This window comes from Dyadobacter sp. HNCC25DJ186 (assembly GCF_056895235.1).
On record NZ_JBXHAS010000003.1, the window covers coordinates 634386 to 749728 of the forward strand.

A 115343-nucleotide genomic window follows, 5' to 3' on the forward strand; every position below is an offset into this window, starting at 1 on the left:
ACAGAAAGCTTTTCATTCGCCTCGTTCGTAATTATTTCTCCGATTAAACCACTGTTACTTTCATCTGAAAAAATGGCTTTACTGCCGACTTCCCAATTCGTGTTAGCCCGGGAGCCGTCACCAAACGCTGTATACCAGATTCGGGTGTAACGATCGGTAAATAATACGTCCCATACTTTTTCCTTAGGAGCATTAATCAGGATTGACTTTTTGATTCGTTTCATTTCCGTATTCATTCGACAAGAATTTTTATAGGTTAAACATTCTTTTATGTACCGGAGGAAGGGTTTACGTTGAGAATGGAAACAGTGCCAGGCGCGATGTACTTTATGTCCGTTTATTCAAAAATCAGACTCGCTTGCACCAAATTATCTATCATACTAAAAGCGACAACGATGCAGTCAAAATGATCAGATCGCCTCTATTATCGGGAAAAACTGGTAATATTGTATTCATATCCTCATCCAGAACCTCAATAGAGAACCCGGCTTTACTAACGAGTCCGATAATTAATTTCGGCTCAATATCTTCTGTCAACGAACAAACTCTAAGTATTTTATCGCAATCTTCAAGATCGAAATTAGCATCATAGCCATCGAAAGCCCGGCGAATCCGGTCGACAATTTCAGCTGCTTCTTCCTGGTATTTAACGTTAGTTTTAAAAACTTCTACCATAGGATTTTATAATTTGTGGATACACTATGCGCTGTCAACCTTCAAGATTAATAATTCGCACCCGCTGGTAAGGAGCCTCCTCACCCAGTCTTTTTCTTAACAGGGTAATTTGCTGACAATCAAATTCTCCGCAATATTCAACTTCCGATAAACTCTGTTCGATCAGCACATACTTATTTGCTCTGCTTCCTCTCGCTACCGTTAAATGCGGGTCAAGTTTCTCACCATTTTCTAGAAACGCCATCTGCAAGGCACCCTGAAGATTATGCAATGCATCGGATTTTCCAACCTTGATATACATTGTTCTGCCAAACTGTTCGCCGCCAAAACACTTTTTACCATCCAGTTTTACCGGAAATGATTTAATGCCGGAAAGAGCTTGCAGACTTTTCTTCAAAATCGAATCCATGTCACCTGCGCTGTAAAAATAATACAAAGAAATGTGCGGAAACGAGTCTAATACCTGACCTGACAAGCAAATAAGATTATGAACTTTGTGTCTGACGATACGTACATCTGCTTCCACTTCTTTTGAAGAAATGACAAAAATATATTCGTAGGTTATCGCGTCAAGCAAATTTACCTGATTCTTATTTTTATCATTTTTCATAACTTCATTCTTTATACGTTCGGGTTTGAAGGCTTGGCTTCAGGGACAGCTTATGATCGGTATTTACAAAACCATTTACATGATACGAAATACATTAATCCACTCCTCTTTTTCGGGCAGAATTATTTCATGACCAACATCGAAGAATAATGTCTTCTATAATAGTAGGCCAAAAATAAATTTCCCCCAAACATGAAAATAGCGATTGGTAAACCGTCGGGAGCCAGAAAAAGATGGACCAAAAATATGTTGACCGTGATCGGCAGAAGCACAACCGTTGCCAATGGAACAAACAAACCAGCAACTAATGCGATACCGGCGATCGTCTCAACAGCTTTTAAGAATGGCATGAAATAACCGGAAGCGGCAAGTCCTTCATTAAAAGTTTTTATAGGTCCGGTCATTTCCGGAACAGGTATTATTTTGAAGAAAAAAACGGCTGCCGAAAACATCAACATCAACCCCATAAGAACACGAACGATAGTTACTGCAATTTTCATAGTTTAAAATAGCTTTACGGTTGAATAAAATGGTGTTGTCTTCATTGAAAACGATAATTAACCCTGAAATGCAGCCGGATCCATCCATGATACTTCCCACAAATGCCCGTCCAGATCCGCGAAACTGTGTCCATACATAAATTCCTGATCCTGAATATCATCCCGCGCAATTCCACCTGCTTCCACAGCCAGATTCACGACCTTATCCACTTCTTCTCTGCTTTCTGCCGACAGGACGATGCCAACCTGGGCATATTTATTCGTATCAGGAATCTCCTTTTGGCTTAATTCTTTAAAAAAAGATGCCTCACTAAACATCACGAAAATATTTTCAGCGATGTTCATCGTAGCTCCTTTTTCACTACTGAACTGCGCATTGAAAGTATAACCGAGTTTTGTAAAAAAAGCCACAGATTTGTCCACATCTTTAACTGGTAAGTTGACGAAAATATGATTTGTCATGATTCCTTTATTTTAAAAATTGATGATAACGAAATTTAATATAACCATTTATTTTTCAAGTATATTTTTCAGGTTCAAAAGACTCTTTTCCAGATCCTTCCCAAGCATAGCATCGGTGAAAAGATTGGTCACATTCATCGGATATTTGCTATAACCTGCCATCGACAAGGAAACAATGGTTTGGTTTTCTGAGGCCGATCTCGTTATCATTTTGGTGTGAGCTGTTCCTTCCAAGGGTTTTACAAAACGAATTTCCAGATCCAATTCCTTCCCGGTTTCGATTTTAGTGATTTCCTGCTCGCCTTTTCCGGCTTTGTCATTTCCATCCCAGGCATATACAAAACCAATCGAACCATCCGAACCTTTGAACTCCTTTTTCACATCCGGATCCATCATGACCCACTTATTATAATGCTCCTGATTTTTCACATACCTGATATAATCAAAAACTTCGGCAGCCGGTTTATTGATCTCCACTTCACGTTCAATCCTATAATCGTTTTTAACAAACAATGCAGCGATAAGTACCAGGCCGACTACGGCAACGATAACGAACAAGATCACTTTCAAAGTTTTCATATTTTTAATTGTTTAGGCTTTGTGGGAGGATACAAATGTAGCGTCAGAAATTGTGTTAGAAAGGGGGCAAACACGGCAAGTTAAGGGGTTGATTGCGCCATTCTCAAAAAAGACCGTTCCTGGTCATAAACCATAATTTTATCTCCTCGCTTGAATTGCAAAATTATTGGCTCCCACGATCGAAAGGCAGTGTAAAACAGACCACATCAAGGTAAAACACGACATTGATACGAAAAAAGGTAAATTTGGTTTCCGTAATTCTGGTTTGAAATCTGAAAAGTAAATAAATGTGTCGGCGACCTTTCAATATTGTTGCCGTTCGTCGACATGAATGCTGTTTTTGTCGACGAACATACTTTGACGAACGCTGGGCATTTTCGTTTTATTTATCTTTGATCTATGAAGTTGAACCGCCGTCTGATCCTGAAATTTGCATCCAAAAGAATTGTTCAGCACTGCGTTTTTTGGTTCGTTGCTATGCTTTTGCTGGCTGGTATGTATGGTGTGGGTTTGCCTGGCTTCGAGCTTCCGTTTGTCATGATTTCGTTTTTCATGCCCTTACATATCGTTTACTTTTACACGATCGCAAATTTTGGCATCCCGCGGTTTCTTCACACGAAACAGTATTTTAAACTCACCCTGTTTCTGATTTTTTGCGTGATCCTTTTCACCTTGTTTTTTAGATTAATCGAAATTCTCGTAGCTGATCCTATTGTTTATGAGGCTGTTAAAAAACAGGATGAAACATTTGTCTGGCATAAACTGGATGGTACTTTTAAAGAGCAGCTTTTCCGGTATACATACATATTAAATGCATTCGAACAGGCAAACCTGATTGTCTGGGTTGCCGTCGCTATAAAATTTTTCAAAATGTGGTATGAAAAACAACAAGCCGCACTCGAAGCGGAACTGGTTTTATTGAGGGGACAGCTGCATCCGCATTTCCTTTTTAACACACTCAACAACCTGTATGCACTGACGCTGACACAATCGCCCCAGTCGCCCTCCGTTGTAATTGGCCTTTCGGAAATTTTGCGTTACATGTTGTATGAAGCAAATGCAGATGTTGTGGATTTACGACGTGATGTTGAAATAATAGAAAGTTATGTCGCGCTCGAAAAAATCAGATATGAAGAACGGCTTGATTTGAATTTGAGCATCAACGGTTTGGAGCCCGGACAGCGGATTGTGCCTCTTTTAATTCTGCCACTGGTGGAAAATGCCTTTAAACATGGTACAAGTGAAAAAGTCGGAGAGGCCTGGATCAACATGGATTTGCAGGTAAAAGACAACTTTCTGAAATTTAAAATATCAAATAGTAAACCTGAGCAGCGCCCGAAGAAGGACAATGAAAAAAATAATGCAAGCATTGGACTGGCGAACGTGAGGAAGCGGCTGGCGATCCTTTACCCTTCGGCACATCAGCTTAGAATCCTTGAAGAAGAGGATATTTTTGCTGTAATTTTGGAAATAAATTTGGATAAAAGACTGCAAATCGGACCGATATGAAACTGAAAACGATTTTGGTAGACGATGAACCGCATGCCATTGAGGTACTGTTACAATACCTTCAAAATTTTAGTGAGATTGAAGTCGTAGCGAAGTGTGAAAATGCGATCCAGGCATTCCAGACATTACAGCAGCAAAAAATTGATCTGATATTTCTGGATATTAAAATGCCGGGTCTGACGGGCACTGAGCTGATGCGCAGCTTAAAAAATCCTCCGAAAGTAATTTTCACAACAGCCTATCAGGATTATGCCGTTGAAGGATTTGATCTGGATGCCATTGATTATCTGCTGAAACCGATCCCATTTGACAGGTTTCTACGGGCGATGGATAAAGTTTTTACAATATTTGAAGTAAGTAACCGTCAAATTAGTATTGCAGAAAAGCCTTCGGTAAGCAATAAGGATGTTTTTCTTTACCTGAAAGTTGACCGCAAGATGGTCAAAGTGAACGTAAATGATATTTACTGGATTGAGAGTCTGAGGGATTATATAAAGGTGGTTTTGAAAGACAAAGTGTTAATTTCAAAACAAAAAATCAGTATGCTGGAAGAGCTTCTGCCCGAAGACGATTTCATCAGAATCCACCGATCTTTCATCGTTTCCATTCCCAAAATCGAAGGTTACCAAACACATGCCGTAGATATCGCAGGAAAAGAACTTCCGATCGGGCGTAATTATAAATCCGACTGCCAGCGCCGCTTCAAAATAGCCTACTAATACTTTTCCCGCAACTAAGTTTCGCTCAGGGTTGAATAACTTTTTTATGTCGCAGAACATACCTCGAACTGATTTCCTGATACAGTAAGGGACTTACACACCAACAACTTAAAGAAAATTTTCTTTTTAAATACCCAAAATCATTGATACTTTTTATAGCCATTTAAAAGCGATTATTATCCGTTAGTCGATGAAAAACGTTGTCCGTCGACAAGCGCGTTACCTCCCATTTCCAACTCATTTTTTTACGCTAACATTGCAAAAAAAACAGGTACTCAGATCGCTCATTTAATCAAAACAATTATGAAAAAACAAGTTTCCATTTACATTGTTCCATCCTCAAAATCAAAATCTTTTCAATTTCATTCCAACCATTTTTTTGTAGATACTCTCTTTTAATAAAAATCATCATTAGCCATGTCAAAAAGAAATTTATCCACATTGTTTAAGGAAAATTACCGCATAAGTTTTCAGGGAATAAATACGCCTAAGTATCAACGTCCATGAAAATTATGGACCCATTTTTCCTGTTTAAAGTTCTCAGCTTCGTGATTTATTTCACACTGGCCTCACAGGGCGGATTTTATATTCTTTCGTTTTACAAGGTCTTAAAGAACCTGCCACCTGAAAGTTTCATCGAAATCCGGAAAGCAACGGACAATATCATCGCAATGCCGCTCAAAATTTTATATCCTTCCGGATTAGCCTTCATTCTGATTTGGCTCATAATGGCCGACAAGTCGGCCGGGATCCTGGGTTATGTCTTTCTCGCGGTTTCATTTGTTTTGCTCGCCACGGATCTGATGCTGGCGGTGAACGTCAACGTTCCGTTGAATAAACTCATTCAGCAGATGACAGTTGATCATGTAGGAGAAGCTCCATTGATTCAGCAGAAATGGTTGAAATTTATTCTGATCAGAGGCTGCCTTTCTGTGACCGGATACTTTTCACTCACCCTCCATCTGTTAATCCAGGCCGACCGGTCTTATACATTTCATTAGCGTATAAACCAGTCCGTTCAATCGAATTACAATGCTTTAATACTTAATTCTTAATTTAATTTTAGCCATGTTTAACAAAGTAAAAATGAAAACTCCTTTCTTCTCAGCTAAAAAGCTGGCCTTCGTATTGCTGGCGACAGCAACCGTTTTTACCCAGATTTCCTGTAATGACGACGATGTTGTTGGTGACGGTGGACCTAAAACCGACGCAACAGCCATCATTCCTACAAACGGAAAGACTTACACTTATCAGATTAAGGAAGAAGACGGCTCCGTTGCCACGCAGGTTACGCGCGTTAAAAGTGTAAGAGATTCTTCCGGAATAACCGTTTACGACATTGAAAATAAGGTTTCCGAAGATGATGACGAAACAGTGGTGATGATGAAATCATTCAGTAAAAATGGTGTCACTACCAATGAAATCCCGCTGCCTGCTGCGTATGCAAGCATTTTGGAAGAATTCAAAGGAAGCGATTTTGTCAAAAGTGTCAAGATCTCAGGGTTTCCACAATACCAGCTTTTGGAAAATAATGCTGTTGTCGGAAGTAAAATGACGTTTAAGGGAGAACCGATCAAGCTGAATCTGGTTCTAGCTTTTGAAGAAGACGGAGAAGAGTTTACCACTGAAATAGACGCCGTACTTACGCATGATGACGGTGTTGTGAAAAAGGTTGAGCGTATCACTACGCCGGCCGGAACTTTCAATTGCAGTAAATGGGAATACAGTTATGAGCTCATCACAAAAACGTTTCTCAACGGCGAACTTCAGGAACAATCCAACGAATTGCGATTGGTGAGCGCATGGACCGCACCAGGCGTAGGCATTGTAAAATCTGTCGAAAGTGATATGCTGGGAACGCAGACTTCCGTGACGGAGCTTAAAAAAGTGGATTAACTTTTAGCTTCTAAAAAGTCAAGTAAGACTGAATAGGTTCATTTAGCAAGTCAATATCGACAGCATTCTTTTCAATTCTCAAAATTATGAATACTTCCATTAACCATACATTTCCTGGTGTCGTTTGCCGGGCCCGTAAGAAACGCAGAAACGTTATCACTGTCCACCAGGGCACCAGAGTTTTCTATCTTGAGGCGTATGAAATTACACATATGCAAGGTGAAGGCAACTATACCTACGTGCATACCACGGAAGGAAAACGTCACCTGATTTCCAAGACGATGAAGACTTTACAGAAAATTTTAAACGCCGATTTTCTTCGTGTACACAAATCATTTATGGTCAATCCGGACCATGTCGTGTCACGCCTCCAGTGCGACAAAATACTCATGAGCGGTGGGGCGCAGATTCCAATCGCGAGAAGACGTATTCGCGAAACAGACAAAAATCTGACTACCGAATATTTGGGAGCAGGATAAATTTGAGGGTTTATTAGAGTTAGGTAAGCGGAAGGTTCCCGGCCAGTTGGTTGGGAACCTTTTTGTTTTTTATCCATCAAACCGATACAAAAATTGTGTTTCTGCAAGCTGTTAAAAGCAAAAAAGACGGGCAGGATCATTACCTTTGAGATCGGGGGAACTGATGCCTTTTTTCCACTTTTTTATTATTAAACCTACGCCGTTAATCAGAATGACAGATCGTAAATTTCCAATCGGCCCTTTTGTAAAACAGGAAAATTATTCCGCCCAAGAGCTGGATTCATTTATCAGGATCATCGACACGATCCCATCACAATTTCGCGCGCTTGTCGCAGACCTATCTGAAGAAGCATTGGAGAAAAAATATCGTGAAGACAGCTGGACCATCCGGCAAATTGTTCATCACGTCGCAGATATTCACTATTTATACTATTTGCGAATAAAAAAAGCCATTTCAGAACCTGAAAACAAAGAACTGACGCTTATAGACATGAATGCCTGGTCGGACATGCCGGATTCACTTTCTGCTCCGGTTTCCGGTTCGCTGCTTGCGCTGGAAGGTATTAATGAACGGTTTGTATTATTTGCAAAGTCACTTACAGAGGAGCAATTAAATATCCGTTATTTCCATCCGGCAAGACAAATCTGGTTTTCGCAAAAAGATGCTCTGGCGATTGCGGTTTGGCACGCAAACCACCACATGGGGCATATCAAGTGGGCGTTGGAAGGAGTATGATTTAGGTATGGTTAGTTTACAGATAAAGTTCCGGATGCAGAAGTCCGGGACTTTTTTTTATCGCGTTAAGCTGAATTTTCACTTGACTTTCAGCAAAGCTTTGAGATCCGGGTGATATTGCGAAGTTAAAAATTGTATGATTTCAAACTCCGCCAGTTTGCGTTTAAAAAACGGATCTTCGCTTATAATTTCCCTGACTTCCTCCTCCGAATCAGCAAGTGCCAGAATAATACCACCCTCCCGAGGCACTTTCCTACCCGACGCTACGAATATATTTTTCTTGTAATACTTTTTGAGGTATTTGATGTGCGCCGCCATGTGCTCGTCGAGTTCTTCGAGTGGGACGGTGTAGGTTAGGGAGATGATGAACATTTTGACTACTGATTTGGCGTTGTTGATTTACATGTTCAACCGGGTAAAATTTGTGCCAGAAGAACTTAGTTGTTTTAATTACGCTATTTTAGGCGAATAATATAATCCTCAATTTATGCAACAGGGTCTTTACGAGCAACTCATTACCAAACTGATTTCTACTAAACTTGAAAGCATAAACCAGAAAGAGTTTTTTGTTAGGGAAACAATTGTTGAAAAAAGTGAGGCTGCAAAAATTTTAAGTCATTATTTGAATGAAGTTATTAACCGTGGTTTGAGGTCGATAACACGCGATAATAGCATTGAAAGGCAAATTGAGATCTCAAACAAAATCATTCGGCTATTACGTGATGAATTGGATGAAGAAGATTTCAAAGATGATATAATTACAATTAATGGAAGAATTTTAAATGCAGTGTTTTCAAAAATTGATGCACCATTTTCTGATTTTGATAAACGTTTAAAAGAGATCACACCTTACACACGCCTAAGTCAAAGCGAATTATTTACCGGCTCAAATGTTGGGATTTCTCTGGAAAGCGAATTGAGAAAAGAAATTCTTTCCTCAGACAAGATTTATTTTTTGGTTTCTTTTATCAAATGGTCGGGCATTCGGATTTTCATCAAAGAGTTGGAAGAATATACCAGTAAAGGAAATTCTCTAAAAGTAATAACAACTTCCTACATGGGAGCAACTGACCTAAATGCTGTTGAATTTTTGGCAGGTTTACCCAATACAGAAGTTAAGATTTCATACAATACCGAAAACGAGCGCCTTCATGCAAAATCCTATTTATTTTTCAGAAATACCGGTTTTCATACAGGTTATATCGGTTCTTCTAATTTATCACGAAGTGCTTTAACAAGTGGTTTGGAATGGAATCTGAAAGTTACAACGCAGGAAGTTGGGCATATTATCGACAAGTTTTCTAAAACTTTTGAGACTTATTGGGAGGATAATGAATTTGAAATATTCCGACTTGGCGAACATACTGAAAAACTTAAAGTTGCGCTTAAAAGAGAAAAGAACAGAGATAAAAACGAGGCTACATCTTATTTTGAACTAAATCCGTTTCCATTTCAAGAAGAAATTCTGGAAAAACTAGCTGCTGAAAGAATAATTCATAATCGATATAGAAATCTTTTGGTTGCGGCAACTGGAACTGGTAAAACGGTTATCTCAGCATTTGATTTTAAACGATATTATACCAAAAATCCCAACGCCCGACTACTTTTCGTTGCACACAGGAAGGAAATTTTAATTCAGGCAAGAGCAACATTTGCAGGGATTTTAAGGGATAATAATTTTGGCGAACTTTGGATAGACGGATTGGAACCGGATCGCTATGAATTTGTATTTGCTTCCGTTGCGACTTTAAAAAACAGAATTGAAACAACAACACTTTCAGAAAACTACTATGATTTTATCGTTGTCGATGAAGTGCACCACATTACCGCAGATAGTTATCGGCCAATTCTTGAAAAGTTTAAACCAAAGATTTTACTTGGATTAACAGCCACGCCGGAAAGGATGGATAATGCAGATATTCTAGCTGATTTTGATAATACCATTGCAGCAGAAATCCGGCTACCAGAGGCATTAAACCGAAAATTACTTTGTCCTTTTCAGTACTTTGGCATTACTGATAGCATAGATTTATCGAACGCAAACTGGCAAAACGGCCGATATCTGCCGGGAGAATTGACAAGGATTTACACACAAAATGATATCCGGGTTGGGGAAATAATAAATAACTGTGCAAAATATCTGCGCGACTATGAAGATGTTCGTGCATTAGGTTTTTGTATTACAAGAGAACATGCGTCATACATGGCGGAAAAGTTTACACTCGCCGGTTTGAAAGCAGATTATCTTGTAAGTGGAAATGATCGGGAAGAGTTGAGATCAACAATTAAATCCAGATTCAGAAAGAATGAAATCAACTATTTATTTGTAGTCGATATCTTCAATGAGGGCGTGGATATTCCAGAACTTGATACCGTTTTGTTCCTAAGACCGACAGAAAGTTTAACCGTATTTTTGCAACAATTAGGAAGAGGATTGCGCTTATCTGAAGGAAAAGATTGCCTGACCGTACTGGATTTTGTAGGAAACGCTAGATCAGAATATGATTTTGAAGGTAAATTCAGGGCATTGATTGGCAAAACCAATTCATCTACAAAAGAAGAACTTGAACGTGATTTTCCACATTTACCACTTGGTTGCTCCATCGTGTTAGAAAAAAAGGCTAAGGATTTTATTTTACAAAATATCAAAGCTGCCACGCAATTGAACAGCAAACAATTGATAAATAAAATTGCAAATTTCAAACACCAAACAACCTTACCGCTAACACTTAAAAACTTCACAGAATTCTATCATATTCCTCTGCAAACCATTTACAAAAAGGGTACTTGGAGCCGATTATATTTTCTTGCTAATCAAATTAATGATTTTTCAACCATCAACGAAAATGAAGTAAAAAGAGGGATTGCTAAGAAATGGCTTTGTTGTAATTCATATAGCTATTTGTCATTTATTTTGAAGCTTGCCAGAGAAAACTTTCAAATCAATATTGCGACGTTCGATGAATCAGAAACGCTAATGCTCGCCATGTTGCATTATGACTTTTGGCAGACCAATGGTGGTTATGAAAACCTGCAAACAAGTATTCAGAAAATAGGTAACAATCCGGTTCTGGTCAATGAGATTGTGGAAGTTCTAGAACTTTTAATTGATCAAATTTCTCACATTGAATTGGATATTGATCTTCCGTATCCACAACCTTTAAAAGTGCATAGTCGTTATACGCGTGAACAAATTCTAGCGGCATTTGGCGACAGCACATTTGAAAGAAAATCCAGCAACCGCGAAGGCGTAGTTAATCTGGATAGCAAGAAAACGGAATTGTTATTGATTACTCTTGAAAAAACAGAGGAAAATTACTCTCCTACCACTTTGTACAATGATTACGCAGTCAGCGAAACGCTATTCCACTGGCAGTCTCAAAATAGTTCGAGGCCAGAAAAGGGAAAAGGACTATCGTATATAATGCAGGAAGAGACAGAGAAAACCATTTTACTTTTTGTAAGAGAAAGAAACGATGACGAATTTGGGAATACCTTCGCTTACGTCTTTCTAGGAGCCGCAAATTATCTGGATCATTATGGTTCAAAACCGATGAATATTCATTGGAAATTGGAAGAGCCAATTCCGCATTACATGTGGAAGGAAACTGCGAAGATGGCGGTTGGGTAAAAATATCTCATTTGAATCTAAATTTTCTTTATTGAATAAACATAAAGTTGTAATGATAACAACCACCTTTAAACTTACAGAGAACGAACTATATGAAAGTTTAGTTGAGATATCGAAATCAAAATTTTCGGTAAAATTACTTAGAGTGATCGGAATTACCCTCCTTTCATTAATGATTTTCCTACTAATATTTAATATTAGCAATGGGAGTTTTGTGCTAAGTTTCAGCTTTTTCTTTCCCATATTTTTGCAGTTATTTATGATTTTCATTTCCGAAATAACAGCCAAACTTCAAGTTCCAAACCTGTTAAAGACAAAAAATCCACTCGTAGAAAACATGCTGGTAAACATTAATTCAAACTATTTTACTATTACCGGGGAAAGTTTTAATATTCAGATGTCATTTGAAAAATTACATTCTGTAATAGAAACTAAATTTTTTTTTCTTTTAAAAGTTTCAGATGGTAGCGCCAACGTAATTCCTAAACGAACCTTGACAATAGATGATGTGATTCAATTCAAAAACATTATTTCTGCTGTACCTGGCCTTAAAGTGAAACTTAACAAGTAGGGCTTAAATCTTTTAATAAATTAATAAAGCTGTAATAACCCATGAACCTAACCCCAACCCTACTCCTCCTCCTAATCACCCTAATCACCCTAACCACCCAAGCCCAAAAAGCCCAAAACCTCGCCATCGTCTTCATCGGCAACAGCATCACCCAAGGCAAGGGAGGACCAAATGGATTTCCGCCGCCGACACATGCGGTTAATTATTTAAAGGGGGAAAAAGGAATTCAGGATGTGCTTTTTGCTAATCTGGGCAGGAGCGGATCTACTACTTTGGATTGGTTGCCGGGTAGCGGGAAGTATTTTGTGAAGGTAATTGAGGCGGCTGATAGTCTGTTTCTTAAAAAAGATCATCAACTGGTTTTTTCCATGAAACTGGGGACCAATGACAGTGCCATACAGGGGCCGAATGGCTCACCGGTTTCCAAAGAAGATTACAAGAAAAATATGCAGTCCATTATCTCAGAGCTGTTAACAAAATATCCAGGCAGCAAGGTGATTGTGCATCATCCGATCTGGTATAGCGCCAATACCTACAACAGTTCCAAATATCTGCAGGAAGGCCTCGACAGACTGGAAACTTATATTCCCGAGATTGACGGCATGATTTCGGACTATAAAACTTCGGATCCGGGACGGGTTTTCAAGGGTGATACCAAGGCTTTTAAATATTTCAAAAAACATTATCTCAAATTACTTAAACCGGAAAAAGGCCAGCAAGGCACATTTTACCTGCATCCGAACGAAGAAGGTGTGGTTGAATTAGGCAAATTTTGGGGCAAAGCAATTGAAAAAAGGATTTTGTAATAATCCTTTTTTCAATCCGGGTTTTGCTTTTCAAATAACAAAGATTTTTGAGATGCCTTCCGGTTTTAATACCTCAAAAATCGCCTTCCTTAACAAAAAACTGCACGCCATTACTTTCAATTTTCTCCCAGTCGTCACTGCTGAATTCGGCTTCGCAATATTCGTCAAAACAAACTTCGGCATCGAAAATTCTTAGCATGACCGTAACGATCATCGGATATAATTCCATGTCATCGATTTCAAATGCGAGCTGGATGATATCGACAGAATCGTTGTAACAAGCCATAAAAACCTGGAATTGACGCCATGATTTCTCTTTGGCTTTGTTGAGGTTTTTTGTATCGCCTCCGGCATTTTTAATCTCTTCGTATTCATTATCCCAGAATATTTCCCATTCCAGGAGCATTTCAGGAAGGAAAATATGCTTTTCAATTCCGCCGGCGTGATTGTAAATTTTACTCCAGATAAATTTGCTGGTCATTGTACCCATTTCAGCATAGGATTTCTTTTCGATGAAAGATCGCAAACGATTTTTCAGCCCGGCTACGGTATCCATTTGAAAATCATCACCATCTTCTGTCCCAAATTCCAGCGTGTTGTCAATCACAAGTGCTTCATATTCGCCATCTTCAAGTCCCGAAAATTTTTCAAATGCGTCAATAAACGCATCGTAAGCCGGGATACCTTCCGGCGTATTTTCGTTGTCAAACATGTTACGCGCAATGCCCTGAATTCCGGCCCGGGCAGTAATTGCCTCTACTTCACTTTTTAACACATTTAAAACATCCGTTTCCCCGGCAAATGACAATGTTTCATATCTTTCGTTAAGGTAATTTTTGAAACTCATCAGCGAATAAAAGTAAGGATCGTCCGGGGATACTTCTGCGTTTTCCTCATCCCACTCACCATCTTCGACAGTATAACCCAATGGAATAGAAATCGTTTTCCCGTCCGCGATGATATTGCAAAACAGATTTTCCTCTTCTGTGTCGTTTAAATAATAGGTAATTTCCATATCGTTTTTATACTAAAATATCTTGTAAATAAATCCTCTCGCTTTTCGCATTTTCATTCGATTACTCACCAAACCAGCAAATACGCGCTGCTCCTGCCCCCCCATCTTTCGTCAATAATCCTTTGCTAATTAAATCTGAAATGTCACGTCCGGCGGTATCCTGTGAACATTTTGTGATTTTGGCCCACTTTGAAGATGTCAGTTTTCCGAAGATATCTTCCTGCATTTTGTTGATCACGAGCCGCCAGAATACTACCCCTGCAAAATCCGGATCAAATCCTCATTCAAATAATATACCTCTTTTCCCTGTCTTCGCGGGATCAATATTTTCGCAGTGACCAGTTCATCCATGTACTTTGTAAGTGTGGTACGGGATGTTTTTTGCAAAATGGGGGCAAGATTTTGCGGTTTGCAATAAGGCTGAGAAAATATCACTTCGTTAATCTCCTTATTGTACCATTTGATATGCGCTTTTCCATAGGCAAGCGTTTCTGCCATTTGTTTGATAATATCGTCAATAAGCGAGCTGGTCAAAAGTGCAGTATTTTCGACTGCATTCAACATAAAAAGTATCCAGTTCTTCCAAGCTCCAAGTTGTGTAACAGCCCCTAAATGATAGTAGTAGTCTTCCTTGTTGATAATTATATATTTGGAAAGATAGAGAACAGGTTGGATCAGCAATTTCTTTTGAACGAGATAAAGCAGGTTTATAATCCGTCCGGTACGGCCATTGCCATCATGAAACGGGTGTATGGCTTCAAATTGGTAATGTGCAATACACATTTTTATCAGGGCATCAACTGCATACTTTTCGTCATCGTTCAGGAAGTCAATCAGGTTATCCATTAAAGCTTCGACAATCCCTTCTCCCCGTGGCGGCGTATAGATGATTTCTCCTGCCCGAAATTCACTCTGCCCACGTTTGATAACCACCTGCGCATGTGGTGAACGCCAAGTGGAGGTGGTATTCTTAATTTGTTGAAAAATATGAGTGATCAGATCCACATCAATCACATTTTTCAGTTCCAATTGCTGGTAACCTGCCCACATCGCTTCCCGGTAACGCAGCACTTCTTTGGTGGCGGTGTCTGTTTGCCCTTCTTTTAAAGTGTCGGTAATCGCCTTGTAAAGTTCATCCTCAGTAGTGAAAATATTCTCGATTTCAGTAGAAGTTCGCGCTTCCTGTAATGCGATGGTATTGACCAACATCAATGGGTTTGGCAATCTCAGTACGTTGCTATTTACGGTAGCCAAGGCCCTTGAAGAAAGAACCAATTTTTTTAGAATTTCAAGATCATTGACAATTTCCTCGGATAGAGGCAAGGGCAGAAGGTCATTAAAAGGTTTGTTACGATCGTACATAATTCAATAACATGTCCAGTTTTTTCTAATACTTGAACACGTTACAAATATATGTCCATTTTCTGAACATAAAAATCAATCATGTTCAATATTATAAATAAAATGAACACGTAATTTCAATAAAATGTATTGGCTTGAATAATAACTAAGTTAAAACTTTTGTACTTCGATCACGCAATAACCTGTACCTCACCAGACCAACCCATACCCCGTACTTCTCCCACCACCATCCTCTTTAAAAAGCACGTTTTTGGAGAGTAAATCCCGAATATCCCTGCCTGCTGTATCCTGGGAACATTTCATCATTTTAGCCCATTTGGAAGAAGTTAACTTCCCGAAAAAATCTTCCTGCATTTTATTGATCATGAAACGTTGTCTTTCATTAAGCGGCGTTGCGGCATGTTTGTCCCAAAACGATACCTTTTGCAAAACTATATTCAGCGTTTCTTCCGTTTCCTGCAACGCATCACGCATGCACGACAGAAACCATTGCAGCCAATGTGTTATATCCAGATATCCTTTTTGTGTCTTTTCCAGTATGGCGTAATATTCATTTCTGCGTTTTCTGATCTGAGACGAAATGCTGTAATACCGCTCACCGCTGCCTTCCGTTCTGGCCAGCTGCATATCTGCTATCGCCCGCGCGATCCGGCCATTTCCATCGTCAAAAGGGTGTATTGTCACAAACCATACATGTGCGATTCCGGATTTTATAACCGGATCGATGTTAACAGCACTGTTAAACCATGCCAGAAATTGCTCCATTTCTTCTTCCAGGCGCGTGGCATCCGGCGCTTCAAAATGTACTGTTTCCCTGCCCATCAGACCAGAAATTACCTCCATCGGACCTTTCTCATTGTCCCGCCATTTTCCGGTCAATATCTTGTACATACCGCTTCGTCCGGACGGAAACAATAATGATTGCCAGGCCAGTAACCGTTCTTTTGTCAGTTCACTTTTATAATTTTGAGTAGCATCAAGCGTCATTTCTACCACGCCATCCACATTCCGGTCGGAAGGAACGAGCCCGGCGATTTCTATGCCCAGCCTTCTTGCAATGGAAGAACGCACCTCTTCGCGCCCCAGAACTTCACCTTCGATTTCAGAAGATTTTAACACATCTTCGGTTAACGTTTTGAGTATGGTTTCTGATTTTGATGTAAAACCAAAAGCTTCCATTCGCCCGGTGATTTTACCCTGGATATACCGCACCTCTCCCAAAACTGTCGAAAGCGCAGCTTCGTCCCAACTAAATTGGGGCCAGTTTTTTCTTTGGTGGATATATAAACTCATGGCATTATGCGAAGATTAGATAACTAATCTCCGCAAATTTGCGGAGATTAGCAAGTTTATTCTCCGCATTTTCTCTTATCCAATTTGGGTTGATTTGCTTTCTAAAATAATTACCTCCTCATAATTAACTTCAAATCAGCAGATTAAAAGAAATAATTATTATAAAAATGATTCATTACTAAAATATCGGACCTTTAATCTCCGCATTTTTGCGGAGATTAATCTATTTATTCTCCGCATCCTGATCATAATCAACAAAAATATTAATCCAGATTGATCTTCCCAGACGAATGATAATTGGCTGTAAGGAGAATAAAATAATCGTAATCGCGACAAAAAACCATTCAAGCTGCATTTTTATAAAAACAAGCAAAAAAACGGATAGTAGCGTCATCAGAAAAATGACAATTGGAAAACTTGTCCATAAGGCGCCGATGTAAAAACCTGGTTCAATTTTGAAATCCTGTCCGCAAACAGGACAGTTATCGGGCATTTTCAATCCGTCTTTCAGGCTGTATGGATTCTGTTTTGTGAACAGCTTTCCCTGATGGCAACGAGGACATTTCATCCTGACGACGTTAATGATTTTGGACATTTTAGAACTCCTGTTGCTAAATTATGATAATACTCTTTGTCTTTTAACTCGCTGATTTTTTACCGGTCCGACGGCGGAAAAAGCCGTCGGACCGGTGGCTCGTCGCGTCAAATGGCTTTTTCAGCAATGAGGCGGTTGAAGCAGCTATTACAAATCCTCTTTGGATAGACATCCTTTATGACCAGATACAATGTAATTAGCTGTTGATCAAAGACCTGTTTCTGTAAAAGACAGGTTTATTTCTTGAAAAGAATGGCACGATCACGTGATCATCAACTATTGGAACATCACCTTTTAACCAAAAAAGAGAGGCACTGTTAGTATTATTTCCCCACAAGTTTCAAACCTTTCATTGCTTTCATACCGATCGCAGGCATCTTTTGAGGTACTTCCAACAATTTGGTCGGTGCTTTTGGATATTCCTTATAATTCACAAGATACCGGTTGATCACAAAATCCTCTTCACTTGCAAATCCTATGGACGGACTATTTACGTAAGCGCTTAAATCGTATAATTTCTTATGCCAGATCGCAGCGTCAAGATTTCCATCCAGCTGATATACATTTGAAAATCCTTTGTCAAATTTGAAATGTATTCCCTTTTCAGCATTGACGATCAGACTTTCCGGATTTCCGGTCAGCGTGATCGGCATGTAGGTTTTTTTATCATACACAAATCCACCATGCGCACTTTTGATATACTCGCGCATAGCCCTCGGCGCATCACCCACATACAATACATCTACAAGTAGAATTTGTTTGGCAGCATGAAACTGCTCAGCCGAAACGATCAGTGGTAGCTCAGATATTTTTATCATTTTAATCAGCAGAAATCAATAGAAAATTTTCTTCTCACAACCCTATTTAAGCACGGTTCAAAAGTAACAATACTCACGATAGATTTCGATCCATCAGCGGAAATTATTTAATGATTTCAAGCGGCGATTACACGACTATCAGAACCAATCAATGAGGACATTTATCTTTTTACAAAACTGAATTTCAAGATGTTAACTAATAAAAAAATTAAACTTACCTCCAAATAAAAATTACGGCCCGGGTTGAAATAAACCTGCATTTTATTGGTATTTTTAATTAAAAACCTGAAAAAGATTTTGAGCTAATATAATTGCAAAACTATTAATCAAAAACATATCCGCACAGTGTTGAAAGCCACTTATCCATTTTAAATCACGACAAATAATTCAGATCCTGTTTTCAGATCTATCAGATGAAGAAGCAATATCTGGAAATAGTTTGTAGTATTTGTGTTTGGATGATTGTAATAGTATATTTGTAACTGACTACTGCTCAAAAGTAGATATCTTTATATAATTACAGGCGAGATACCTATCAAATTTATAGTTTCAGGCAAGATTTTTGTATCCTAATACCATGAGGTGATTAACTACGAGCATTCTGTATTGTAAATTTTACTCAACAAGAACAGAGGACACGGTAAACATATCGCGAAAAATACATAAGGTTTTCGTAAACTCGCTCTATTAACACCAACGAGGGGAGCCACAACTTAGTTGAGGTTCCCTTTTTGTTGTAATGTGAATAAGTCGTTTACCAAGTTTATTATAAAATGCCTCAATCTACTTTCGGGAATGATAATTGTCTTGTACCTTACTACTGACAAACACCTAAATGAAATCTGTAAATTATTTGCTTCTGGATTATGATCAAATCGCTTAGAAACATCGCAATATTAGGAGAAGGGACCGCAAGTTTTAATGATAAATACGCTCAGCTCGAAAGAGAATACCCAACCGAAGCAGTCATCATCGACCCCGACGGAATTGTAAATGCTTACGCTTACGATGGATTTGCATTCCTGAATGAAAAATGGTATACGAAATACAGCAAAAACTGGCAAAAGGATACTTCTGAAATTGACCGGTTATTGGTAAATCTGGTGAAAGCATCATCAAGTCATGCCGCATCTCCAAACCTGAATAAAATCAAAGATTACTTATCAAGTCCACCGGATACCATTGAAAAAGCGATCGAGATTTGGGAAGGTTTTTTCGACCCGCATTTCAAAGATATTTAATAAAATTCCGGGTCAGACTAATAAAATTTATAATCCTCATCGACCAGTAATATTTGCAGCGGACTGGTGTTACGGTTACCCGAATACGTATTAATATTGTCAGCCACCTCAATTTTCCAAACTCCTACATGAAAACAGGGTTCGGAAATGATGCGGCGACAAGTAACAAAATAGGTTCCTGATTAAAACAGAGAAAGCTGACCGGCATTTACCAGTCAGCTTTCTTTTATATAATCGGAGTAACGGTTGTTATTCCTTAACGATCACATCATGAGCACCGCCTTCAACGATACTAACAGAAGACACCAATGTGATTTTAGCTTTTTCTTTTAACAGACTAATTGAAGTTGTTCCGCAGCTGCACATGGTCGATTTTATTTTACCAACGGTAACAGCCAGGTTATCTTTCAAACTTCCGGCGTATGGAACATAACTGTCGACGCCTTCTTCGAACTTCAATCCGTCTGCTGTATCGCCCATGTCGTAACGCTGCCAGTTGCGTGCCCGGTTGGAGCCTTCTCCCCAATATTCTTTCACGTAATTCCCCTGAACGATTAATTTACGTGTCGGACTTTCATCAAAACGGGCGAAATATCTTCCCATCATCAGAAAATCGGCACCCATCGCCAAGGCTAAAACCATGTGATAATCCTGTGCAATTCCTCCATCAGAACACAATGGAACGTAAACTCCGGTTTCTTTAAAATATTGATCACGAGCCTCAGCCACTTCGATCAGGGCCGTCGCCTGACCGCGGCCTATACCTTTTGTTTCTCTGGTAATACAAATTGAACCGCCGCCAACGCCAACCTTAATGAAATCGGCTCCTGCTTCAACCAGATATAAAAATCCGTCTTTATCGACAACATTTCCAGCGCCCACTTTCACTTTATCACCAAACTCAGCTTTGATATATTGAAGTGTTTCTTTCTGCCATTCTGAAAATCCGTCAGAAGAATCGATGCAAAGCACATCAGCACCAGCATCAACCAAAGCCGGAACTCTTTCTTTGTAATCACGTGTATTAATTCCAGCTCCAACAACCAGTTTCTTTTGAGAATCCGAAAGTTCAAGCGGGTTGTCTTTATGGTTGTCGTAATCCTTACGGAAGACGAAAAATTTAAAATTGTTGTTTTCGTCAATTACTGGCAAGCTGTTCAACTTGTGATCCCAGATGATATCATTGGCTTCTTTTAAAGAAATCCCCAGTTGCGCGGTAACAAGATTTGCGAAAGGTGTCATAAACTCTTTCACTTTTTTATCCAGTCTGTCGGTACTTGTGCGGTAGTCCCGGCTGGTTACGATCCCTAAAAGTTTTCCTTCGGCAGTTCCGTCATCCGTGATCGCGATTGTCGAGTGACCAGTTTTGTCTTTTAATTGAATGACATCTTTTAAGGTATGCTCCTGCGTAAGATTTGCGGTACTGATAACAAAACCAGACTTATGATTTTTCACCTTCCGGATCATTGCCGCCTGCTCCTCAATGCCTTGTGAGCCAAAAATGAAAGAAAGCCCTCCGTTTTTAGCCAGCGCGATCGCCATTCCATCGTCAGAAACTGACTGCATGATCGCCGACACAAAAGGAATATTAAGTTCAATATCAGATGTTTGTCCTTTACTGAATTTGGTTAGCGGGGTTTTCAAAGAAACGTTGTTAGGAACACATTCCTTGGTTGTCAGACCTGGAATCAACAGGTATTCGCTAAAAGTCCTTGATGTTTCGTTTAAATACTGAGCCATTTTATTTGTTTTTTAGGTTTTATGACGCCCTTAGCCGTAAACACAATTTCGGTTAGAATCTGCCTTTTAAAATGCATCGCTGCATGGTCAATATTAGATTTTACCGATAAATTTGTCTGACAGCCTAAACTGGCAAGCGTCGCATTTTGAAGTTTTAATTTAAAAGAGGATGTTATTTCCGGAGCAGACGAAACGTCAGCATATTCTTCCGAAAATTTCATAAAAACGTATTCTGAGGATCTAAATTCAATCTGCGAAGTAGAAAAAGCAGAGATTACATTACAAAAAAACCTGACAGTCAGATTCTTATCAGGAGTTTCATATCTTTTCAAATTTGCCGTTCTGTGCCCTTGCTGCTTTATTCCTGCAACTTTCCGGCTTTTCTGCCCGGGCAACTCAACAATTTTGAAACCTTTTTTCATAAATTTATTTATAGAGAACATTATTTCCGTGAAATAATTCACTTCAAACCGAATATAATTTTTCTACGGATGGCAATTTATCCGGCAGAGCAAAATACAATTTCAATTCGGTATCAGATGTTCTTTATATAAAGGCACAAAAGTAGTACATTTTAAGACAGTTTCACGATTTATAATGAGAAAATACTATGATTGACGTTATACCTGGATTGGATGGTAAAGCAATTTCTAAAAAGTGAAACTGAAATAACACATAGCGACAATAGAATCCGCATAAATTGTCAGATCAAATTTAGTTGTTCTGTAAAGTATTTCTCATTGCGCTACCTGCCATCGGCTCGGCGACTTTCAACGATCAGATGCATGCCAGGAATTATATTTTGGACCACGAAAGTTCGTCTGAAAAATTCGCCTGAAAAAATCTTTCTATTCTTTATTGTAGGAATTGATAAGATGTACATGGTTATAGGAATGTTTACAACAAGTTCCGGTTCAAATAAATTTGACACTGTAACGCATATACGTAAAAGGGGCACTTTCTATGAAAGTACCCCTTTTACGTAATGATAGCTGTAAATTATTTGTAGCCGTAAGCGGCAACTGTTTCGGTTTTTTGATTGCTGAATTCAGCACGCCCGTCATATCCATCAACTACTACCACATGGGCTCCCATGCCCGCAGCTTGTTTCTTCATTTTTTCCATGTCGTGCGATTCAAAATTGGCTATCCCATGACCCTGGCGGCCTGATTTCACCTTGATCTCACCCTTCTTCATCAAGCCAACAACCAATAGGGGGTTTGTTGTCAGAATAATTTTTTGCCAATCTTCCTGACCACGAATTTCTACTTTTTGGCTTATCGGCTCAATACGACCGGACTTATAAATGATTTTTTCAACTTCTGCCTTTCCTAACTTCGACGAATTTTGATTCTCAGGTTCCGTATACACAATCGTGCTTTCCGTAATATAATTTACCTTGGCATTGAGTTTTGAACCATTATGTTTAACAATAATATCCTGACCTTGAACTAGTTTAAATGAACTAAGCATAACAAAGAGTGCGAACAAGTATTTCTTCACTTTTTGGGAGAGTTTAGGGTTATAATCAGGCAAATATATGATTAGAATTTATTCTATAAAAATAATGACTATAAATATCAACAAACCAACTTAAATCATAACAATAAAAAGATGTAAATATAAAATTATACTATAACAACATCTTAATCAAAATCGAATTTTTTTACCCGGCATATTACCATTTCTTAATGGCAATTTATCATAACACCGGATAAGCTTAAAATGCGCCTATTTCTTATTACATTTGAAAAATACAGCCTGCCACCTACTCAACGCGAAATTTCATAATTGGTCAGTCCCTCCTGCGATTAGCCATAAATTACTACGATACAACTGCTTAACCGTTGAGCTACCTCCTTGTAATAATGAATAAGATTATAGAAATTTTCATCAGGGGCATAATTTCTCTGATCTGGCTTGTTGCCACCATTGTAACTTCGCTAATTCTATCTCCCTTTCTACTGGCAGGATGGCTATCGCGGATCGTCACGAAAGACGAAAAGGGTAAATCCAGTGAAGATTGATTCTAGTCGGTATTGTCAACTTGTTTTCAGTGCATGTTTTAGAATGTCTATCGCCTGTGTCATCTCAGGTTCTGTCAAATTACCGAAACCCAGGCGCATTGCCGTTACACTTTCCGTCTGGTACAGAAGTTTTTGAGGTAAATGCAGATTTTGGCTTGCGCATTTTTTGCTGATCCGCATCAGATTTAAAGCGGGATCCCATTTTGTCCAGATGGATAGTCCACCCGATGGAGAAGTAAAAGTCACATATTCATCTAACGCTGAGGAAAGTAACCGACATAAACAATCTCTTCTTTCCTGATAAATTTTAACGGCTTTTTTTAGATGGCGCTGAATTTCACGTTCTTCCAATAATTCACCCAGAGCCTGTTCCATCAGCATATCACCCTGACGATCCACTATTCTACGTAACTTCCCCAATTCCTGGATCAGATTTTCCGGGGCTACCAAATATCCGGAACGAAATCCTGGTGCCAGTGAATTACAAAACGATCCGATGTAAACCACCATCCCATGCCGATCCGCGCTGGTGAGCGGTAACACGGGGCTGCTATTGTAGTGAAAATCGTAATCATAATCGTCTTCCAGGATAATAAACCCATACTGGACCGACAGACTCAATAATTCCAGCCGGCGTTCAGCTGTGAGCGTTACCGTCGTAGGATAATGATGATGTGGGGTCAGGTATAGCATTCTTATTTTTCTGGTTTCGCAGAGCTTTTTGATCGCTTCCACAGAAATCCCGTCCTCATCTACGGGTACGGAAAGAATTCCTGCCCCGGCTTCCTGAAAAATCATATTGGCAACATAATAACTCAGGTCGCCCACAACAACAAGATCGCCTTTATCAATAAGCAAATTAGCGGCGAGGTAAATGCTCATGTGAATACCTCTGGTCGTCAAAATATTTTGCTTGTTGATATGCAAACCCCGTGTATTATTCAAATAATTAGCCAGTGTCTCCCGGTAAAATTCATTGCCTTCAACATGAGAATAACCAAAATGCTTGTGGCTGCTTTTTCGTTTCAGAATGCCTCCATAAACTTTTGAAAGTCTGTCTAACGGAGCAAGCCTGATATCGGGAAGACCATCGGTAAATTCCAGCTTGGCATTTGTGCTTACCGTCGGTATGTCAAGTAATATGTTTTGTCGGATATGAAATCCGGTTTTGGAGGGATAACTTGTCAGAAATTCGGTATTGTATTTTAATGAATCTGATCGCTTCGCAGGTGATTTACTACTGACAAATGTCCCTTTGTTTGGAATAATTTCTGTCCAGCCCTGCGCATTTAGTTCATCGTAAACAGAGACAATTGTCTTCCGGTGAACCGTCAATTCCAGCGACAATGCCCTTGAACCAGGCAGCTGAATTCCGGGAATAAGCACGCCGCGCTGAATTGCATTGATCAACTGATGTACAATCTGAAGATAAATGGGCGTATCAAGAAGGCGGTCAATGATGACCAAACTTTTAAATGGAATCTGAACCGGACTACTCATAGCCCAAAATTAATAAACTTCAAGGAGCCGGCAACTGTGATATCAAAATCTGATATAGATGTTCTTATGACAGGGCTGTCCGGTATCCCTGGAAATTCGATCATAACGTTCGAAGAAATAATTTATACCTCTGAATTTCAAGTGGATAAATTAGTTTTTATTCGTTAAATTTGAGTCTGCTCAGCTTTCCAAATTGGGTGATGTACCGGTTTTGATTATGGTAAAAAAACTTTTATCCATTCTCCTGGTTTTTATTTCGTCGGCTTGCCTGGCGAACGCTATACTGATTCCCATGGATCAGACCCAAACCAATCATTTAAAAGCTTATGGCCTGGCTTATCTTCTTCTGAAAGACGAAATGGACGTCGACTGGCTTCTCAACTATCGCGGCGGAAGTTTTATGGTCAGGTATTCGAAAGCGGTTGAAAATGAATGCAAGCTTCGCGCTATTTCTTTTGAGATCATCTCAGACGCTTCCAGCCAAATGATCACTTCAAAAATTGCGGATCCGGATGTGAATATGGAAGTGATCAAACTGCATACCGCTGCAAAAATTGCCGTGTATTCTCCTGTAAAAATAAGTCCATCCGAATTTGAAAATACTGATGCGGTTTTGCTTGTTTTAAAATATGCGGAAATACCTTTTGAAATTATTTACGATGAGGAAATCCTGAAAGGCGACTTGCCAAAATATGACTGGGTGCATTTACATCATGAAGATTTTACAGGCCAGTTTGGTCGAAATTTAAGACGAATGTCTGAAAATGACGTCAAGGCTCAGGAGGCTATTGCGAATCGTTACGGTTATGGCAAAGTTTCGCAAATGAAACTGGCCGTCGCCAAAGCGATCAAGGAATTTTGCGCCGGCGGGGGATTTTTGTTTGCCATGTGTTCTGGTGCCGAAACTTTTGATATCGCCCTTTCGGCAGAGGGAATTGATATTGTAGATGATATCGACGGCGACGGACATGATCCCGACGCACAGTCGAAGCTGGATTTTTCCAAAACTTTTGCCTTTCAAAATTTCAAACTTCACCTCAATGAGGAGCAGGGAAGCTCTTTTTCAGATATTAATGCCACCGGTGGAAGATCATGGTATAGCGAAAATGAAGACTATTTTTCGCTTTTTGATTTTTCTGCAAAATGGGACGTCATTCCTGCCATGCTGGTGCAGAATCATGAACATCTGATACGCGAGTTTTTCGGTCAGACCAATGCTTTCAGTAAAAATACGGTTAAACCAAACGTCCTGGTGATGGGAACAAGCGGTTCTTCGGACCGATACATTTACGGAGAACTTGGCCGCGGTCAGTGGACATTTTATGGCGGTCATGACCCGGAAGGGCGCCGCGGAGGAAACCGGAGAATGGCGACTGACCTTCACTTATATCCTAATTCGCCCGGATATCGCCTTATTTTAAATAATGTACTTTTCCCTTCTGCTAAAAAGAAAAAAAGAAAGACCTGAATTCATTCGAAACATTTCAAGTATAATCCCGGCTGCCCAACTTTAAATTTATATATTTCCAAAAACATCAATACTTTCGAATCTGAGCAAAATAATTCGCCGGATAAGACATAGTAAATACGGAAACTGGAATTAAGGTGGGTAGAAAAGTTGTCGAATTTATATTTTTTGGAAATTACTTTGTCGGCACCCTGGCAGTGGCGCTCTCCATTGAATCTGCCTTTCAGTTACAGCTGCATTTTAATTCTGCCTACTATTATTTGCTGTTGTTTTTTGGTACGGTGATGTACTACACCTACGCCTATTCAGGAATATTAAGTACTACCGAATCTGTCAATCCACGAACAATATGGTATGCAAAACATTATCAGTTTATTCGTTACAGCCAACCCATATTATTAGCGATCTGTATATCCTTATCCATGGTTTTACTCACAAGGTATTACCATAACATTTTACATTTACCTCTTAAATACTGGCTCATTGTAGCCGTCGTTTCTCTGGCTGCCATTTTTTATTATGGTCTGTCGTTTTTAAAAATAAATCTAAGGAACACCGGCTGGCTGAAAGCTTTTATCATCGGTTTTGTGTGGGCTTGTTGTGTAAATTTATTACCGCTGGTTATTCTGCAGATAGAACGTGGAAATTACTACGTCGACCCGGTTCTCATGTCCTGGCTTTTCATGAAAAACTGGATGTTCTGCACAGTTAATGCCATTATGTTTGATTTGAAAGATTACGAAGATGACTCCAACCAACAGCTGAAAACATTTGTGGTAAGATATGGTCTAAAAAAAACGATCTTTTCTGTACTGACGCCACTGCTGCTGGTTGGCTTAATCTCTCTGTTGTTTTTTGCAAACTTCATGCATTTCAAACCCATTGTGTTACTTTTTAACCTGATCCCATTTGTGCTCATGCTGGCTGTTGCGTGGACAATGCTGCGGCACAAAAATATTATGTATTATCTCATTGTTATTGACGGATTACTATTGGTTAAAGCAATCTGCGGCATCGCCGGCTCTCAATTTATTCATTAATCAAAATGTCACAGAGTCCTGATTTTAATCGTGTTGCGCGTCCTTATGACTTCCTCAGTCGTTTGGTTTTCGGAAATGCACTGGTTGAATCGCAGGTTAGTTTGCTGAACCATATTCCGGAAAACAGCAATATTTTAATCGTTGGAGGCGGAACAGGCTGGATTTTGGAAGAAATATCTAAAATACATAATACAGGCCTCAACATCGTTTATGTCGAAGCTTCTGCGAACATGATCTCATTATCAAGAAAGCGAAATATTGGAGAAAACACTGTTTTTTTTATTCATCAAAATATTGAAACATATCATTCCAGGACATTATTTGATATCGTCATCACGCCGTTTTTCTTTGATCTGTTTACAAAAAGTGATGTCTCAAAGTTGTTTTTACATATTCATAAAATACTAAAAACAAATGGATTATGGCTGTATACCGATTTCATTCCGCCGGAATATCAGACCAGATTCTGGCAAAAAATGTTGATAAAATCGATGTATCTGTTTTTTGGAATGTTAAGCAGTGTAGAAGCCCGCACACTGGTAAACATGGACAAATACTTTGAAAAAGATTATACTATAATCTTTGGGAAATGGTTTTTCGGGAAATTTATCAGGAGTAATGTTTATCAAAAAAGGATATATAATTAAATAACCAGCCAGATCGCACAAAACAAAAACAAGACAAGAATCATAGGCCAGATAAATTTCCACCAGGCTTTCGGACTGACGTTGGCCAGTGCTAACGACGGCAAAATCATGCCGGTTGGTGTGATCAATCCCATAATGCCCATGCCGAATAAATAACTGTTCACGATATCTTTTCCGGGAACTCCTGCTACAACCGCCAGTGACCCTAGTATCGGCATGGTAACAACGGCCATACCTGATGATGAAGGAATTACCAGAGTCAGAATCATGTAAACGACTAGCAACGAAACAATAAATAACGACGGAGGCATTTGACTTACCACCATTGAAGCGTAATACAAAAGAGATCCACTGATGTTTCCGGCATCTAAAATCGTTGTCACTCCTCTCGCGACGCCGATGATGAAAGCTACCCCCAACAGACTTTCAGCACCTTTGATAAACTTTTCGATAAATTCTTTTTCACCCATCCGCATCACCAGCGCCACAACGACGGACGCCACCACAAATATCGCAGACATTTCCAGCAACCACCAATCCAGAACGACTACGCCAAAAATCAAGATTGAAAAAGTCGCGGCGAAAATCAGAATCAAAAAACCCGAGCGACGATCAAGAGATTCAGGAAATTTATCAGCTTCATTTATTGACGGATATGGCGATTTGACAATACCATCTGTTCGGTATACAAGGGATGTCGCAGGATCTTTTTTAACTTTTTTGGCATATCTGACAACATAGACAACAAAGATGGAAGTGGTGATGACCATGACGGCCAGTCTTCCGTATAACCCGTCAGCCCAGTTGATCCCCGCCGCATTTGAAGCGATAATGGTTGAAAATGGATTGGAGAATGACGACAAATAACCCAGCGTATTTCCTCCGTGAATCACAGCGACGGGAACCAGCAAATCGTAACCTGCCGCAAGAAAAAGCGGAATTAGTACCGGATAAAAAACAAGCGCTTCTTCTGCCATTCCAAAAGAGGATCCACCCAGAGAAAAGAGAAAAGTAAGCACAATAATGAGCCAGGCTTCCTGCCCTTTCATTCGGTAAGAAAGAGCGATCAATCCTCTGTCCATCGCACCAGTTGAGTAAAAAACATTGATAAAACCACCAATCATCAGCACAAAAAGGATGATATCAATTGTATCATAAATGCCTTTTAACGGGGCCTGTACAATCGATACAATTCCTTGTGTTTTTTGCGGCAGTCGATGATAACTACCTGGAACAGAAATCGGTTTCCGTATATCTCCATTTTTAAATTTTTCAAGCTTAATCAGCACATCAAGGCTGTCCAACGTATGTTGTGTGAATGGCAAGGTAAGCTCCTGGTTCGTTTTGCTCAGCTGAAAATTACTTCCTGAACTATAAGCAAGGGTGTCATATTTCCCGGCGGGCACAAACCGGGTTGCAACGGCTGCCAGAATAATGACAAGCATTAATATCGTAATCGGCGTCGGAAGTTTTTTGATCGATGGCATCTGAAAGAGCACTTTGAGCTAAGGATTTAAATGTACCAGATTAAATGAAAACAGCGTGGATCCTGATAGAATATTTTTGCTGACGAAAAGGAAATACTGACCAAAGTCATGAGTATTCCTCTCTCAGGTCATCTTCTCAGCCGGCCTAATCCACCAAATTTGACTATTGTTTTTGATAACTGTAAGATTACACCCAACAGCAATCTAAAATACTGTTTTTCAACAAGATGACAACTTCCTTCGATTATGAAACCCGGTGAAAATACTACGCTCGAAAAAGAAATTCACGAAAAGCACACCTGTTATCATTGCGGGGAAGAATGCAGGGACGATGTTATCCAGTTTGATGAACACGAATTTTGCTGCGATGGCTGCTCTGTTGTTTACGACCTTTTGAAAGAAAATGACCTGTGCCGGTATTATACAATTGACGGTGCGCAGGGAATTTCTCCGGATGAATCTTACTTCCCGGGCAAATATGATTATCTCGATCTACCCGAAGTAGCGGACAAGTTGCTCGAATTTACAGATGGAAAACTCGCCCGCATCAACTGGCTTGTTCCAAAAATGCACTGCAGTTCCTGTATATGGCTTCTGGAACAATTGAACAGACTGAATCCGGCAATTCGTAGTTCCGTTGTAAATTTCCCCGAGAAAAAAGTAAGGATCACCTACGATTCGCAGCAAATAAAACTGAGCGAACTCGCTGCATTGATTACCCGGATTGGTTATGAACCCTACATCAGTTTAAATGATGTCGAGGGAAAACAGATCAGGAAATGGAACCGGACAAGGTTATACAAAATCGGTATATCTGGTTTTGCTTTCGGTAACATCATGATGTTGAGCTTTCCCGAATATTTTCATTTAAGTGAAAGCAGCTCCGACGAAAATCTGGGATATCTTTTCAGCGTATTGAATCTGGTATTGAGCCTTCCCGTATTTTTCTATTGCGCCGCTGATTTTTTCAAATCTGCCTGGTCTGCATTGAAAGGGAAATATCTGAATATCGACGCACCGATCGCCCTGGCTTTGCTTTGTGTTTTTATTACCAGTTTGTATCAAATTATCAGCCAGACCGGCCCAGGGTATTTTGATTCCTTAGCCGGTGCCGTATTTTTCATGCTGATTGGCCGGTATTTTCAGGATAAAACCTATGCCGGGATTTCTTTCGATCGCGACTACAAATCTTATTTCCCTGTTGCAGTAACTGTTATCAAAAACGGAATAGAAAATCGCGTCCCGATCACAGAACTTCAACCAGGAGAGCAAATGCTGGTTCGAAATCAGGAATTGATTCCCGCCGACGCCGTTTTGCTGAGCCCAAGAGCTTTGATCGATTACAGCTTTGTATCCGGAGAATCCGAACCTGTTGAGCGGAAAAAAGGTGATACCATCTACGCAGGAGGAAAACAGACAGGTTTGTCTGTTGAACTGGAAGTACTTAGAAGAGTTTCCCAAAGTTACCTTACACAGCTCTGGAACAACGACACATTTTCCCGTGAAAAAGAAAACCAGAATCAAACGCTCGCTGCACGAATTAACAAGTATTTTTCTGTGATCGTTTTAGGCATTGCGGTTATTACATTCCTGAGCTGGTTTTTTATTTTAAAAAATCCGGAAACCGCTTTTAACGCATTTACAACCTGTCTGCTCGTTGCCTGCCCTTGCGCACTGCTTTTGTCGTCTACTTTCACGAACGGAAATTTATTGAGTCTTTTTGGAAAAAACCGCTTTTATCCAAAAAATGCGCATGCCATTGAAAGGCTGTCCAAAATTGATACGGTGGTATTTGACAAAACCGGGACCATCACGCAGATTAATGACGCGGAAGTAGCGTTTATCGGGAAAAGTTTAACAAGCGAAGAATTGGTCATGATTAAGACGCTGGCTTCCCAATCGTCACATCCACTTAGCAGAATGCTGGTCAGAGAGCTTGACCATATCAATGCCAGCAAACGTATACTCACAGCGTTTGTAGAATCTGAGGGACAAGGCATGAGCGCGATGTGGGGCAAAAAGGAGGTAAAACTGGGCTCTGCAAAATGGGTCCGAAGCGTAAATCTTTTTGAAAAATCAGATAACGCTTCTCACGTCTACGTTTCTATCGACGCTATAATCAGGGGATACTTTACCTTAAAAAGCAAATATCGTCCGGAATTAAATGATACTGTTTCGCGTTTGCAAAAATCCGGATTTGACACCTATCTTTTGTCAGGAGATAAGCCCACGGACAAGCAGCTTTTGACACCCGTTTTTGGCGCTGAATCCAATCTTTTATTTGAACAAAAACCAGAGGAAAAATTGCGGTTTATTGAACATTTACAACTTCAAGACCACCGGAATGTTTTGATGATAGGAGATGGATTAAACGATGCCGGAGCACTCCGACAAAGCGATGTGGGACTAGCTGTTTCTGACGACATCAACAACTTTTCCCCTGCCTGTGATGCCATTATCGAAGGAAATCAGCTTGTCCGTCTGCCTGCGTTTATCAGACTGGCAAAGTCCGGTCAAAGTATCATCAAGGTCAGTTTTGGAATTTCATTGTTCTATAACATCCTTGGATTAACCTTTGCCGTTTCAGGAAAATTGTCGCCGGTGATCGCCGCCATCCTGATGCCGGTCAGTTCTATCACCATCGTATTATTCACAACCGCCGCCAGCAACCTTGCAGCAAGGAAATGGCTTAAAAACTGATTAAGATCAGTTAAATGCAGGTCAAATGTCATCGTTCAGCGAAGCCCCATCCGGTAGTTTTGGGGTATCAAATAACACAATCCGAAAGTCATGAGCGCCCTTTATATTTTAATTATCGCCAGTCTGCTTGTGGCGATTGGTTTCCTGGGAGCATTCATCTGGTCGGTCCGCAAGGGTCATTTTGACGATGATTATACGCCAGCCATCAGAATCCTGCTGGATGACACGGACACTAAACCTTGAATCTCAAAGCAAAAATTTTTCAATAACCTTCTCAGATATCACCCAAATTTATTCACCATTCTTTGTTCAAAATTATGTCAAACCATCCTAATCCGGGTATCGCAACCGTCGAGCTGGACGAGTTTCAATATGACAACAAAATCGTCCGGAACTTTGCCATCGCCACGATTTTGTTCGGACTTATCGGTATGCTTGTCGGCCTCCTGGCAGCCTTGCAGCTGGTATTTCCAGACCTTAATATGGACTTGCCTTACCTGACTTTCAGCCGGATAAGACCACTTCACACCAACGCCGTTATTTTTGCTTTTGTAGGTAACGGATTCTTTACCGGTTTGTATTATTCCGCGCCGCGGGTTTTACGCACGCCCATGTGGAGCCCGGCACTTAGCCGCTTTCATTTCTGGGCCTGGCAATTTATTATTGTCTGCGCAGCGATCACGCTTCCTATGGGACTAACCACTTCGAAAGAATACGCTGAGCTGGAATGGCCGCTGGACATCGCCATTGCAGTAGTGTGGGTATCTGCTCTGATCAACCTGGTCATGACGACGATCAACCGTAGGGTTGAACATATTTACGCCGCTATCTGGTTTTACATTGCTTCGTTTGTAACGGTGGCGATGCTTCATGTCGTAAACAGCATGGCACTGCCGATCTCTTTGTTCAAAAGTTATTCCATGTATGCCGGTGTGCAGGACGCACTTGTGCAATGGTGGTATGGTCATAATGCCGTTGCATTTTTCCTGACAACACCATACCTGGGCCTTATGTATTATTTCCTTCCGAAAGCTGCAAACCGCCCCGTTTACTCGTATAGATTATCCATCGTACACTTTTGGTCTCTGATTTTTCTTTACATCTGGGCAGGCCCTCACCATTTGCTTTACACATCTTTACCGGAATGGGCACAGACTTTGGGAACTGTTTTCTCTGTCATGCTGATTGCACCTTCATGGGGTGGTATGATGAACGGACTGATGACACTTCGCGGCGCTTGGGACAAAGTTCGTGAGGATGTGGTTTTGAAATTCTTCGTCGTTGCCATCACCGCATACGGTATGGCCACTTTTGAAGGCCCGATGTTGTCTTTCAAAAACGTAAATGCCATTGCGCATTATACTGACTGGATCGTTGCTCACGTTCACGTGGGTGCCCTGGGATGGAACGGCTTTTTAACTTTCGGTATGCTTTACTGGCTCTTTCCACGCCTTTATAATCGTCCGCTTTTTTCTCCTAAACTTGCTAATTTCCACTTCTGGATCGGAACACTCGGAATCCTTTTTTATACGATTCCAATGTACTGGGCTGGTTGGGTGCAAAGCTCTATGTGGAAAGAATTTACACAGGAAGGTTTGCTAAAATATCCTAATTTCCTTGAAACCGTTACACAACTTGCTCCATTATATTTCCTGAGAAGTGTCGGCGGCACCTTGTATCTTATCGGATTTGTCGTGATGATCTACAACTTGTGGATGACCGCACTCAAAGGATCCCTGGTAGCGTCTGAAACTGCGAGAGCTATGCCGTTATCTGCTATCTGGCAGCCCGCTAAAAACGAGTACTGGCACAGAAGACTTTTGGAGCGTAAACCATTGGCCATTACCATTTTCGCTCTCGTTGCCGTTGCAATTGGCGGGATGATTGAAATGATCCCGACGTTTATGATCGAGTCCAATGTCCCGACTATCGCAAGTGTAAAACCATATACTCCGCTGGAATTGCAGGGACGTGACATATATGTTAGAGAGGGTTGTTATGTATGCCATACGCAAATGATCCGCCCATTCCGTTCTGAAATTGAACGATATGGAGAGTATTCAAAATCAGGTGAATTTGTTTATGACTATCCGCATCAGTGGGGTTCAAAACGCACCGGACCGGATATACACAGAGTTGGGGGGAAATATCCAGACTCATGGCATTACAACCACATGGAGGATCCAACTTCGATGTCTCCGGGATCAATCATGCCGCGTTATGGCTGGCTGCTGGAAGACGATCTGGATACTTCAACGACGGCTTCCAAGATTAGGGCAATGCAAACACTTGGCGTTCCTTATGAAAAAGATTACGACAAAATTGCTAACGCGGAGCTTCATAAACAGGCGAAAGAGATTCAGGGCAGATTAAAACAAAGTGGTATCAAAGCCAATGAAAATAAAGAAATCATTGCTTTGATCGCTTACCTGCAACGACTTGGGACTGATATAAAAACGAATAAATGATCGGGATTTCTGAGCGGCTGAACAGCCGCTCAGAAAAATTACTGCCTACATTTCACTATTACATTTTCACATCATGAAATTCCGAAATTATCTAGAAACCATTGCGGGCGTTGAAATTTTCCCGCTCATTTCGCTGCTCATATTTTTTATATTTTTTGTAGGATTGCTTATCTACGTCATTCGTCTGGATAAAAAATCCGTTAATGGGATGAAAAACATTCCCTTAAACGACGGAAGTTTTAAAAAAGGAATGCTTTCCGTGATCCTTTTTATATGCGTATCATCATCAGCTTTTGCACAGGGACCTCAGGAGGAAGTAAGGGCACTTTCGGGTACTGATCTTTTACTTCTGTCGCTGCTTGGCATGTTGTTTTTCGTGGCAGTTCTGGTGGTTATTCTCCTGGTGAACGCGTTGTCTGTTTTAAAGCAAATCAATAACAACAACCCGGAAAAAGCTTCAAAATCTATTCTTAGTAATAAATGGTGGCAAAATTTTAGTGGTGTCGGTGTTTCGCTTCAGGAGGAAAAACATATACTGATTGAGGGCCACGACTACGATGGGATTCAGGAACTGGACAATCGTATGCCTCCCTGGCTGCAATCTCTTTTTGTATCAACTGTGATCATTGCCATTTTTTATTCCGCGTATTATTTCGGTGGATTTGGTGATTTCCAGATGGCTGAACTTGACAAGGAAATTGCGCAGGCAGATATAGAAAAAAAGGCATATCTTGAAAAAGTAGGTTCGAGCATGGACGAAAATACGGTTACAATTTTAACCGAGGAAGCGGGAATTAATCAAGGAAAAGCACTTTTCCAGGAAAAATGTACTGCCTGCCACGGTGCTGATGCTGGTGGAAGCGTTGGTCCGAATCTAACCGACAAATACTGGATTCACGGAGGCGGAGTGAAAAATATCTTCAAGGTAATCAAGTATGGTGTTCCGGAAAAAGGTATGATCTCATGGGAAAAACAACTTTCACCAACGGATATCCAGAAAGTGGCGAGTTATGTTTTGTCGTTAAAAGGAACAAAACCTGCAAATCCGAAGGAACCACAAGGAGATTTGTTTGAAGAAGGAAAAGCTGCTGGAGATAGTACGGTAGCGATGAAATAGCGGTCGGCGGCCGGCGAAAAATACCCTTATTCAATCTTTCTACTGCTTAAATTCATTTATATTAACAATTTCAGTTCTTGGCAATCCGAAAGCCGATAGCCGAAAGCCTAATTAACAATTTCAGTTCATGGCAATTTCGAAAACTAATTGCTGATGGCTGAAAGCCAAAAATATGAAACCTACGACCATTACCTCAGAAGATTCATTCCGCGACCATTTTAGTGGCGTGAGTGAAGATGGTAAGCGAAACTGGTTCTATCCCCAAAAGCCCACGGGCTTATGGCATAATCGCCGTATTTTATTTACGGTCGCCATTTTAACAATTTTGTTTGTTACTCCCTTTTTAAAGTTCAACGACCAGCCACTACTGCTTTTCAACGTTCTGGAAAGAAAGTTCATCATTTTTGGCTTGTTTATCGGACCGCAGGATTACTGGCTTTTTGGACTAACCATGTTGTCTTTCATGGTTTTTATCGTTCTCTTTACCACGATTTTTGGTAGATTATGGTGTGGCTGGGCTTGTCCGCAAACCGTATTTATGGAAATGGTTTTTCGTAAAATCGAATATGCCATCGAAGGTGACAGCAGTAAACAAAAATTGTTAAATAAAGCACCTTGGACAGGTGATAAGATTCTGAAAAAAGCTGCAAAATACAGCGCATTCTTATTGGTTTCGTTTGTGATTGCGAATCTTCTGCTGTCGTACGTGATCGGCGTGGACGAATTATCCAAGATTGTCAGTGAACCCATCGACCAGCATATTCCCCTCTTTTCAGGGATTGTCATTTTTACAGCAGTATTCTATTTCAATTTTGCCTGGCTCCGCGATCAGGCCTGCACGGTGGTTTGTCCTTATGGCCGCTTGCAAGGTGTTTTGATGGACCGGAACTCGATTGTGGTTGCTTATGACTATAAACGTGGAGAACCCAGAGAAAAATTACACAAAGGACAGGATCGAAACGCGGGCGATTGTATCAGCTGCTTTCAATGTGTGGCTGTTTGTCCGACAGGCATCGATATCAGAAATGGTACACAGATGGAATGTGTGAACTGCACAGCCTGCATCGACGCCTGCGATACCATAATGGATAAGGTTGGTTTTGATAAAGGACTGATTCGCTATACTTCCGAAAATGCTATTGTTAGTGGCGTTAATAAATTGATTACCAACCGCACCCGCGCCTATATCGTTGTCCTGATTTTGCTTTGGTCAGCGCTTGCTTATTTGGTTGTCTCCAGAAATGACACCCAAACCACTTTGTTCCGAGCTCCTGGCAGCCAGTACACTGAAAACAAAAATGGAACGATCAGTAACCTCTACACTTTTAAAATTTTTAACAAGACAAATCATGTGGTCAAACCGACCATTAAGCTTGATTCCCCAAAAGGCACTTTGTTATTTGCTGGAAAACCGGATTTGACACTGGACGGTGCAGGGATGTCGGAAGGTACAGTGTTTATTATCATTCCGAAATCAGCACTTAAAACACGCAAAACAAAAATTCAATTATCTGTATTTCAGGGGAAAGAAAAATTGGAGACTTTTGAAACAACCTTTATGGCACCGGAATAATCAAAAGATAAATCAGTGGCCACTTTTGTACGATAGCCGCAGCGCGGTGAAATATTTGTAGCACCGAAACAATTAATTTAAACAACTCCGAAATGAAACTAAATTGGGGTACAGGCATCGCGATTCTATATTCAGGATTTGTAGCCATGATTTTGGTACTCGTTGTGATGAGTACCAACCAAAAGATTGATCTGGTCACAGACAATTATTACGCAGAAGAGTTACGTTTCCAGGATAAAATAAATAAAACCAAACGTGCCAAGGCATTGGCGGATCCACTGAAATGGGAGGTAAATGAAAAAGGGATTTTGATCCATTATCCAAAATCATTTTCTGAGAAAAATCTGACAGGAAAAGTGAATCTGTATTGTCCATCAGATGATTCAAAAGATCTTTCTTTCGAGGTAAATTCTACCGATAACATACAACTTGTACCCTCCTCGAAAATTCCGGAAGGCCGGTATCATTTGCAGATTGACTGGAAAAACGGTGAAGAGACCTACTGGAACGAAGATTTGATCGTCATTAACAAAAACTTATAGTGGTAAGCGCGCTTCCATATCTGGCATTTTCAATGGGGTTGATGAGCAGCTTCCATTGTGTCGGTATGTGTGGGCCTATCGCTTTGGCACTACCCATTCAAAAAGGGAGTAAGTTTGTCCAGTTCACAGGACTGCTGACTTATAACCTGGGCCGGTCTTTTACCTATTCATTGCTTGGATTATTGTTAGGTTCTGTCGGATCGTCTCTCGTCTGGATCGGCTACCTACGCTATCTTTCCATTTTTTCGGGTGTATTGATGCTGGCCTATGTTTTCTGGCCAGCGCATCTGGATCGCTATTTTCATACACCTCCATTCTGGCAAAAGCTTATCAGACAATTAAAAACCGGTATGGCTGGTTTGCTGCAAAAAAAAAGTTTCCTTAGCTGGTTTTCCCTCGGTATATTAAATGGATTATTACCTTGCGGTCTCGTCTATCTCGCATTGATCAGTTCAGTCGCAACCGGAGGTCCCCTGCCCGGAAGTTTATTTATGCTCATGTTTGGAGCTGGAACAATGCCCGCTATGATGGCTGTCGGATTCTTCAAACAGTGGTTTACCGTTTCATTGCGGACAAAAATGAGAAAACTCATGCCTGTGATGCTTGCGCTGGCCGGCATAGTGCTTGTTGCCAGAGGTTTATTGATTCAATATCCGGACACACCCCAAAACACTTCCAAAGGTATTACCATTTGCCATGGCAAATAATGATGCTTATAAGAATAGAATCCACGCCAATTCCTTGCCAAAGTAAGTTTTTTAGATGACCACAGTCATGTTTTTACCTACGGCACCTTACTAGTTTTGATGTATAGAATTTAATTCAAAACACGACTCCTATGGATAAGGATTTGCTTTTTAAATACAATACTCCCGGGCCCAGATATACCAGTTACCCAACAGTTCCTTATTGGCAAAAAACGCCACCTACGGAACAAAAATGGAAGGAACTTGCGAGTGAAGCATTTACAGTTTCCAACCAAAAGGAAGGAATTAGTCTATACATACACCTGCCCTTTTGCGAAAGTCTGTGTACCTATTGTGGCTGCAACACACGTATTACGATTAACCATAAAGTTGAAGAAAAATATATCAGTGCTGTTCTAAAAGAATGGGAACTATACTTCTCGATCTTCGGCGAGACAAAACCTGTCATCCGTGAGATACATTTGGGAGGCGGCACACCTACTTTTTTTAGTCCGGAAAACCTTACCAAACTCATTCAGGGACTACTAGCAAATTCGGACGTTCACCCAAAGGCACAATTCAGTTTCGAAGCACACCCGGGAAATACAACGGACGAACATTTACAAGCTTTATACAAAGTTGGATTTCGGCGGATCAGTATTGGCGTCCAGGATTTCAATCCATTGGTTTTGGCTGTTATCAACCGTCACCAAACGTATGACCAGATCAGTCATTTGACAAAAAAGTCGCGCGAAATCGGTTACACTTCTGTTAACTATGACCTTGTTTACGGCTTGCCTTTCCAAAAAGTTTGTACGATGATGGAAACCATCATGCGTGTTGTACAGCTTCGCCCTGACAGGATTGCTTTTTACAGTTATGCACATATTCCGTGGATCAAACCCGGACAAAGAAAATATTCAGACAAGGATTTGCCTGATGCCGATAAAAAAATGGCTATTTACGAAACAGGGAGGAATGCTTTGGAACTCTCGGGATACCATGATATCGGGATGGACCATTTTTCTCTTGAAACTGACGAATTATTTAAAGCACAGCAAGAAGGGCGATTGCATAGAAATTTCATGGGATACACGGATACCCATACCCAGCTGTTAATTGGATTAGGTGTTTCTTCAATCAGTGACTGCTGGACTGGATATGTTCAGAATGAAAAAACGGTAGAGGCTTACTATGAGCGAATCAAAGAAGGACATTTGCCGGTTTTCAAAGGTCATGAGTTAACCAAAGATGATCTTATTTTGAGAAAACATATTCTTCGGATTATGACGCAATTTGAAACGACCTGGGAAAATGAGACCGAGGTTTGTGATGATTTGTATAAAGCCATCGACAGATTATCAGAAATGGAATTTGATGAACTGATCGAAATTCAGCCTTTTCATCTACGTGTCACAGAAAAAGGTAAAGCCTTTGTAAGAAATGTCTGTATGGCTTTTGATGCAAAATTATGGGCGGAATCATCCGCAACAATCCAATTTAGCAAAACTGTTTAGATTGATAGCTGAGAGCGGTCACTGCGTGGTTGAAAGTTGAATGTGGCAGTCGTGCAGGCTGCCTGATTCTCACATTCAATCATTCTGTCAATCTATCATTATTTTAGTTTAGTTTGTTCCATTCAACTATGTCCTGTAACTTGGTATGTTTAGTACGTATATAGAAAAACAAACCGAAGCCATGACACGGCATATTGAAATGCTCGATGCCCTATTCAAACATGCAACCGAAGGAATTGTAGTCGTTAATAAAGCGGGAGTTATCGTAATGTTAAATCCCAAAGCGCTTGAACTTTTTGGTTTTAAAGATGGAGAACTGGTAAATCAAAAAATTGAAGTATTGATTCCCAAAAGATTGACTACCAAACATGTCCATCATCGCGATACTTATCTGGAATCACCACATGCCCGGGGTATGGGTAGTTCTCTGGATCTATTTGCCCGACGCAAAGATGGAAGTGAGTTTCCGGTTGAAGTAAGCCTAAGTCCCTTTCAAACCAGTGAAGGACAATTTGTGGTAAGTTTTGTCATTGATATAGCCGAAAGGAAAAAACAGGAAAGCATCATTCAGGAAGCTAACAAGGAGATTCAAAAACTGAATGCCGAGTTAGAAGAACGTGTAAATCAAAGAACTGAGGAATTGGCAAAGGCGATACATAAAATCGAACAATCACAGGAGGAAGTGATGCGTGCTTTGAAAAAAGAACGGGAACTGAATAATATGAAAAGTCAGTTCGTGACGATTGCTTCCCACGAATTTCGTACTCCGCTCGCAACGATACTTTCGTCGGCTGCATTGATTGGCCGATATCAAAAATCGGAAGAAGAGGATAAGCGTCAGAAGCATGTGCTAAGAATTAAATCCGCAGTAACCAACCTGACGGAAATTTTAAATGATTTTCTGTCGATCGGAAAACTCGAAGAGGGCCGTATTCACAGCGTTCCGGTTTTCACTGTTTTACCTGATTTTTGCCTGGGTCTCATCGAGGAAATTAAGGGCTTGTGTAAGGACGGACAACAAATCTTGTTTACACATGTGGGGAATACCGAAATTTGGGTTGATAAACAATTACTTCGAAATGTAATTTTCAACCTTCTTTCCAACGCCATAAAATATTCTGATCCTGGGAAATCCATCACCCTGAATATCAATGCTGATGGAAAAATCATATTTATAGAAATCATCGACCAGGGCATCGGGATTCCCGAAAATGATCAGGTGCACATATTTGACCGCTTTTTTCGTGCGCAAAATGCCGGAAATGCGCAAGGCACCGGACTTGGACTTAATATTGTCCAAAATTACGTAGAACTTATGGGAGGCGAAGTTTCATTTTTAAGTGAGGTGGGAAAGGGAACCACATTTACCATAAAACTGCCTGATCACTTACCCGCTAACTAAATACCTTGACAAGAATGGAAACTAAGAGAATCCTGTTGATAGAAGATAACCCTGAAATGCGTGAGAATACGGCCGAAATTCTCGAATTGGCTAATTATCAAGTATTGACAGCGCAGAATGGAAAAGAAGGCGTGCAGGTTGCACATCACGAAAAACCTGACTTGATTATCTGCGATATCATGATGCCGGAGCTCGATGGTTATGGCGTTTTACACATGCTCGGAAAAGATGACCAGACTGCCAATATTCCTTTTGTCTTTCTAACGGCGAAGGCTGAAAAAAACGATTATCGGAAAGGAATGACCATGGGCGCCGACGATTACCTGACCAAGCCCTATGATGACGTTGAGCTTTTGAATGCCGTCGAAATGCGGTTGAAAAAAAGTGAGAGGTTAAAAGGCCAGTTTACACGAACAGCCGAAGGTCTTGACGAATTTATTCACGAAGCCAAATCTTTTGATCTGATCACAAAACTTGCGGATGACAAAAAAATAAAGGTGCTGAAAAAGAAAGAAACGATCTATACAGAAGGCAGCTTTCCATCCAATGTATTCTTTCTTCAAAAAGGAAAAGTGAAGGCATACAAGTCTAATGACAATGGCAAGGAGTACATCACTGATTTGTATAAAGAAGGTGATTTCTTTGGTTATTTAGATTTGCTTCAAGGAGAATCTTACCAGGAAACGACTATTTCGCTTGAAAAATCAGAAGTGGCGATGATACCGAAAGATGACTTTTTCAACCTCCTGCAAGGCAACAGGGAAGTTGCTACAAAGTTTATTAAAATGCTTTCGAATGAAATAAAGGACCGCGAGGAAAGATTGCTTCAGCTTGCCTACAATTCTGTCCGCAAAAGAGTCGCACAGGCATTGGTAATGCTGGTTCAGCGGTATCAGGAAGATAAATCCAAGCCTTTCTCTATGGCAATAACCCGCGAAGATATTGCTTCGATGGTTGGAACAGCAACAGAAACGGTGATCAGAACTCTGTCTGATTTCAAGGAAGAGAAACTTGTGGATATGAAGGGGAGTCTTATAACGGTTCTGGAATACGACAAGCTTGTACGTATGCGTAATTAGTTAGACCAATACTGGTGTTTTCATCAGATTTTTCATTTCCACAAGATTCGATATCATCAGCTTATCCATAATTCTTGACTTGTACAAAGCAATTGCGGAGATATGAAGGGATAAAATTTCAGCGATTGCGGCCGGAGATTCATCTTTTACAAGATGAGAGAAAATCTCAAATTCCCTTTCGCTGAGACTTTCAAAACGATCTGTTTTTTTGTTGTACAAAGCATCTTCAACAATCAGTGAAATCATTTCCGGGCTGATATACCATTTGCCTGACGCAATCGTCTGGCAAGCGTTCAGGATTTCATCAAAGTCGTCCCGATAAAAACAGTATCCATTCACGCCGCTGGTGAGATATCTTTTTATCAGGGTATATTCCAATATTTTAGAATAAGCGAGTATGGGAAGGGCTTGACTGTAAGCTCTGATTCGCCTGATCAATCCCAGCATATCTGTATTCAAAATTGCTAGATTTACTACAACAACGCTGTAAGAGCCTGTCGTAATTTTCTTCAATCCATCCGTAGCAGTTTCTACTTTTTCAATTAATAAATTCCTGTGTTCACCTGCTTCAAAAAGTTTTTTAAAAACCGAAGACATGTCCGAACCATCATCTATTAAAAGTATTCGTTGCATAACTTTCTTAATTAAGGAGGGTGGGTTTTCGCCGGATGCCGGACGTTTTACAATAATGCAAGTTACCGCATCGCGCAAATATAGTTTTCTTTACCGGAACAATAAGTAGTTCTAATTCAGGCTATTTGTAGAAACATATCGACAAATTAAAATTTCTTCTGCATCACATTTTTCTTTAAAAGATATTTCACCATTAATGCGCCTGCTCTTTCGGAAGCGCCTGGCCCACCAACAAGTGTCTGCAATGTGGAATAGTCGGTCAGCTGGGCTTCTCTTTTTGATCCGTTTTTCAATAGGGCAGCCAATTCTACTACCAACTGCTTTTCGTTTAATTCATCCTGAATTAACTCTCTTACAACTTCCTTTTCCATAATCAGGTTGACGAGAGAAATAAACGGAACCTTGATCAGCTTTTTAGCAACGGCGTAGGAGATCCGGCTGGTTTTGTAACAAACAACTTCCGGAATATTGAGTAAAGCCGTTTCAAGTGTAGCAGTTCCTGAAGTTACCAATGCCGCTTCTGAAATTGCCAGTAAATCATAGGTCGCTTCGTAGACAACTGAAACATTTTGAAGCGCCTCATATTTTTCATAAAGTGAGGATGGAAGGTTCTTTACACCGGCCACTACAAATTGATAACCAGGAAAATGTGGCTGCACAGTCAACATCAGGTCCAGCATATTAATAATCTCCTGACGACGGCTTCCTGGCAACAAAGCAATCACTGCCCGATTCCCGTCGAGATTATGCTTCTTTTTAAAGTCAGGATCAGGTTTAAAAGCGTCTATTGCATCCATCAGCGGATTGCCGACATAATCTACTTCGAAGTCAAACTTTTTGTAAAAATCAATTTCGAATGGGAATATCACAAACATCTGATCAATGTTTTTCTTGATCTTCCAGGCACGTTTCTGGTTCCATGCCCATACCTTTGGAGAGATATAATAAAATGTTTTTATCCCATTTTCCTTTGCGAAAGCAGCAATTCTAAGATTAAATCCAGGATAGTCGATCAGGATTATGACGTCCGGTTTGTAAACAAGAATATCCTTTTTACACTTTTTCAGAAATCCTGCAATTTTCCGGATGTTGAGTGCCACTTCCAGAAAACCCATGAAGGCAGTATCCTTGTAATGGGTTACAAGATCAATCCCTTCATGCTGCATCATATCCCCTCCCCAACCACGAAATTGTGCTTCGGGATCGTTGGCTTTAATTCCTTTCATCAGATTGGCACCGTGCAGATCTCCGGAACGTTCGCCGGCAATGAGGTAATATTTCATGCTTAAAATTTAGTTGAGAAGAAAAAAGAAAGATCTGAAACGCATCCTAAAAAAGATGTTTTCAGATCTTTAAAGGCAATTACTCGCCGTAATATTCAACAAAATTCTTAGGAGTTTCTATCAGTTTTATGTAATGTAATTGTGATCCCGGAGATACTTCCTGAATTGCCGGCGCAAGAATATTCCAGATTTCCATCACAAAAATTTCGCATGAAGCCATCTTCCCCTGCATAAAATCAACGTCAAGGTTCAGGTTTTTATGATCCACCTTATCCACCACCTTTTTTTTCACCAGATCACCCAAAACTTTAAGATCTATAACAAAACCTGTATCAGGATCTGGTTTTCCTTTTACAGTAACAATTAATTCAAAGTTATGTCCATGCCAGTTATTATTGGCGCAAGGCCCAAATACCTCCTGATTTTTCTCTTCTGACCACGCCGGGTTAAAAAGCCGGTGTGCTGCATTGAAATGCTCTTTTCGCGTTACGTAAATCATAAATTTTTCCTTCCCTATGTAATATTGTTACAAAATTACATCTTGTATCGGTAGTTTTGTAAAATTATAAGCAGTAAACTAAAAAAAATACAATTTAATAGCGAAATTCGTGAGTAGATTGATAAAAAAAATTACTCTTATCAGGCATTCTTTTCACAGTTTAAGCTCATTAAACAAATAATCTCTTCATATGATTATAGTAACAGGTGCAGCCGGATTTATCGGTAGCGGTCTGATCAGCAGACTCAACCAGGAAGGCTTCAGTAGCATTATTGCAGTTGACGATTTTTCGAAAATTGAAAAAGCAGAAAATCTCGTAGGGAAAACAATTAAAGAGAGGGTTGAACGCAATTCTTTTTTTGAGTGGCTCGACAAGAACAATCAGGACGTGGAGTTTATTTTCCATATCGGCGCAAGGACTGATACAACAGAATTTGATAAAGATATATTTGACGAGCTCAATCTGAATTATTCGAAAAAGATTTGGGAAAAATGCATTGCTTACCAGATTCCATTGGTATATGCTTCATCTGCGGCAACTTATGGACTGGGCGAACTGGGGTACGACGACAATGAATCTCTGATTCCTCAGCTTAAACCGCTCAATCCTTACGGAGATTCTAAAAACGATTTCGATATCTGGGCATTACAACAAGAGAAAAAGCCTTTCTTCTGGGCTGGGTTGAAGTTCTTCAACGTATACGGACCAAATGAATATCATAAGGGACGTATGGCTTCGGTTATTTTTCATGCATTTAACCAGATTAAGGCAACTGAAAAAATGAAATTATTCCGCTCCCACAATCCAAATTTCAAGGATGGTGAGCAGATGCGTGATTTTATTTATGTGAAGGATCTGATCGAAGTATGCCTGTTTTTTATGCACCACCGCAAAGATTCCGGCATTTATAATCTCGGAAGCGGAAAGGCACGAACCTTCAAAGATCTTGTGACAAGTACTTTCCTTGCCATGGACAAAACGCCGGATATCAGTTTCATTGATACCCCTGAAGATATTCGTGATAAATATCAGTATTTTACTCAGGCGAATATGAGTAAATTGCGTTCCATTGGATTCACAAGGCCTTTTTACACACTTGAAGAAGGCGTTAGTGAGTACGTGAAAGAGTACCTGGCATCGACAAGTTATCTTTAATTTTTAACGGTCTAAATAACCGATTTTGAATCACAAGTTATGACAGGGGTCATAACTTGTGCATTTTTTTATGTATTTTTGAGTCTATATTTAAACTCAATGTCATTTCTATGTGTTATTAGTTCAATGACAACCGTAGCGTGATATAATTAAGACTATGAGCAAAGAAGATGAATTGTTGGAGGAAATCACCAGTTCGGAATACAAATACGGATTTGTAACTGATATTGAAGCAGACGAAGCTCCCATGGGCTTGGATGAAAGCACTATACGGTTTATTTCCGCGAAAAAGAATGAACCAGAATGGATGCTGGAGTGGCGTTTGAAAGCATATACGATGTGGCTGAAAATGCCCGAACCGAAATGGCCGAATGTTCATTATCCAAAAATTGACTTTCAGGCTATTAAATATTATTCAGCACCGAAAAAGAAAAAAGTTGTTGAAAGTCTGGACGATATAGATCCTGAATTACGTGACACTTTCCAGCGTTTGGGAATTTCTCTTAACGAGCAAAAACGACTTTCCGGTGTATCTATTGCTGTTGATGCAGTAATGGACTCTGAATCTGTTTTTACGACTTTTAAAGAATCACTAAGGGAGAAGGGAATTATTTTCTGCTCGATCAGCGAGGCAATACGTGAACATTCTGATCTTGTTAAGAAATATTTAGGATCAGTTGTGCCACCGAAAGATAACTATTATGCCGCTTTAAACTCGGCTGTTTTCTCTGACGGATCATTCGTATATATTCCGAAAGGCGTTAAATGCCCGATGGAACTTTCTACTTATTTCCGGATCAATGCGGCAGGTACAGGTCAGTTTGAACGAACTTTGATTGTAGCAGATGCTGACAGCCATGTAAGTTATCTGGAAGGTTGTACCGCACCAATGCGTGATGAAAATCAATTGCATGCGGCAGTTGTTGAGATTTTCGCTCATGAAAATGCGAATGTCAAATATTCAACAGTTCAAAACTGGTATCCTGGTGATAAGGACGGAAAAGGCGGTATCTATAATTTCGTTACAAAACGTGGATTGTGTGATGGTGCGTTCTCTAAAATCTCCTGGACTCAGGTTGAAACAGGTTCTGCAATTACGTGGAAATATCCTTCGGTTATCCTGAAAGGCGATAATTCCATTGGAGAATTTTACTCTGTTGCGGTTACCAATAACATGCAGCAAGCGGATACCGGAACGAAAATGATCCATATTGGTAAGAATACCAAAAGCCGTATCGTTTCAAAAGGTATATCAGCAGGAAAGAGTCAGAATTCGTATAGAGGTTTGGTTCAGGTTTTTAAAAAGGCAGAGAAAGCGCGCAATTTCTCACAATGTGATTCCTTGTTATTGGGAGATAAATGTGGGGCGCATACTTTCCCTTACATAGAGGTAAGCAATCCTTCGGCAACTGTTGAGCACGAAGCGACAACTTCTAAAATCGGAGAGGATATATTATTTTACTGTAACCAACGCGGAATTCCTACGGAACAAGCGGTTGCATTGATTGTGAATGGATATGCAAAAGAAGTTTTAAACCAACTTCCGATGGAATTTGCCGTAGAAGCTCAGAAGCTACTGGAAATCAGTCTGGAAGGAAGTGTAGGATAAGTTGTTTGCCTTTCATTTTTTCAAGTTATGCCAAAAAGCCTTTGATTCGTCAAAGGCTTTTTGTATTTTATTGGTATTCTTATATTTCTGTTAAAATACCAATGCCCAATGACCCACGTTCCACAGCTGATTGTAGATCTTTCCTTAATCCTGACAATGGCTGGTGTTATCACCATTATTTTCAAAAAATTAAAACAACCAATTGTTCTCGGCTATATCCTTGCCGGCTTGCTGGTCGGTCCTAATTTCAAAATTTTCCCTACCATAACCGATATTAAAACGATCGAAATCTGGGCGGAAATTGGTGTAATCTTTCTTCTTTTCAATCTGGGATTAGAGTTTAGTTTTAAAAAACTGGTAAAGGTAGGCAGTACCGCCGCTATTACCGGCTTATTAGAAGTATCACTAATGCTGGGAACCGGCTTTATAACAGGGCAACTTCTTGGCTGGGACAAAATTGACAGTTTATTTTTGGGTGGTATCATTGCCATCTCCTCCACCACCATCATTTTCCGTGCCTTCGAAGAGCTGGGCTTAAAAACACAGAAGTTTACAAGTGTCGTTTTTGGAATCCTCGTAATCGAAGACTTAACTGCCGTTTTGTTGATGGTTCTTTTGTCAACGCTTTCAATAAGCCAGCAATTTGCCGGGATCGAAATGCTTGAATCGATCGCAAAACTATTTTTCTTTCTGATTTTATGGTTTTTGGGAGGTATCTTCATTTTCCCTACCCTGCTTCGTCGTTTCAGAAACCTGATGAACGACGAAAGCGTATTGATCACTTCGATCGCACTTTGTTTCGGAATGGTTTTTCTGGTTACGCAAGCTGGTTTCTCGGCTGCCTTGGGCGCGTTTATCATGGGCTCAATTCTGGCAGAAACGACACATGCAGAAAAAATTGAACACTTATTAAAACCTGTCAAGGATCTTTTTGGGGCGATTTTCTTCATCTCAGTTGGGATGCTGATAAACCCGGAATTATTGATTGAATACGCTGTCCCGACTGCAATTTTAGTTTTTGTCGTCATTTTGGGAAAAACCACATACGTCACAATTGGGGCAGTAATTTCAGGACAGCCTTTAAAAAAATCGATTCAGGCGGGGATGAGTTTGTCCCAGATCGGTGAATTTTCATTCATTATTGCAAATCTTGGATTATCATTAAAGGTCACCAGTGAGTTTTTGTATCCAATCGCAGTTGGAGTTTCTGTGATCACCACATTCACGACACCTTACATGATGAAAGCGTCTGAGCCATTTTACGAATGGCTTGACAAACATATCCCTGAAAAATGGAGAAATAAACTAAACCGGTACAGCAGCAGTACACAGACCATTGCAAAAAATACGCATTGGAAAACTATTCTCCAATCTTATGCGCAGACCGTGGTTCTGAATTCAGTAGTGATTGTTGGCATTATTCTGATTTCTTCAAGACAGATTTCACCTTTAATTTATGAACGCATTCCCGAAAACGATTTCTCAAGGTGTTCAATATTCGCAATTACATTTTTATTTATCTCTCCTTTCGTGTGGGCGCTCATTTTCAAACGATCAAATACAAAGGCATATTCTGCACTTTGGCTGAGCCGAAAATTCAGCCGGGGCCCGCTGCTGCTATTAGAATTATCAAGAGTCTTAGTCGGAATTATTCTGATGGCCGTATTACTTGATTCCTTCTTCGCCACACCAACAGCGCTCATGGTCGCGGGTGGAATAATGATTATGGCTGTCGCGCTCTTCTACCAGCGTCTGCAATTGTTTTACAGCCGTATTGAAGATCGTTTTTTACAAAATCTTAACGCAAGACAACTGGAAGGAAGCGGAAAATCAAAAAAAATACTGTTACCCTGGGATGCTCATTTTGCATTTCTGGAAGTAAGTCCTGATTCATCGCTCATTGGAAAAAGTTTGCAGGAGCTGGGAATCCGGGAAAGTTTTGGTATCAACGTTGTCCTTATAGAAAGAGGTACGAAAACAATCCAGCTCCCCCGGCCGACGGAAGTTCTATATCCTTACGACAGGATTGAGGTTATCGGTACGGATGATCAATTGGACAGTTTTCGCGGGCATGTTGAAATTAGCAGAAATGGCCAATCTTATCTCCCTCAGGAAGACAAAATCACGTTGCAGCGCATTGAGGTAAAAAGTGAATTCAATATCATTGGAAAATCAATCCGAAACAGCCAGATACGGGAATCTACACATGGGATGGTCGTTGGTTTGGAGAGAAACGGAGAACGGATCCTTAATCCGGATTCTTCCATGGTCATTGAAAAAGAAGACGTGTTATGGGTAGCCGGAGAAAAGGATTTAATTGAGGAATATATTCAGAAGAAGGATAGTATTTGGTAGTGTCTGAATTCTAGCATTCTCAACCGCTCATTGTCAGGATAAATTTGGCATGACCGTAAAATAATAGTAACTTGAACTAGTCCATTTAAATTAACTAATTAGGAAATGGAAACCGTACTCATCCAAGTAACAAATAGCAAGGCATACAAACTTCTGGAAGATCTGGAAGACTTGCACCTTATTAAACTTTTGGAAAGTGGCAATCATTCTAAGCAAAAACTTTCTGAAAAATATCTTGGCAAGTTGTCTTCCAATGTTGCTGATCAAATGCAAATTCATGTAAAACAAAGCAGAGAAGAACGGGGAAATCGGGATATATAATTGATACGAACAGCATAATCGATTTTCTTAATAATAACTTCCCCGATTCAGGCAGTCAGTTTCTTTCGAAAGTTGTTGATGATGTGCCAATTGTATCTGTAATTTCGAAAATGGAAGTTCTCGGGTATAACACCCCCGAAAAATCGTATCAAATCCTTCTAGACTTTATAGACGATTCCTTTATTATTGGATTGACGGAAGAAGTGATTGACATGACTATTAACCTTCGAAAAATCAATAAAATAAAACTACCGGACGCTATCATTGCCGCAACTGCACTTGTTTATGACTACATCTTGATTTCTAGAAATATCTCAGATTTTAAGAATGTGAATGGGTTGGAGGTACTTAATCCTCATGCGTTGTAAATTTCAATTCTGGCAACAATCCCTGCAAACCACCCGTGTGAATGGCCACTACACAGCTCCCCTTTTCAAAAAATCCTTGCGCTATTAAATCATACAAACCAAAGAACATCTTCCCGGTATAAACCTGGTCCAGCTGAATCGAATGTTCGATTTTAAATCTCCTGATAAAATCAAGAAGTTCTGGTGTATGACGCGCGTAACCTTTAAAATGATATTCCGTAAAGAGTTGCAGATGGCCTGTTTTATTATTACTTCCAAGTAAATCCAGGATATCGTTTTTTAAAAATGAGCCACCTTTTAATGCAGAAAAAGCCAGCACATCTGAGCCCGACGAAAGAATCCCGGCAGCAGTACCACCAGTTCCGGCAGCAACAGCATAATAATCTGGTTTCTGATTTAGCTGGTTTTCTACTTCAATAGTCATCTCTCTTACTCCTCGTAATGCCCATTCAGAAGTCCCGCCTTCCGGAATAATAAATGAGTTTTCAAATTGCCTGGAAAGTTGATTTATATACTCCACCGAATTCCGCAGCTTATACTCCTCGCGCGAAACATAATGCAGCCGCATACCTTGCTGCTCGCAAAACCTGAGTGTTGGCGATTTTCTTTCCCCAGGATCTTCACCTCTTATAATACCGATTGTATTAAAACCCAGATAAGCACCTGCTGCCGCTGTGGCGTAAATATGATTAGAAAAAGCACCACCAAAAGTTAAAAGTGTTTCAGAACCTCTCTCCCGTGCTTCTTGCAGATTGTATTTTAACTTTCTCCATTTATTCCCCGAAACGAATGAATGAATCAGATCGTCGCGTTTTACAAACAAGCGAATCCCTGCCTTTTCAGTAATTTGATCTGATATCTGCTGAATAGGTGTCGGTAAACAAGGAACCAGTAAGTCCACGAAATTTGGTAGTTTTGTAACAAAATAACTTATGATGTAACGATAAACGCCGGCAAGTTTTACTGGCTTTATCTGACATTATCCATATTACACCATTCCAGATGTCATTAGAAATAATTGATAACAGTGCCGACGAAGAAGACGATTTATTTGAACATTACCGTATCGTAGCCGACAAAGGTCAGACCTTGATGCGTTTGGATAAATTTTTAAATATTCACGTTCCAAATGCTTCGCGCACAAAAATACAAAATGGTATCGAAGCAGAGGCGGTAAAAGTAAATGGGCTTGCAGTTAAATCAAGTTACAAAGTCAAACCACTTGATGTTATCACGCTACTGCTTCCGGAACCTCCGCGTGATACTGAAATCATTCCTGAAAATATTCCGCTTGATATTATTTATGAAGATGATGTTTTGCTTTTGGTTAACAAGCCGACCGGAATGGTTGTACATCCTGCTTTTGGGAACTGGACAGGTACATTGATCAATGCATTAGTTTACCATTTTCAGAACCTACCGACTGGTAGAAATGGAGAAGGTCGGCCAGGCCTTGTCCATCGAATTGACAAGGATACTTCCGGGCTGCTTGTGATTGCCAAAACAGAATTTGCCATGACCTTTCTCGCCAGGCAATTTTCGGATCATACGATTGAAAGAACTTATAATGCATTGATATGGGGCGAGCCTAAGGAAGCGAAGGCCACTATTACAGGTCACATTGGCCGCAGCGCGCGTGACAGACGTGTGATGGATATATATGAAGACGGGTCACAAGGAAAACATGCGATCACACATTACGAAGTGATCAAACCGATGCGGTATGTTTCTCTGATCAAATGCAATCTGGAAACCGGTCGGACCCATCAGATTCGTGCACACATGAAACATATAGGGCATCCGATATTTAATGATACGGTTTACGGTGGTGACAAAGTTTTAAGAGGGGGAACAACAGGCAGTTTTAAGGTTTTTGTCGAAAATAATTTTAAATTACTTCCCGGACAGGCACTGCACGCCAAATCGCTGGGATTTATTCATCCGACCACAAAACAATGGATGCAGTTTGACACCAAACTTCCGGAAAATTTTCAGGCGATCGTAGATAAATGGGAAAATTTTGTGAAGTATCAATAGCCATGTCCAGTAGATATCAGTTACTAAAATGTTTTAATTAGAAAATCTTGCTCATGAATATTACTACCCGCCAAGGTACACTTGAAGATATCCCAGCCGTTTTTGAATTAGTAAAGGAACTAGCCATTTTCGAAAGAGCACTTGATCAGGTTAGTAATAATGTTGACAAGATGTCAAGGGATTTTAAAGAAAATCTTTTTGAATTTTTCGTCGCGGAGGTTGACGGCAAAATTATTGGATTGTCGCTATATTATTTCCGTTACTCTACCTGGAAGGGTAAGAGGTTGTACATGGAAGATATCATCGTAACCGAAGATATGCGTGGTAATGGTATTGGAAAAGTTTTATTTGACGCTACAGTGACCGCAGCTAAAAAAACCGGATCGACAGGAATGATGTGGCAGGTTCTGGACTGGAATACTTCTGCGGTGGGTTTCTACCGTAAGTACGGCACCAACTTCGACGACGAGTGGATAAACTGCAACCTGGATTTTTGATATTTCCCAGGTTGATTATCAGATACATTTGAAGCCGGATTTACTTTAATAAATCCGGTCTTCTTTCTTTTGTACGTTTGATTGATTGTTCATATCGCCATTCTTCCACTTTGGCTTCATGTCCTGATAATAATATTTCAGGAACAACATTTCCTTCAAAGTCGAAGGGACGTGAATAAACCGGCGGAGCCAGTAAATTATCCTGGAAGGAATCTGTCAAGGCAGAAGTTTCATCATTGAGCACACCTGGCAACAACCGGATAATGGAATCTGCAAGAACTGCTGCTGCCAATTCGCCTCCTGATAACACGTAATCTCCGATGCTGATCTCTTTTGTGATAAACAAATCACGAACCCGCTGGTCCACACCTTTATAATGTCCGCAGAGCATGATCAAATTTCCTTTCAGAGAAAGTTGATTGACCATTTTCTGTTCCATAAGTTCTCCATCCGGCGTAAGATAAATAATTTCATCGTAGGTTCTTTCTGATTGCAAAGCGCGGATACAACCGGCAATCGGCTCAATCTGAAGCACCATTCCGGCACCTCCGCCAAAAGCATAATCATCAATGGATCGATGTTTATTTACCGAGTAATCGCGCAAGTCATGAACCACAACTTCCACAAATTTCCCTTCCTGAGCACGTTTCAGAATGGAGTGTGCAAAAAAGCTATCTAAAAGATTCGGAACGCAGGAAATAATATCAATCCGCATCATCAGGCGTGTTACTGTTAGAAGAATCGTCAAGGTATACTTCAAGTAAACCTTCCGGCAGATTTACCAGCAATCTGTTGTTCTCCTTATCTGCTTTTAAAACAATATCCTCTGCTGTTGGAATCAAAACCTCAACGCCCTTGTAATCCATGGCGATCAGGTCCTGGCCGTTCAAAGAGTAAACTTCACGAACAATACCAAGTTCACCCATATTTTCATCTACGACGGTATAACCTTTGATCTCGTGGTAATAAAATTCCTCTTCGTCCAGTTCAGCAAGAGAATCAAGTGGCAAATAAAGCGAAGTACCAACCAAAGCCTGAGCTTTCTCAATGGTATCAACCTCTTCAAATCTCACAATGGCTTTGCTCTGTTTCTGCAAATTGAAGTTTTCAACAAAATATGGGACCAAATCTCCCTTCATTTCGAAATAAACAGAATCCATATCTTCATATTCTTCCGGGTAATCTACATCCAGAAAAATTACAACATCTCCGGTGGTACCGTGTGTACGAACGATATAGCCTAATAAAAAACAGCTGTCTTTTGTCAAAGTCTTATTAATTAAATTATGCCGGTCCTTAAACAAATATGAGTCTGCACGGTTAAACCGGCAGACCCACAAAGAAAGTATGTTATACTAAATTATTCAGCAGCTGGTGCTTCATTAGTATCTTCTGCCGATACTTCATCAGCAGCAGTTTCGTCAGCCGGAGCTTCTTCAGTTGTTTCTTCAGCAACAACTTCTTCCACTACAGGAGCATTTTTCTTAGCAATTGCTTCAGCACGTGACTCATTTACTTTACGTTCTGCATCCAATTTAGCTTGTTTCGCGCTATCTAATTTTTGAGATAATGAATCTGCAGCAGAAACATTACGATCAGTTTTAGATGATTTCCATTCTTCAAAACGTGCATCAGCAACATCCTGGCCGATTGCACCTTTGATAACACCAACTTGTAAGTGCTTGCGAAGCATAACACCTTCGTGGTGCAGGATTGAACGGGCTGTATCCGTTGGCTGAGCACCTTTAAGCAACCAGTCAACAGCTTTTGCTGTATCTAAAACTACGGAAGAAGGATTAGTACCTGGGTTGTAGCTACCAATCTTTTCGATGAAGCGACCATCACGTGGTGCTCTGGCATCTGCGATTACGATATCATAAATCGCTTTTTGTTTGCGTCCACGACGCGCTAATCTAATTTTAACTGCCATTATTGAATTTGTTATGAAAGGGAACTCGTCCCTGAATTAAACAGGGTGCAAACTTACGGAAAATTATCGGTTCCATAACTATATATCATAAAAAAAGGGAAGTGATGATTCACTTCCCTTTTTTTGAGTATCAAATCCTCTTATCTCTGGAAACCAGCTGGATATGATGAGCGAATTGTGTTGTTAGGCAAAATCTTGATTTCAACACGACGGTTTGATTGAAGACCTTCAACAGTTGTATTTTCAGCAACCGGACGATATTCACCGAAGTATTCAATTAGGATTCTGCTTGTATCTTTCAGACCCTGACGAACCAGGAAGCGTTTTGCTGCATCCACACGACGACGGGCAAGTGCCATGTTATAAGAATCAGAAGCACGCGCATCAGTATGTCCTACAAGGACAATACGGCAGTTTGTACGAAGATTTAACAACTCAATAACTTTGCTAAGTGTTTCTTTCGAACCGTCGCGGATAATCGCTTTGTCAGTATCAAATTCAATGTTACTGAATAAGGCTTCGCATTCGTCTTTTGGCAAATTATTTTTGATCGCGTCTCTGATAATTTTATCAAGATCCATCGCAACACCGCCACCTGAAACTACACTTCCGGCAGGCGTATTTGGTTCTTTATCGAACAAGTCAGCAACACCGTCACCATCTGTATCTGTGTAAAGACGTGGATCAACTGGTTTTGGCATATTAGCTTTTGCAACTGAATCAGCATCGTCCATTGTTGGGTTGTAAGGAACCGGAATCAATGACTGTGGATTAGCCCAACGTAAGTGGTAACGTCCGCTTCCTGCATCGTAAACTCCTTTTTTAGCTCTTACCGCATTTTTACCAAGTTTGTAAGTCAAAGCAACTTGTAAAACACCCCATCTGTCATTTTTAGAATCTCCTTTTGCGAAAGTCCAAAGATTAGATTGTGTTTGGTAGTCAGTCATGTCACCTACTGTCAAATCAAGTTTTTCAGTATTAACATACGTGTAAGTATAGTCAAGACCTAAATCGAAGCGCGGAGATAATTCATAATGAACCGCCAAACCTACCGGCATAACCCATTCACGAGTATAAGTAGAACCGTTACGATCCCATTCACCAGCAGTTTTAGAACTACCCGCCGTGTTAGAAGATACCTCAAAAACTTCTCCTGTACCTGTGTTTGTAGCAGTAAGGTCAGTATGGTAATACATAATACCAGCTCCCAAATGTGCGTCAACTTTCCATCTGCGTAATTTTTTGTAACCAAAAAGCAAACGGTTAAGATTCATTGTTCCGTCGATAGAAACCTGAATAAAAGATGGGCTGTTGAAGTAAGCATCGTAAGTGTTTGTAATACTTGGATCTCTTGGGTTTGTAATATTAATGCCCTTTTTAGATCCTTGAAGCCAACCATTATATCCAGTTAACTGCACACCGAAGATCGGAGATAATTGTTTGTTGATAGAAAGTCCCCATGATCCGGTCAAATCTTCATGATCGCCTCTTTTGAAATCGTATTCTTTCAAATCACCAAAGAATTTTGTGATGCCACCATACCCGGTGATTGACCATGTATTCATTTTGTTGGGTCCATCATACGTTCGGTTTTTTTGAGCCAAAGCATCCAGGCTCATGAGTGACAAACAAACTAAAGCAATGTAAAGATTCTTTTTCTTCATGGGAAACACTAGTTATGTGATTCAATTATTCATTAATTATTTACTTAAAAACAGAAAAAGGAAGAAGCCTGTAAGCCGGATTCTGTATCCTGATTTTCATCAGAATTCCTATCATTTATCCAGGATTCCAATCACTCAGAACCTCTAACGATCTACCCGTGTTAACGTTTCCGAAGAAACGGAGACGAGAAGCCTCACAAATTAACACCTATTTGATCTTTCAGCCCGTAAGGTTTACCCTGCCTTCAAAGTCACCCTTGAAGCGGTGGGCTCTTACTCCACCTTTTCACCCTTACCTGACATAAAAAATGTGCCAGGCGGTATATTCTCTGTGGCACTTGCTGTCAGTTGGCCGTTTCCAGCCCGCTGCCTTCCCGTTAGGAAGTACGGCACTCTACGCTGTCCGGACTTTCCTCCCCGGCATTCACCGCGGCGATAGGACGGCTTATTCCTTTCACTGACCACAAAGCTAAGAAATACTTTCCTTTGATCAGCAGTCATTTTACCATAAAAAGTAAAAAATATGGCTTTTGTTTGCATGAGTGACAAAATTATTGGTCAAAACCACGCAATCCTTCTACACGCAAATTAACATTCCCCTGGGCAAAAACGACGGAATAAATGTGTTTTGGGGTCAAATAAACCTTATCAGGCGTGATCTCCAAAAGTGTTCCTTTAATTTGTACGCCATCGGTAACTTTATAATTGGAGAGTATCTGTTGGACACTTTTTTTGGCTTCATTCATCTGTGTACCGACCGGAAATACCATTTCTGTCTCCATCATCTTACTGAATTTCCCCTGCAGCAACCATCCAGCCGTCTTGACAATTGTATTTTTTGTATCCAAATCATAATCCAGATCTTTGAGGGATAATTGCTGTGTGGCAGGGTCATAATACGGTTTTCCTTTCAAATATATACTTCCACTCACACTGCCTTTAAGGCCTGCTTTGATAACAAGGCGCTCATTTTGACCATACATTTCTATGGATGTGACTTCAACGTTGTACTGCCCTCCCAAAAATGAATATTTCTGACCTGATAATTTCGCTGTGGCCAGTCTTGCAGCATCTTCATAAGATATAAGGCTTATCAAACCAATCCGAAAATCCGAAGTAACTTTATCCGTGATAGTCAGATCCGGCAGCTTTGGAGCGGGTTTCACGGCCGGTTTTATTGCCGAAGTAATGGTTTGCGTAAATCCTTTGATACCGATCGCAGATCGCAAGACATTGTTGGTCACCAGTAAGGGCGTCATAACAATGGCTGTGGGTGTGACAACCAACCACGTATCATATTCTTTCGACAATAGAATCGGTTGCCTTGCCAGGTTCCATGCAGCTTCAACATATTTTTTTATCTCAATTCCTCCGGCTACCTGCTGGTCGATGGCTTGTGTTATTTTTTCAAAATTATTGTTCAATAACCTGCTAACCATGCTTTTAATCGGAATTCTGACTCCGGCAACCTTCACATTTGGTTCACTGATCCAGTCATAACTATCGACATACGTTTCGGTATGAAGTTTCCAGTTAGGTAATACTCCAATTTTCGAGATCAACCTGATTTTTATAGAAAATTCCGTATCCTTATAACCCGACAAATTAATTCCGAGCGGACTTACGTTATAACCTGCATTAACCCAGATTTTAAGCGGTACTTCAAATAAAAACGTTGAATCTTTTGCGACAACCCGTATCGGATTTATCTTCCAGACCTTTGCTTTTAAATTATCGCCCCCATTATCTTCAAAACTGTTGTCTTCATAGATTAGTCCTTTCAACTGTGCGTTAATTTGCGTTTCCAGCTCAGAAACAGGCATTTCGATCGGCAGATTTAGTACCGATAAATGTTTTTCATTTTGAATTTCCGCGTCTGAATACAAATATTCTTCCATAGGCTTTTTGGGCGAAGTGGTTTTTGAACGACAGCTCCACTGGGCCAATCCAATGGCAGCAAACAGCAGAACCCATGTGAGTTGCTTAAAGCAATTATTTAATTTTAACCAGGGTAGCACCGTATCCGAATTTTTCCTTTTGAGCATCTTTAAAATACTGAACATGCTGATTTTTGCTCAGTCTGCGGTGCAGTTCATCACGTAAAACGCCACTTCCTGCACCATGTATAAATGTAATTTCTTCCATTCCGTTACCTATTGCCTGTTCAAGACTGGTTTCAAAAACAGTCAGCTGTTTTTTCAAAATTTCGTCTTTTGATATTCTGGAAAAATCTTCAACAAGTTTTTCAATATGCAGATCTACAACACCTTCCGGTTTTGGAAGTTCAATTTTCGGCGTTGTCGTGCCGCCCATCAGACTGGTACGTAACTGCTCCTGAATGTTTGTTTTATCAATAACAACTTCCTCTTTTTTAACATTCTCCTCATCCAACTGAAATACAAATGCATCTTTTCCCAATACCGGAGCCGGCCCCTTACTTTTGTAAAAAGATTGCGCTCTGCATTTTATTTTTTTCTGAAAAGGTAATACTGCTTCGTAATTCCCTTCACGATAATGCAAAATATTGAAAGCAAATACCGGCCAAGACTCAAAATCTTTCATTTGAAGTTCCGTCAATTTTTGAGAAGTTCGTGGCTGTAACAGTCCGGCAGCAAGACCAGTATGCGCATTTTCGTATTGCGTAGTAGCCGTAAAAGGCAAAATCCAATCCGAATTATTAATAATATACAAAATCACTGCCTTGTCATTAATGGAAACAAAAGCGATATAAATTCCCTTTTCAGCAAATGCAGCTTGTCTTGGCGCAATTCGCTCGCGTTGCGGCGCAATACTTTGTCCTGCAGGCGTTCTGTTTAATCTCTGTGATTCCACCGGCGAAATCGTTACTAACTCACTGCGCAATACAGGGATACGAAAACCATCCTCAATTTCAACTTCTATAACATTACCAGGTAAAAAGGCATAAATAATTCCTTCCTCACGGCCATGAACCAATCTTACTTTATCTCCAATATTCATAATCTTACATTTAAAATAATCCACAGTATGCCTAAATCAGGCCCTGTTGATCGCTAAGTTACTTTATTCTTTGCATGATTTTTCGCACATTATTTCTTGTCAAAAATATAACGGCTTAAAATCAATGCCTTTTTTACTAATCTGTAAAGCCGGAGCCGGAATTTTCAGTGAGTTTGCTAAAAAGGCGATAGTTCTTACAAACTTGCTGCGTGTTTTAATTTTTGTCAGATCAATATCCATCGACAAATAATATTGCCTGTACGGCCGAAAACCCATTTCGATACTCTTCGATTTTTCAGAAGCTACCATGTCCTGGATACCATATCCGATTGAGAAACATAACCAGGCCGGCCAGCTGCTTCCTTTAAAAAAAGACTTTGGACTGGCTGAATACCAATAAGTTTGGCCATTGTAATCTTTCAACCATCGCTCAGAAGGTTTGCTGCCCAACAGATTTGGGCGCTCTTTTGCAAGTGAAGTAAAGTGAAAAGAAAATTTCGGCTGAATTCTTACTTCGTCCCAAAGTGCAATTTGTCCAAGATAAATCGCTGAACCTGTCAGGTTTGCAAACATATCCCCGGGTGAAAAACCATATTCAGGAGAAAAACCATCAAGGATCTCAATGGGTGTCTGGAAAATAACTCCGGAAATGGCTCCGTAAATCATCATCTGTTTTTTTGAAATTCCTGTTTTTTTATAAATTTCAGCTGTGTGGCGCGCAATCTGGTAAGATGTGTAAACGTGCCCCATTTTGTCCATTTGCAGCCACTCATAGGTGTCATCCTTTACACGGAAGTTCGTGAGCGGGTTTTTATACCATGATTTGCTTAGTCCGTAAATCGTCCCTAAGTACAATGTTGACTGCGCCGCGAAAATTCCCCGAAGCAACTTGTAGTTGGGTCTGACTTCTCTGATAGAATCTTCCTGTACAAAAGCAGTTGTGTCTTGCTGACCGTTTGCAGATATCCGGCAAAAAGCCAGGATCAGTAAAAGAAAAAGGACTTTTATTTTATAAAAATATTTCATTAAAAACGACCGTCAATATATCAGAGCAAGTATGATGTTTGATATTTTCGGTTTTACTATTGATGTATTATTTGCGCAAATTTTGACAAATAATTACAGACTATCCTCAGTTGTGCTTAAAATAATTGGTACTCAATCAAAATCTTGTCCTTACTTTAATACCCTCCGTGATATCGTCTCAATCCCCACTCAGCCGTGAGCAATAATAAAATCAGGAAAAACAGCCATTTTAGATGAATCAGCTCAACCATTTCTTCGCTGCTGTCTAACTGATCAGGAGCCCGGTCCGTTTTTAATTTTTCGATAAGCTGCGCCAATGTGGCAGGCTGAACGAAAGTACCACCGGATTTTTGCGACAATTCTCTCAACATACCAAAATCAGCTGTCGTGTTTGCCAATTCAAGGTCTACTTTCCTGACCACAAACTGCCCGTTTATCTTTTCCTGAATGCCTTTGACAAGCGTTATTGCCTGGAAACGATACACACCTTCCAGTAATCCGGTGATATTGTAGCGAGGATTTTCGGCTGTATGAGTGTAAGAATATTGTTTTGTCTTTCCCTGTTCGTCTGTGATATCCAGTTTCACCTCCTGCCCATAAACCGGCTCGTAGATATCATTGTAAATTTCTGTTTGAAAAATCACCTCCTCGCCTTCCTCAAACTCAGGTCGAACTGGATAAATTCTGAATTTACGCTTATCGTCACGAACGGAAAGAATCTGAATTATTTTCTGAAAAAGATTATCGACCAGCTCATGTTTTCCAGTCAGCGCGAATTCTTCCTGTCTCCATTGCCAGATTCCCTCACCCGTCAAAACTGCCGTTTTTTGATCAGTTGTCGTGTTTAAAACCAACAGCGGTTTACTGGTATTTAATGTCCCAACTTTTTGGAATAAGATTGTTTCAGTCCCAGGGGAAATGGTATACTCACCAAAAGGAACCGAAAGCGGCGGAAGCCGTTCGAGCAATTTCAGACTTTCTTCGTTGAAATTAATTTGTTGAAATAAAGGGTTATACCGCGCCGCAACTTTGTCAAATTGCCCCTGATTAACATTGATAGTCAGTGAACGATTTAAGGTATTTAACAATGAAACTGCCGACTGATTACCCAAAATGTACAAAACAGGCTTTTTGGTATCTATTATTTTTCGGACCATCGGATTACCCAAACCAAGCATATTCGGGATCTGATGCAGAATAACCAGATCGTAAGGCTTATTTCCAATTACATCTGCATTTGGGTTTGGTGAAGCTGTGAGAATGTTGACGTCCAATTCATAATTATCATTGCTTTCAATCAGGCTTCTTAATGCCTTAACATCCGGATGTGGCGTCAGCGCTAGCAAAAGAATTTTTTGCCGCCCGTCGATAATATCAATATAAACATCTCTTTTATTGTTCCGGTCAGATGCTTCGCCCTGGACAGTTCCTAATTCAATCGTATAATGCTGAATACCTTTTACTTTCGAAGATGCGGTAAAATCAATTGATTTAAAAAAAGAAGCGCGATCAATCTCAACTTTTTGCGTTGCAATAATTCTTCCGCCCTGTTTTAGCGAAATGGTAGTCGTTTTTCCTGCTAATCCGTTAGCAGAAATATCAGCGCGAATCGGAAAATCGTTGCCCAGATATGCCACGCGATTATTGACAACATCCTTAATACGGATATCCAGAACAGGAACAGTATCACCAACAGCAACTGAATTTATTTTAAAAGGAAACTGGCCGTAAGTCGGCGCGGCACCCTGATTGACGATACCGTCCGAAAGCAAAATGACATCTGTCAGATTTCTTCCTTCAAAATTACTTTTAACGGTTTGAAGCAAACCTGACAAATCGGTTTTACGTTGATCGAAACGGATGGAGTCAATCGTTATATTTTCGGCCGTTTTATCAAAAGTCTGAACGCTGACTTCATATCCGGCTGCATTTAATTCCTGAGCGGCCTGGGTGATTTGTTTCAAAACCGGCTGCCCCACTCCTTTCACAGACTCCGAATTGTCAATGGCAAAAACAATCTTTGCCTTGTCCACAATACTTTCAGTCTTGCGAACCAAAGGACTGAGCAGTAAAAAACAGATAAAAGCTACAACGATTCCACGTAGAGCGGCCAGGGCATAATTCAGTTTCTTACTCCATGAAGCTTCCGGTTGGTATAAAAGAAATGCATAAGCACCGCCCGCCAGAAGACAAAAAATGATAAACCAATATGGAGTTTGAAATATAAGCTCTGAACGCATAATGATGAGTAAGCAGTTTTGCCGAAAACAGTATCACAGAAATATAGCAAACAGTTTTGCAGAAAGCACAATTATTATCAATATTTAGTTGAATTCTGCCAATTCAGGCATAAACACAAATCCCGCTCCTTCGTAACGAAGAATCGGGATTTGTGTTATATTTTTCAAAAGCCGGTTGAGCGTGAAACGATACTTTAATTTGCTTTTAAGTTGTTACAACTAACAAATAAAGTTTTTTCAATGCCTAAGTCAGCATTCCACCGTCAACCTGAAGAACCTGTCCGGTGATGTAACGAGACATATCCGAAGCAAGGAAAACGCATGCGTCGGCAACTTCTTCCGGCTGTCCGCCACGTTTCATCGGAATGGACTGTTTCCAGTCCTCCACTGCTTTTGAGTCCACAGCATCGGTCATTTCAGTTTCAATAAATCCTGGCGCAACTGCGTTCGAACGAATATTTCTTGATCCTAATTCAAGCGCGATTGATTTTGTAAATCCAATAATCCCCGCCTTGGAAGCTGCGTAATTTGATTGACCTGCATTGCCGCTGATACCAACAACGGACGTAATATTGATTATCGATCCGGATTTTGCACGGATCATTGTTTTTGTAGCTGCTTTGGTAAGATTAAATACCGATTTCAAATTGATATTGATTACAGTATCCCAGTTTTCTTCACTCATACGCATCAGCAAACCATCGCGGGTAACGCCGGCGTTGTTGATCAGAATATCCAGTTTTCCAAAATCCGTGATAACATCGGTAACCAGTTGGTCTGCCTGCTGAAAATCGGCTGCGTCAGAACGGTACCCTTTTGCCTTGATTCCGAACGCTTCAAGTTCTTTCACCAATGCCTCCCCTTTTTCCACACTGGAAAGATAAGTGAAAGCTACATTTGCTCCTTCCTGAGCCAAACGTAAAGCAATTGAACGTCCAATACCACGGGAAGCTCCGGTTACCAAAGCCACTTTATTTTCTACTAATCTCATAAACAGGTTTAAAATCGGATAGAATGAATTTCGAACCGCAAAAATAGAGTATTTATACTGACGGGCAAAAAAAGAGATTACGATGACAAGTTCTTTTGTTAATTATCATTAAATCATGCCCATAAAACACATTTCCTGATAAAGAATATTAGTTAATGGTACCAGCAGCACAAAGGCAGACGACAAAGAGCGGGCAAAAAAACAACCCCGCCGAAAAGCTCAGCAGGGTTGTAAACAATAATAGGAGAATCCACTTAATTGTAAAAACTATTTTAATCCTTTGGACAAAGGAATGAAGTAAATCACATTTTGATCTGTCAGCATTGTTGATGGAAGTATCTTTTGAATAATCGAATTGTCTGGTGTTTCAGGGCTCACAATTCCAAAATCATCATCATTAACAACGGCGATCATGTTGTTGTTGATAATGACAAGACCTTCCGCTTTATCATGCGCATAACCACCCGGAATGGCCAGAATATCAGCAACCAACTCTTTGATAACCGGCTTGATATTGTTTGTAGTCAATTCAGGATCGGTCATTTCATCTACTGTTTTGCCACCAAAAAGCAAACCACTTTCTTTATTTTCCGGGTCAGAAATATCGGTAGCCGCTGAGATATCGATTTTATAGACTCTTTTTACGAGAGACGCTGGATTGCCGCCGGCATAATCCTGGTCACGTTCCAGAACCAGAAAAGTATTACCAGTAATCGCAACAATTTCGCTGGACAACGTTTTGGTGGACTCAGTAAGGAACACGTATTGTTTCGTTTCGCCGGAAGCAATATTAAAAACGACCAATCTTAATACTCTTGAATTGGCAACTTTTGTTTTTGACGGGTTATAGATCGGTGACTGCATCATTCCCACCAGGAATTTTCCGTCAGGGGTTATAGTCAATCCTTCCATACCGCGGTTTGGACGGCGACGAGCCAAAACTTTGGGTAATTTACGACCACCGGTTCCGGTTCCGAACGGGTTGATACGTTCAATCGTTTTTCCTGATTTATCAAAATGGACAATGTGCGGCCCATACTCATCACTCACCCAAAATGTACCATCTGTCGGGTCTACAGCCAAACCTTCACAGTCGATTCCTTCCGGATCGTTTGCGATAGGCGCTCCGGTAAAGTCAAGGGCAGTTTCACCAGCATTTCCTTCACCCGGTAGGTTCGGGCGGCCCGTAAGTTTCATTCCAGCTGCATTTTTAAACGCAACCGAAGATTGATAAACAAGCTCGTCTCCAACCAGTTTAAACTTGGCGATGTGCGGGTTAAAGTCAGGAGCTGGGAATATTTTCGCGCTATTCGTTCCGTCCACATTTGGCCCGCGATCTGTCATTAGGTAAAATGAATCCCATTCGCCCGGAACCTGAGCCATGGAAGAACCATACCCGCTGCCATAAATTTTGGTACCGTTTGACATGGTTGATAAAACCGGTGCCGTTTTGAAAGTCGCTTTGGCTGGATAATTTCCGCCTCCCGGATTTTCAATATTGTGGTCGGTGCAAGAAATTACAGTTGACGCCACTAGCGTCGTCAGGAGGGCTAAACGTAAAGTGTGTTTCATAAAATCAGTTTTTTCGCAAAACTACTTTTATGGCATTAGGCAGAGATTATGGAGATGTTATGAAAAGGTTAAATTGGTTTTTTATTTATTACAAGTTGATATGATCCAAATCCATTTATAATTTGTTTTCCCTTTGTTAAAAGAATAAACTTGTTAAAAACTACCAGGATGGAAACTTTAATTATTGAGGTTCAAAATCCGAAGGCAAGAAAATTAATTGAAGATTTAGCTGATTTGGGTTTAATTACCTTGAAAGAGACATCGTCATGGAGTGACCGATGGAAAAAATTTACCAGTGTACTCCCAGAAGTAAGTTCTATATCAGAAGAGGATATTCTTGATGAGATAGATGATCTTCGTCAAAATTGATTGCGTACACATTATATAGGTAAATCAAATTTCTGCTAAAATTACCGTCAGAACAAAATTTACAAAAACCTTCCTGGCATTGTCTTTGTTGTCTCCATTGATATAATTCACTAATGCCGCTTACCGGTTAAATTCAAATACAAAATGGCAGAATCAACAAAAACAGCACTGATTACAGGTGGCTCAAAAGGCATAGGATATGGCGTGGCCGCAGTTCTTGTTAAAGAAGGAATTCGCGTTGCAATTACAAGTCGTTCTCAAAAAAGCGCAGATGAAGCTGTGGCTGAATTGAATAAAATTAAAGAAGGTTATGCGATTGGTATCGAATCAGACGTCCGCAGCCTTGAATCCCAGCAAAATGCTGTGAAAGTTGTCTTAGAAAAATGGGGACAGCTGGATTATGTGATTGCAAATGCGGGCGTTGGTCATTTTGCTTCCATTTATGAACTGACTCCTGAACAATGGCAGGAGACCATTGACATCAACCTGACGGGTGTTTTTTATAGCGCAAAGGCATCGCTTGAAGCGTTGAAAGAAACAAAAGGATATTTCATCAACATTTCAAGCCTTGCCGGAACCAACTTTTTCCCGGATGGAACGGCTTATAATGCAAGTAAATTTGGCCTCGTTGGTTTCTCTCAGGCGATGATGATGGATGTCAGAAAAGACGGAATCAAGGTTACCACGATTATGCCAGGTTCAGTTGCTACGGAATTTGCTAATCACCAGCCTTCTGACAAAGATGCCTGGAAAATTCAGCCGGAAGATATCGGCCAGATGGTATCGGATTTGATCAAAATGCCAGCCAGAACTTTGCCAAGCAAGATTGAAGTGAGACCAGCAGTTCCTGGTAAATAAAGTAAGCTATTAGGGTTTGTCCGGATTTTACTTCAGACAAACCCTAATGACAATTATACGCTCTTGCCATACCAAATTCCAAAGAAATAACGGGAAGTGGCTAGTCCCACCAAAGCTATTCCTGATATCGGGATTTTATACAAAATCATAAAAGTTGAAATGATGAAACCTGTCAAAACCGGCTTCATCATATCTTCTAAAAGTCCGCCTCTTTTGTGTAGATAAGTGTAAAATAATAATATCACAGACAAACCCAGGCTGTATAATTGTGTCAGTTCCAAAAATGAAATCACCTGGTAACGTAAGGCGATAAGCGTTTCAGGCACAAGTAAAACGGCGTGAATTTCAGCTATTCTAAAAAATCTTCTTCCAGTTGAAACAGGCAAAGAACGGTTCCAGAGCCATATTTCATTCTCCCAATAAAACAACTCAAAAGACAATCCTATATTTAAAAGGTAGCCGAGCGAGAAACCAATTGCCGGTAAGCGAATATCGTACGTATCAGTTTGGTAATACAAGAGTGTGCAAATAATGACACCTACGGCTCCAACCTTGCAACACAAAAATGTTAAACCTCTTTCCTTGAATAACCATTCGATCGACCAGTAAGTCCAGGAAACCGGACGCGGAAATGGCCAGGCAAACGTGCTTTTTTTCTTTAAATTGAATAATTGAGGATAACGGATTCTCCATTCTGCGACAAATAGCAGACTTGTGCTCAGAAAGAAATAAATTATTAAAACCGGCCAGAAATGTTGTAGAAGTTTATCCTGACGGGCAATCAAGAAAAGATATATCCCGTAATAAAGTATGGGCTGAAGAAAGCCAAGACCCATAATAAAAAAACGGCCGATCCTTTTAAAATTTGGCCAAAGTCTGGTGTGATATATAAATAGGTAATCCGGTTGAGACCAGAGATTACTGATAAAATGACCGCACAAAAAAGTATATATAATCCAGATTACAGCAAGGTAAAATAAACCGAAAGGATCGGTCAGAAAAAAAAGCGCGAAACCATAATGCTCTCTACCTCCCATTAATCCGAATAGAACCGCCAGCAAAACAAAAAACATTCCTGCACGTTTCCTGAAAAACGCCTGAACTGTGGAAAGCATTAAAATCTTCATTGTATTTCCAGTTTGAGCAGAGTTTTGTTTTCCAACGCGTAACTTTCCGTCACCTCCAGCCCTTCCTGCTGAAAAAGCTGGTGGGAAGAAATTAAGAAGGTAACACCGCTGTCATAGTACTTTTGAATCAGCCTGAATAAAGTTTGTCGCGCCTCTTTGTCGATCGTGATAAGTGGCTCGTCTAGGATAATCACAGAAGGATTTCCGAGAAATGCGACCGCCAGCGAAACCTTTTTCACCATACCGCTCGAACAACTGCCGAATGGGTGTTTCAGATAATTGATCCCCAAAGCTTCGACCAACATATCCTTTTGCCCGGCTGGACTTTTCTTGGCTTCGGCAACGAAAGAAAGCAAATCAGCAGGTGTTAAAAAAGAAGGATATAATGGTTCCGCTTCACCGAGGTTCATACGCAGGCGATAGTCAACTGGCTGCGCTTTTAAATCAAACTTCTCATCTACAATTATACTTCCGGAACAAGGAAGCATACCGGCCAAAGAACGGAAAAATGTAGATTTCCCGGCCCCATTTTCTCCCTGAATCCAGAAAATGCCATGACCTATTTTCCATGAATCGATGTCCAGCACCTGATGAGCACCATAATGCTGTTCTAAATTTTGAATTTCAAGAACCATTAACAAATATATAAGTTATTAATATATAAAAGATAATATTCAAAAGAGAACTTAAAATCATCGTGTTATTTGTTTTAAAAATATTATTTTTACCTAACAACAAATACTTCCGGATATGCAGTGGGTTGTTGATTATTTCGGAAATATCCCCTCCTCGCATCGGAGTATTATACTCGTGGCCGGAATTCTTTTTTTCTGGCTGATCGAAGGAGCCTGGCCGCTTTTTCATTTTAAATATCACAAATGGAAGCACGCTGGGATTAACTTTTTTTTCACATTAACTACCATTCTGGTAAATTTCCTGCTTGCTTTTATTTTAGTCAGGTCAAGTGCCTGGGCTGTTGAAAATAATTTCGGACTCTTACATCTCATTCCAAACCTCCCCTATTGGATTCAGGCAGTTTTTGGACTTTTTATACTGGACCTAATTGGCGCGTGGATGGCGCACTGGATCCAACATCAGGTAAAATTTCTCTGGCGATTTCACATCATTCACCATGCTGATCAACATGTTGATACTACTACTGCAAACCGCCATCATCCTGGCGAAAGTCTGATCCGTTTTGTATTTACTACGTTGGCGATTCTTATCTCTGGCGCACCGATGTGGTTAATTTTTCTTTACCAATCCTTATCTGTAATCCTTTCCCAATTTAATCACGCCAATATTATATTGCCGCGTCGGATAGATAAAATTGTCAGCTTGGTTTTTGTGACACCCAATATGCACCACATCCACCATCATTATGTACAACCGTATACGGATTCCAATTATGGAAATATTTTTGCAATCTGGGACCGCTTGTTCGGAACTTTTAAAACACTCGATCAACGAAAAATCATATACGGAATTGATAGCTATCCGGATCCGACCGAAAATAACAGAGTATCAAACCTCCTTCAAATCCCATTTCAAAAGTACCGTCCACCCTCTTCAGAAAATTTGGGTAAAAAATAATTTTCCAAATTTTAACACATAATAATTTCAAAACAAGGAAGATAACTTCTGGCAGACACATTTTTCTTCTACTTTTTAAAAATTTTTAATAAATTGTGTGCTCGTTCACATTTTTGCCGTCGCCCGGTGATTAAGTGACGGAATCCAAAATAAAAATTTACAGATATCTGATATTAACCATGAAACCTACCCGTCGGTCATTTTTGCGTCTATCTGCGCTTGCGCTTCCATTTACGCAATTCAATCGAGCTTTTGCCTCCAAAGTAGTTAACAAGCCAATCGTTGTTTCCACCTGGGACAGCGGACAAATAGCCAACGGCGCAGCCTGGCCGGTTCTTGAAAAAGGTGGCAAAGCAATTGACGCAGTTGAGCAGGCTGCGATTGCGATCGAAAATGACATCAACTGCTGTGTTGGCCTTGGCGGAAACCCTGATCGCGACGGATATGTGACACTGGATGCCAGTATCATGGACGAAAAAGCAAACTGCGGCTCCGTTGCGTTTATGGAAAAAATAAAACATCCAATTTCGGTTGCGCGAAAATTAATGGAAACAACACCGCATGTATTTCTTGCTGGCGTGGGCGCACAACAATTTGCAATCGCGAACGGTTTTCCTCTTGAATCGGGCAAATTATCACCGGACGCTGAAAAAGCATACAAGGAATGGTTGGTGAAAGCGGAATACAAACCAGTTATTAACGTTGAGCACCAACAATCCAAAAAGGGAGGTCACGGTCCGTTTGCCCCAAATCGCTTTGAAGATGGTTCCTTTAATCACGACACCATGGGCACCATCGCTTTGGACGCAAATGGTGACGTGTCCGGTATGTGTACGACCAGCGGCATGGGCTTCAAAATGCGCGGACGAGTTGGCGATACGCCAATCATCGGCGCCGGTTTGTTCGTCGACAATGAAGTTGGTGCTGCAACCTCCTCGGGTCAAGGCGAGGAAGTGATCCGTGTTTGCGGAACACACCTGGTTGTGGAGTTTATGAGAAACGGACTTTCTCCTTATGAAGCTTGTAAAAAAGCTGTAGAAAGAATCGTAAAACCGAATCCTGAACGCGCAAAAACTTTCCAGGTTGGTTTTATCGCCATTAATAAACAAGGTGAAGTTGGGGCCTATTCTGTACAAAAAGGATTTAACTATACCGTAACAGAAATGGGCGGTAAGGGGAAAGTGATTAATGCTGAAAGTTATTTTAAAATTTAAAGATTCGTAATATTCGGTTAGCCTTACTTAGTTAAAACAACTGATCGGTTCCTTCAATATTTTTTTAATGAAATCCATAGTAAACCTGAAATGAAATTAAAACCTTTTCTGCCTGCCCTACTCTTATTATTGACGACGGCAACTTTTGCCCAGCAGCATTCTGAGCAAAATCACGCTAATTATATAGCACCAACAGATCCGTTGGTACAACAAAAATTGAGCAAATGGCAGGACGTAAAATTTGGTCTGCTGATGCATTGGGGTACCTACAGCCAATGGGGAATCGTTGAATCCTGGTCGTTATGCCCGGAAGACGAAGGCTGGTGCGAGCGTAAAGGCCCGCATTCGCATGACTGGTTTGAATATAAAAAAGCCTATGAGGAAATTGGGAAAACGTTTAACCCTGTCAAATTCAACCCTGAAAGATGGGCAATGGCTGCGAAAAATGCCGGAATGAAGTATGTTGTTTTTACAACAAAACATCACGACGGATTCGCCATGTTTGACTCTAAATACACCGATTACAAGATTACAAACACGCCATTTAAATCAAATCCTAAAAGCAATGTAACGAAGGAAGTTTTGTCAGCATTCCGCGATAAAGGTTTTATGACCGGTACTTATTTCTCAAAACCAGACTGGAATACACCATCTTACTGGTGGAAATACTTCCCGCCAAAGGATAGAAACGTATCTTACGATCCGAAGAAATATCCGGAGCAATGGAACAAGTTTAAGGATTTCACCTACAACCAGATTGAAGAATTAATGTCGGATTATGGCTCGGTCGATATTCTTTGGCTGGATGGCGGCTGGATTCGCCCGAAAAATACGATCGACCCAAATATCAGCTGGCAAAAAAGTATTCCTTATGACCAGGATATTGATATGGCAAAAATCGCAAAAATGGCACGTTCGCATCAGCCTGGGCTGCTGGTAGTGGATCGTACCGTAACGGGTGAATTTGAAAATTACGTAACACCGGAACAGCAAATTCCTGATCATTACATGGATATTCCATGGGAGTCTTGCATGACCATGGGAGATTCATGGTCTTACATTCCAAAAGAGAATTTCAAATCGACCAGAAAACTGGTTCATACTTTGCTGGATATCGTTGCAAAAGGTGGAAATCTTTTGTTGAACATTGCCCCAGGTCCGGACGGAGAATGGCACGAGGAAGCTTACCAGCGTTTGGATGAAATTGGAAAATGGATGAATGTGAATGGTGTCGGTATCTACGAAACAAAACCTTTGGCACCCTATCGTCAGGGAAAATGGGCTTATACTAAAAAAGGAACCACAACGTATGCTTTTTACCTTGCCGAAACAGGTGAAGCAATTCCAGGGCGCTTGAAACCGGAAGGTCTTAATATTCCTGCATCTGCGAAAATCAGCCTTGCTGGTGATAAAAAACTGTTGAAATTAAAAGACGGTATTATCGAAATTCCTGCCAAAACGATTTCAGCACTTGGTCAGCAACCTGCTTATTTGTTTGTAATTAACTAGTTTGTTTCAACCGCAATGGGCGCAACGGTTTTCGCAATGGACGCAAAACATTTACTCTTGCGTCCATTGCGAAACCTATGGCGCCCATTGCGGTTAAGTAGGATAAGAAACCTGCTAAGCTCTATTTAAAAGTAAATTACCTAGTATTAAGAACTAGTCTTATATTTGTTAGTATGAGTTTATGATTCGAAATAAATTGAAGTACCTAAGAAACCTTTAATTAAAAATGATAAAATCAATAGCCGCCCTATTTTTGTTAACGGCCATTAATACTTTCGCACAAACTCCTCCAAAACCGTATGGTGCCCTGCCCTCTCCAAGGCAAATTGCCTGGCACGAGACGGAAGTTTATGGTATCATGCACTTTACGCCTACAACATTTGAAAACAAAGAATGGGGTTTTGGCGATGCAGATCCCAAAACTTTCGATCCGAAAGATTTTAATGCTGAACAAATTATTCTGGCAGCGAAAGCAGGCGGATTAAGAGGTATTGTTTTTGTGGCCAAGCATCACGACGGTTTCGCACTTTGGCCGACAAAAACGACTGAATATAATATTTCAAAAAGCCCTTTTCGTGGTGGAAAAGGCGATATGGTTAAAGAAGTCGCAGATGCGGCGCGTAAACATGGATTGAAATTTGGTGTTTACTGCTCGCCTTGGGACAGGAATAATGCAAAATATGGCACACCTGAATACCTGGCCCTTTACCAGGAACAGCTTCGGGAGTTGTATACCAATTATGGCCCATTGTTTATGTCGTGGCACGACGGTGCAAATGGTGGAGATGGCTATTATGGCGGAGCAAAGGAAAAACGTTCGATCGATAACACGACTTATTATCAATGGGATTCTACATGGACAAACCTGACGCGGAAGCTTCAACCGACGGCCAATATTTTCAGCGATGTGGGCTGGGATATACGCTGGGTTGGCAATGAAAATGGAGAAGCCGCCGAAACTTCCTGGGCTACATTGACACCGGTTCCATCAACAGGGACAAATGTAGCAGTTCCCGGACAGGCTAATGCTGACGAAAATCCGGGTGGAACACGAAACGGGAAAATGTGGATTCCTGCGGAATGTGACGTACCATTGCGTAAAGGCTGGTTTTATCACCCGGATCAAAAACCAAAAACGCCGGAAAAACTTTTTGATCTGTATTTTAAAAGTGTTGGGCGCGGTGCTGCCCTGGATTTAGGACTTGCTCCGGATACAAGAGGGCAGCTACATGAAGACGACGTAGCAGCATTAAAAACTTTCGGTGACCGTGTGAAAAATACATTTGCCACAAACCTGATCACACGCGCGAGTTCGAAAGCTGTCAATGTTCGTGGTTATAATTCAATTTACAGCGCTAAAAACATTCTCGACGGAAAACCAGAATCATACTGGGCGACGGATGATGATTTTAAAACGCCGGAAGTGACAGTCGAAATGAGTGCGCCGATTACGTTTGATATTATCAGTCTGCAAGAATATATTAAGTTCGGACAGCGTATTGAAGGTTTTGCAGTAGATGTTTGGGAAGGCACTGAATGGAAAGAAATTCATGCCGGAACAAGTGTCGGAGCAAAACGTCTGGTCAAACTTTCTGCACCGGTAACCGGACAAAAGTTCCGACTGAGAATTACAAAATCGCCGGTTAGCATTGCGATCAGTGAATTCGGTTTTTATAAAGACGCACAATAGAATTTATACAAAAACAAAAATCCCTTCGACGGTATCGTTCAAGGGATTTTTGTTTTTTAGGGCTCATCAGTACAAAACCACATAACAATAAACTCCGTCTATTATTATTGGACAATTCGGAAATTTTCAACTATTCCTTAATCTTCTGAAAAATCGATATTGATTTAAAATAGTAAAAATTTTATAGTCCCACAGTTTTTATGCGTTCGAAAAATGCAGCCATTTTCGACCCTTCCTGACTCAAATATTTTATTATGAATACATATAAATTGCAGTTTAAAGCAATTAAATTTTGATATTTAAATAATATACAAAACACTATTTTATATAATCAACAGTTTACCTATTTTTGATTCTACCATGTCTACTTTCAACAGAATTAATATTGACTCAGATTACAAAATTTACTGATGATTCAATACTTTGGGACTGTTTCCGGGATGGGAACGAGGCGGCATATACTGAACTTGCCACGCGTTATTATCGTACCTTACTTCACTATGGCCTGAGATTCACGCCAAATGTTCAGATTGCAGAAGATACCCTGCAAGACCTTCTCATCCATTTATGGCTTCATCGTGAAAATTTGAACGAAACCCCCTCCGTCAAATTTTATCTGTTAAAATCCTTCCGACACAGAATAATCAAAACGCTAAAACCGCTTTCCGAAGAGCTCGAGCTTACTGGCAGACTTGAAGACCACCTGCTGGAATTTTCTTCTGAGGAAATTATTATCCAAAACGAAAATGAAACAAATTTAAAGAATCACGTAAAGGAATTGATGACGCAGCTTCCTGCCCGTCAGAGAGAAGTTATTTATCTCCGATTTTTTCAAGGCTTAAAATCTGACGAAATTGGCACATTGCTCGCGATAAAACCGCAATCAGTTAGTAATATACTGCAACGTGCACTTTTGAATCTGAGAGAAATGTGGCCCATTACACCTTCATTTTCTTTTATATTTTATTCACTTTTCGAAATTATATTATAATATTCCAATAAGTTTAAAAATATACTTTGGCAAGTGAGTATCTAAACAACAATAAAGGATAATAACAATAAACACGTTTAAAACGGTTATTGTTTATGAGTCACTCAACGGAAAGATTGGTAAAGGATTTACTGGAAAACCCGACTTTCATAGCCTGGGTTCTGGAAGAAAATCCTGAACTCGATCGATACTGGGCTGACTGGACAAATGGAGATTATTCAAAAAAGACCGCACTGGACCACGCACGTGTGAAACTGCTCACCTCAAAAAATGAAATTGCAGGAATCTCAGATGAACATATTGCGTACAAAGTAAGCCAGTCGCTGGAAATAGCAAAACGACGGGAAAAGTCATTTAAAACAAACAAGCCTTCCTTCAAGTTATTCAGACCTTATTGGTTAACAGCGGCGTCGGTAATTTTTATATTGGCAACTGGTCTAGGATTTTACAAAACTTATCATTCCAATTCAACTTTTACTGAAAACCAAAAACAATTTCCAGTCAGCAGTGAGATTATTGAGGTAGTGAATTCAAACCATCATGTCAGGTACATTCAGCTGCCAGACGGAAGTTCGGTGGTACTTCAAAAGAACAGCCGGATAAGTTTCCCAAAACAATTTGACGCCAATAAGCGTGTCGTGGTTCTTTCAGGTGAGGCATTTTTCGAAGTTACCAAAGATGCTGAACGACCATTTTTTGTCTACGCCAATGAACTTGTAACAAAAGTTCTTGGAACCAGTTTCAGTGTGAGTGCAAATGAAAATGGCAAAAATGTTTTTGTCGCTGTGAAAACCGGAAAGGTTTCTGTTTTTTCTAACAATGACAAACACGCTTTGGATTACAAAAGCGGAAAAAAATTGTCCGCATTATTATTGATGCCAAACCAGCAGGCAACATTTGAGCGGGATAAATTCACCGTTGCTAAGATAAATACCAAGAGATCTGCCCTACTGAAAATACCCATTGAAAATCAAAGTTTTAATTACAATGAAACGCCGGTTTCAGAAGTATTTTCTTCTCTGGAAAAAGCATACGGAGTCAGGATTGATTACAACGAAAAGGTTATGGCACAGTGCAGCATCACAGCAACTCTCGGCGACGAGCCGCTGGATAACAAACTGAAATGGATTTGTGCAATTCTGGAGGCTGATTATCAGATCAATGGCGATAAAATAAATATTAAAGGCAATTCCTGTAACTAATTTCTAAACCTAAAACCCAGACTATTTGAAAACAAACAAAAAAGGTGAACGATGTGGCAACATCATTCACCCCGACTAAAACTCCCCACCTATGTTGGCACTAAGATGAAGTCCCCAAAAAGGGACGAGGGAATTATTTTGCTGATTTTTTTACAACCATCAAAACATTCAAAAGTATGAAAAAAACCTTACAATGGCCCCCAAGCTTTTCTAAAATTATGAGAATCAGCCTCATACAATTATTCATTATCATACAATTTTCCGGGATGTCGTTTGCTATCGACAGCAACGCCCAGGAAGTGCTCAACCGCCGGTTGACAATTAATATCAGGGAGCAGAAGATTGGTGTGGCATTGGAAAAACTGGGAAAACTTTCCGGTGTGAACTTCATGTACAGCCCTGAATTAATACAGTCCCAACGCAAGGTTAACCTGAATGCCAAAGAAGAAAAACTAGAGGCAATTCTGGATAATTTTCTTACGCCTTTAAAGGTTACCTATGAAGTTTCCGGCAAACAGATTTTGTTAAAAAGGATGCCGGCAGCTAAAAATGCAGCTCCGGTGACAGAGGGAATGGGTACATCCATCCAGACTTTAAAATCAATTCTCTTCCCAATTAAAGGGAAAGTTATTGACGCAGCAGGAGCTACGGTTCCAGGCGCAACAGTAGTTTTGAAAGGAAGCTCAAGTGTTGGAACTACAACGGACGGTGATGGAAATTTTTCGCTTGAATTGCCGGAAGGCAGTACAACGCTGGTTGTTTCTTCCATCGGTTTCCTGACTCAGGAAATCAGTATTGCCAACAAATCGATGATTGAAATCACACTTCAATCAGATGTAAAATCATTGAGCGAGGTGGTTGTTACCGGTTATTCTTCACAGTCTAAAAGAGATATCACAGGATCGGTATCTACGGTTGACACCAAAGAACTAACCAAGGTTTCGGCACCCAACGTGGCGCAACAGTTACAAGGCCGCGTTGCCGGGGTGACGGTTACATCCAATAATACGCCAGGTGGTGAAGCGACAGTTCGTATCCGTGGATTTGGTACGATCAACAATAACGATCCATTATACGTCATCGATGGCGTACCAACAAAAGGCGGCCTGAACAGCATAAACCCAAACAACATCGAGTCGATGCAGGTTTTGAAAGATGCTTCCTCGGCTTCAATTTACGGTTCACGTGCTGCGAATGGAGTAATCATTATCACAACAAAAAAAGGAAAATCAGGAGCACCACAATTTAGTTTCAACAGCCGCTTTGGTGTACAGACCGGCAAAGTTGATCTGGGACTGATCATAGACCCGCAGCAATTTGGTGATCTGCTTTGGACGCAGCGCAGAAATGCAGGCGTACTTACAAATGGTAATCCTTCGCATCAGCAGTATGGTAACGGCACAAATGCGGTGGTTCCGGATTATATTCTTGCTGGTTCACAGTATGGTTTGGCAGAAGGTAATCCTGCAACAAATCCATCACTTTACAACTACAACCGTACCGGATTTTACCAGATTGTGAAAGCAAACAAGCAGGGAACAGACTGGGAGAAAGAGATTCTTCGTGATGCGGCCATCCAGGAATATAATATCGGTGCAACCGGCGGAAGCGAAACAGGACGTTATGCCCTTTCCCTGAATTATTTCAAACAGGATGGTATCTTGAAAAATACTTCTTTCAACAGATATTCTCTTCGGTCAAACACGGAATTTTTATTCAAAAAGAAAATCCGCTTTGGCGAAAATCTGGAAGTGAGTTATACTGAAAACAAGGGTTATTATAGCAATAACGGAACGGCGAGCTCTACAAATAACCAGGATGGAAATCCGATTGGAAACGGTTTCCGGATTCCTTCAATTATTCCGGTTTATGATATCATGGGCAATTTTGCTGCAACCCGTGCGGCTGGTTTGGGGCCCGCCACAAACCCTGTTGCTCAATTACATCGTACCAAAGACAACCGCGTAAACACTTTCAGAACTTTCGGTAACGCTTACGTAGAGGTTGATATCTTGAAAGACCTGATTGCAAAGTCTAGTATCGGTGTCGATTTTACAAATTCAAACCGTACCGCTTATGTGTTGCTGGATTTGGAAGAAGCAGAGATCGAGTCAAACAACTCGTTGACAAACGCCTATGCTTATGACGTGAACTGGACTTGGTCAAATACTTTGAACTACGCAAAAACTTTCGGAGCTCATAAGTTAAATGTGCTTGCAGGTACAGAAGCAATCAAAGGTTCTGGAAAAGATTTCTCGGCAGTACGGACTGCATTTTATTCAGAAGATCCTAAGTATATGTACCTGAGCGCGGGAACGGCTGGTATCAATAATGCCGGTGCCGGTTACGAATGGTCACTTTTCTCGATTTTCGGAAAAATCAACTATGCTTTGAAAGACCGTTATTTATTAGAAGCAACTGTGAGACGTGATGGTTCTTCACGATTTGGACAAAATAACCGTTACGGAACTTTCCCTGCTTTCAGTGCAGGATGGAGATTGTCGGAAGAAGCTTTTCTTAAACCGGTAAGCTGGCTCGACGATTTGAAATTGAGAGCGGGCTGGGGACAAACTGGTAACCAGGAGATCGGGAATTACAATGGTTTCAGTACCTACCGTTCCACACTTAACCAATCGTCTTACGCTATTGATGGCTCGAACAGTTCTGTTCAGTCCGGTTTTGATACACAAGCTTTTGGAAACCAGGATGCGAAATGGGAAACGACCACACAGACAAACGTAGGTCTGGATGCGACTTTCCTGAAAGGTATGTTCAATCTTAATCTTGATGTTTACAGCCGTACAACTTCGGATATGTTGTATCAGGTCAGCTTGCCGGCAACGCAAGGTTCTGCAACAATTCCTTTTGTCAACGTTGGTGAAATGAACAACAAAGGATTTGACCTGGCGATAGACTTTAACAATAAAGCATTGGACGGAGAGCTTACCTACTCGATCGGAGGAAATATTTCTGCTTATAAAAACAACGTTGAAAAGCTGAACAACAGTGCTACTGCTGTACTTCTTGGGCCAACAATCCGTAGTTATACCTGGACTCGCTCCGTTGCAGGAATGCCATTATATTCTTTCTATGGTTTGCAGATTGACGGAATTTACCAAAATCAGACTGAGGTGGATGCCGGACCAACTTACCCGGGATATGCCGCTGTAGGTAAATACAAATACCATGATACAGACGGAAACGGCGTGATCACCGATGCTGACAGAAAATTCCTTGGCAATCCTCATCCGGATTTCACTTACGGCATCAACCTGAATGTAGGTTATAAAGGATTCGACCTATCAGCCTTTTTCCAGGGAGTGAAAGGGAACGAAATTCTGAACATGGTGAAACGCTGGACCGATTTCAACAACCAGGCTGGTAACAGAAGCCTTCGCATGCTGAACGATTCATGGACTCCTGAAAATCCTGATGCAGTGCTTCCGATACTGGACGCGAATGACAGCAGAAGCCAGCAACCTTCAAGTTATTTCATTGAAGACGGATCTTATTTCAGAATGAAAAACCTGACAATCGGTTATACTTTACCAACGAAGGCATTATCCAAACTTGGTTTGACCAGTGCGCGAATATATGTTCAGGGACAAAATCTGTTCACAATTACTAAATATTCAGGAATTGATCCGGAAGTTACTTCGGTTGGTTCTGCGCCGGGATCTACGGTTTTAGGTGTTGATCAGGGAAATTATCCAAGATCAAAAATGTATCAGGTTGGTCTAAACTTTGGATTCTAAGAAAAACAAACCGACACGGATTTTTAAAATCAGAATACTATGAAAAAGAAAATTTTAATATTCACAGCATTGGTTTGCATGGGAGTTATCACTTCCTGTAAAGAAAAATTTCTGGAAACCACACCGCTTGGTGTTGGAAATGAAGCCATGCTTTCAAACAAAACGGGTGTTAACTCAGTACTAATAGGTGCATATAGTTTACTTGATGGTGTTGGTTCTGGCGGAACATATTTTTCAGCTGTAAGTAACTGGATCTATGGAACCGTTGCTTCTGATGATGGATACAAAGGAAGTGATGTGGGTGACCTTGCCCAGATCACAACAATCGAAAAATATATCCAGCAAGCTGATATCGGCGGATTCAATGATAAGTGGGTTTCTCTGTATGACGGAGTTTCGCGCTCAAACGATGCCCTTCGTCTGATCGCAAAAGCTACTGACATGACCGACGCTGAAAAAACGCAGGCAACTGCTGAGGCAAGGTTTCTGCGTGGATGGTATCATTTTGAAGCAAAAAAGATGTGGAACATGGTCCCTTACGTAGATGAAACTGTTACGGATTATATCAACCTGCCAAACGATAAAGACATCTGGCCGATGATTGAAGCAGATTTTCAGTTTGCTGTCGACAACCTTTCTGCCACAAAGTCACAGGCTGGAAGGGCCAGCAAATGGTCTGCAAAAGCGATGCTTGCAAAAACGCACATGTATCAAAGCGATTATACCGCAGCCAAACCTTTGCTTGTTGACATTGTAACAAACGGACCGTTTTCGCTTGTTCCAAACTATCACGACAACTTCAGAATTGCCACTGAAAATAATAGTGAATCTGTTTTTGAAGTACAAATGTCCGTAGCGGATGGCGGAAGCGGAGAAAATGGAAGCTGGGGCGATAACCTGAACTTCCCTTATGGCTCAGGTCCTGGCGGATGCTGCGGGTTTTATCAGCCTTCACAAAATCTGGTAAATGCTTTCAAAACAGATGCAGATGGCTTACCTCTGTTGGACACATTCAACGATACGGATGTGAAAAATGACGAAGGTCTGGCTTCAAGTGAGCCTTTCACGCCCTATACAGGTACGCTTGACCCAAGATTAGACTGGACGGTTGGCCGTCGCGGTTTGCCTTTCCTGAACTGGGGAATTCATCCGGGTAGAAACTGGATCCGTGACCAAAGCTTTGCAGGACCTTATACTTTCAAAAAGTTTTTTGCGAACAGTGGTGATAATGCGGGTGCAGAATCTCCCCGCGCAAATGCAAACAATTATCGCGCAATCCGTTTCGCTGATATCCTGTTGATGCGTGCAGAAGTTGCTGTTGAAGAAAATGATCTTGCAACTGCATTGACAATCGTTAATCAGATCAGAACACGCGCAGCGACGGAAGTGGTAAAAAACAGTGACGGAACACCTGCTGCCAATTATCTGGTAAAACCTTATGCTTCATTTTCAAATCAGGAATATGCCAGAAAAGCGGTTCGTTTCGAGCGTCGTGTTGAGTTGGCCATGGAAGGCCACCGCCACTTTGACCTGGTTCGCTGGGGAAATGCAGACGTAGTTTTAAACGCATATCTTGCAAAGGAAAAACTAAAAAGAACATACCTTAACGGCGCAGTCTTTGTAAAAGGTAAAAGCGAATACTTTCCGATTCCGCAAGCTCAGATTGATATCATGGGCGCAAGTGTTTTAAAGCAAAATCCATAAAATATTCAGATCGCCGGGTAAAGATTTATGCCCGGCGATTTTATTTAAAATAACTATTCCTACCTTTAATTATCTTTTACCACTATTCCTAACCTTTAATATTCCATGGAAGAATCTTTAAATCCGCACGTTCAGGAAGTTTCTTCATCCCGAAGAAACTGGTTAAAAAATACTGCGCTGGCGGGTGCGGCGGTATTAGCCTCACCTGCAATCAGGGCATCTGATGCAATTGTTGAACCTGCTGCTGCAAAACGCAGATTTCCCCTCGCAGTATCGACTTATTCTTATTGGCATTTTGAAGAAAAGAAGTACCCGATTGAAAAAGTGATCGAAGATGCAGCGCGTCTTGGTTTTGACGGAGTTGAGATTCTTCACCGCCAGATGACCGATGAAAGCATCCCCTACATGAACAAGCTCAAACGGCTTGCTTTTGACAATGGGCTTTCTCTTCCCATGCTTTCAATTCACCAAAGTTTTGTTCAGCCAAAAGCAGAAGACCGGAAGAAAGATGTGGAACATACAATTCGCTGTATAAATCTGGCTGTGCAAATGGGAATTCCGTGTATACGTATGAACACGGGAAGCTGGCGGACGGTCAAGCGCGATGCCGCGTATTACAAAGACGGACAAGAACCGCCGATTCAGGGATATACTGATAAGGATGCCATAAAATGGTGTATCGATTCTTATGGTGAATGTCTTGTTGCAGCAGAAAAAGCCGGCGTTGTGCTTGCCATTGAAAACCACTGGGGCTTGTCATCCAATATCGATTATTTGCTGGAAATATATAAGCCGCTTTCATCTTCACCCGCCATGGGTATGAATGTGGATACGGGAAACTTTGTAGGAAACCCGTATCCACAGTTTGAAAGACTGGCTCCTTACGCTACAATCGTTCAGGCCAAAACATATCATGGCGGTGGTCATTTTTATGACCTGGATCTGGACTACCAGAAAGTTGCTGATATTCTGCGCAAAGCAAATTTCAAAGGCTACATATCTCTTGAAATGGAAGGGAAAGAAAATCCGGAAACGGCTGTTCCCAAAAGCCTGGAATTGTTTCGTAAAGTTTTTAGCTGACAGACGATCTTAAAGAGTTTATCATAATTTTCTTCTGTAGTTAATAAAGTGCGCTTTCTTTGAGAGCGTACTTTTTTAACGTTTTGGAAGATACTTTTAATAAAAAATATGGCGTTGATCTTGAGATGTTTGAATGCTTAAAAGAATCTGCGCCTGGTGTATAATTATTTTAAAAGAGGCCGATCTTCGATATCGATTCTTATTATTCTTTGAAAGCTAACATTTTGATACTAAATTTGCACCTCATTCAGCAAACATTAGTTTGCTATTTTATTAATACTTTACTCTATCATAATACTATACTAGATAGACTTTGAAGGACTCGTCAGAATCATTGCCCTCATCAGCTATTAAGGATCCGGATCATTGGGAATCCTTACAGGTCGCATACATATCAAGTGGTGATCCTGAAGAGGATCGCCGTTTGGCTACTATCGCGAGAGAACAGGGAAAGATAGTTTTTTTACCCGATCTACCGGATGAATCAGATTCCCGATTCAATACAGTAGCTCCGAAAGTTGAATTGCAAAACACCTCGCCCGACCTGACTAAAAGTAATACAAAACCACCGTTTTCCTGGGATCGGATCCAGGACAAAATATGGGCAGCCACTTTGCGTAAAAGAAGCCGGACGGAAATTGGCGTAAACTTGTTCGCAGCCATCGCTTTAATGATTGTCGGACATTTGATTTTCACTTACATCACTTATGACAGACTTTCTGTTCTTTGGGATGAACTGGAATTAAATGAAAGCTTTTTCTACTACATACTTGGTGGTTTCATAGCACAAATGATTGACGGAGCTTTGGGCATGGCTTATGGTGTAACGTCTGCAACATTTCTGCTTACATTGGGTGTTCCGCCTTCAGCAGTCAGTGCCAGTGTTCATGCTTCTGAGATTTTCACAAGCGGCGTTTCTGGTTATATGCACCTTAAATTTGGTAACGTTAACAGCAAGTTATTCAAGAAGATATTGATTCCGGGTGTGATTGGCGCGATTTCCGGTGCTTATTTATTGACATCACTCGAAAAATATATTTATATCATCAAGCCATTAGTGGCAGTATATACCTTAATTCTGGGAATTCTTATTATTCAAAAAGCGTTAAAGAAACGGATTGAAAAGCGACCAATCAGACAGATCGGATGGCTGGCATTTGCCGGAGGATCGCTGGATTCAATCGGTGGCGGTGGATGGGGACCTATTGTAACATCAACCTTAATTGCAAGAGGCCGTCATCCAAAATATACGATCGGATCTGTAAATCTGGCGGAGTTTTTCGTGTCACTGGCGAGTTCGGTTACCTTTATAACACTGATTGGTTTTTCTCACTGGCAGGTCGTTTTAGGGTTGATCCTGGGAGGAATGGTAGCAGCGCCAATCGCAGCAAATCTTTCCCGGAAATTGCCGATAAAAACAATGATGATCATGGTTGGAACAATCGTCATCATCGTAAGTTTGAGAATAATTTATATGGTTCTTTTTTAGCGGTTGGCAGTTAGCGATTACCCGCGAGGCGGACCGATTTTAGCACTGAACCGCAAAATTTAGCATTTAATAAAAGAGGGTTTCTAATACTCTCAGGAGATAAGAAGTATTTACTACGAGCCAAACGCTAATAGCTACAAGCTAACAGCTACATCTATGAAAAAGCAGACCAGAGCAATACGTACCCAGACAAAAAAAACACAATACCGAGAACATTCAACACCTTTGTTTTTAACCAGCAGTTTCACTTTTGAAAGTGCTGAACAAGGAAAAGCATTGTTTGAAGAAACAGAGGAAGGGAATATTTACAGCCGTTTTTCGAACCCTTCTGTTCAGGAATTTATTGATAAAGTTTGTGTGCTTGAAGATTGTGAGGATGGCGTGGCAACGGCGACAGGTATGGCTGCGGTGTTTGCAAGTATGGCTGCATTGCTGAAAAGCGGTGATCACATTCTGGCAAGCCGTGCTTTGTTTGGCTCTGCCCATCAGATCATTACACAAATTATCAGCAAATGGGGAATTACCTATACCTATCTGGACGCTGACGCAAGCGAAGCTGATTGGGAAGCTGCTGTAACGCCAAACACACGCATGGTTTACCTGGAAACGCCTTCAAATCCAGGTTTGGATCTTGTTGACCTCGAAATGATCGGCAGACTTTGCAAAAAACATAATCTGATATATAATGTCGATAACTGTTTCGCTTCTCCGGCATTACAAAATCCGGTTGATTTCGGAGCGGATCTGGTAGTGCATTCGGCAACTAAGTATATGGATGGACAAGGCCGCGTTTTGGGTGGAATTGTGGTTGGAAAAGAAGAATACATCAAACATGTACGCTTTTTCTGCCGTCACACAGGACCGTCCATGTCTCCGTTTAATGCCTGGGTATTGAGCAAAAGTCTTGAAACGCTGCATTTGAGAATGGAAAAACATTGCTCAAACGCTTTGGCTCTGGCTTCGGCTTTGGAAAAACATCCGGACGTAAAACTGGTTAAGTATCCGTTTTTAGCGTCTCACCCTCAGCATGAACTTGCAAAAGCGCAGATGAAAGCAGGTGGAGCTATCGTTACCATAGAATTGGAAGGCGGATTTGAACGTGTTTCTGCTTTTATGGATGCACTGGAAATTGCTTCTCTTTCTTCAAATCTTGGTGATACGAGAACAATTGTTACTAATCCGTTCACAACGACACATGCGAAACTGAAAGCAGACGAAAAGCTGTCATTAGGAATCACAGAAGGCTTAATCCGTATTTCTGTTGGTCTGGAAGATATTGAAGACCTGATCGAGGATTTCACAAATGCTGTCGAAGTGTCGGTCAAAAGTGATATATTAGAGTAAAAATCAATAGATTAAATTGGTCATACTATGAAAACACTAACCATCCATTTGCCGGAAGATTTCGAGAAGGAGAAGGTATTGCTTTCAATTGCCGGCCAACTTTATCAGCAAGGAGCGTTGTCCGCAAAGCAGGCGACTGATTTGGCTGGTGTTACGATGAACGAATTGGTTTATAGTACACTTTCAGATGATGATCCTTTGAAATCTATGATCAGTAATCCAGCGGATAAAAATTTGTCATTTGAAGATCGAATTGAAAAACTGAAAAGTAAACAACAATATAAAGGCTTAAATAAAGAAAGGCTTGAAGCTCTAAGAGATGCAATTGATATTCAGGAGCCCCTTGAAGTTCTTCTTTCGCAATTGACAAAATGAGATATGTCCTGGACACTAATGTCATCCTGGCATATTTGAGAAAACATTCAATCTGGGATTTAATTGAATTGCAGCTTGGAATATTTGAAACAGATTCGGATGTATATATTCCAGCAGTCGTAATAGGAGAATTAAGATCGCTTGCTGTTCAAAATAAATGGGGATTTAACAAGAGGCGAGAGCTGGAAATATTCGCAAAAGAATTTACAATAATCGATTTCATAACAGAGGAAATCATAAATTCTTACGCAGAAATAGATGCTTTCAGCCAGGGAAGACTGGAAGAAAAACCACTTACAGGTTCTTCAAGAAATATGGGCAAGAACGATTTATGGATTGCAGCGACGGCCAGTGTTTTAAATGCAACATTGATAACAACAGATAAAGATTTTCAACATTTGCACACGCACTTTTTGGAAGTTGCATATTTTGATTTAAATAAAAATTAGGTTGCACAGAAAGAAATAAGGCCGGCTCTGCAATTAATAGAGCTAACATTTAACTCTTAGATTTTGCAAGCTTGATTTATAATCATACAAAATCACTTACTATGAAAACGCTAACCATCAATTTACCAGAAGCAGTAGAATCAGAAGAATTTGAATTGAAGATGCTTCTTGCAGGCCAGCTATACGAACGAGGAAAAGTTACCCTTGGTCAGGCGGCCGATATTGTTGGGATTAGTAAAGTTACTTTTATAGAAATTATGGGACGCTTTGGATTTTCCTTATTTGGGGATTCAGTTGAAGAATTAAAAATAGACATTCTTAGCGCATAAAATAAACATTAGGTTACACAGAGTTCCACAGAGAAAAAAAGAGCGGACGGCGCGCGGATACACAGAGATAAAACTAAAAACTCCGTGCCCCTCCTTTTGAAGCTCCAATTTCCTCTGTGTAAAAAAATACAAGGCGAATCACCATGAACACAAACATAGACGCATTAACCGCCGCCCTTGAAGGCAAAAGCGAAATTGAATCGCTTACAATTCTGGCAGATCTTTTTCCGGGTCAGGTCGTATTTTCTACCAGCCTTGGTTATGAAGATCAGGTTATTACAGATTTTATTCTAAAGAATAATCTGGATATCAGCATTTTCACTTTGGATACCGGAAGAATGTTTAACGAAACGTACATGACGCTTCAAAAAACAAACAATCGGTATGATACCAAAATAAAGGCATACTATCCTCAAACGGATTCTGCGGAGGCTTTACTTAGTACAAAGGGCCCTTTAAGTTTTTACGATTCTGTTGAAAACCGCAAGGAATGTTGCTTTATCCGTAAGGTTGAGCCTTTGAACAGAGCTTTGAAAGGAGCAAAAATCTGGGTTACCGGTATCCGGGCAGAGCAGTCAGGAAATCGTCAGGCTATGCATAAGCTGGAAATTGATGAGGCACATGACCTGATCAAATTCCACCCGATTCTGGATTGGAGTTTCGAGGAAGTAAAAACCTATGTAAAATCGAATGGCATTCCTTACAATCCGTTGCACGACAAAGGTTTTGTAAGTATTGGCTGCGCACCTTGTACACGTGCCATCCAGGAAGGCGAAGATTTCCGCGCCGGACGTTGGTGGTGGGAAGATGAGTCGAAGAAAGAATGTGGTTTGCACGCGAAGTAATAAAAGCATCCCAATGCTACGTAAATAAAGAAGAAGTATTAAATGTCTAATGAAGTAAGTATGTCAATTTCAGTAAAAGAGGCGTCGGATCTTAGCGACCAAGGAAATATTGACCGTAGTAAACCGGACTACCTGGATCAGCTAGAGGCAGAGGCGATTTACATTATGCGTGAAGTGGCTGGTCAGTTTGAACGTCCGGCGTTACTATTTTCAGGAGGAAAAGATTCAATAACCCTGGTTCGTCTTGCTCAAAAAGCATTTGCTCCGGGTAAAATTCCATTTCCGTTAGTTCATATTGATACGGGCCATAACTTCGTGGAAGCTACGGATTACCGTGATATGCTTGCTGAAAAAACAGGTTCGAAACTGATCGTTCGTTATGTGGAAGATACCATCAAAGCGAAAAATCTGAAAGAACCGACTGGTAAAAACGCGAGCCGTAACTGGTTGCAGACTTTTACTTTACTAGACACAATTGAAGAATTCGGATTTGACGCCTGCATCGGTGGTGCGCGTCGTGATGAAGAAAAAGCACGTGCGAAAGAGCGCATTTTCTCTTTCCGCGATGAGTTCGGACAATGGGATCCAAAACGTCAGAGACCTGAACTTTGGAACCTTTTCAACGGGCGCATTCATAAAGGCGAAAACGTACGTGTTTTCCCGATTTCCAACTGGACTGAATTAGACGTTTGGGCATATCTTCAAAGAGAAGGAATTACACTTCCAAGCATTTATTTCGCTCACGAACGTGAGTGTATTTTGCGCGACGGACGTCTGTTATACAATACGCCGGTAATCGAAAAAGATCCGGAAGATCAGATTGTAACCAGACAAGTTCGTTTCCGTACGGTGGGTGATATGACTTGTACCGCAGCCGTGGAATCAAGCGCAGCAACATTGGAAGAAGTAATTGCTGAAATCACAGTTTCCAGAATCAGCGAACGCGGCGAAACCCGCATCGACGATCAGCAAACAGAAGCTGCGATGGAAGACCGTAAAAAAGGAGGATATTTCTAAACAATGAGAAACTGACAGAAAGCTCATCAGAGCCCATTCACTCATTCTATCATTCTCTCATTCATAATTAAAACAAGGTGGATTTACTAAGATTTATAACAGCAGGTTCCGTAGACGACGGTAAAAGTACGTTAATCGGGCGTTTGCTTTTTGATACAAAAAATATTCTGGCAGATCAGATGGAAGCCATCGAACGCGCCAGCAAAAGCCGAAATGATGGTGAAATCGATTTGGCTCTTTTAACGGACGGACTTCGTTCTGAACGTGAACAAGGCATTACGATCGATGTAGCTTACAAATATTTCCAGACGCCAAACCGTAAATTTATTTCGATCGATGCGCCGGGACATATTCAGTATACCCGTAACATGGTTACTGGTGCTTCGAATGCAGATCTGGCGATTATTCTGGTTGATGCCCGTCATGGTGTTGCTGAACAAACCCGCCGTCACTCGCTGATTGCTTCCATGTTGGGAATTCCTCACGTGGTTGTGGCGATCAATAAAATGGATCTGGTTGGCAATTCGGAAGATGCGTTTTTGGAAATTGCTAAAACATACCAGGATCTTGCCCAGAAACTGAACATTAAAGATTTGACGATTATCCCGGTTAGCGCGCTGAACGGAGATAATATTGTTGACAGATCTAAAAATATGCCTTGGTATACAGGCGAAACATTGTTGTCAGTCCTTGAAACCGTAAATGTTTTAAAAGACAAAAACACGACAGACGGACGTTTCTCTGTACAATATGTGATCCGTCCTCAGACTGAGGAATTACATGATTACCGTGGTTATGCGGGCCGTTTGCAAAGCGGTTCTTTGAGAAAAGGCGAAGCTGTTAAAATTTTGCCGTCCGGCACAGAATCAAAGATCGCAAGAATTGAATTCGGCGGACAGGAAATTATCGAAGCAGGCGTTTTTGAATCGGTTACCATTCTTCTGGAAGACGATGTGGACATCAGCCGCGGTGATATGATCGTTTCAGTTGACAATTCGCCAATCGTAAGTCAGGACATCGAAGCATTGGTTTGCTGGATGGATGACCGCAAGACACTGAAAGCCGGCGACAAATATCTCCTTCAGCACGGAACTGCAAGAACAAAATGCTCTGTTAGAAGCATAGAATATCAGATCGATATCAATTCCTACGAAAAACTGGATGAGGTTGAAAGTTTGAAATTAAACGATGTCGCAAGAATTGTTTTAAGAACAGCGCAACCGATCGCTTACGACCCATATCAGCAAAACAGAGCCAATGGCGCTGCTATTCTGATTGACGAAACGTCGAATGTTACCGTAGGCGCTTGTATGGTTGAATAAAAGGAGCGGATCTCCCGCACCTTTTTTCCCGATATACAGTTAATATACTATTCCGATAGGTTATAAGAATACATCACCATGAATAATTTAGTAATTACAGACAAAGTATCAGCCGCAGCAAAACGTGATATTGTTGATTTACAAAACAAGATCAATGCGTTTAATACGGGTGAAACGCCGGAGGAAGCTTTTCGTAAGTTTCGTCTGACGCGCGGTGTATACGGTCAGCGCCAGCCAGGCGTGCAGATGATCCGTATTAAACTGCCTTATGGACGTATCACGGCGGATCAGCTTGTTCGCATTGCAGATACTTCCGACAAATTTGCTACCGGAAATTTGCATGCAACAACGCGTCAGGATATTCAGCTGCACTTTGTAAAACTTTCGGATTCACCACAACTTTGGTCGGACCTGGAAGATGCTGGAATTACGCTGAAAGAAGCATGTGGAAATACAATCCGTAACGTAACGGCTTCGTCGGTAGCAGGTATTGACCCGGACGAACCTTTTGATGTTACACCAATAACACATTCGATTTTTACTTATTTCCTTCGCAATCCGATCAATCAGGATATGGGAAGGAAATTCAAAATAGCGGTTTCTTCTTCTGAAAAAGATTCTGCCCTGGCGTTTATTCACGATGTTGGCCTGATTGCCAAAATGGGAACAAACGAAGCAGGAGAAGAAGTAAAAGGTTTCAAAGTTTTGATTGGCGGAGGTTTAGGCGCGCAGCCTTTCTCTGCACAAACTGCTTTTGAATTCCTTGAAGAAAAAGATGTTATTCCTTTCATTGAAGCCTTGCTTCGTGTTTTTGACCGTTACGGAGAACGTGTTCGTCGCCATAAAGCGCGTATGAAATTCCTTTTGAACGATCTTGGATTGGAAGGAATGATGGCGAAAGTGGAGGAAGAACGCATTGCCGTAAAAAACAAAATTTTCCAGATTCCGGATGATTTATTCGGTACCAACGAAGCAGAATCAATCAACCACGCTCCTCGCCCATCGTTGAGTGAAGAAGAAATTTTTAAAATTGCTTCTGAAAGTGTTTCAGACATTTCTGAATTCACAAAATGGTTGAAAACCAATACTCTTGAACAAAAACAAAAAGGTTGGTATGCGGTTCAATTACGTGTTTTGTTAGGGGATATGCATTCTGACACTGCGCGTTCTTTGGCTAATATTGTACGTCAATATGCTGCCGATGATATCCGTGTAACGGTTAACCAAGGATATATTCTTCGTTTTATTAAAGGTGAAGACCTTGTATCAGTATATAATGAACTTGCAAAATTAGGATTGGTCAACCCTGGTTTTGACAGCACGATGGACATTACAACTTGCCCGGGAACAGATACTTGTAATCTTGCCATCACGAGCAGTTACGGAATCACGCGTGTGCTGGAAGATGTCATGAAGGATGAATTTCCTGAAATGATTTACAACCAGGATATCAAGATCAAAATCAGCGGTTGTATGAATGGCTGTGGCCAGCATAACGCTTCTAACATTGGTTTCCACGGAAGCTCTATTAAAAATGGAAAACTGGTTTTGCCAGCTCTTCAGGTTTTGTTAGGTGGTGGCTTTTCCGGAGACGGAATTGGTTTGATTGGCGATAAAGTGATTAAGGTTCCTGCGAAACGAGGACCGGAAGCACTTCGTACGATCTTCAACGATTACGAGTCAAATGCGTACGACGGAGAATATTTCAACCAATATTACGCACGTCAGACTAAGAATTATTTCTTCCAGCTTTTGAAACCAATTGCAGATCTTTCTACAATTCAGGAAGATGATTACCGCGACTGGGATCATGACGAAATATTCAAAACTGAAATCGGCGTTGGTGAATGTGCCAGCGTTTTGGTGGATTTAGTAGCTACGACGATCACAGAAGGACAGGAAAAGTTAAATCTTGCCAAAGAAAACTTCGAATCAAAAATCTGGGCTGATGCGATTTATCATGCTTATAATGTTTTGATCACGGGTGCAAAAGGATTGTTGATGACGAAAGATGTGAGCACAAATACACAGTATGGCATCATCAACGATTTCGAAAGTAACTTCGGAAAAGAATTCAAATATGAAATTCCGGCTGAATACGTTCTTCCGGATTCAGAAGAAACACCTTTCCGTTCGCTTGCTTTCAGTATCAACAAATTCGAACCAACCGAAGAATTTGCCACTTATTTTGTAAAAACAGCAGAAGACTTTTTGAACTTCGTTCGAAATACACGCGGAGCTCAGTTAATGGAAACAGGAGAACCTGTTTTGCAGGAACTTTCGTTCGGAAAAGATTCATAATATTGTGGCTGTCGGCTTTCGGCAGTCCGCTATCAATTGGTAGCTAATATTTAGTTTAGTGCGAGAAGTCAAATTTTAAAAACTGACTTCTCGCACTAATTACTAATCTTCTCCTATTCATCGATTTCCGCATAAGCCAGGAATTCGTATTAAATAACCCACTGACAGCTGATCGCCGAAAGCCGACAGCCATTTCCCCATGAAACTTACATTAATCGGTGCCGGTCCCGGCGATCCTGATCTGATCACTTTAAAAGGAATTAAAGCATTACAAACTGCAAAAGTTGTGCTTTATGATGCGCTTGTGCATCCGTCCATCCTTGATCATTGTCCGGAAGATTGTTTAAAAATTCATGTTGGAAAACGCTTTGGGAAAGTTAGCTGCGGACAGGATGAAATCAATAAACTGATTGTAGCTTCTGCCAGCGAATACGGCGAAGTTATCCGTTTGAAAGGCGGCGATTCTTTTATTTTCGGTCGTGGTTATGAAGAAATCGAATATGCTGCCCAATATGGTGTTGAGTCGGAAGTAATTCCCGGCATTTCAAGTACTTATGCGGTTCCGGCTCTGGCAGGAATTCCTTTGACTTCACGTGGCGTGAGCGAAAGCTTCTGGGTTGTTACCGGAACGACAAAATCTCATGAACTATCCGCAGATCTTCCCTGGGCAGCATGCTCTTCTGCGACGGTTGTGATTTTAATGGGCACGCATAAACTGGAAGAAATTATTACGATTTATGCTGATCTTGATAAATTTGACGAACCCATCGCCATCATTCAAAACGGATCGTTACCGGAGCAGAAAATTGTTTTAGGAACGATTGGAAATATTTTAATGCTGGCCAAAGAAGCAGAAATCAAATCCCCAGCCGTTATCGTCATTGGAAAAGTTGCAGCGCTTCCTGGTTTAACGTTTCAGAAAATTGAAGAAATAGTGAACAAGCAGATTTAATAAGAGATCCGTTTGTTGGTAATGTTCTTTATAAAATGAAGAAATAAATAACGCCTGCAAGTACAAGGTAGCTTACAAAAAGCCACTTTTTCTTATACTCATAAGCTTCACGGTTGTGGAAATAATCAAAAACCATAGAAGCTGACAATCCCACCACCATCAATACAACGGAAAAAACTCCGCAGTCCAGACGGTAGTGTTTGTAGGCATGCAGCGCAGGCGCGCCAAGTGCCAGATACATCAGCCACATACCGAATCCCATCCGATACAGATATACGCTGAGGCGACGATCATTCTTTATGTCAAATAAGCTTTCTAACACAGATACGCTTTTGATTGGTCTAGTGAAGCTAGCTAATTTTAAAAACAAATGCTAATTTTTAATACACATACGTTATATGTAATATTGCAAAAAATTATATATGAATAAACTAGTTGCAAAAACTTCAATTTTCTTTCTGAATTCCATTGCCGGCCTTTCCTGGAAAAATACATTCCGGGTATCCACTGCGCTCAGCTGGCTGATTTTTGATGTGATAGGTTATCGCAAAAAAGTTATTGATGAAAATCTTAAAAACAGCTTTCCTGACAAATCAGCAAAAGAACTTGAAGTCATTGCACAAAACTTTTACATTCATTTCACCGACCTGATCCTTGAAACTTTAAAGTTTCGCACTGCGTCTCCGGAAGTGATCAGAGAAAGGCTTCAGGGTGATCTGACTATTGTTAACGATTTATATAAACAAAATAAAAGCGCCATTTTTCTCATGGGCCACCGTGGAAACTGGGAACTTGCCAATTTGTTTTCTTCGCTGGAATTTTCTCATGATTGTATCGTGGTTTACAGGCCTTTGCAAAACAAGGCTTTTGACAAATGGTTTCTTGATTATCGCACAAGATTCGGGGCGAAACTGGTGCCCATGGATAAGATTTTCAAAGAGCTCTTAACACCCCGCGAAAAACCCTTTGTGGTTGTTCTTGCCAACGATCAGTCTGCAAATCCGAAGACCGCTTTTTGGACTAAATTCCTGAATCAGGATACTGGAATTTTCCGTGGTGTTGAGGCAATTGCAAGAAAACTGAATCTTCCTGTACTATACGCAGAATTCAGCAAAATCGAGAACAAAAGAGGTTATTATCATGTTGACATTACAACGATAACCGAGAAGCCGAAGGAAGTCCCTGTCAACGGGATTCTGGAAAAGCAGATTCAGATTTTGGAACAGGATATCAGACTTCAGCCACACAATTGGTTGTGGAGCCACAGACGCTGGAAACATTGTAAACCCGAATGTCTGAAGCCTGAACAATTACTAGATTTAGTACCCCGGCGATAGTTACGGGCCATTTCCATATCTCCTTCTAAAATGACTAGTGCGGTTATTCATACCAACACGGTCATTTTAAGTAAGTCATGTATGGAAAATTTCCTTACCCGCATTATCATTAAACTCCTGGACGGCGTTTCCAGATTTTCCTGGAAATCCATCTATCGCCTCTCCGACATCCTTCGCTTTTTCATTTTTGATGTATTTCATTATCGTCAAAAGGTGATATTAACCAATCTCCGAAACAGTTTCCCACAGGAAGATGAAAACACGATCCGGGCAATCGCGAAAAAATACTATCAGAACTTTACAGACATCATTTTTGAAACGATCAAATTAAGAAGCATTTCCAAAAGTGATTTACTAAGTCGCTTTGAAGCGGATTCAGATATTCTGGATTACTATTATGCTCAGAAAAAGAACCTGGTCGTTGTAGCCGGGCATCTCGGAAACTGGGAAATGCTCAACCTTTTTGGCTCGGTCCGTTTTCGTTATCAAATGGTTGTAGTATACCATCAGCTTGCCAACCAGACATTTGACAACTGGTTTAAGGATGTCCGGACGCAGTTTGGTACAGAAATGGTGCCCATGGAAGAAGCTTTTCAGCGTGCATTAAGTCCGCGTGAAAAACCGTTTCTCTTTATCCTCATCAATGATCAGTCACCTGCGCCGGAACGTGCTTACTGGACAACTTTTTTAAACCAGGACACGGGCGTTTTTCGTGGCGTTGAGCTTATCGCCAGAAAACTTAATGCACCAGTCTTGTATATGGGTGTTTTAAGGAATAATTTTAAGCGGGGATTTTACAAATTCTATTTCCGGCTTATCACAGAAACCCCGAAACAAGAGCCGACAAATTATATTCTTCAAAGACAAATTTCGTTTTTAGAAGAGGATATTGTAAGGCAACCGGACAACTGGCTGTGGAGCCACAAACGTTGGAAACACAAACGGCCGCAAGTATTGCACCGGGATCAAACATTGGAAGTAAAAGATAAATCGTGAACAAACCTGTCAAGTTTTTAATCCTCCGCTTTTCCTCGATCGGCGATATCGTTCTGACTACTCCCGTTATACGTTGTCTGAAACAGCAATATCCGGAAGCTGAAATTCATTATTTCACCAAAAGTAAATTCGGTTTTCTGCTGGAAGATAATCCTAATGTGGATAAAATCTGGCTGCTGGATGGGAGTCTGAATAAAATGATCAAGGAATTGCGTGCTGAAAACTTTGATTATATCATCGATCTGCATACCAATTTACGAACACTGCATATCAAACTGGCACTTTTCCAGCGGTCCTTTTCTTTCAAAAAATTGAATGCGCAGAAATGGCTGCAAACACAGTTTAAAATAAATTATCTGCCGGACATTCATATCGTGGACCGGTATCTGGACACGGTTATACCATTAGGCGTCAAAAATGATGATCTCGGTCTGGATTATTTTATTCCCTATAAAGACAAAGTAGAAAGAGACTGGATTCCAGAAACGCACCAGAAAGATTTTGTAGCCTATGCTATCGGCGGACAGCATACGACTAAAAAACTTCCGGTTCACCGGATGATCGAACTATGCAGGAAAATTAATTCCCCGATCATCTTATTGGGTGGAAAAGAAGATTTCGAAGCGGGGGAAGAAATCAGGAAGGCAATTGGCGACAGGTTGATTTTCAACGGTTGTGGAAAATATAATTTCAATCAATCCGCATCGCTGATAGAACAATCATTCATCGTTTTTTCCCATGATACCGGATTGATGCATGTGGCCGCAGCGTTTAAAAAGAAAGTTTATTCAATCTGGGGCAATACGGTGCCTGCTTTTGGCATGTATCCTTACAAAACGGCTTTTGAAGTAATAGAAAATAATGACCTCGACTGCCGTCCTTGTTCCAAGATCGGTTATAAACAATGTCCAAAAAAACATTTCAATTGCATGAACAAGCTCTCCTTCGATTTTGATATCAAAGAACTTCCATTCAGTAAATAATGTTTTTAAATCCGATTACTCAATCAACATAAACAACCGGAATGAACAAGAAAGTAAATATCGGAATCGTTCAGATGAGCTGTTCCGCGGATGTAGAAGATAATTTTGAAAAAGCTAAGTCTAAAATAAGAGAAGCGGCTGCAAAAGGAGCACAAATTGTTTGTTTGCAGGAGCTTTTTAAATCATTATATTTTTGCGACGTTGAAGACCACAAAAACTTTGAACTCGCAGAAGCCATACCTGGTCCTTCCACGGAATCTTTAAGTTCGCTGGCAAAAGAACTGGGTGTCGTTATTATTGCTTCTTTATTTGAAAAACGTGCCCATGGTTTATATCATAACACCACCGCAGTTCTTGACGCGGACGGGTCATATTTAGGAAAGTACCGTAAAATGCATATTCCGGATGATCCCGGCTACTATGAGAAGTTTTATTTCACGCCTGGTGATGCGTCACTGGAAGAATCTGACACAAACGGATACCGGACTTTCGATACAAAATTTGCTAAAATAGGCGTTTTGATATGCTGGGATCAATGGTACCCTGAAGCAGCCCGTATCACAAGTTTGATGGGAGCCGAAATTTTGTTCTATCCAACAGCCATTGGATGGGATACCAATGAAACGGACCCGGTTATCAACGACGAACAATATGGCGCATGGCAAACAATCCAGCGGAGTCACGCAGTGGCTAATGGCGTTTTCGTTGTTTCGGTTAATCGTGTTGGCCGGGAAGCTGACCAGCAATTCTGGGGCGGCTCCTTTATCGCTAACCCACATGGACGTCTGTTATATCTCGCTCCGCACATTGAAGAAATTGTTCACGTTGAAGAAATCGATCTGCAAAAACTGGATCATTACAGAACAACCTGGCCATTCTTCCGTGACCGACGCGTGGATTCCTACAAACCAATCCTAAGTCGTTACCTCGACGGAAAATAAGTTACCACAAATATAATTATTCCGATATTACAAAAGGATTGCCCTGTGCAATCCTTTTTTCGTTTTCACATTATTCAAAACCTATTTTCTTAATTTTTGCAAAAAATATAAATTATTTTAACGAAATTTAAACTCAATTTCCGCGTTTTTACAAAAATTAATGCGTATATAGGTAAATTTAGAACTTATAAAATTCGAACTACTTTGTTTAAGATTAACTCTATTAAGCTTATAGATTGGATCAAAGTAAGATAATTTTAATTAAATATAAGTAAAATGCAATGTTATTCGCCAATAACCTCTATCAACCAATTATTATTGCAATAAAATTCAATTTTTAAATAATTTCTCTTGCATTTGTTCACTTTGTCAGTATATTTGAAATGTCATTAAACGAATGACTAGACTTCTTAACTGTCAGATATATTCCAGCCGCACTGAATATATCTAGTGTAAGAAGGGGAACACGATCCTCTAAATCTGTTCGATCCCGAAGGGACGACAGCAAAGAAGTTCTGCCTTTTTACAGAAAATATTAATAATGAATTACCTGTCAGCGTGGACAAACATTTTTATCAAAACCTGGACCTGGTTGCCAGTATTCAGAAAGATTCCACTGTTTGTCCTCGATTAAGAGGGTATTGCTTTCCGGAAAAGCAGTTTTGTAAGCTTATGGCTGTGCTGTTCTGTCCATGCGAAAGTGTGTGCGGCGCACAGAAACGTGGACACCACAGCCATAACTTTTTTTACCGACTCTACTAATAGTACTCACCTAATTAATTTAACCGGATTCCCATGCGTAAAACTTTACTATTGTTCTTATGGGCCTGTCTGCTTTCTCCGATTGTCAATGCACAAACGCGCGAAATTAGTGGAAAGGTAACTGCGGCCGATGATGGTCTGGGACTAGCTGGTGCTTCTATTATTTACAAAGGCACAAATACGGGTACAAATGCTGATGCTGACGGAAAATTCTCTTTTTCTATTCCTGGCGACGGCGTTTTGGTTGTTTCTTATGTTGGTTTTTTAATTAAAGAGATTCCTGTTGGGAACCAATCTGTTTTTGACATCAAATTAGATGCTGACACGCGCCAATTGGCAGAAGTTGTGGTTACAGCTTTTGGTATTGAGCGTGAAAGAAAAGCATTAGGATATACGGTTCAGGAAGTGAAAGGTTCAAGCCTTACTGAATCACGTTCAACGAACGTAGCAAACGCACTTTCCGGCAAGATTGCCGGTGTGAGAATTCAGTCGAACGGCGGCCCTGGAAGTGGTTCTACCATCCAGATCCGTGGCGCTGGTTCTATTTCCGGTAACAACCAGCCTCTTATTGTAATTGACGGTGTGCCGATGCAACAGGCGTCAGCAACATCTACATCAAACCAGTATGGTGGCGGTATGTCAGAAGTTAACCCTGATAACATTAAAGAGATTTCTGTTTTGAAAGGTCCGAACGCAGCAGCTTTATATGGTTCTCGTGCAGCCAACGGTGTTATTTTGATAACTACCAAAAATGGTAAAGGCACAAAAGGAATTGGCGTTGAAGTCAATTCTAACGTAACCTTTGAGCGCCCATGGATCAAGCCTAAATTCCAAAACACTTATGGTGGTGGAAATGGTTACAGAACCTGGTATAACAATGGATGGAGCGGCGCAATCACCGACCCGCTCGAAATTCAACAATACCGCGCGGCTTACGGACCGACTGCACCTCTTTCAGGAACGGCAGGAACAGATGAAAGCTGGGGAGCACCGATGGACGGCCGTTTAGTAAGACAATGGTGGACAGGAAATGATGTAGCTCCGTTAACTCCGCAGCCAGACAACTGGGATGAATTCTGGAACACTGGTAGCACAATTTCAAACAGCGTCGCTGTTTCAGGTGGAAACGACCAAGGTTATTTCCGTTTAGGGTTAGGTCATACAAAACAGAGCGGGATCGCTTATTACAATGATTTCCACCGTTACAATATGAAAATTAACTCTGGTTATAACATGACCAAGAATTTCAGTGTAGCGCTATCTGCTGAATACATCAAGTCAGGTGCTGATAACCGCGGATATACATCTGGCCAGGAATTTATCTGGGCTCACAGACACGTATCCTGGAAACAGCTTCGTAACTACGAACAGTATACTTCTACGCACAATCAAATCCCAGGAGATACTGATCCGCCAAACTGGCAGCATACATTCTTCACTAACCCCTATTTCTCTCAGAGAAATCTTACAAGTGGAAATGACAAAGACAGACTATTGGGAAATATTTCTTTCAACTACAAAATCCTTCCTTCATTGAGCGTGATGCTTCGGACAGGAACAGACGTTTGGAGTGATACCCGTATCAATGTTACAAACTTTGAAAGAGTAAGAAACGGCACTAAAACACCTGGCAGATATAACGAGGAAGTTTTGCGGAATCAGGAAACAAATACAGACGTTATTTTCACATTCAACAAAGATGTAACGAAAGATTTTGCTTTAAATCTTCAGGCTGGTGCGATCAAAAGAACCAACAATTACAAGAGAAACTATTTCGCAGTTGGTGAGCTGGTTGTAGATGGCGTATACAACGCAGCAAACTCAATCCCGAGTTTGAACACCATCCAAAGTACAATCACCAAGTCGGAAAACCAGAGTGTTTTTGGTGCAGCTCAAATCGGTTGGAGAAATCAATTGTTCATGGATTTGACAGCAAGAAATGACTGGTCAAGTACATTGCCTTCGAACAACAACTCTTACTTCTACCCTTCCGTTTCGTTAAGCGCCGTACTGACAGACATTTTTGATGTACAAAGCAATGTTCTGAGTTTCGCAAAACTTCGTGCAAGTTTAGCGCAAGTGGGTAATGATGCGGATCCATACGCCTTGCAGCAGACTTTCACTGCGAACGGTTCATGGAATGGTAGCATGAGTAAATTTGCTGAGGCTGTAAAAATCGCAAACGCTACTTTAAAGCCTGAAATTACAACGGGTAAAGAATTTGGAGCTGATTTGAGATTCTTTAAAGGAAAAATAGGTCTTGATATGACTTATTACAGTCAGAGTACGAGAGATCAGATCCTTGCAGTTGAGATTTCAAAAGCAAGTGGTTATGACACCCGCGTTCTAAATGCGGGAGAGATCACTAACAAAGGAGTTGAGATTATGTTGACTGCTAACCCGGTTAAATTATCAAATGGCTTCTCATGGGATATCGCAGTTAACTTTGCTAAAAACAAAAATAAAGTTGTCGCACTTGCAGAGGGTCTTACAACCTACACGCTTGCTACACAACGCGGTATGACATCAGAAGCAAGAATCGGAGAAGCTTATGGTACTTACTACGGAAAAGGCTGGTTACGCTCACCTGATGGCGAAGTAATTTATGCCAACGGTTTACCACAAGTTGCACCTGGAACAATCAAACTTGGCAACATCCAGCCAGACTGGACAGGTGGTGTTTCCAATACATTTACCTACAAAGGTGTAACCGTTTCAGCTTTGGTTGACGTTCGTATGGGCGGTGATATTTTCGACGAAGGAACAGGAACAGGTCGCTGGACTGGTCAGTATGAAGAAACTGCTATCGGGCGTGAAGAAGGTGTGATCGGAGACGGTGTTAAACAAATGGCTGATGGAACATTCGCAAAAAATGATATCATCATTCCTGCAAAAGAGTTTTACGCTTATAACAATCCTCGTAACTACCACGAAGCAGCAATTTTCGACGCAAGTTATGTGAAGCTACGTGAATTGACACTTGGATATAGCCTGCCTCCTTACCTTTTGAAGAAAACATTCTTCCAGACTGCTAAACTTTCACTGGTTGGACGTAACGTATGGATGATCTTCAAAAACACACCGCATGTGGATCCTGAGTTTGATTCAAAAGGCGGAAACGCGCAGGGATTTGGTTATGGCCAGCTTCCGAGTTCAAGAAGTATGGGTGTTAATTTAAGCTTTTCATTCTAATCTTCCTGTTGATCCGGGATCTTTTAACCGACTTTCATTATGAGAAAAATAGCATATAAACCACTAATACTTGCGCTGACAGCTGCGATGTTCTCGATGAACAGCTGTACCAAGGATTTTGAAGAATTAAACTCCAATCCGAACGATCCAACGCTGGTAAAGGCACAGTATCTTCTAACCTCAGGCCTTGAATCTTCAATTGACCGTTACTGGGGACACAGAGACCGGTTTGAGCGTATCAACATTGATGCGGCCGAACTTTACATGCAGCATCTGACTCGTAATATTTATTCCAACGAAGGTGATGATTACACGGTATCTGTTGCAGTAACAAACAATAACTGGAAAGGTTTTTACAATGATGCACAGGTTAACTTTCAACGCATCATTACAATTTCCTCACCAGACGGCGCAACACCAAACGCAAATTATGTAGGTGTTGCAATGGTGATGAGAACCTGGGTTTTCTCGCTGCTTACAGATATGTACGGACCGATTCCTTACTCAGAAGCGATTCAGGGAACAGCGGAGACACCGATTTATACGCCTAAATATGACTCTCAGGAAGCTATTTATGCAGCGATGCTGGCGGATCTAAAAACAGCAAATTCATTATTGACCGTTGGCGGTCCGGCCGTTGCAGGTGATATTGTTTACAACGGTGATGTATTAAAATGGAAAAAGTTCGCAAACTCACTTCGTTTGAGACTTGCTAATCGTCAGGCGAAAAAGAAACCGGCAGAATCAAAAGCTGTTTTTACGGAGATTCTTGGAGACGCGACAACCTATCCGATTTTCACTACAAATGCGGACAACGCTCAGCTGAACTGTTCAGCAGTTTTGCCAAGTAACAACGAGTGGAACCAGATCATTATTCAAGGCGGTCGTACGGACTGGAATTTGAGTAAAACATTGGTTGATCAGATGAATTCCATGGGTGATACAAGAATTATGGTTTATGGTAACCCAAACAAGGACGGAGTTTACCAAGGTCACCCGAATGGTTTGCCAGATGCGATTGCTACTACTTTCCTCTCATCAAGTTCTACGATTGGAAATTATTTTACGAAAGCAACTGCACCAGAAGTTATCATGACTTTTGCTGAGTTAAACTTCATTCTTGCGGAAGCTGCTTTTGATGGAGACATTACCGGTGACGCAGATGCCTATTTCAAAACTGCTGTCAATGCTTCTTTTACACAATATGGCCTGACGCCTCCTGCGGCATTCCTTGCTAAACTTGGAACGGCCACAAAAGAGAAGATCATGGAGCAAAAGTGGGTGGCATTGTTTGGTCAGGGTATCGAAGCCTGGGCAGAATGGCGCCGCACGGGCTTGCCAAAATTCCCGGCACCTGATGTTCGCGCAGTGTTGAACAACGACGGTGTTTTGCCAACAAGGTTTACATATTCAACCAACGAGTATTCTCTTAATAAAGAAAGCGTTGAAGGCGGCGTCAACTTGCTTGGTGGCAAAGATGATATGAAAACAAAACTTTGGTGGGCTGAATAATCCAAACCGGAAAAATTAAGTGATCGACTTAACAAAACTGAAAATGAATTCATATAAAAAACATTTCAAAATTCTGGTTATCTGTCTGCTTGCCGGTGCTGCTTTCACCGCTTGTAAAGAAGAAGATCCATGGGTAGACGCCACAGTCGCGCCAGTTGTTGTGAACATTATCGGAGCACCTTTCGGATATCCTCAGGAAAAAGATCCAGCCGTTGGATACCCGGCCGCCTCCACAAAACTGACACTTTCTGCGACAATTTTAGAATTAGATAAAAGCGGAATCCTGAACAACACAGTTGGTATTGATTCAATACCTGTTTCAGGTGTAAAAGTGGCAATCACCATGCGAACAGGAGCTGTATTAGGTGAAGTAACTTCTGGCGCGGACGGTAAAGTCTCACTGGACAAAACCTGGGCAGAATTAGGGATCGCCGCGCCCGTTAAAGGTTCACTTGCGAGAATATCATGGACCGGAACTTACAAGGGAGTATCTTTTACAAGGTTCTCGCAGGTTCAGGCACAATAAAACTACCAGTCAGTCAGGTGAATTCCTGGCTGACTTATTTCAATTTTTATTCATTGCTTTTCTAATACCCATTTGCTTAATCTTTACAATCCCATTACTAAAAAACTATTACAATGACTCAAAAAATCGACCGTCGCAATTTGTTAAAATCAGGCTTATTGGCTCTTGGTGGTATGACCCTGGCTCCTCACATGAGTTTTGGTGGTGCATTCGACGACATGCCATTATCACTTGATCCTGAAAACCGCATTTACCGTAGCCCAATGGTGCGTGAGCACTTCCTGGACAAAAAACCAGATCTTTCTAAAATGATCCGTATCGGTGCCAACGAAAACCCATACGGCCCACCAAAAAGTGCTCAAAAGGCTGTTTGTGATTCAGTAGCTGGTGGAAACCGCTATGCATGGAAAGAAATGAATGATCTGGTTGATAAAATCGCTAAAAAAGAAGGCGTTTCGAAAGACTACATCATGATGGGTCCTGGATCTTCGGATCTGTTGGAAAAAGTAGCTTTGGTACTTTTCATGCACGGTGGAAATATTGTTTCTGCTGATCCTTGTTATATGTCACTTGTTCAGGTTGCAAAATCTGTTGGCGCAACTTGGAAAGCTGTTCCGGTAACAGATAACCACTCCCACGACTTGAAAGCGATGGAAGCTGCTGTTGACAAAGACACTAAACTTGTTTACATCTGTAACCCTAACAACCCAACGGGTGCGATCACAACCGGTAAGGACTTGTTAGACTTCTGTTCGCGCGTTTCTGAAAAAGTGCCGATTTTCGTTGACGAAGCATACATCGAACTAGCCGTTGGTGCGGATACTGAAAGTATGGTTGGATTGCTTCAGAAAAACAAAAATGTAATTATTGCACGTACTTTCTCAAAAATCATGGGAATGGCTGGTATTCGTGTGGGTTACATCGCTGCACAACCAACGTTTATTAAACAAATCGAAAAAATCACGCGTGGTGGTATGGGTATATCTTATACTTCAATCGCTGCTGCTTCTGCTGCTATGGATGACAGCGAATTCCAGGTGATGACACGTAAGATGAACCACGAAGCAAAAACATATCTTCTTGGCAATCTTGATAAAATGGGTTACAAATACATCCCGTCTTACACCAACTTCGTGATTTTCCCTATCAATATTCCTGGTAAAGATATGCTGACCAAACTGGCTGCAAAAAATATCTCCTGCCGTGCATTTGATATTCAGAACAAGCCTTGGTTACGTGTTAGTATGGGTACAATGGACGAAATGAAAGCATTCGTAAGCGCCCTTGGTACCATAAGTTAATCCACCATTACCTGAAAGATGGCTGGTTTTCCGGACGTATATCCAACCGGATATTGCATTCCAGAAAACCAGCCAATACTTTTTTCCATTCATTTTAGTACGCCGGATTTTTTTTCCGGTATCCAGTCAATAAAAATCTTTAACCATGAGTGATGCCTTACAAAAAACCATTACTTTACTTTTACTGATTGCATTGGGATTACTTCTCCGCGGGAAGTTTAAAAGTAAGGAGCAGACCAACGGTATTAAAGAGATCATCCTTTCTGTTGCGTTGCCATCCACAATCTTTATCTCACTGATGAAGATTGAAATGAACTCGTCAATGCTCATCATTCCGCTTGTGACGTTGGTGTTTAACTTTCTGATGTTTTTCTCTGCGCCACTCGCATTTGCACTTTTCGGTATTGAAAAAAACAGCCCAACCGGCAGAACACTGATGATGTTGATTCCATCTCTGGCTCCGGGACTTTCCTGTTTCCCGTTTATTGCTGAATTTTTAGGCGAAAAAAGTTTGGCTATTGCCGCATTGGCCGACGTTGGAAATAAATTTTTCGTTCTGATTTCTCTTTACATTCTGGCGATGAACATGTTCCTGAAAAACAGCCAGGATAAGGAAACCAAATTAGGAGGAAAACTTAAAAGTCTGTTCGGAAATATGCTTCAGGAGCCTATCAATGTACTGATTATTCTTGCCATTATTCTATTAAGCATTGGAATCAATTATTCTACACTACCCTTTGTAATCACTGAAATTTTTGACAAAACAAGCGCGATGATGACACCACTGGTGCTGGTTTTCATCGGTCTTGCGGTTCAACTTAAAGAAGGAAAAAAACGTATTGTCGCAAGTATTCTTTTATTCAGGGCCGGCAGCACGATGCTGATCAGTGCAGGAATGATCTATGTTTTAAATATCTCCGATCAATCCATGATCCTGCTTGCCATCGTCATTCCTTTGAGTGCCGCAAGTTTCTGGCCTCTGGCGCATATTTCTGCTTTCAATTTACGCGAAGATGCCATGGGAATGGCCAAAGAGAAAAGAACGTTTGATATGGAACTTGCCGTGTTACTGCTGGCCTTTTCACTTCCGTTCTCAACAATTTTGATTCTTGGTATTCTGACAACCGGTGCGTATTTCACGCATATGTCAACTTTAATTATTGCAGGCGTTGTCCTGATTGCACTTGGCGGATTACCTAACCTTTTCAGTAAAGTATTCGTACGAGTTTCAAAAGCCTAATTAAAAAACTGTTATGCGCAAAACAATCATTATTCCATTTCTTTCTCTGCTGTCTTTTGCTGCAACAGCTCAGACTAAAAATGGCGAAACTGCCGAAATAAAAAAGGAAGTAACTCAACAGGTTTCTTCCAAAGAGAAAAAGCAGGATAAATACTTTTGCGCTAATGCAACAGTAACCATGGCCGACGGAACTGTCAAACCTATACGTGAAGTAAAAGTTGGCGAAAAAGTAAAGACCTGCCATAAGGGTAAAAGTAGAGAAACTGAGGTAAAAACAGTGGAGGTTTACCATAACCCAAATGCATTGCTGACAGCCTTATACCTTCGCCCTGTCAACGAGTCTTCGGTCTCCAAAGAATCCTGGCCGCTTGTCCCTGCCCTGCTTTTAGAAGCAACACCACAGCATCAGGTGCAAACGAAAAGGGGAAATAAAACGATGAAACAGTTATCAAAAAATGATGTGTTGTATCACTACGAGCCCTCAACGGGAAAGGTATCTTCCTGGAAAGTCGGTATCGTACAGACCAATGCGCGTAAAGTTGAAACTGCTTATAATCTCACAACAGAAGACGGATCTTATTTAGTAGAAAACGTTCTTGTGTCAAATAATTAACTCCTATTTACTTTAATCAACGTTTTGAAAAAAAATCCAGACCCGCAAGGTGTTTGGATTTTTTGTTTTAAAAGAAAACATTTTTGTTCGTGCACGTCCTTTTGGCACTTCCTTACACTATTTTTTTACATCATTTCAAAAACCTTTGCGACCTTTGTACTTTAATTTGAAGTAATCTCAGCAATTCATACCCCAATACGATCGTGTCACAAAACAATCTTTCTTCAACGCCAAAAGCAGCAGGATTCACATTTCCGCCCGAATGGCACCCACACCGCGCCACCTGGCTGACATTTCCTCATAACGACGCTTCCTGGCAGGGCGACAGACTTGAAAAAATGTATCCGCAATATCTCGCTTTTATCAAGGCTATTAGCGAAGGAGAAATTGTCGGTATCGTGGCAAATGATCAAAAACTGAAAGATTTTATTGAAAGCCAGCTCGGTGCCATCGGCGTAGATTTGTCTAAAATTGAATTTGTAGTCAAACCTACAAACGACGCCTGGTGCCGGGACCATGGACCTGCTTTTTTGATCAATCCGGATACAAAAGAAAAGATGATCGTTGACTGGGGCCATAACGCCTGGGGTGGAAAATATCCTCCTTATGACGACGACAACCGCACGCCGCAAGCCATAGCGAAGTATCTAAATTTGCCGACTATTACGCCCGGAATCATTATGGAAGGAGGTTCCGTTGAATTCAATGGCGCTGGCACTATCCTCACCAGCAAATCATGTCTACTGAATCAAAACCGCAACGCCCATTTAAATCAGGCGCAAATTGAGCAGTATCTGTATGACTATTACGGAGCCGGGCAAGTTCTCTGGGTTGAAGCCGGCATTGCTGGTGACGACACTGACGGACATATTGACGATACGACGCGTTTCATCAGCGAAGACACGGTGATTGCAGCAGTAGAAAATGATCCGAATGATGAAAATTTTGATATCCTTCAGACGAATCTCAAAATGATGAAAGAGATGCGTTTGTTGAATGGAAAACAACTGAACATCATCGAAATACCTATGCCAAAAGCAGTTATCATCGACGACTTCCGGACACCGGGTTCTTACGTAAATTTCCTGATGTGTAATGCGGGTGTGATCGTTCCGGTATTTAATAATCCAAATGACCAGATTGCGATTGATATTCTTGAAAAAGCAATGCCCGACCGGAAAATAATTCCGTTAGATGCCACTGAAATTATCTGGGGACAAGGCAGCTTTCACTGTTTGAGCCAGCAGGAACCGTTAGTTTAAAGTTTTGATCTATACACAAAAAGCAGCCGGATAAGCACGAAATCTTAACTGGCTGCTTTTTGTATTAACGGCAATAAGAATTAAAAATTTATTTGATCTCCTCAATTCCGCCATCGTTAAGGGAAAATGGATGTGCTTCCTCCTTTTTGAAAATCCCTTTTATCGAATCCAAAATCGTTTTCTTTTTTAATTCCACTGGCTCATAAGGTGTAATTGTTTTCCTTCCGATCTGTTTGTGAAAAGGTTGTTTGCGTAATTGTTTCTCAAAAACGACAATGGAGTCGTAAAACGATATGCAGTTGATATGGCGCGTGATTTCATCGATCCGTATTTTACTTTTGTCAACCACGTGATGGTCATAAATTGAATCAACCAGATCTTTCGATTTTTCAATAAAAGAACCAGGATTTCTCAGACCTCCATGAAATTCATCCCAGTAAGATGTGTGCGTATCTTCAACGATATACAGCCCGCCCTCTTTTACTTTCATATATAACATTTCGAAGGATACCAGCTGCTGCTCCATTGTGTGCCCGCCATCGTCAATAATAAAATCAAGTTCCGGCAACTGGCTGACCACACTACTCAGAAAGTCTTTATCACTTTGAGAACCGATAAAAATCGTCGTGTTTTCCTCCTGTAACTTCTTACAATCCGGATTGATGTCAATCGCATAAATATGGACATACGCACCAAAATATTTCTTCCACAATTGCAGCGAACCGCCGTGAGAAATACCGATCTCTAGAATGTTAATTTTTTGCCCCCGATACTTCGAAAAATATTTTTCATAAATGTCAAAATAGTGATCCCACTTATGGATAAGGTTTCCCGTGTGATTATAAAAAATATCACGGATACTGTCAGGTGCTGATTGCATACGGTTTTGATTTTAATAATGGCTAACAGTTACAAATGTATAATAACTGAAAGCCTGTCAAAACATAAGAGGAAATAATTTAGGGATTGGTAATGAAATGGTTCGGTATTTCACAAAAAAAATGATAATACCCAGCTCTTTATTTCAGGATAATATTTCATCAACAAACGACCTGAAAAAATAATAATTACAACGCGGGTTGCGATTTTGAGCGATTGCAAATTTGCACGGTTCATGATCATTATTTGGCTGTTTTTAAAAATAACATACATAAATAATTCCACCACAAATACCTGATAATCAAAATTTTATACGGACACCACATGTGATCGACATAGGAGAAACTGCAACACGGATATTCGCAGGAGTAATCAAAATATCTTTGGACGGATAATCTGTGATAATATTTTTTGTGACCAAAAAATTTCTTTTGTTCTTAATAATCAGGATATCTTCCCGGCTGAAATTCCGGGTATAATTCAGCTCGCAAAAATAGGAAAGTCGCTTTATGCGGTATTCGAGACCCGCACTTGCCATACTACTAACATATCGATCGCCCAAATAAACCTTTGGGGTATCTATCAAAACTTCTCCACTAATAACCAGGCCTTTGGAATCTTTTAATCTGCCAACATACATACCACCTTTACCTGCCGACAGCCCTATCGACGCTGACAAAAACAGCGGATTTCCTTTCTGCTTTATCAGGAAATACTGATAAAATTTGATTGCTGTTGATTTGAAAATACCGGATGCAAATAATGCTTCAACAAAATCGATTTTTAATAACTTGTAGGGTGTCAGCGCATATCCAATGCTGAACACGCCTGCCGAAATAATACGGGATCCAGGATTTTCACCAGCGTTTTTATTTGCATCTCCAACATGACCCAACCAGACAAGCTCTTTGCCCGAAGATTTAAAGAATGCTGTATGTAGCGCATAGCTGATCACTAGACGTTTTACTACCCTATGTACCTTGGCTTTGGTGTCTGTTTTATAGAGAGACAAACTGCCAAAATCAGATCCTGAAATTCTCTCTTTTGAAATCACAAGCCTTTCTAATCTTACTATTGAATCAAGCTCAATTGTCGCATACTCGTCCTCAAAACTTACATTATTACTGCTTTCTATTTCGGAAAACAGTTCACCAAATTTAAGCCGCTTCTCAAATGTTATTGGTGTTATGTCCTGGCTTATATTAATGGCAGATGTAATAAATTCCAGTGCATATTCAATATCCTGCCCGGTTTTCTTGTTGTGGTTTGTTCCTTTTATTACAGTACATTTCAAGACATATTTTTGATCCTGGTAGCCGTAAAGCGTCAGGTAGTTTCTTGTAAGTCTCTTCAATGGAATCAGCGGATTAACATTTTTAGGGTCGCTGTCTTTCCATTCAATTTTTTGATAGGCCAAAGTCTTTTTGTCAATCCAGATTTTACCTTCTTTAGTCTCCTCCCTGTCCGTGGAATTGAAGCGAATGACATAAACAGAATCTTTCCCCTGATTATATGTTGAAATAGATTCCAAATGATAGCTGAATCGTTTCTCAAAATGCACAGGATTTAAAAATGAAGCTCTCATTTTGACCGGGTCATTCCAATTTGCCATAAAAGCACCACCGAAATATCGGACATTGTCTACACTATCTCTGTGAGGTAATACGAGATTTTTTATTTTGAGCACCTCCACTTGCGCATCCTGATTTGCATGCTGGTATCCGCTTTGTTGTATACGTAATGATGATTCAGTAAAATTCAGATACCGGTTATTTTGAACTGATTTGTGAAAGGATCTGTAAAATCCGAATAATTCCATCGGATTTTGAGGGTAGTTATCATTTATTCTCCTGTAAGCCTTCGTTAGCAAAGCTTTTAATGAGCTATCCGGAAAAATAACAATCGTGTCCAGTTGTTTTATCTCAGGTTCAAGAACAATAAAAATATTTTTCATACGGCCATTCAATCGCACACGCTGCGTCTGAAATCCGAAGGCAGTTATGACCAATATCTGCGCATCAGATTCTCTCATTTTTAAATCAAAAATCCCTTTTTCGTTGGTAAGTGTGCCCTTAGTCCCGCCATCAATCCTTACGGAAGCCAATGAAACCGGCTCTTCCTTTAAGTCTTTCACCTCTCCCGTAACATGCCTGACTTGTGCAAAGCAATGCGTCGTCATCCAAAAAAATGAGAGATAAAATAAATACAGCCGTCTACGTCTAACCATATACGCTTTCTGGTTTTCACTGAAATAAATTATATACCCACATCTTAATATCCGGATAATATTTTGCCAGCAACCGACCTCCATAAATACCAATCATAATAAGGAAACTATCTTTAAAATTTCGATAAATGGAAATTAATTTATTGATTATCAGCTGCATAATACTATCCCTTCCACAGAAAAGTTAAGAAAACAAGGTAAGAACTAAGTTAATAAGTCGCCTAATTTTGAAGTCGGTTTTTTAATCAAATTTGGAATAAACGGATAATTCAAAATTTTAAGCAGCAACAACGGCCAGGTCAACATATGGTCAGCGAAATTATAATATCTTCATAATCAAAAATTTAAAGAAATTATACACATTGGTTTTAATCTTTAAAACAATTCCGTTAACAATTTATGGATCTGGCTGGTTGAATTGATGAATGCATGTAAAAGCAACGGCCACAGAAGCGAATTATATCTGATAGCCAAATAACTAAAAACAACGCCATATACGAACTGGGGAAGGACATAAAATGGGTATAGGTAAATGAATGACCAGTTCAACGGGGTGAAATTATAGATATGTACCAATCCAAAAGCTGCCGTTAAAACCCAGCTCATATAATTGTAACTTTTCTTTTTATTGATATTGGGATAATTCTCCTCTGCGATATTATTGGGAAATTGGACTGATCCAAATATGATTAATAAAATGAAACTGTACCAAAAAATGGAAATATCCAATTGAAAGCGATTTGGAAGAAGGTCCTCGAATAATAATAAAAGCAATAGTATTCTTAATTTTAAGGATTTTGTAAGTAGCGGCAGTCGAAATAAACATTCTTCGACAAATGGCCCGAGGGCACATGTTTTAATCAAAACAAGCATTTCAGAATTAGACGCAAGAAAATTCTTATGATGTTCCTGAAAATCCTCAATTAAGGAAATGTGAAATCTGGATTTTAATACGGAATCAATCGGTACGGTGATAAATAAAAAAAGTGTAAAAGAGCCCAAAAAACACAAAATAAAAGCATTTTTAAAAACCAATAGCTTTCTGCCTATTGTCTCATTCTTCCCAACATCAAAGAATGAAGATGGGCTTCGGAGGAATGAAAAAATATCTATTAGGATCATAGGGGTTGAAATCAAGAAAATTATTTTTAACCTGATACATTTATCTATTCTTCGGATTCAACCAATCATCCGCTTTGTCGTAAATCAGTTGATCAATACATTACAAAAATTCCCGATCAACCGATTTCGCGATATTCAGTTAATAAGGGTCAATTTTTTTAGTTGTGAACGAAAGGAAATCCAATGTACAGTCAAAAAAACAGCTGAAAATTTAAAAAGGTCATTGTCTTTAAGATAATTCAGGGCTTTATCCACACTGACTACATCGTCCGTGACGATTAAGTTGGACAGGGATAACACAACGATACTGATAAATGCTCCAAAAAACGTCTGAAAGAAACAACGGTACCTTAACCTTTCGATTTCAGCAGTTTCATTTTTCTCTCTGGAAATAGTAAGCAATATCAAACCGCAAAGGCCTAACCATTTAAGAACCCCAACCCATGTCTCCATCAATGGTGAAAAGAAGTCAAAATTTAACATGACGAAAAAAAACATAACCAACGCCAGGATCACAATCCCGTACCCGATCTTTTTGAAATAAAATGATAACATCATGGGTGCTGTTTAAAATGGGTTCACAAAAATAAAATAGCCTCCGATCACAAGGCTGTTGAACAAAGCATGCAACAATACGCCATACCAAAAACCATAAATAATCCGGATGTAACCCAGCATAAGCCCTCCAAAAGTTTGGCTCATGGTGATGAATGGAATGAAGAGATAATGAGAATCATTGATTTGGTAATTGAAAATATGAATTCCTCCAAAGACCACTCCCGAGATATAGTATAACCATTTGAAATATTTCCAATGACGAAAATATCCTAACCAAAACCGGAACATAATTTCTTCGATAAACGGGGCCAGAATGATGGCTGTAATTGTTTTAACAATTATGCCCACATTTATATCCTTTTCCACTAATTCGTCAAACAATCCTAATTTTTCTGCAATCTCCAAAGGCAGCCCAAAAACAATCAAACTAATGCCCATAGATATGAACAGAAAGTAAAAGCAAATATGTAAAAGCTTTTGTCTTTCCGTTAGGACTACATAATCAGGATCATTTGGATTTTTGATAAACCCAATAAAATGCAGCATCAAATATTTGAAGTGAATGGTCATGTTAAGTGTGTGTTTTTAGATTTATTGATAGGCTTATTCTTTGAATGCAACACTATCTATACTCGTCCTTTCTTGCGCACCCGTTGGTTGGTTTACCTTATTAATAAAAGATAAAAACGGCTGAACTAACATGGCTGGCTTTATCACGTGGCAACCATACTAAACCCAACAGTACGTTCATAATAATAGGTTTGCCTGACATGGCAAAAGGCAATCGGGGCTCCCATTTCCCTCATGATACGTATGTATTCATACACCGCCCTTTTGGAGAGATCCAGTTTTTCAGCTAATTCGGCAGGGGTGCCAGTCGACTTTTTCCCAATCAAGTGATGTAACCGATCAAAGCGTTCCAGATATTTTGTCAGGTTCATAGTTAAACATAGTGCTGATATGATTCGGAGCACAATGTAGAAACAATAGGGAAACATGACCCAAGTTCTTCGACACTATTTTAATCGAATTTTGAATAAACCAAGAATAAGTTTAAAATAACATATAGATATCGCTTGTTTTAAGAAGAATTACTCCCCCAAAGCCTCCCAATCTCCGCTCTCGTGCAGGAAAACATTATAATCAACAAAACCGCGAATGCCGGCTGCCCAGCCTTTTTCGCTGTGCTGCCAGAATAACACTTGTGCGTCTTCGGCCAGGTCGTTCAGATGTGTTCGGGAGTAACCGGCCAGCCAGAGGGGATAATCGTCGAAATTTCCCGCTATATATTTTTTGTAAAAATGTTCATTGACATAAATGATCGGGCGGACGCCGTAGTGTTTTTCAATCAGAACGAGCCAGTTCCTGACGCCTTTCACGATAATATCATTAGGTTTTCGGGCATCGGTTTCGAGGTCGAGGACGGGCGGAAGATCACCCGGTAATAATTCAACCTGACCTATGAAATTAGCAACCTGGCGGTCTGACATTACCCGTGGATTGTAGAAATGATAGGCACCGCGTTTCATCCCGATACGCCTGGCTTCCTTCCAGTTTCTTTGAAATTCCTTATCTAAATGGGTGGCACCCTCGGTGGCTTTGATATAAACAAAATCAATCCCCATCTCCTCTGTCCTGGATTCTTTCAGTTTGTCCCAGTTGATACGGGCATTATGGTGCGACACGTCGATCCCATGCACAGCGTATTTTAACGGAAGTTTTATACCCGCTTTCGCAATGTAAGTCCATTGGTTCTCATCCTTATTGTCGCTCCACCATACCAACGCCGCAATGACCAAAACAACTCCCGCAATAATTGCCCAGCCTTTGGCAGGTAAGGGTTTCAAATAATCAGGTTTCGCCAAAATGCTGCTTTGCGTTTTCTTTTTTGCCATAGGTTGACAAAAGTACAAAAAGATCAGGTTCGAACGGTACGGTATGGTTCTAACCTCAAAATAGTTGGGTTGTCGTTTAAGACTTCGCCAAAAAATGAAATTTTAAGAATCTGAAAATCAGCGCATAAAGAATGAAAAATAAGACCAGATTAATTTTCAGCGAATTCCATCTACAAAAATGATACGTTTAAATTCGATAAACCTGTGACGATTATTCAAACGGATAGTCTAATCATTACAGAGAGACCAATATCTGTAAGTTTACGATAAACCCGCTGTTGGCTATGAAAACCAAAACACCAAATGATCTCGCCAAAAGAATTAAGAAGCTTCGTCTTTTGCACGGTTACAAGCAGGAACAAATGGCGCAGGAAATTGGGCTGAGCCAAACAGCTTACAGTAAAATTGAAACGGGAGATACCAGCCTGACGGTGGGACGAGCGGCCATGATTGCCAAGGCATTTGGAATGTCACTAACAGCACTATTGGAATGGGAGGAAAATATTTTAAAATAATTTCATACAAATTGTGACCTACAACACAAACACGAGTCTAAATACCAGAATTTCCCTTTACACACTATATACTAACTTAACTAAAAGCGAATTACACACACACTTGTTAACACTTCATCAACAACTAATTTTTATCTTACTTATTCCTCCAGTTTACACACACTCGAAGCCTGTTCGAACCTATAAAGTTCTGAACGGGCTTTGTTTTATTCCGGCAGAAGTAACCCATGGGCATCGCATTACCACTCATTATTGTTATTCACCATTCATGTACTTTGCATTGCATAGTACCTAGTATAACACATACATTTGTTATG

The 115343-nt window shown here is 40.5% G+C and carries 106 protein-coding genes and 1 other RNA gene (1 of these 107 only partly in view); 64 read left to right on the forward strand and 43 right to left on the reverse strand.

Going from position 1 to position 115343, the window contains the following annotated elements:
- From AC1XUO_RS12495 to AC1XUO_RS12520, 6 genes are all read right to left on the reverse strand, one after another.
- Positions 1-224: the 5' portion of an SRPBCC family protein gene (locus tag AC1XUO_RS12495; protein WP_483330141.1), read on the reverse strand. Its footprint begins 214 nt before the window's first position; only the first 224 of its 438 coding nucleotides appear in the window; it begins with the start codon at positions 222-224; its stop codon lies off the left edge, out of view.
- 151 nt (positions 225-375) lie between these two features.
- A complete protein-coding gene (locus AC1XUO_RS12500) occupies positions 376-675 on the reverse strand; it encodes a hypothetical protein (RefSeq protein ID WP_483330142.1) in 300 nt (99 codons plus the stop codon).
- Positions 676-709: 34 nt separating this feature from the next.
- Positions 710-1285 carry a 2'-5' RNA ligase family protein gene (locus AC1XUO_RS12505; protein WP_483330144.1) on the reverse strand — a complete coding sequence of 192 codons (576 nt, stop codon included), beginning with the start codon at positions 1283-1285 and terminating at the stop codon, positions 710-712.
- A gap of 122 nt (positions 1286-1407) precedes the next feature.
- Entirely contained in the window at positions 1408-1785 is a 378-nt protein-coding gene (locus AC1XUO_RS12510; protein WP_483330145.1) for a DoxX family membrane protein, read from the reverse strand.
- A 57-nt stretch (positions 1786-1842) separates the two neighbouring features.
- On the reverse strand, positions 1843-2247 hold the full coding sequence (locus AC1XUO_RS12515) for a VOC family protein (RefSeq protein ID WP_483330146.1): 405 nt from the start codon (positions 2245-2247) through the stop codon (positions 1843-1845).
- Between the two features lie 48 nt (positions 2248-2295).
- The gene (locus tag AC1XUO_RS12520) at positions 2296-2826 is read right to left on the reverse strand and encodes an SRPBCC family protein (RefSeq protein WP_483330148.1); all 531 of its coding nucleotides are present in this window, start codon (positions 2824-2826) and stop codon (positions 2296-2298) included.
- A 399-nt stretch (positions 2827-3225) separates the two neighbouring features.
- On the opposite strand from AC1XUO_RS12520, the gene AC1XUO_RS12525 reads away from it, so the two are divergent.
- The 6 genes from AC1XUO_RS12525 to AC1XUO_RS12550 all read left to right on the forward strand — a co-directional run bounded on the left by AC1XUO_RS12525 (position 3226) and on the right by AC1XUO_RS12550 (position 8165).
- Positions 3226-4335 carry a sensor histidine kinase gene (locus tag AC1XUO_RS12525; protein ID WP_483330149.1) on the forward strand — a complete coding sequence of 370 codons (1110 nt, stop codon included), beginning with the start codon at positions 3226-3228 and terminating at the stop codon, positions 4333-4335.
- The gene (locus tag AC1XUO_RS12530; protein ID WP_483330150.1) at positions 4332-5054 is read left to right on the forward strand and encodes a LytR/AlgR family response regulator transcription factor; all 723 of its coding nucleotides are present in this window, start codon (positions 4332-4334) and stop codon (positions 5052-5054) included. The genes AC1XUO_RS12525 and AC1XUO_RS12530 overlap by 4 nt, the downstream gene beginning before the upstream one ends.
- Before the next feature lie 503 nt (positions 5055-5557).
- Positions 5558-6055, forward strand: a complete 498-nt coding sequence (locus tag AC1XUO_RS12535; RefSeq protein ID WP_483330152.1) for a hypothetical protein — start codon at positions 5558-5560, stop codon at positions 6053-6055.
- Positions 6056-6140: 85 nt separating this feature from the next.
- The gene (locus AC1XUO_RS12540; RefSeq protein WP_483330153.1) at positions 6141-6950 is read left to right on the forward strand and encodes a TapB family protein; all 810 of its coding nucleotides are present in this window, start codon (positions 6141-6143) and stop codon (positions 6948-6950) included.
- Positions 6951-7036: 86 nt separating this feature from the next.
- Positions 7037-7429: a LytR/AlgR family response regulator transcription factor gene (locus AC1XUO_RS12545; protein WP_483330154.1), complete on the forward strand. Its 393-nt coding sequence runs from the start codon at positions 7037-7039 to the stop codon at positions 7427-7429.
- 211 nt (positions 7430-7640) lie between these two features.
- Complete coding sequence (locus tag AC1XUO_RS12550) at positions 7641-8165, forward strand: YfiT family bacillithiol transferase (protein ID WP_483330156.1); 525 nt, start codon at positions 7641-7643, stop codon at positions 8163-8165.
- A 78-nt stretch (positions 8166-8243) separates the two neighbouring features.
- On the opposite strand, the gene AC1XUO_RS12555 is transcribed toward AC1XUO_RS12550, so the two are convergent.
- A complete protein-coding gene (locus tag AC1XUO_RS12555) occupies positions 8244-8537 on the reverse strand; it encodes a YciI family protein (RefSeq protein ID WP_483330158.1) in 294 nt (97 codons plus the stop codon).
- Positions 8538-8652: 115 nt separating this feature from the next.
- Here AC1XUO_RS12555 and AC1XUO_RS12560 point away from each other — a divergent pair, with 115 nt between their 5' ends.
- The 3 genes from AC1XUO_RS12560 to AC1XUO_RS12570 all read left to right on the forward strand — a co-directional run bounded on the left by AC1XUO_RS12560 (position 8653) and on the right by AC1XUO_RS12570 (position 13173).
- Positions 8653-11796, forward strand: a complete 3144-nt coding sequence (locus AC1XUO_RS12560) for a DUF3427 domain-containing protein (protein WP_483330160.1) — start codon at positions 8653-8655, stop codon at positions 11794-11796.
- Between the two features lie 259 nt (positions 11797-12055).
- Positions 12056-12367, forward strand: coding sequence for a YcxB family protein (locus AC1XUO_RS12565; RefSeq protein WP_483330162.1), 312 nt, complete (start codon positions 12056-12058; stop codon positions 12365-12367).
- 41 nt (positions 12368-12408) lie between these two features.
- Entirely contained in the window at positions 12409-13173 is a 765-nt protein-coding gene (locus AC1XUO_RS12570; RefSeq protein WP_483330164.1) for a GDSL-type esterase/lipase family protein, read from the forward strand.
- Between the two features lie 73 nt (positions 13174-13246).
- Here the strand turns inward: AC1XUO_RS12570 and AC1XUO_RS12575 are convergent, their stop codons facing one another.
- From AC1XUO_RS12575 to AC1XUO_RS12600, 6 genes are all read right to left on the reverse strand, one after another.
- Positions 13247-14188, reverse strand: a complete 942-nt coding sequence (locus AC1XUO_RS12575) for a hypothetical protein (RefSeq protein WP_483330166.1) — start codon at positions 14186-14188, stop codon at positions 13247-13249.
- Between the two features lie 61 nt (positions 14189-14249).
- The gene (locus AC1XUO_RS12580) at positions 14250-14414 is read right to left on the reverse strand and encodes a hypothetical protein (RefSeq protein WP_483330167.1); all 165 of its coding nucleotides are present in this window, start codon (positions 14412-14414) and stop codon (positions 14250-14252) included.
- Between the two features lie 26 nt (positions 14415-14440).
- Positions 14441-15550: a Fic family protein gene (locus tag AC1XUO_RS12585; RefSeq protein ID WP_483330168.1), complete on the reverse strand. Its 1110-nt coding sequence runs from the start codon at positions 15548-15550 to the stop codon at positions 14441-14443.
- Between the two features lie 189 nt (positions 15551-15739).
- Positions 15740-16843 carry a Fic family protein gene (locus tag AC1XUO_RS12590; RefSeq protein WP_483330169.1) on the reverse strand — a complete coding sequence of 368 codons (1104 nt, stop codon included), beginning with the start codon at positions 16841-16843 and terminating at the stop codon, positions 15740-15742.
- A gap of 223 nt (positions 16844-17066) precedes the next feature.
- Positions 17067-17438, reverse strand: a complete 372-nt coding sequence (locus AC1XUO_RS12595) for a DUF983 domain-containing protein (RefSeq protein ID WP_483330170.1) — start codon at positions 17436-17438, stop codon at positions 17067-17069.
- A gap of 323 nt (positions 17439-17761) precedes the next feature.
- Positions 17762-18256 carry a hypothetical protein gene (locus tag AC1XUO_RS12600; protein WP_483330171.1) on the reverse strand — a complete coding sequence of 165 codons (495 nt, stop codon included), beginning with the start codon at positions 18254-18256 and terminating at the stop codon, positions 17762-17764.
- Positions 18257-19122: 866 nt separating this feature from the next.
- Between AC1XUO_RS12600 and AC1XUO_RS12605 the strand changes: the two genes are divergently transcribed.
- Positions 19123-19497: a hypothetical protein gene (locus AC1XUO_RS12605; protein ID WP_483330172.1), complete on the forward strand. Its 375-nt coding sequence runs from the start codon at positions 19123-19125 to the stop codon at positions 19495-19497.
- Between the two features lie 249 nt (positions 19498-19746).
- Here the strand turns inward: AC1XUO_RS12605 and AC1XUO_RS12610 are convergent, their stop codons facing one another.
- The 3 genes from AC1XUO_RS12610 to AC1XUO_RS12620 all read right to left on the reverse strand — a co-directional run bounded on the left by AC1XUO_RS12610 (position 19747) and on the right by AC1XUO_RS12620 (position 22740).
- Positions 19747-21237 (reverse strand): IMP dehydrogenase, encoded by a 1491-nt coding sequence (locus tag AC1XUO_RS12610; protein WP_483330173.1) that lies wholly within the window; start codon positions 21235-21237, stop codon positions 19747-19749.
- Entirely contained in the window at positions 21222-21659 is a 438-nt protein-coding gene (locus AC1XUO_RS12615) for a hypothetical protein (RefSeq protein WP_483330174.1), read from the reverse strand. Before AC1XUO_RS12615 ends, AC1XUO_RS12610 begins: the two co-directional genes overlap by 16 nt.
- Positions 21660-22236: 577 nt before the next feature.
- A complete protein-coding gene (locus AC1XUO_RS12620; RefSeq protein WP_483330175.1) occupies positions 22237-22740 on the reverse strand; it encodes a hypothetical protein in 504 nt (167 codons plus the stop codon).
- A gap of 365 nt (positions 22741-23105) precedes the next feature.
- On the opposite strand from AC1XUO_RS12620, the gene AC1XUO_RS12625 reads away from it, so the two are divergent.
- Entirely contained in the window at positions 23106-23264 is a 159-nt protein-coding gene (locus tag AC1XUO_RS12625) for a hypothetical protein (protein WP_483330176.1), read from the forward strand.
- 15 nt (positions 23265-23279) lie between these two features.
- On the opposite strand, the gene AC1XUO_RS12630 is transcribed toward AC1XUO_RS12625, so the two are convergent.
- Positions 23280-24764 carry an aminotransferase-like domain-containing protein gene (locus tag AC1XUO_RS12630; protein ID WP_483330177.1) on the reverse strand — a complete coding sequence of 495 codons (1485 nt, stop codon included), beginning with the start codon at positions 24762-24764 and terminating at the stop codon, positions 23280-23282.
- 217 nt (positions 24765-24981) lie between these two features.
- Between AC1XUO_RS12630 and AC1XUO_RS12635 the strand changes: the two genes are divergently transcribed.
- From AC1XUO_RS12635 to AC1XUO_RS12645, 3 genes are all read left to right on the forward strand, one after another.
- Positions 24982-26232 carry an asparagine synthetase B gene (locus tag AC1XUO_RS12635; protein WP_483330178.1) on the forward strand — a complete coding sequence of 417 codons (1251 nt, stop codon included), beginning with the start codon at positions 24982-24984 and terminating at the stop codon, positions 26230-26232.
- Positions 26233-26369: 137 nt separating this feature from the next.
- Positions 26370-27272, forward strand: a complete 903-nt coding sequence (locus AC1XUO_RS12640) for a UbiA family prenyltransferase (protein WP_483330179.1) — start codon at positions 26370-26372, stop codon at positions 27270-27272.
- A gap of 5 nt (positions 27273-27277) precedes the next feature.
- Entirely contained in the window at positions 27278-27919 is a 642-nt protein-coding gene (locus AC1XUO_RS12645) for a class I SAM-dependent methyltransferase (protein ID WP_483330180.1), read from the forward strand.
- On the opposite strand, the gene AC1XUO_RS12650 is transcribed toward AC1XUO_RS12645, so the two are convergent.
- Positions 27916-29406 carry a YfcC family protein gene (locus tag AC1XUO_RS12650; RefSeq protein WP_483330181.1) on the reverse strand — a complete coding sequence of 497 codons (1491 nt, stop codon included), beginning with the start codon at positions 29404-29406 and terminating at the stop codon, positions 27916-27918. The two genes, AC1XUO_RS12645 and AC1XUO_RS12650, sit on opposite strands and share 4 nt — an antisense overlap.
- 246 nt (positions 29407-29652) lie before the next feature.
- Here AC1XUO_RS12650 and AC1XUO_RS12655 point away from each other — a divergent pair, with 246 nt between their 5' ends.
- The 10 genes from AC1XUO_RS12655 (at position 29653) to AC1XUO_RS12700 (ending at position 42490) form a co-directional block, all read left to right on the forward strand.
- Positions 29653-32106 carry a heavy metal translocating P-type ATPase gene (locus tag AC1XUO_RS12655; RefSeq protein ID WP_483330182.1) on the forward strand — a complete coding sequence of 818 codons (2454 nt, stop codon included), beginning with the start codon at positions 29653-29655 and terminating at the stop codon, positions 32104-32106.
- A gap of 90 nt (positions 32107-32196) precedes the next feature.
- Positions 32197-32349, forward strand: coding sequence for a cbb3-type cytochrome oxidase assembly protein CcoS (ccoS, locus tag AC1XUO_RS12660; RefSeq protein ID WP_483330183.1), 153 nt, complete (start codon positions 32197-32199; stop codon positions 32347-32349).
- Between the two features lie 74 nt (positions 32350-32423).
- The gene (ccoN, locus tag AC1XUO_RS12665) at positions 32424-34574 is read left to right on the forward strand and encodes a cytochrome-c oxidase, cbb3-type subunit I (RefSeq protein ID WP_483330184.1); all 2151 of its coding nucleotides are present in this window, start codon (positions 32424-32426) and stop codon (positions 34572-34574) included.
- A gap of 73 nt (positions 34575-34647) precedes the next feature.
- Entirely contained in the window at positions 34648-35691 is a 1044-nt protein-coding gene (locus AC1XUO_RS12670) for a c-type cytochrome (protein WP_483330185.1), read from the forward strand.
- A gap of 172 nt (positions 35692-35863) precedes the next feature.
- Positions 35864-37264: a cytochrome c oxidase accessory protein CcoG gene (gene ccoG, locus AC1XUO_RS12675; protein WP_483330186.1), complete on the forward strand. Its 1401-nt coding sequence runs from the start codon at positions 35864-35866 to the stop codon at positions 37262-37264.
- Between the two features lie 92 nt (positions 37265-37356).
- Complete coding sequence (locus AC1XUO_RS12680; RefSeq protein ID WP_483330187.1) at positions 37357-37806, forward strand: FixH family protein; 450 nt, start codon at positions 37357-37359, stop codon at positions 37804-37806.
- Positions 37806-38513 carry a sulfite exporter TauE/SafE family protein gene (locus AC1XUO_RS12685; protein WP_483330188.1) on the forward strand — a complete coding sequence of 236 codons (708 nt, stop codon included), beginning with the start codon at positions 37806-37808 and terminating at the stop codon, positions 38511-38513. The genes AC1XUO_RS12680 and AC1XUO_RS12685 overlap by 1 nt, the downstream gene beginning before the upstream one ends.
- A gap of 131 nt (positions 38514-38644) precedes the next feature.
- Entirely contained in the window at positions 38645-40009 is a 1365-nt protein-coding gene (hemN, locus tag AC1XUO_RS12690; protein WP_483330189.1) for an oxygen-independent coproporphyrinogen III oxidase, read from the forward strand.
- 145 nt (positions 40010-40154) lie between these two features.
- Positions 40155-41411: a PAS domain-containing sensor histidine kinase gene (locus tag AC1XUO_RS12695; RefSeq protein WP_483330190.1), complete on the forward strand. Its 1257-nt coding sequence runs from the start codon at positions 40155-40157 to the stop codon at positions 41409-41411.
- A gap of 14 nt (positions 41412-41425) precedes the next feature.
- The gene (locus AC1XUO_RS12700; RefSeq protein WP_483330191.1) at positions 41426-42490 is read left to right on the forward strand and encodes a response regulator; all 1065 of its coding nucleotides are present in this window, start codon (positions 41426-41428) and stop codon (positions 42488-42490) included.
- Here the strand turns inward: AC1XUO_RS12700 and AC1XUO_RS12705 are convergent, their stop codons facing one another.
- From AC1XUO_RS12705 to AC1XUO_RS12715, 3 genes are all read right to left on the reverse strand, one after another.
- Positions 42491-43123, reverse strand: coding sequence for a LuxR C-terminal-related transcriptional regulator (locus AC1XUO_RS12705; protein WP_483330192.1), 633 nt, complete (start codon positions 43121-43123; stop codon positions 42491-42493).
- 146 nt (positions 43124-43269) lie between these two features.
- Positions 43270-44406: a lipid-A-disaccharide synthase gene (gene lpxB / locus AC1XUO_RS12710; protein ID WP_483330193.1), complete on the reverse strand. Its 1137-nt coding sequence runs from the start codon at positions 44404-44406 to the stop codon at positions 43270-43272.
- Between the two features lie 79 nt (positions 44407-44485).
- Positions 44486-44905 carry a 6-pyruvoyl trahydropterin synthase family protein gene (locus AC1XUO_RS12715; protein ID WP_483330194.1) on the reverse strand — a complete coding sequence of 140 codons (420 nt, stop codon included), beginning with the start codon at positions 44903-44905 and terminating at the stop codon, positions 44486-44488.
- 190 nt (positions 44906-45095) lie between these two features.
- Between AC1XUO_RS12715 and rfaD the strand changes: the two genes are divergently transcribed.
- The 5 genes from rfaD (at position 45096) to AC1XUO_RS12740 (ending at position 50714) form a co-directional block, all read left to right on the forward strand.
- The gene (gene rfaD / locus AC1XUO_RS12720; RefSeq protein ID WP_483330195.1) at positions 45096-46061 is read left to right on the forward strand and encodes an ADP-glyceromanno-heptose 6-epimerase; all 966 of its coding nucleotides are present in this window, start codon (positions 45096-45098) and stop codon (positions 46059-46061) included.
- A gap of 157 nt (positions 46062-46218) precedes the next feature.
- Complete coding sequence (sufB, locus tag AC1XUO_RS12725) at positions 46219-47670, forward strand: Fe-S cluster assembly protein SufB (protein ID WP_483330196.1); 1452 nt, start codon at positions 46219-46221, stop codon at positions 47668-47670.
- Positions 47671-47778: 108 nt separating this feature from the next.
- A complete protein-coding gene (locus AC1XUO_RS12730) occupies positions 47779-50025 on the forward strand; it encodes a monovalent cation:proton antiporter family protein (protein ID WP_483330197.1) in 2247 nt (748 codons plus the stop codon).
- Between the two features lie 105 nt (positions 50026-50130).
- Positions 50131-50346 carry a hypothetical protein gene (locus tag AC1XUO_RS12735; RefSeq protein ID WP_483330198.1) on the forward strand — a complete coding sequence of 72 codons (216 nt, stop codon included), beginning with the start codon at positions 50131-50133 and terminating at the stop codon, positions 50344-50346.
- Positions 50347-50363: 17 nt separating this feature from the next.
- Positions 50364-50714 carry a type II toxin-antitoxin system VapC family toxin gene (locus tag AC1XUO_RS12740; protein ID WP_483330402.1) on the forward strand — a complete coding sequence of 117 codons (351 nt, stop codon included), beginning with the start codon at positions 50364-50366 and terminating at the stop codon, positions 50712-50714.
- On the opposite strand, the gene AC1XUO_RS12745 is transcribed toward AC1XUO_RS12740, so the two are convergent.
- On the reverse strand, positions 50695-51615 hold the full coding sequence (locus tag AC1XUO_RS12745) for a 1-aminocyclopropane-1-carboxylate deaminase/D-cysteine desulfhydrase (protein WP_483330199.1): 921 nt from the start codon (positions 51613-51615) through the stop codon (positions 50695-50697). The genes AC1XUO_RS12740 and AC1XUO_RS12745 overlap by 20 nt on opposite strands.
- 101 nt (positions 51616-51716) lie before the next feature.
- Here AC1XUO_RS12745 and AC1XUO_RS12750 point away from each other — a divergent pair, with 101 nt between their 5' ends.
- Positions 51717-52751 (forward strand): RluA family pseudouridine synthase, encoded by a 1035-nt coding sequence (locus AC1XUO_RS12750; protein WP_483330200.1) that lies wholly within the window; start codon positions 51717-51719, stop codon positions 52749-52751.
- Positions 52752-52804: 53 nt separating this feature from the next.
- On the forward strand, positions 52805-53248 hold the full coding sequence (locus AC1XUO_RS12755; RefSeq protein WP_483330201.1) for a GNAT family N-acetyltransferase: 444 nt from the start codon (positions 52805-52807) through the stop codon (positions 53246-53248).
- Positions 53249-53288: 40 nt separating this feature from the next.
- On the opposite strand, the gene trmD is transcribed toward AC1XUO_RS12755, so the two are convergent.
- The 11 genes from trmD to AC1XUO_RS12810 form a co-directional block, all read right to left on the reverse strand.
- Positions 53289-53963, reverse strand: a complete 675-nt coding sequence (trmD, locus tag AC1XUO_RS12760; RefSeq protein ID WP_483330403.1) for a tRNA (guanosine(37)-N1)-methyltransferase TrmD — start codon at positions 53961-53963, stop codon at positions 53289-53291.
- The gene (gene rimM / locus AC1XUO_RS12765) at positions 53953-54516 is read right to left on the reverse strand and encodes a ribosome maturation factor RimM (RefSeq protein WP_483330202.1); all 564 of its coding nucleotides are present in this window, start codon (positions 54514-54516) and stop codon (positions 53953-53955) included. The genes trmD and rimM overlap by 11 nt, the downstream gene beginning before the upstream one ends.
- A 92-nt stretch (positions 54517-54608) precedes the next feature.
- Positions 54609-55178 (reverse strand): 30S ribosomal protein S16, encoded by a 570-nt coding sequence (locus tag AC1XUO_RS12770; RefSeq protein WP_483330203.1) that lies wholly within the window; start codon positions 55176-55178, stop codon positions 54609-54611.
- 140 nt (positions 55179-55318) lie between these two features.
- Positions 55319-56842, reverse strand: coding sequence for an OmpA family protein (locus tag AC1XUO_RS12775; protein ID WP_483330204.1), 1524 nt, complete (start codon positions 56840-56842; stop codon positions 55319-55321).
- 55 nt (positions 56843-56897) lie between these two features.
- An RNA gene (rnpB, locus tag AC1XUO_RS12780) (RNase P RNA component class A) lies at positions 56898-57294 on the reverse strand.
- A 99-nt stretch (positions 57295-57393) separates the two neighbouring features.
- A complete protein-coding gene (locus tag AC1XUO_RS12785) occupies positions 57394-58740 on the reverse strand; it encodes a DUF4403 family protein (RefSeq protein ID WP_483330205.1) in 1347 nt (448 codons plus the stop codon).
- Between the two features lie 94 nt (positions 58741-58834).
- Complete coding sequence (locus AC1XUO_RS12790; RefSeq protein WP_483330206.1) at positions 58835-59821, reverse strand: Smr/MutS family protein; 987 nt, start codon at positions 59819-59821, stop codon at positions 58835-58837.
- Between the two features lie 99 nt (positions 59822-59920).
- Positions 59921-60847 carry a DUF2279 domain-containing protein gene (locus tag AC1XUO_RS12795; protein WP_483330207.1) on the reverse strand — a complete coding sequence of 309 codons (927 nt, stop codon included), beginning with the start codon at positions 60845-60847 and terminating at the stop codon, positions 59921-59923.
- 155 nt (positions 60848-61002) lie between these two features.
- Complete coding sequence (locus AC1XUO_RS12800; protein WP_483330208.1) at positions 61003-63087, reverse strand: VWA domain-containing protein; 2085 nt, start codon at positions 63085-63087, stop codon at positions 61003-61005.
- A gap of 244 nt (positions 63088-63331) precedes the next feature.
- On the reverse strand, positions 63332-64078 hold the full coding sequence (gene fabG, locus AC1XUO_RS12805; protein WP_483330209.1) for a 3-oxoacyl-[acyl-carrier-protein] reductase: 747 nt from the start codon (positions 64076-64078) through the stop codon (positions 63332-63334).
- A 267-nt stretch (positions 64079-64345) separates the two neighbouring features.
- Entirely contained in the window at positions 64346-65650 is a 1305-nt protein-coding gene (locus AC1XUO_RS12810) for an esterase-like activity of phytase family protein (protein WP_483330210.1), read from the reverse strand.
- Positions 65651-65818: 168 nt separating this feature from the next.
- On the opposite strand from AC1XUO_RS12810, the gene AC1XUO_RS12815 reads away from it, so the two are divergent.
- Together AC1XUO_RS12815 and AC1XUO_RS12820 are read left to right on the forward strand one after the other, a co-directional pair.
- Positions 65819-66019: a hypothetical protein gene (locus AC1XUO_RS12815; protein WP_483330211.1), complete on the forward strand. Its 201-nt coding sequence runs from the start codon at positions 65819-65821 to the stop codon at positions 66017-66019.
- Between the two features lie 144 nt (positions 66020-66163).
- Positions 66164-66877 carry an SDR family oxidoreductase gene (locus tag AC1XUO_RS12820; protein ID WP_483330212.1) on the forward strand — a complete coding sequence of 238 codons (714 nt, stop codon included), beginning with the start codon at positions 66164-66166 and terminating at the stop codon, positions 66875-66877.
- Positions 66878-66930: 53 nt separating this feature from the next.
- Here the strand turns inward: AC1XUO_RS12820 and AC1XUO_RS12825 are convergent, their stop codons facing one another.
- Positions 66931-68004 carry a hypothetical protein gene (locus AC1XUO_RS12825; RefSeq protein WP_483330213.1) on the reverse strand — a complete coding sequence of 358 codons (1074 nt, stop codon included), beginning with the start codon at positions 68002-68004 and terminating at the stop codon, positions 66931-66933.
- Positions 68001-68639, reverse strand: coding sequence for an ABC transporter ATP-binding protein (locus AC1XUO_RS12830; protein ID WP_483330214.1), 639 nt, complete (start codon positions 68637-68639; stop codon positions 68001-68003). Before AC1XUO_RS12830 ends, AC1XUO_RS12825 begins: the two co-directional genes overlap by 4 nt.
- 115 nt (positions 68640-68754) lie before the next feature.
- Between AC1XUO_RS12830 and AC1XUO_RS12835 the strand changes: the two genes are divergently transcribed.
- The 19 genes from AC1XUO_RS12835 to cobA all read left to right on the forward strand — a co-directional run bounded on the left by AC1XUO_RS12835 (position 68755) and on the right by cobA (position 93165).
- Positions 68755-69597 carry a sterol desaturase family protein gene (locus AC1XUO_RS12835; RefSeq protein ID WP_483330215.1) on the forward strand — a complete coding sequence of 281 codons (843 nt, stop codon included), beginning with the start codon at positions 68755-68757 and terminating at the stop codon, positions 69595-69597.
- 179 nt (positions 69598-69776) lie between these two features.
- Positions 69777-70811, forward strand: a complete 1035-nt coding sequence (locus AC1XUO_RS12840; protein ID WP_483330216.1) for an isoaspartyl peptidase/L-asparaginase family protein — start codon at positions 69777-69779, stop codon at positions 70809-70811.
- A 90-nt stretch (positions 70812-70901) separates the two neighbouring features.
- Positions 70902-72320, forward strand: coding sequence for an alpha-L-fucosidase (locus AC1XUO_RS12845; RefSeq protein WP_483330217.1), 1419 nt, complete (start codon positions 70902-70904; stop codon positions 72318-72320).
- 226 nt (positions 72321-72546) lie between these two features.
- Positions 72547-74010 carry an alpha-L-fucosidase gene (locus AC1XUO_RS12850; RefSeq protein ID WP_483330218.1) on the forward strand — a complete coding sequence of 488 codons (1464 nt, stop codon included), beginning with the start codon at positions 72547-72549 and terminating at the stop codon, positions 74008-74010.
- A 385-nt stretch (positions 74011-74395) separates the two neighbouring features.
- Complete coding sequence (locus AC1XUO_RS12855) at positions 74396-75001, forward strand: RNA polymerase sigma factor (RefSeq protein WP_483330219.1); 606 nt, start codon at positions 74396-74398, stop codon at positions 74999-75001.
- Positions 75002-75096: 95 nt separating this feature from the next.
- Entirely contained in the window at positions 75097-76203 is a 1107-nt protein-coding gene (locus AC1XUO_RS12860; RefSeq protein WP_483330220.1) for a FecR family protein, read from the forward strand.
- Between the two features lie 176 nt (positions 76204-76379).
- Positions 76380-79958, forward strand: a complete 3579-nt coding sequence (locus AC1XUO_RS12865) for a TonB-dependent receptor (RefSeq protein WP_483330221.1) — start codon at positions 76380-76382, stop codon at positions 79956-79958.
- A gap of 39 nt (positions 79959-79997) precedes the next feature.
- Positions 79998-81662: a RagB/SusD family nutrient uptake outer membrane protein gene (locus AC1XUO_RS12870; protein WP_483330222.1), complete on the forward strand. Its 1665-nt coding sequence runs from the start codon at positions 79998-80000 to the stop codon at positions 81660-81662.
- 105 nt (positions 81663-81767) lie between these two features.
- Complete coding sequence (locus AC1XUO_RS12875) at positions 81768-82742, forward strand: sugar phosphate isomerase/epimerase family protein (protein WP_483330223.1); 975 nt, start codon at positions 81768-81770, stop codon at positions 82740-82742.
- A gap of 313 nt (positions 82743-83055) precedes the next feature.
- The gene (locus AC1XUO_RS12880) at positions 83056-84231 is read left to right on the forward strand and encodes a sulfite exporter TauE/SafE family protein (protein WP_483330224.1); all 1176 of its coding nucleotides are present in this window, start codon (positions 83056-83058) and stop codon (positions 84229-84231) included.
- Between the two features lie 156 nt (positions 84232-84387).
- A complete protein-coding gene (locus AC1XUO_RS12885) occupies positions 84388-85575 on the forward strand; it encodes a trans-sulfuration enzyme family protein (protein WP_483330225.1) in 1188 nt (395 codons plus the stop codon).
- A 27-nt stretch (positions 85576-85602) separates the two neighbouring features.
- A complete protein-coding gene (locus tag AC1XUO_RS12890) occupies positions 85603-85950 on the forward strand; it encodes a hypothetical protein (RefSeq protein WP_483330226.1) in 348 nt (115 codons plus the stop codon).
- The gene (locus AC1XUO_RS12895; RefSeq protein ID WP_483330227.1) at positions 85947-86399 is read left to right on the forward strand and encodes a type II toxin-antitoxin system VapC family toxin; all 453 of its coding nucleotides are present in this window, start codon (positions 85947-85949) and stop codon (positions 86397-86399) included. The genes AC1XUO_RS12890 and AC1XUO_RS12895 overlap by 4 nt, the downstream gene beginning before the upstream one ends.
- Before the next feature lie 101 nt (positions 86400-86500).
- Positions 86501-86728 (forward strand): UPF0175 family protein, encoded by a 228-nt coding sequence (locus AC1XUO_RS12900; protein ID WP_483330228.1) that lies wholly within the window; start codon positions 86501-86503, stop codon positions 86726-86728.
- A gap of 143 nt (positions 86729-86871) precedes the next feature.
- Positions 86872-87573, forward strand: a complete 702-nt coding sequence (locus tag AC1XUO_RS12905; RefSeq protein ID WP_483330229.1) for a phosphoadenylyl-sulfate reductase — start codon at positions 86872-86874, stop codon at positions 87571-87573.
- A gap of 60 nt (positions 87574-87633) precedes the next feature.
- A complete protein-coding gene (gene cysD / locus AC1XUO_RS12910; RefSeq protein WP_483330230.1) occupies positions 87634-88590 on the forward strand; it encodes a sulfate adenylyltransferase subunit CysD in 957 nt (318 codons plus the stop codon).
- A 77-nt stretch (positions 88591-88667) separates the two neighbouring features.
- Positions 88668-89912 carry a sulfate adenylyltransferase subunit 1 gene (locus AC1XUO_RS12915; RefSeq protein WP_483330231.1) on the forward strand — a complete coding sequence of 415 codons (1245 nt, stop codon included), beginning with the start codon at positions 88668-88670 and terminating at the stop codon, positions 89910-89912.
- A 78-nt stretch (positions 89913-89990) separates the two neighbouring features.
- Positions 89991-92213, forward strand: coding sequence for a HEPN domain-containing protein (locus AC1XUO_RS12920; protein ID WP_483330232.1), 2223 nt, complete (start codon positions 89991-89993; stop codon positions 92211-92213).
- Between the two features lie 199 nt (positions 92214-92412).
- On the forward strand, positions 92413-93165 hold the full coding sequence (gene cobA, locus AC1XUO_RS12925; RefSeq protein ID WP_483330233.1) for a uroporphyrinogen-III C-methyltransferase: 753 nt from the start codon (positions 92413-92415) through the stop codon (positions 93163-93165).
- A gap of 28 nt (positions 93166-93193) precedes the next feature.
- Here the strand turns inward: cobA and AC1XUO_RS12930 are convergent, their stop codons facing one another.
- A complete protein-coding gene (locus tag AC1XUO_RS12930; protein WP_483330234.1) occupies positions 93194-93487 on the reverse strand; it encodes a hypothetical protein in 294 nt (97 codons plus the stop codon).
- A gap of 100 nt (positions 93488-93587) precedes the next feature.
- Here AC1XUO_RS12930 and AC1XUO_RS12935 point away from each other — a divergent pair, with 100 nt between their 5' ends.
- The 11 genes from AC1XUO_RS12935 (at position 93588) to AC1XUO_RS12985 (ending at position 107830) form a co-directional block, all read left to right on the forward strand.
- Positions 93588-94502, forward strand: coding sequence for a lysophospholipid acyltransferase family protein (locus tag AC1XUO_RS12935; protein ID WP_483330235.1), 915 nt, complete (start codon positions 93588-93590; stop codon positions 94500-94502).
- A 30-nt stretch (positions 94503-94532) separates the two neighbouring features.
- Positions 94533-95498, forward strand: a complete 966-nt coding sequence (locus AC1XUO_RS12940; protein WP_483330236.1) for a lysophospholipid acyltransferase family protein — start codon at positions 94533-94535, stop codon at positions 95496-95498.
- Positions 95495-96481: a glycosyltransferase family 9 protein gene (locus AC1XUO_RS12945; RefSeq protein WP_483330237.1), complete on the forward strand. Its 987-nt coding sequence runs from the start codon at positions 95495-95497 to the stop codon at positions 96479-96481. Before AC1XUO_RS12940 ends, AC1XUO_RS12945 begins: the two co-directional genes overlap by 4 nt.
- Positions 96482-96522: 41 nt before the next feature.
- On the forward strand, positions 96523-97422 hold the full coding sequence (locus tag AC1XUO_RS12950) for a carbon-nitrogen hydrolase (protein WP_483330238.1): 900 nt from the start codon (positions 96523-96525) through the stop codon (positions 97420-97422).
- A 795-nt stretch (positions 97423-98217) separates the two neighbouring features.
- Complete coding sequence (locus AC1XUO_RS12955; RefSeq protein WP_483330239.1) at positions 98218-101376, forward strand: SusC/RagA family TonB-linked outer membrane protein; 3159 nt, start codon at positions 98218-98220, stop codon at positions 101374-101376.
- 39 nt (positions 101377-101415) lie between these two features.
- Positions 101416-102888, forward strand: coding sequence for a SusD/RagB family nutrient-binding outer membrane lipoprotein (locus AC1XUO_RS12960; RefSeq protein ID WP_483330240.1), 1473 nt, complete (start codon positions 101416-101418; stop codon positions 102886-102888).
- Positions 102889-102931: 43 nt separating this feature from the next.
- A complete protein-coding gene (locus AC1XUO_RS12965) occupies positions 102932-103414 on the forward strand; it encodes a hypothetical protein (RefSeq protein ID WP_483330241.1) in 483 nt (160 codons plus the stop codon).
- A gap of 113 nt (positions 103415-103527) precedes the next feature.
- Positions 103528-104715: a pyridoxal phosphate-dependent aminotransferase gene (locus AC1XUO_RS12970; RefSeq protein ID WP_483330242.1), complete on the forward strand. Its 1188-nt coding sequence runs from the start codon at positions 103528-103530 to the stop codon at positions 104713-104715.
- A gap of 145 nt (positions 104716-104860) precedes the next feature.
- Positions 104861-105955, forward strand: a complete 1095-nt coding sequence (locus AC1XUO_RS12975) for an AEC family transporter (protein ID WP_483330243.1) — start codon at positions 104861-104863, stop codon at positions 105953-105955.
- Positions 105956-105968: 13 nt separating this feature from the next.
- Complete coding sequence (locus AC1XUO_RS12980) at positions 105969-106568, forward strand: Hint domain-containing protein (RefSeq protein WP_483330244.1); 600 nt, start codon at positions 105969-105971, stop codon at positions 106566-106568.
- 203 nt (positions 106569-106771) lie between these two features.
- A complete protein-coding gene (locus AC1XUO_RS12985) occupies positions 106772-107830 on the forward strand; it encodes an agmatine deiminase family protein (RefSeq protein ID WP_483330245.1) in 1059 nt (352 codons plus the stop codon).
- 88 nt (positions 107831-107918) lie between these two features.
- On the opposite strand, the gene AC1XUO_RS12990 is transcribed toward AC1XUO_RS12985, so the two are convergent.
- The 7 genes from AC1XUO_RS12990 to AC1XUO_RS13020 all read right to left on the reverse strand — a co-directional run bounded on the left by AC1XUO_RS12990 (position 107919) and on the right by AC1XUO_RS13020 (position 114511).
- A complete protein-coding gene (locus AC1XUO_RS12990) occupies positions 107919-108710 on the reverse strand; it encodes a class I SAM-dependent methyltransferase (protein WP_483330246.1) in 792 nt (263 codons plus the stop codon).
- Between the two features lie 300 nt (positions 108711-109010).
- Positions 109011-110888, reverse strand: a complete 1878-nt coding sequence (locus AC1XUO_RS12995) for a carboxypeptidase-like regulatory domain-containing protein (RefSeq protein ID WP_483330247.1) — start codon at positions 110886-110888, stop codon at positions 109011-109013.
- A gap of 423 nt (positions 110889-111311) precedes the next feature.
- Positions 111312-112058 carry a CPBP family glutamic-type intramembrane protease gene (locus AC1XUO_RS13000; protein ID WP_483330248.1) on the reverse strand — a complete coding sequence of 249 codons (747 nt, stop codon included), beginning with the start codon at positions 112056-112058 and terminating at the stop codon, positions 111312-111314.
- Positions 112059-112193: 135 nt separating this feature from the next.
- Positions 112194-112616 carry a hypothetical protein gene (locus AC1XUO_RS13005; protein WP_483330249.1) on the reverse strand — a complete coding sequence of 141 codons (423 nt, stop codon included), beginning with the start codon at positions 112614-112616 and terminating at the stop codon, positions 112194-112196.
- A 9-nt stretch (positions 112617-112625) separates the two neighbouring features.
- Entirely contained in the window at positions 112626-113186 is a 561-nt protein-coding gene (locus AC1XUO_RS13010) for a CPBP family intramembrane glutamic endopeptidase (RefSeq protein ID WP_483330250.1), read from the reverse strand.
- 143 nt (positions 113187-113329) lie between these two features.
- Positions 113330-113557 (reverse strand): helix-turn-helix domain-containing protein, encoded by a 228-nt coding sequence (locus tag AC1XUO_RS13015; RefSeq protein ID WP_483330251.1) that lies wholly within the window; start codon positions 113555-113557, stop codon positions 113330-113332.
- Between the two features lie 150 nt (positions 113558-113707).
- Complete coding sequence (locus tag AC1XUO_RS13020; RefSeq protein ID WP_483330252.1) at positions 113708-114511, reverse strand: glycoside hydrolase family 25 protein; 804 nt, start codon at positions 114509-114511, stop codon at positions 113708-113710.
- Between the two features lie 284 nt (positions 114512-114795).
- Between AC1XUO_RS13020 and AC1XUO_RS13025 the strand changes: the two genes are divergently transcribed.
- A complete protein-coding gene (locus AC1XUO_RS13025; RefSeq protein ID WP_483330253.1) occupies positions 114796-115026 on the forward strand; it encodes a helix-turn-helix domain-containing protein in 231 nt (76 codons plus the stop codon).
- Positions 115027-115343: the final 317 nt, after the last annotated feature.

Bases quoted from the DNA above. Each gene is read 5' to 3' on its own strand.
- AC1XUO_RS12500 (WP_483330142.1), bottom strand. From the start codon at position 675: ATGGTAGAAGTTTTTAAAACTAACGTTAAATACCAGGAAGAAGCAGCT.
- AC1XUO_RS12505 (WP_483330144.1), bottom strand. From the start codon at position 1,285: ATGAAAAATGATAAAAATAAGAATCAGGTAAATTTGCTTGACGCGATA.
- AC1XUO_RS12510 (WP_483330145.1), bottom strand. From the start codon at position 1,785: ATGAAAATTGCAGTAACTATCGTTCGTGTTCTTATGGGGTTGATGTTG.
- AC1XUO_RS12515 (WP_483330146.1), bottom strand. From the start codon at position 2,247: ATGACAAATCATATTTTCGTCAACTTACCAGTTAAAGATGTGGACAAA.
- AC1XUO_RS12520 (WP_483330148.1), bottom strand. From the start codon at position 2,826: ATGAAAACTTTGAAAGTGATCTTGTTCGTTATCGTTGCCGTAGTCGGC.
- AC1XUO_RS12525 (WP_483330149.1), top strand. From the start codon at position 3,226: ATGAAGTTGAACCGCCGTCTGATCCTGAAATTTGCATCCAAAAGAATT.
- AC1XUO_RS12530 (WP_483330150.1), top strand. From the start codon at position 4,332: ATGAAACTGAAAACGATTTTGGTAGACGATGAACCGCATGCCATTGAG.
- AC1XUO_RS12535 (WP_483330152.1), top strand. From the start codon at position 5,558: ATGAAAATTATGGACCCATTTTTCCTGTTTAAAGTTCTCAGCTTCGTG.
- AC1XUO_RS12540 (WP_483330153.1), top strand. From the start codon at position 6,141: ATGAAAACTCCTTTCTTCTCAGCTAAAAAGCTGGCCTTCGTATTGCTG.
- AC1XUO_RS12545 (WP_483330154.1), top strand. From the start codon at position 7,037: ATGAATACTTCCATTAACCATACATTTCCTGGTGTCGTTTGCCGGGCC.
- AC1XUO_RS12550 (WP_483330156.1), top strand. From the start codon at position 7,641: ATGACAGATCGTAAATTTCCAATCGGCCCTTTTGTAAAACAGGAAAAT.
- AC1XUO_RS12555 (WP_483330158.1), bottom strand. From the start codon at position 8,537: ATGTTCATCATCTCCCTAACCTACACCGTCCCACTCGAAGAACTCGAC.
- AC1XUO_RS12560 (WP_483330160.1), top strand. From the start codon at position 8,653: ATGCAACAGGGTCTTTACGAGCAACTCATTACCAAACTGATTTCTACT.
- AC1XUO_RS12565 (WP_483330162.1), top strand. From the start codon at position 12,056: ATGATTTTCATTTCCGAAATAACAGCCAAACTTCAAGTTCCAAACCTG.
- AC1XUO_RS12570 (WP_483330164.1), top strand. From the start codon at position 12,409: ATGAACCTAACCCCAACCCTACTCCTCCTCCTAATCACCCTAATCACC.
- AC1XUO_RS12575 (WP_483330166.1), bottom strand. From the start codon at position 14,188: ATGGAAATTACCTATTATTTAAACGACACAGAAGAGGAAAATCTGTTT.
- AC1XUO_RS12580 (WP_483330167.1), bottom strand. From the start codon at position 14,414: ATGCAGGAAGATATCTTCGGAAAACTGACATCTTCAAAGTGGGCCAAA.
- AC1XUO_RS12585 (WP_483330168.1), bottom strand. From the start codon at position 15,550: ATGTACGATCGTAACAAACCTTTTAATGACCTTCTGCCCTTGCCTCTA.
- AC1XUO_RS12590 (WP_483330169.1), bottom strand. From the start codon at position 16,843: ATGAGTTTATATATCCACCAAAGAAAAAACTGGCCCCAATTTAGTTGG.
- AC1XUO_RS12595 (WP_483330170.1), bottom strand. From the start codon at position 17,438: ATGTCCAAAATCATTAACGTCGTCAGGATGAAATGTCCTCGTTGCCAT.
- AC1XUO_RS12600 (WP_483330171.1), bottom strand. From the start codon at position 18,256: ATGATAAAAATATCTGAGCTACCACTGATCGTTTCGGCTGAGCAGTTT.
- AC1XUO_RS12605 (WP_483330172.1), top strand. From the start codon at position 19,123: ATGATCAAATCGCTTAGAAACATCGCAATATTAGGAGAAGGGACCGCA.
- AC1XUO_RS12610 (WP_483330173.1), bottom strand. From the start codon at position 21,237: ATGGCTCAGTATTTAAACGAAACATCAAGGACTTTTAGCGAATACCTG.
- AC1XUO_RS12615 (WP_483330174.1), bottom strand. From the start codon at position 21,659: ATGAAAAAAGGTTTCAAAATTGTTGAGTTGCCCGGGCAGAAAAGCCGG.
- AC1XUO_RS12625 (WP_483330176.1), top strand. From the start codon at position 23,106: ATGAATAAGATTATAGAAATTTTCATCAGGGGCATAATTTCTCTGATC.
- AC1XUO_RS12630 (WP_483330177.1), bottom strand. From the start codon at position 24,764: ATGAGTAGTCCGGTTCAGATTCCATTTAAAAGTTTGGTCATCATTGAC.
- AC1XUO_RS12635 (WP_483330178.1), top strand. From the start codon at position 24,982: ATGGTAAAAAAACTTTTATCCATTCTCCTGGTTTTTATTTCGTCGGCT.
- AC1XUO_RS12645 (WP_483330180.1), top strand. From the start codon at position 27,278: ATGTCACAGAGTCCTGATTTTAATCGTGTTGCGCGTCCTTATGACTTC.
- AC1XUO_RS12650 (WP_483330181.1), bottom strand. From the start codon at position 29,406: ATGCCATCGATCAAAAAACTTCCGACGCCGATTACGATATTAATGCTT.
- AC1XUO_RS12655 (WP_483330182.1), top strand. From the start codon at position 29,653: ATGAAACCCGGTGAAAATACTACGCTCGAAAAAGAAATTCACGAAAAG.
- ccoS (WP_483330183.1), top strand. From the start codon at position 32,197: ATGAGCGCCCTTTATATTTTAATTATCGCCAGTCTGCTTGTGGCGATT.
- ccoN (WP_483330184.1), top strand. From the start codon at position 32,424: ATGTCAAACCATCCTAATCCGGGTATCGCAACCGTCGAGCTGGACGAG.
- AC1XUO_RS12670 (WP_483330185.1), top strand. From the start codon at position 34,648: ATGAAATTCCGAAATTATCTAGAAACCATTGCGGGCGTTGAAATTTTC.
- ccoG (WP_483330186.1), top strand. From the start codon at position 35,864: ATGAAACCTACGACCATTACCTCAGAAGATTCATTCCGCGACCATTTT.
- AC1XUO_RS12680 (WP_483330187.1), top strand. From the start codon at position 37,357: ATGAAACTAAATTGGGGTACAGGCATCGCGATTCTATATTCAGGATTT.
- hemN (WP_483330189.1), top strand. From the start codon at position 38,645: ATGGATAAGGATTTGCTTTTTAAATACAATACTCCCGGGCCCAGATAT.
- AC1XUO_RS12695 (WP_483330190.1), top strand. From the start codon at position 40,155: ATGTTTAGTACGTATATAGAAAAACAAACCGAAGCCATGACACGGCAT.
- AC1XUO_RS12700 (WP_483330191.1), top strand. From the start codon at position 41,426: ATGGAAACTAAGAGAATCCTGTTGATAGAAGATAACCCTGAAATGCGT.
- AC1XUO_RS12705 (WP_483330192.1), bottom strand. From the start codon at position 43,123: ATGCAACGAATACTTTTAATAGATGATGGTTCGGACATGTCTTCGGTT.
- lpxB (WP_483330193.1), bottom strand. From the start codon at position 44,406: ATGAAATATTACCTCATTGCCGGCGAACGTTCCGGAGATCTGCACGGT.
- AC1XUO_RS12715 (WP_483330194.1), bottom strand. From the start codon at position 44,905: ATGATTTACGTAACGCGAAAAGAGCATTTCAATGCAGCACACCGGCTT.
- rfaD (WP_483330195.1), top strand. From the start codon at position 45,096: ATGATTATAGTAACAGGTGCAGCCGGATTTATCGGTAGCGGTCTGATC.
- sufB (WP_483330196.1), top strand. From the start codon at position 46,219: ATGAGCAAAGAAGATGAATTGTTGGAGGAAATCACCAGTTCGGAATAC.
- AC1XUO_RS12730 (WP_483330197.1), top strand. From the start codon at position 47,779: ATGACCCACGTTCCACAGCTGATTGTAGATCTTTCCTTAATCCTGACA.
- AC1XUO_RS12735 (WP_483330198.1), top strand. From the start codon at position 50,131: ATGGAAACCGTACTCATCCAAGTAACAAATAGCAAGGCATACAAACTT.
- AC1XUO_RS12750 (WP_483330200.1), top strand. From the start codon at position 51,717: ATGTCATTAGAAATAATTGATAACAGTGCCGACGAAGAAGACGATTTA.
- AC1XUO_RS12755 (WP_483330201.1), top strand. From the start codon at position 52,805: ATGAATATTACTACCCGCCAAGGTACACTTGAAGATATCCCAGCCGTT.
- trmD (WP_483330403.1), bottom strand. From the start codon at position 53,963: ATGCGGATTGATATTATTTCCTGCGTTCCGAATCTTTTAGATAGCTTT.
- AC1XUO_RS12770 (WP_483330203.1), bottom strand. From the start codon at position 55,178: ATGGCAGTTAAAATTAGATTAGCGCGTCGTGGACGCAAACAAAAAGCG.
- AC1XUO_RS12775 (WP_483330204.1), bottom strand. From the start codon at position 56,842: ATGAAGAAAAAGAATCTTTACATTGCTTTAGTTTGTTTGTCACTCATG.
- AC1XUO_RS12785 (WP_483330205.1), bottom strand. From the start codon at position 58,740: ATGGAAGAATATTTGTATTCAGACGCGGAAATTCAAAATGAAAAACAT.
- AC1XUO_RS12790 (WP_483330206.1), bottom strand. From the start codon at position 59,821: ATGAATATTGGAGATAAAGTAAGATTGGTTCATGGCCGTGAGGAAGGA.
- AC1XUO_RS12795 (WP_483330207.1), bottom strand. From the start codon at position 60,847: ATGAAATATTTTTATAAAATAAAAGTCCTTTTTCTTTTACTGATCCTG.
- AC1XUO_RS12800 (WP_483330208.1), bottom strand. From the start codon at position 63,087: ATGCGTTCAGAGCTTATATTTCAAACTCCATATTGGTTTATCATTTTT.
- fabG (WP_483330209.1), bottom strand. From the start codon at position 64,078: ATGAGATTAGTAGAAAATAAAGTGGCTTTGGTAACCGGAGCTTCCCGT.
- AC1XUO_RS12810 (WP_483330210.1), bottom strand. From the start codon at position 65,650: ATGAAACACACTTTACGTTTAGCCCTCCTGACGACGCTAGTGGCGTCA.
- AC1XUO_RS12815 (WP_483330211.1), top strand. From the start codon at position 65,819: ATGGAAACTTTAATTATTGAGGTTCAAAATCCGAAGGCAAGAAAATTA.
- AC1XUO_RS12820 (WP_483330212.1), top strand. From the start codon at position 66,164: ATGGCAGAATCAACAAAAACAGCACTGATTACAGGTGGCTCAAAAGGC.
- AC1XUO_RS12825 (WP_483330213.1), bottom strand. From the start codon at position 68,004: ATGAAGATTTTAATGCTTTCCACAGTTCAGGCGTTTTTCAGGAAACGT.
- AC1XUO_RS12830 (WP_483330214.1), bottom strand. From the start codon at position 68,639: ATGGTTCTTGAAATTCAAAATTTAGAACAGCATTATGGTGCTCATCAG.
- AC1XUO_RS12835 (WP_483330215.1), top strand. From the start codon at position 68,755: ATGCAGTGGGTTGTTGATTATTTCGGAAATATCCCCTCCTCGCATCGG.
- AC1XUO_RS12840 (WP_483330216.1), top strand. From the start codon at position 69,777: ATGAAACCTACCCGTCGGTCATTTTTGCGTCTATCTGCGCTTGCGCTT.
- AC1XUO_RS12845 (WP_483330217.1), top strand. From the start codon at position 70,902: ATGAAATTAAAACCTTTTCTGCCTGCCCTACTCTTATTATTGACGACG.
- AC1XUO_RS12850 (WP_483330218.1), top strand. From the start codon at position 72,547: ATGATAAAATCAATAGCCGCCCTATTTTTGTTAACGGCCATTAATACT.
- AC1XUO_RS12860 (WP_483330220.1), top strand. From the start codon at position 75,097: ATGAGTCACTCAACGGAAAGATTGGTAAAGGATTTACTGGAAAACCCG.
- AC1XUO_RS12865 (WP_483330221.1), top strand. From the start codon at position 76,380: ATGAAAAAAACCTTACAATGGCCCCCAAGCTTTTCTAAAATTATGAGA.
- AC1XUO_RS12870 (WP_483330222.1), top strand. From the start codon at position 79,998: ATGAAAAAGAAAATTTTAATATTCACAGCATTGGTTTGCATGGGAGTT.
- AC1XUO_RS12875 (WP_483330223.1), top strand. From the start codon at position 81,768: ATGGAAGAATCTTTAAATCCGCACGTTCAGGAAGTTTCTTCATCCCGA.
- AC1XUO_RS12885 (WP_483330225.1), top strand. From the start codon at position 84,388: ATGAAAAAGCAGACCAGAGCAATACGTACCCAGACAAAAAAAACACAA.
- AC1XUO_RS12890 (WP_483330226.1), top strand. From the start codon at position 85,603: ATGAAAACACTAACCATCCATTTGCCGGAAGATTTCGAGAAGGAGAAG.
- AC1XUO_RS12895 (WP_483330227.1), top strand. From the start codon at position 85,947: ATGAGATATGTCCTGGACACTAATGTCATCCTGGCATATTTGAGAAAA.
- AC1XUO_RS12900 (WP_483330228.1), top strand. From the start codon at position 86,501: ATGAAAACGCTAACCATCAATTTACCAGAAGCAGTAGAATCAGAAGAA.
- AC1XUO_RS12905 (WP_483330229.1), top strand. From the start codon at position 86,872: ATGAACACAAACATAGACGCATTAACCGCCGCCCTTGAAGGCAAAAGC.
- cysD (WP_483330230.1), top strand. From the start codon at position 87,634: ATGTCAATTTCAGTAAAAGAGGCGTCGGATCTTAGCGACCAAGGAAAT.
- AC1XUO_RS12920 (WP_483330232.1), top strand. From the start codon at position 89,991: ATGAATAATTTAGTAATTACAGACAAAGTATCAGCCGCAGCAAAACGT.
- cobA (WP_483330233.1), top strand. From the start codon at position 92,413: ATGAAACTTACATTAATCGGTGCCGGTCCCGGCGATCCTGATCTGATC.
- AC1XUO_RS12935 (WP_483330235.1), top strand. From the start codon at position 93,588: ATGAATAAACTAGTTGCAAAAACTTCAATTTTCTTTCTGAATTCCATT.
- AC1XUO_RS12940 (WP_483330236.1), top strand. From the start codon at position 94,533: ATGACTAGTGCGGTTATTCATACCAACACGGTCATTTTAAGTAAGTCA.
- AC1XUO_RS12950 (WP_483330238.1), top strand. From the start codon at position 96,523: ATGAACAAGAAAGTAAATATCGGAATCGTTCAGATGAGCTGTTCCGCG.
- AC1XUO_RS12955 (WP_483330239.1), top strand. From the start codon at position 98,218: ATGCGTAAAACTTTACTATTGTTCTTATGGGCCTGTCTGCTTTCTCCG.
- AC1XUO_RS12960 (WP_483330240.1), top strand. From the start codon at position 101,416: ATGAGAAAAATAGCATATAAACCACTAATACTTGCGCTGACAGCTGCG.
- AC1XUO_RS12965 (WP_483330241.1), top strand. From the start codon at position 102,932: ATGAATTCATATAAAAAACATTTCAAAATTCTGGTTATCTGTCTGCTT.
- AC1XUO_RS12970 (WP_483330242.1), top strand. From the start codon at position 103,528: ATGACTCAAAAAATCGACCGTCGCAATTTGTTAAAATCAGGCTTATTG.
- AC1XUO_RS12975 (WP_483330243.1), top strand. From the start codon at position 104,861: ATGAGTGATGCCTTACAAAAAACCATTACTTTACTTTTACTGATTGCA.
- AC1XUO_RS12980 (WP_483330244.1), top strand. From the start codon at position 105,969: ATGCGCAAAACAATCATTATTCCATTTCTTTCTCTGCTGTCTTTTGCT.
- AC1XUO_RS12990 (WP_483330246.1), bottom strand. From the start codon at position 108,710: ATGCAATCAGCACCTGACAGTATCCGTGATATTTTTTATAATCACACG.
- AC1XUO_RS12995 (WP_483330247.1), bottom strand. From the start codon at position 110,888: ATGACGACGCATTGCTTTGCACAAGTCAGGCATGTTACGGGAGAGGTG.
- AC1XUO_RS13000 (WP_483330248.1), bottom strand. From the start codon at position 112,058: ATGATCCTAATAGATATTTTTTCATTCCTCCGAAGCCCATCTTCATTC.
- AC1XUO_RS13005 (WP_483330249.1), bottom strand. From the start codon at position 112,616: ATGATGTTATCATTTTATTTCAAAAAGATCGGGTACGGGATTGTGATC.
- AC1XUO_RS13010 (WP_483330250.1), bottom strand. From the start codon at position 113,186: ATGACCATTCACTTCAAATATTTGATGCTGCATTTTATTGGGTTTATC.
- AC1XUO_RS13015 (WP_483330251.1), bottom strand. From the start codon at position 113,557: ATGAACCTGACAAAATATCTGGAACGCTTTGATCGGTTACATCACTTG.
- AC1XUO_RS13020 (WP_483330252.1), bottom strand. From the start codon at position 114,511: ATGGCAAAAAAGAAAACGCAAAGCAGCATTTTGGCGAAACCTGATTAT.
- AC1XUO_RS13025 (WP_483330253.1), top strand. From the start codon at position 114,796: ATGAAAACCAAAACACCAAATGATCTCGCCAAAAGAATTAAGAAGCTT.